Raw genomic sequence first — 111,800 nt, forward strand, 5'->3', positions numbered from 1 at the left:
GGCAACCAGTTGGGCGGCAATGCCACAGAAATCCCCCGCGACATAGGTTCAGTGACGGAGCACAGTATAGTTTCCTTGGCGGCGGACGCGAAAACGAAACGATAATTTGGTTGAGCGTTTTCTAACGGTCAGCTATTCGCCGGCATCTCCGGCGACCGCGTGTTCTCTGTATTGCGGCAGATCGTCGGTGATCGTGAACCACTTCGCCTTGGAGCCGACGAAGATGTGCTGCGTCGGGCGGATGGTCGGCTCGTCGACGAGACTTCCCATGGCGACATGCACGAAGGCACCGTCGCGGACCACCGAATAGAGCAACGAGCCGCAGGTCTTGCAGTGCGCGTCATGGCCGGTTTCGTCGCCGAAGATCATGAGATTGTCCTCGCCCCTGGTCAGGCTCAGCCTGTCGCGTTCGATGCCGGCGAATGGCTTGAACGCCGAGCCGGTGGTGCGCCGGCAGTTCGAGCAGTGGCAGTTCGCGGCATAGATGAACGCGTCCGCTACCGCGTACTGAACGGCGCCGCACAGGCACTTTCCGATAAGCCTGCGGCTGCGTGAATTCTGGTTGTCATCCGGGCTTGCCACGCGCTCCTCCCATTGTGCAGGCCGATTTCAGTTTCAAGCGACGACGGTGAACCGGCGCTTTCGCTCGTCGAGCGAGACGATGGTCAACCCGCTGGCGACCACCAGCAGGATGCCGCAGATGGCCAGCGCATTCGGGAGCTGCCGGAATACCACCACGCCTGAAATCACCGCCCAGACGGTAAAGCAATAGTAGAACGGCGCCACCACGCTGGTCGGCCCGATGCGATAGGCCATGAAGATAAAGAAGTGGCCGAAGATCAGGAACAGTCCGGCGCCGCCCATCAGCAGCAGGTGACGGATTTCAGGCACCACCCACTGCTCGGAAACCAGATGCGCAACGCCGGCGCCGGCGAGCACCACAATCACCGCGGAAATGGCGACGACCATCCCCGGCACGTCGGCGGCGACCTTGCGTCCCGCCAGATCGCGCGCGGCGGACAGAGCTGCGTTGCCTAGCGCCAGCAGCGCGTAGACCGAAATCCCCTGCATTGTCGGTTGTGCCACCATCACCGCGCCGACAAAGCCGAGCCCGATCAGCGCCAGGCGTACCCCGCCGATCCGTTCGCCAAACAGCATCGAGGAGCCGACCAGCATCAGCAAGGGCGTGATCTGTCCGAGCGCGGTCGAATCGGCGATCTGCATGTTGGCGAGCGCCACCACGTAGCAAAGGATCGCACCCAGTTCGAGCAGGTTCCTGCGCAAAACCTTGGCGTCTAGGATCAGCGGGATCTGCTTGCCGTAGCCCAGCATGAACAGCAGCGGAATGCCCCACAATGTTGCCGCAGCGCCGCGCAGGAACAGCACCTCATAGGGCGGCAGTCCCGCGGTTGCGAGTTTCATCATCGTGTCGTTGACGATGTAGGACCCGGTCGAAACGACCATGAACAGCGGGCCTCGTATGGCAGTCGGGATGAAATGCATCGGCCCACGAAATCAGACCGGCGCCAGGGCGGCAATGGGCCAGATCCGGCTGTAAATCCGGCAAAGCCGTCAGCCGCCGCCGTAACCATTCCATTTGCCCTTGTTCGTTCCTATATCCGCGCCACATTCTCCGAAACCGGATCACGCGTTCGGGCGGGCGAGCGCGCTCGGCGACAAGGCACTTGTGTTTTTCGGCCTTAGTCGCTAATCGCCCCGCATTCGACTGAACTGAAGGTCCAGGCCGTCCCCAGGCCGTCCAAGGAAAGAGACTATGGCAAAAGGTAAATTCGAGCGCACTAAGCCTCATGTGAACATTGGCACGATTGGTCACGTCGACCATGGCAAGACGTCGCTGACGGCGGCGATCACCAAGTATTTTGGCGAATACAAGCGCTACGACCAGATCGATGCGGCGCCGGAAGAGAAGGCGCGCGGCATCACCATTTCGACGGCGCACGTCGAATACGAGACCGCCAACCGCCACTATGCCCATGTCGACTGCCCCGGCCACGCCGACTACGTGAAGAACATGATCACCGGTGCTGCGCAGATGGACGGCGCGATCCTGGTGGTGTCGGCCGCCGACGGCCCGATGCCGCAGACGCGCGAGCACATCCTGCTCGCCCGCCAGGTCGGCGTGCCCTCGATCGTGGTGTTCTTGAACAAGGTCGACCAGGTCGACGACGCCGAGTTGCTCGAGCTGGTCGAGCTCGAGGTGCGTGAGCTTTTGACCAAGAACGAGTTCCCCGGCGACGACATTCCGATCGTCAAGGGTTCGGCGCTTGCCGCACTTGAAGATAGCGACAAGAAGATCGGCGAGGACGCCATCCGCGAACTGATGGCTGCGGTCGATGCCTACATCCCGACGCCGGTTCGTCCGCTCGACAAGCCGTTCCTGATGCCGATCGAGGACGTGTTCTCGATCTCGGGCCGTGGCACGGTTGTGACCGGCCGCGTCGAGCGCGGCGTCGTCAAGGTCGGCGAGGAGCTGGAGATCGTCGGCATCCGTCCGACCACCAAGACGACCTGCACGGGCGTCGAGATGTTCCGCAAGCTGCTCGACCAGGGCCAGGCCGGCGACAACATCGGCGCGCTGTTGCGCGGTGTCGACCGTGAAGGCGTCGAGCGCGGCCAGGTCCTGGCCAAGCCCGGCACCGTCAAGCCGCACAAGAAGTTCGTTGCCGAAGCCTACATCCTGACCAAGGACGAGGGCGGCCGCCACACGCCGTTCTTCACCAACTACCGTCCGCAGTTCTATTTCCGCACGACGGACGTGACCGGCATCGTGTCGCTGCCGGAAGGCACCGAGATGGTGATGCCGGGCGACAACATCACCGTCGATGTCGAGCTGATCGTGCCGATCGCCATGGAAGAGAAGCTGCGCTTCGCCATCCGTGAAGGCGGCCGCACCGTCGGTGCCGGCATCGTCGTCACCATCAAAGAGTAGTCGCCGGCGCTGCCGGTTGAGATCGGATGCAAAGGGGCGGTCTTCGGGCCGCCCTTTTGATTCCGATATTCTGGCAATGGATTAACCGCATTGCTTCAAATCCTGTTGCAAGCGCCTCTGCCATAACTAGTATAGGTTGCATCGAGGGGGGCTGCCCGAATGGTTCCATGGCGCCGTTTGCATAGTCAGGCATGGTGGTCGCTAGGGCTGATCTGCCTGGTGTCGTTGCTTGCCATGGGCCACGCTGCCTTCGCGGCGGATGCAAAAAAATCCACGCCGGAAAAATCCGCGCCGGATTTCGGCCCGACGATGCGGTTCGTCGTCGTGCGCAGCAGCGCGCCGGGCTGCGAGCCGACCTGTCCGGAATGGATATCGGCGGAAGGCTCGATAGAAGCCGGCACGCCGGCCCTGTTCAAACGCGCGCTGAAAGCGCTTGGCGGCCGAAAGCTGCCGATCGTCGTCGATTCCCCCGGCGGCAATGTCGAAGCGGCGCTGACACTTGGTCGCCTGATCCGCAAGAATAAGCTCGATATCGCTGTCGGTAAAACCGGCTTCGTCGGCTGTCTGCCAGATATGAAGAACTGCAAGGAAAACGACGGCAAGGGCGCCCGTTATTTCGGCGATGCCTATGCCAACGGCGCCATCTGTAATTCCGCCTGTCCGTTGATGTTTTCCGGTGGCATCCGGCGCGTGGTCGGGGAATGGGCCTTTCTCGGCGTCCATCAGATCACCACGACCTATATCCGGACGAAATTGCTGTACCGCACCACTTATCGCATGGTGAAAGGCAAGAAGAAGATACTCAGCACCAGGGTCGTCAGCCGGAAGAACGCCGGCAGCTACAAGACCTACGAAATGAACAAGCCGCTGGAGCGGAAGCTGGCGGCCTATCTGAAGGAGATGGGCATCGGCCTGGGCGTGCTCGAGACCATGAAAAGCACGCCGGCCAGCAGCATCCAGCAACTGGTTCCCTACGACATGCTGCAAATGAATCTCGTCACCAGCCTGGACGCCGTCGACTTGCTGATCGCGCCAACGCTATGCCGATCCAATCCGTTGCCGGCGAGTTGCAGGGAGGTGCCGGCGCCGGCGAATATCACGAAGCCGGCCGGCGAAGTGGTGGCGAAAGCCGAGCCTGCACCCGCAGGGCTCGAAACCCCGCGGCCGAAGGAGGTCGCAGACATGCGCTTCGTCCTGGTCCGCGGCAGCAACCCGATTTGCAATCCAAACTGCCCGGAATGGATCTCGGCCGAAGGCGCGATTGCGCCTCAGACCCCGCAGAAGCTGCGCCAGTTGCTCGCCATGCTTGGCAACCGACGGCTGCCGGTGGTGGTCAGCTCACAAGGAGGCGACCTGTTCAGTGCTCTGGCGGTGGGGCGACTTATCCACGAAAAGAAGCTCGACATCGCCGTCGCCCGCACCGATTTTGTTGGCTGCGACCCGGGAGAGTGGAGTTGCTTGGCTAAAGAGGGCGCCTATGCCGGCCTGACCGTCGATTCGGGAGCGGTATGCGATTCGGCGTGCGCGCTCATGCTTGCCGGCGGCGTCAGACGGTTTGTCGGTCCGCAAGCGCGGCTCGGCATGTACCTGATGGGACAGCAGCAGATAATTAAGCCCTATCTCGAGGACATGGCGATTGGTCCCGGTCTGTTCGCCGCGCTCGAGCAGCGCTCGGTCGAGCGCCAGCTCGAACCCGACCTAATGCTGAAGGTTGGACTGACGACGGGGCCGCAATCGGTGGACGCGCTGACGGGCGCCACCATCTGCAAGCCGTCGCCGAAGCCCGACAACTGCCGCGTTCTGCCGTCCGCCAGCGCCGAGGCAGAGACGCCGGCGAAGCTTTAGCGCAACCTTGCACTGGCCATCGAGGCAGGTTGAGCGGCGCTCGATGTTTCCGCTATCGTCCAGCGCGGTTGAAGTCCAGCATGGGAGGGATCGCGAATGAGCCAGGATGTCCCGACATTGTTTGAATGGGCCGGTGGCTCCGAAGCGCTGAACCGCCTGACCCAAACCTTCTACGACAACGTCTCTCGGGACCCCATCGTCGGGCCGGTGTTCAAGCATATGTCGCCGGATCATCCCGCTCACGTCGCGGCTTTCATCGGCGAAGTTTTTGGTGGACCGAAAACCTACAGCGAAAAGCACGGCGGCCATCGCGAGATGGTGATGCACCATCTCGGCAAGCATCTGACCGAGGAGCAGCGCCGGCGCTGGATCAACCTTCTCGCCGACGCCGCCGACGAGATCGGGTTGCCTGACGATCCCGAATTCCGCTCGGCCTTCATGGCCTATGTCGAATGGGGATCGCGGCTGGCCAGGATGAATTCCAACAAGGGCCCGACCTGCGATCCCGAGAGCGAACCAATGCCGGCCTGGGGTTGGGGGGTGCCGGGCGGCCCCTACAAGGCGCCTTCGGGAGACTGACCGGGGCGCGAATCGGTCGAAAACCCTGCCGCCAGGACCCGATTTGCGGGAAATGGGTGGCGGTGAATGGTTCGGTCCGCCAGGCTGGAACGGTTTGAGGCCGCCGTGGCTGGCGGGGGGCCGTGCTGAAAAACCGGAGGCCTGCGATGGGATCGGACAGCAAAGCAAATTCTGACAGCAACCGCGGAATCCGAAATCCGTTTGGCTTCATGGACGTCCCCACTCCCGACGACGAGGAGGTGTCGGCGTTCGCCGCCGGCGTGAAACTGGAGGGAACTCCAAGCGATGAAAATGCCGAGGCCTGGGGCACCGAAAGCGACCGCGACCGCAACGACACCATCGAAGGCAGCTGGTCCAGCCGTTGGAACGGCGGTGCCGATCCCACGATTCCAGGCGACAGCAAGGATAAATGGAAGTCTGGCCGGGGCGAGGTGAAGACGGCGGGAGAGAGGGTTTACCTGCTGTTCGATTGGCATAATGGCGTGCGCAAGGGGCTCATCGATGCCCGGCGCCAGGGTGCGAAAGGGCTGGCGGGAAAATACATCAATCTGACCGACCCGGAAATCGTGCGTCCCTGGGTCGGCTTGATCGTCAGCAATCAAAGGATCGACGGGAAATGGCCGGGAGGACGCCTGGACTTTCGAAGATGAAGGCCGGGTAGCGCACGTCGCTCTTTACAGAGCGCGCGGAAGCTTTTAGGAAGCGCCTGCTGCGCCGACATGCGCATACGGGCATAGCTCAGTTGGTAGAGCGGCGGTCTCCAAAACCGCAGGTCGTAGGTTCGAGCCCTGCTGCCCGTGCCATTTCCTCAGGGAAATCAGGCACTTATAAATCGCCTTGCTTGGCGAGGACGCCGAAAGTAGCCTTACACATCTCTTTCACAAACTTGCACGCGCGCAGGGAGTGTCTGGCGATGGCGGAAAAGCACACGATTCTGGAAGGGAAAGTTCACGTCTATCGGCGCAACGACAGCCCGATTTGGCATTGTTCGACGTTCCTCAAAGGCAAAAACTGGCGGGTCAGCACCAAGGAAGAAAGCCTGGCAAGGGCCAAGGACTGGGCCGAGGACTGGTACTTCGGCCTGAAGGACAAAGGCCGGCGCGGCGAACTGTTAGCCGAAAAGACCTTCAAGGATGCCGCCGACCAGTTCATCACGGAATACGAGGTGCTGACAAACGGGGAGCGAAACGCCCGTTGGGTCAAGGACCACTATCGACGGGTTCGCACCTATCTGGTGCCGTACTTTGGCAAGATGGGGCTTTCGACCATCAACGCGGGCACGGTGCAGGAGTACCGTATTTCCCGGCTGACGCCGGAGGAGGGTAAGAAGCTCCCCTCACGCAGTACGCTGCACCACGAAACCGTGACCTTGCGCCTGGTCCTGAAAGCGGCCGTCCGGCATCGATGGCTGACGCATCTGCCGGATATCTCCCAGCCCTACAAAAAGTCAGCGAAGGTCGTGCACCGCGCCTGGTTTACGCCAGAGGAATACAAACAGCTGTACCAAGCGACGCGGGCCCACGCCCAGGAGGCGCGGGACGTTAGCCAAAAAGCCAAGAAGGGCGAGAAGGCCCACCGGGTGTGGCTGGCCGAGCAGCTCCACGACAAGATCCTTTTCCTGACCAATACGGGCCTCCGGCCGGACGAAGCCAACTGGCTCGAATATCGGGATGTGGAGGTTGTTAAGGACGGGCCAACGGGTCAGAAAATCCTGGAGATCCAGGTGCGGGGCAAGCGCGGGGTAGGGTACTGCAAGAGCACGTCGGGCGCCGTGTTCCCGTTCGAGCGCATGGTGGCGCGGAACAAGCCCAAACCCACTGACCGGATCTTTCCGGTTGACCACAAGAAGCAGTTCAACGGCATCCTCGATAAGCTCGGCCTCAAATCCGACCGCGAGGGCAATCGGCGGACGCTGTACTCGCTCCGCCACAGCTACATCAGTTTCCGATTGCTGGAGGGCGCCGACATCTACCAGATCGCCAAGAACTGCCGGACAAGCGTCGAAATGATCGAGAAGCACTATGCGGTGCATCTCAAAAACCGCCTCGACGCGGCGGCCATCAACGTGCGCAAGGCCAAGCCTGCGCAGCGGGCCAAGCCCGAGACGGCAGAGCGGATTGAGGGTTGAGGTGCCTCCTTTGACCGGGCAGGCTTGAAAGATGTCCGGGAGCTTATAGCAATGCGTACAGCGCACTTACGCATCGCACAACACGTACGCATTGGACGAAAATTTGCGATGCGTTGCTCGGTTTTCTAACCGGGCGCGGGAGGGGCGGCCCGGAGAAAACCGGCAAGTGCGCCAGGGGCAAGCCCCTTGGAACCCCGCTCAGCATCGAGAACCGCGTTTCACCTTGACTGTGCGCCGGGGCCCGACAAAGTGCGGATGGACGGGTGACCCATGGCGATCTTTCATCTGCACGTCAAAAACATCAGCCGCGGTGACGGCCGTTCGGTTGTCGCTGCCGCCGCCTATCGGGCCGGCGAAACGCTGCCGAACGACGCGGAAGAACGCGAGAGCGCGTTCGGCGGCCGGCGCGACGTTGTTCACGCCGAGATCCGCATGCCGGCTGGGGCTCCCGTCTGGATGGGCGAGCGGGCCAAGCTTTGGAATGCCGTCGAAGCCGCCGAGAAGCGCAAGGACGCGCGGCTTGCCAAGGAAATCGAATTTGCGCTGCCGCGTGAAGTCGCGCCGGCGATCTGGCTGGAGCTGACTGGCGCCATGGCCGACGCGTACACGCGCCAGGGTTATATCGTGGACTTGGCGATTCACGAGGACGGCAGGAACATCAATCCGCATGCCCACCTGCTGCTGACAACACGTGGGATCACGGCGGGAGGTTTCGCCGGAAAGCTCCGTGAAGCCGACGGGGTTCGCTTCGTCACCGACGCGCGTGCCATGTGGGCCAAGATCGCCAATGCCAGCTTTGCCAGCGCCGGCCTCGATGCCCGCATCGATGCCCGCAGCCATGCCGCGATTGGTTCGGCCCAGCGCGCGGGCCAGCACGTAGGTGCCGATCGCCAGGCGCGACGGGCACGCCGGGCGCAGATTGACGTAGAACGTATTGCCACGGTCCGCCAGGAGCTGAGAATGCCGAACCCGCTTGCCGAGCTGTATCCCCACCTGTCCCGGCGGCGGGACTGGCCGCCTGAAAGCCGCGAGCCGGCGCCGGACATGAGTGAGCACGAACGTGACGAATTCTGGCTCTATTGGCAGTCGCGCGATCACGAGCAGGGCGATCCGGTTGCCGGGCGCGATCTGCCTGTCCGAAGCCCCGAAGGTGACCTGATACCCTCGCATGAGCTGGAGGCGGCGCAGGACAGGATGATTGCCGAGGTCGAGCAACCGGCTGACCGTTATCCGCTCCCGAACGCGCAGGAACTCACTGCGGAGAATGACAGGGCGTGGTGGGTCAATGCCGAACACCAAAGGCAACCAGAAAGCGAACCTGACGCACCTGAACGGGACCGCGAGGCCTGGTGGCGGACCCGCTGACTCGCGTCCCGGCCGGGATGCGTGGAACGCTAGTGCAGTGTATCTTTTGGAAAATGGCTGGGGGGCAGCGCCTCCGCGAGCGTGGTGCGGCGCACGCGGGTTGCGGTAGCGCTGGGTGGCAACCCTTCCCGATAGGTTCCGAGCTTGCGGCGACGGTAGAGCAGGTAGGCATAGTAGTGTCGTTTCACCAGGTGAAACCACAACCATGTTGGCCAATCGCGCCAGCGGCGCCGCTTTGCTAAAGCAAGTTCGTAGTCTAACCTTCTGATCCAATAGGGCCGCATAGGAAAAATAGGACATTATTCCTACAGTCTGTCAAAGGATATCGCGATGGCGAGGGATTTTTCGATCGACCCGGAAGCAGACATGCAGAAACTGACCACGCGGATGGTTCAGCTCAACCGCCAGTTCGCCGATCTCTTCGGGCGCTGCTTTGAGCAGCCCGATGTCGCTTATGGCGAGTGGACCAAGTTCGCCCTGAACGACGCCCATTCGTACGAAATCCTGAAAAACCATCTCTTCTCGCTCGGCGAGATGCCCCGGGACGAGACCCGGAAGGAGCAGGCCATCGACGCCAGCTTGCGGCTTCCGGCCTTGTTTCAGGAGTATCGTGGACTCCGCGACCAGTTGGAGGAGATGCGCGCTGTTAACCCGGCGCATTTCGATGGCATGCAACGTCAGATCCAGGCTGACGCCGATCCATGGTGGGTCAAGCGGTCGCCCGGCGCAGCCGCTTCCGGTGGCCACGAGGAAGAGCGGGACTTAAACCCGGAATGGCAGCGAGATCGCTAAACCCGCAAGGATCAGGCAGCCCGTTTCCGGGGAAGCATTTTCAGGTGGGCGCCGCTGCGAAGGGCATCGGTGCGGCGTTTGAGCGTCGGGTGGGTACTGAACAAAGCCCCCATTTTGCCGCCGCGAAACATCAGGTAGCCGTATTTGTTTTCGACCCCGGTCGGCTTGGCCGGTATGCCATGGACCCGCTCGAGGGCGCCAATCATCGCCTCCGGTGAAGCAATGCTGGCACCGATGGCATCGGCCTTGAACTCACGGGCGCGCGACAGCCCCTTCACCATAAGCTCGGACCCGGCAAAAAGCGTGTGCCGGGCCGCCGTGCCCATGGCGCCGGTCACCTCCGTCACATCGCGCCCGTAGCGCTTGTCTTTGGTGGCCTGCGCCACCACTGTCGTCGCGATGACCGTGCCGAAATTCGCCACGTGACCCATCATGGTCTGGAACCCTTCCGCGAATTGCATCCGTTCCACGTCGTTGTAGACCACGTGCCCGAGTTCGTGGCCAATCACCGCGTCCAGCTCCTGCGGCGACAGCAGGTTCAACAGGGGCTTGCCAATCACGACCGCCGCGTCTTTGCGGGTTCCCATGGCGAAGGCGTTGGTGACATTCACCACGCCGACGGCCGGCGGCTTGATGCCAAGCGTCGCGGCATGTCCGGCGACACGCTGCGCAAGCGGGTGATTGGCCTGGAGGTACTCAACCCCGAACGAATTGCCGACCCTGGCCTTGGCCCGGGCGGTAAACCTGTTGCCGTAGACGAGGCCGGCAACCGCCAGGAGTCCGCCGATCACCCATCCCGGGCTGTCCAGCGGCATAAACACGAAGGGCACACCGAGCGGGCCGCCCATGATCAACCATTGTATGAAGACGCAGGTAAACAGCACTGTACCCGCCAGCACGAGCGGGGTGCTGACGACGGTCCGGCTTAAGGAGGTCAGGTCACGTTCCCGGGTTTCACCCGGCGCGGTCGTCAGGTGGAGTGTTGCGGCGGTATTCGGTTGATAGCGGATCAAGGCGGCTTTCACGACTTTGACGAGGAGCACCACCTGCCAGATCGTAAGCCCCAGGTCGACCAGCACGAACAGGCCGGGCCAATCAAGGTGGGGCGGCAGCGGCAGAACAACGCTCGGGTAAAGCCTAAGGCCGCTGTTGATCGCGTACCAGCCGAGCCGCAGCGCCGTGGCCGTCAAATACCTGGCAGCCAGGGGCTTAACGTCGTCCAGGAAAGCACCAGAGGTCATACCGCTCCTCACGTTCTGCGATTGGCTGGTGGAGTGACGCGCTCACGGCAGGCTTGCCCCAGATACCAGGGCACGAGTTTGGCCCGGATCGGGCGGACGCCCCGCGCAAAGACCAGGCCGATGCGGGTCTGGTCCGCGGCGGAGCCACTGAGCAGTTCCGTCACTTCGTCCGGCGTCAGCAGGGGACGGCCGGCATAGGCGATGCCGTGATTGACCGAGCCCGTGCCTGAGCCATTGCCGCTGAAGACCGGGCCGGTCGAGGCGCTGTTGCTGGTCCCTGCCGTGCGGTAGCCGCGCGTCTGGTCGCCGAGGAAGTCCGAGATCATTGAGGCGGTGAAGTGTTCGTCGGTGCCGAAGAACGTCTTCACCGAGGTGTTAAAGAACGTCTTCCAGCCGGCGGGGTAATGTTCTTCCAGCGTGGGCACGTCCTGCAGGAAGAACCAGAGGCGGACGCCCGCGCCGGCATGCGTGCGGATGGCGTCGCGGAAGCGCGGGAACGGCCCCAGGCTCAGGAATTCGTCGAGGATGAACAGGACCGGTATGTCGGGGACGGTTTCATTCTGGAGCATCGCATCAAGGGCGGTGGTGAGTGTGATCTTCAGGAACGCGGCATACGCGGACATCTTGTGGAACGGCACGGTGATGTAGACGGTCGCCGGTGCATCCTTCAGCGAACGGAAATCAAATGAAGCCACCGAGGTCGCGCGGTGGAGTCCGGGGTCGTCCCAAAGGGCGAACTCGGTGTTGATGGTGTCACGGAGATTCGGAATGGACTTGCTGCGATCCTTGCCGAGGACAATGTTGGCGGCATTCGCAATGGCATGGTTGCGCGAGCCGGCCATGGTCCTGATCGCCTCGGTGAAGAGGTCGAGCGGCGCGGCGGTGATGCGCCGCACCTCGGCCATGCTGCGATGGCCCGGCGGCGCGGACTCGGTGACGAACATGATGATGGCGGTCAGGATGGCGATGGCATCCTTGCGGAAGAAGTCCGGCGCGTTCGGATCCGGCGGCATGATCAGGTCGGCAAGCGCCTGCGCATCGGAAAACGAGGCCACGCCGTCGAGCGGGTTGTAGGCGTCGGTTTCAGGCTGGAACGGTGCGATCCGGTAAACCGGCCCGACGTTCTGCCGGCGCCAGGCCGCCGTTTGCGCGTAGAGCTCGCCCTTGGGGTCAAGCACGACGCATGACCCCTTGTAGCGGACCAGGTTCGGGATGATCGTCGTCGTCGATTTGCCGGAGCGTGTCGGCGCCACGGTGAGGAGGTGCCCTTCGCCGTCCCAGTGAATCTGGCCGGCGACGGCGCCGCCGAGGGCGGGGTCCTCGAAGGCCCCGATCAAAATGGAAGAAGGGCTCTCGAATTTCGCCGTCGGGTGCAGCAGGTCGGCTTTCAGGAGATCGGAGGCATCCGCCCAGCGCGCCGAACCATGCAGCGGCGGCGGATTGGCGATGCCCTCGTCGACGCGCCGCTGCTCCTCGCGCTGCTCGTTTTCGATCCGTTTGCGCGCCCGCCGTTGGGCGAACATGTTGGTGATGGCGCTGCCGATCTTAATCCCGGTGGACAGGCCTTCTGTCGTCCCTTTCCGGGACGATCCGAACGGCTCCATTCCCTTCAAGGGATCGAAATCCTTGAACCAATCCGGCATGCCCCAGCCCCCGCAAGACGGGACGATGTAACACTAAGAAACAGCTGGCATAAACCCCTTTGGCAGGGGCCAGATGAATTTTCCAGACTGTTCGCTAGCGGTTTCGTGACGAGATTGCTGTAAGGGGCCTGAGTGGAAAGCAGACGGGCCGGGATGCCGTCTTCAATCACACAGCAGAACTGCTGTGCCAGAGGCCTCCGGAAGCGGAGGCAAGAAACAAAAGAGGGGGATGAACATCCCCTTGCCTCTTGAGCAGGCGAACGCCCAGTTTTCCCGTTCTTTGACGCCTTGATTACTGTTCCTTGCAGTTGCCCTTGTTACCGGCATTTTCACCAGGAAATCTCAAGTTCCGGGTATTCCGCCACGATGGACGGGCGGAAATCATCCTGTTCGAGACGGGTCGGACGCCAGACGTATTCGAACTGCTCGGAATCGAGCCATTTCTCAAGCGCCTTGGCTGCCTCCGTATCAGAAAGGTCGAATGGAAACTCCTGCACCACACGGTAGCGGCGATGGCCCTGGAAGGCGGCCTCATCGATGGCGGCCGCGATCGTCGCGGGCTTGAAAAGCCTTTCAGCGTATTTGGTCCTCATCTTGTTGGCCATGAGGAAATTGCCTTCCGCGCGTTTCATCAGAAGGCACTCCCGAGATAGGTGTCGGTGATTTTCAGGCGGCCATGGCCCAGCTCGGCGGAAATCCGGTGGCGCGCCGCACGGTCGGCGGCACGTTCGTTTCCGGTCATGTCAACCCAGCGCTTGCCGCCTGCCAACGGGCAGGACTGGCCGGTCAGCACCGCATAGCGTTGCTGGGCGTAAGCATGGCGGAATCCGTGGGTGTTGCGGAGGCCCGCCTTGAGCGTCTGGTACTCGAACCGCTTGAGGTGTTCGACATAGGTCATCTGCGCGGGGATCAGGGATCCGCCACCGGGGACAAGGCGCATGATATGTTCAAGGACCTGCCGCTGTTCCAGCGTGGTGACGGGCACGGTCCGAGCCCGGCCCCCTTTCGTCCAGCTCGCCTGCAAGGCGATATGGTCGGCCCGGATGGCCGCCTGCGGCTGGAACTTCATGGCTTCCTCGCGCCTGAGGCCAAAGGCCACCTGGAGGAGAACCGACGCCTTGATGTAGGGGCATTCGATGGTGCCGAGCTTGGCATGATCGAGCATCTGGGCGCGGTTGCGGGTGACTTCGCCACGTTCGGCGACGCCGTACGTGGCGTTGTCGCGATTGACGACATTGACCTTGTTGACCTTCTCCGCCCACCAGCGCAGCCAGGTGAGGCGGTTGCGGATACTCGCATCCGAGGTATCGGTATCCAGCCATCGTTCGACAAGCGCGTCGACATGCTTGGGTTTGAGGGAGGTCGCGGACGGCAACTTGTAGCCGAGGTCCACGAGGTCGTTGGCCATTGCGGACAGGCCGCGCCGGCGGTTGTTTTGAGTGCCATAAGAGCCGTCCCGGTTGCGTTGGCACAGCCGCACCAGGTCCATGGTCAGATCGTCCATCTTGCTCGCTTTTTGTTTTTGGCTGAGTGTTGATGGCCGATGCACGTCCGTAGAGCGTGACACCCCGCGAAGGTCATTCGCGGCAGGGCCGGAATGCGTAGTCTTCCTTACGGTATGAGCCTCCCGAGCCAGCCGGATGGCTGGCCGATATGGTTTGCCCTGTTGGGCATCCGGTTACCGAGAGGTCGAAACCGGAGGTGTGGCCGCCGCGGCGGCGCACGTATGCGATAAGCAGTCATTCTGCTCTCCTTTGGTTGGGGAAAAGGTCGGTTGAGATGGATCAGGCAGTTTTTTGCCCGCCGGGATAGTGGACGCTGTCGCCTGTTTGTGGCCAGCACATTGCACCGGAAATGATCAGCGAAGCGCGGCGTCATTTGCGAGTCATGTGGTGGCGTTTGCGCGAACCCGGCATCCACCGTGGGTTTGGGGGCGGTCTGTCACTCCCCAATGCATTGGCGAGTGACAGACCGCCGGCCGCCGGCATCGTCGGACATTCCATGCCCGACCATGCTCGTCACGCTTCTCCGTGTTCCTGGCCAAGGGCATTGGCCCGGATCCCGTATTGCGTTCGGCGCGGCAAGCGGTGCCCCTTGTGAGCCGGGCTTGGCGGGTCGGTGGCCGCCTACGCAGTCTGTGCATACCGGAGCCAGGACTGCGGCCCGTCCGGCAGGCCTCCAGCCTCCGCCGCCCCAGCGTGATCGTGTTATCGAATTTGGCTCGTCACGTCCGATGTCACGCGATTGGCCCTGGCGTTTCCGCCGATGGTCTGCCCGGAGCTGATGACTGTTCTCTTCTAGCCGGCGCGGCCGTCTTGTCCCGTTCCTGCCCGCTCCTTCGCTGCGCTCCCGTGTTGGGGACAAGCCAGCCCTGCACGCCGTCTCCTTTGGAACCGTCCTCCGGGACAGAAACCATCAACCAAAGGAAAAGACCATGAACACCAAACGCAACACCGAAACGAAGCCTGAGCCGAAGTCACCGATCTACCACGCCTACACCGTGCGGGACGGCAAGGACGGCCAGAAGGGTTTCTGGACCCGCATCGGCTCCTTCTTCGCCCACGACGACGGCGAAGGCGGCACGCTCCTCCTCGACGCCCTGCCGCTCGACGGACGCATCGTCCTTCGCGCACCGAAGGCCGACGAGTAGGAGGCCGACATGCAGATCCTGACCCAAGACCTGCGGGAGAAGCTGCTGGCGAATGGTCGCCAGCAGCTTCCTCTCCGCGGCACCGGCGGCGAAATCGACTTCATGCCCGTCGTCAAACTGTTCACGCCGGATGCCGGCGCGACCTGGCTCCTCACCGAGATCGATCCGGAAGACCCGGATATCGCCTTCGGCCTTTGTGACCTCGGGCTGGGATGTCCGGAGCTTGGCAGCGTCAGCCTGACCGAACTCGCGTCGGTGCGAGGGCGCCTTGGCCTGCCGGTCGAACGTGACCGGCATTTCCGGGCGGATAAGCCTCTGTCGGCTTATGCCGAGGAGGCACGACGACTCGGCCGCCTCCGAGTGTAGCGATCGACACCGTTTTCAACGCCATCCTTTGGGGTGGCGTTGAATGTCGAAAGCTGTGGCGCACCACCGTGGCTACCGCCAATCCCGCTAGCGGCAAGGTGGCTGGGCGCCGATGATCTTACGAAAACTCAAAGCTCAACGAGTTTGCGGCTTCGGATTGCGTTTTTGGTGAGTATCGAGATGCAAAGGTGGGAATGATCGTAGAGCCACGACGTATCAAAGACTGGAGCGCCTTCCATAAACGCAGCCATGATACTGGAAACCGGTCTCTGCCGGCGCAGGAGCTCGACATAGGCGTTGACGAGATCATTATCGTCGTAATTCCGGTAAAGCTGGGGGTTGGACGGATCCGAAACCATTGACCATGGCCCCACTTGACGAGGTGTCCTGATGGTGGCGGTCGCCAGCCGTTTCAGCGCTTCCCAGTGACGGTCCGTACTGTCTAGCAAATTGATGGTGTCGGCGAGGTCGACTTCACATTCGATGACGGCCGGACCGATGCCAGGATTGTTTTTGCGGCGACGGTCGGCCACTGATCGAGCCCACTCCGCTGCGCGTCCGGGAGCGCGATAAAACAGGTAGAACCCGGTTCCCAACCAAGATCCTTCTCTAGGAATTAACTGGAAATCACCGGCCATAATGGCGCTTGCCCTATCCGACGTCGTGCCGTGATAGGCCGTAATGTAACGACCCTCCAAAAGTCCCCCCCAAACACGAAAGTAGCCCCGAAGGGCTACTTAGATTTACGAAACGTGACGAACTCTTCCTCTGGATGGGGCTTTAGGCCCCACTCCTTATCAAATTTCTCTACCGTCTTGGCGGCGAGCTGTTTGAGCTTTTTGGGCGAGTTGACCTTATCGATCTCGGAGAAAAGAGCTTTCATATCAACGTTATGCGTAGGCATAGCGTCGGTTGGCGAAAGTTGTGAAACGGTATCGGGTTGCACAGTCGTTGCCCTTTCAGGTTTGTCGGGCGCGACGATGTAACCTTTTGAAGGGCTGCGTCGGCCCTTCTTAGGAGTAACAACTTTACTGTAACTCAATTCATAAGGCTGGAAAAATAATTTAGTTGATTCGATTGCTGCTCCAGATAACTTCTTTCCACGAGCGTCAGTGACAATAACGGAGCCTTTTCGACTAACATTTTGGCCGCCAAAGCCTTTCACGAAATTGCCTCTACGTTCGTCAAGCCATCCGACAACCTTGCCTGACTGATCCACAAGCTTATTTCCATCGACCACGGCTTCTATGACCAAGCCCTCATCGATGCCCAGTCGGGACTTCTTTTTGGGGCTGGTATGGATCGTTTTCGTTTTCAAACGAGAATCCTCGATCTGAATCTGTCCCTGTTATATGGCTCAAAATAGTGGCTGCGCAAGCTTGGGTACTCCGGGTGTCCTCGATGGTAAGCGGAACAGCTTGGCTAAGCCGTGTAGGTAGCAACTTCCTGTAACTTCCCACTGCATGCAGGTTTTGCGGGCAAGGCCCACGGGCAGCCTTTGGCACCCTATTGAAAGAGCGCCACTTGCCGATACACTGGGAACGTCGAGGCGGCCAGGGGTTCACGACATAAAGCGGAAGGCTGGGTTGCGGCGTCATAGGCATGTGATGCAAAGAGGCTTTTGAAATGAAGCGGATGCGAGAAGAGGACATTCCGGCGTTCGTGCAGGAGGTGGCCGCAACCGGCTGCGACATCTGCGCCGTTGGGCCGGCTTACTACACCATGGGCGATTCCGATGTTCCGCGCGGCAAGCGCAGGGGGCTATACAAGAAGCTCGCCGACATCGACGCGCGCTATGGCAGCCGCGACCATCTGCGTTACCAGATCGTGGCGCACCTGGCCTCGATTGGCCGCTACATCGACGCGCCTCCACCGGACGAGGAAATGTGGATCGATAGCGAGGCGCCCGACTTGGCCGAGGTCACGCCTTACGACGAGGCGCACTTCCCTACCTACGCAGTCCTGCTATTCGCGGAGGCCAAGGGCGTCGACTGGCGCAAGGTGGCACGAGCCCTCTTGAACATCGACCCAGAGCGCCAGCCAGAACGGGCACGCCGGGCCTGGGCATCGCATCTGGCGCGGGCGCGGTGGCTGGCGACGAGCGGGTACGGGGAGCTTCGGAGCGATTTGCTGCAATAGGCATCGACTGCCGCAGGAAGCCCCCCCGGCAGACCGCCTCCAAAGGGGGGCGGTCCATGGCAGTTCCCGGGGCGGCATCGTAGTGATGTATGCCGTTAATAAGCAGAAGACGGTTCAGGCAACATCCACATGGACCTGTTATTCCTCAATCAACAACGTTCCCGGCGAAGGCGTGTACGACAGCTGAGGCGAGTCGATGAGATCGTCCTAAGGCGTCAGGATAGGGGTGATGTTTTGGTCAAACACGAGAGTTGGTCCGAACAGGACATTCTGGATTTGCCGCCAGAAGAGTCGGACGATTTTGATCGCAAAGGCGGGCGTCTTTTTGATGAAGTGGAAGACAAGGTACTGACGACCATAGCCAAGGCGCTATCAGCCTTCGCTAACTCCGGAGGCGGATCACTTGTGCTCGGCGTGAAGGACGACCGTTCCATCGACGGCATTCCGGCGATGAAAGGCAGGGCAACAATTCGCGACTGGTTGGAGCAGAAGGTTCCGCACCTGTTAGATTACCCGTTGGCTGATTTCAGGGTCCACACGGTCCTTCGCAGGGAACAGTCGCAAATCCCAATCGGCAGAGAGATCATTGTGATCGACGTTGGCGACAGTGCCGCTGCGCCTCATCAAAGTGCACGTGATCACCTGTATTATCATCGCCAGGGCGGCCGGTCGGTTCCCGCCAAACACTTCTATTTGGACCTGCTGCGGCAAAGACTGACACATCCGGTTTTGACGTTGGGGATGCATGGCATCCAAACCCATGCCGCGCAGGAGCTCAATGGCGGAATTTACTTCATTGAGAATTTGACGTTCGTTGTGAGGAACGTGGGGCGAATAGCAGCTCATGAATGGGCGATCTCGTTGCGAAACGTGGAGCACCCCACCGATGGCTTCTTCGACCGCCATCGCCTCAGGTTCGAGTATGAACACGAGTTCCAGATTCCGTATTCTTCAAGGTGGTATCGAACTCAGGCAACCAATCTTGCCGGGACGGGGTTTGAGGCAAACCCGACCGCTAGGGTTCCCGGTATTCTTCCCGGTGGGCGGACCTATTTCCAACATCACTGAGGCCATCGAAGAAAGATTCAAAGGCACTATGTTTCAATTTCAGTTGGCGACGGAATTTTCTGCCGGTGAGATTTCACCTTTGGGTTTGGGGCAACTCATGCCTGTGCAGGAGATGGCACTTATGGCGTGCAAAATGGCTCCGCACTACTTCTCATTGTGATCGACACACCCTGAAACGCGCTAGACTAGGTTCCGGGATCAGCCACCGGATGTTCTGCTTGAATTCCCTGAGCAATCGAAAACTCATTGAGCTTTGCAATGACATGGTCTGTGGCCATGTGAACGGCAAAGCAGATTTCCGATAATTCATGACGGGTCAGGCGAATATTAGTGCCCACCGCAAAGCTTCTTTCCTTCCATGTCAGACGCATGATGATCATCGCGCCCTCGTGGCCGGTAGCAACGTGTCCGGCTTCAATGGCCTCGTGATCTATCGGTTGTTCCGTACCATCGGGGTGCCTCATGAAGACGCCCAAAAAAGACCAACGGATCAGAAGTCGATTGTTTTCGGGGCTCACATCCTTCCGTGAGACGAGGCCCATTCGGTGGGAAAGGCAATTGCGAGCTTTTCGAAAGCTCTCAAACATCTCCCAATACCGCTGATCGAGACCGATAAGCTCCCGCAAACGGCTGTATTGAGCACTGATGCTAAGCATCTCAACTTCGGCGGCGAGCGCGCGCAAATCCGTTGGAATGTAGCTGTGCGTCGCCATCATGTGCTGAATCGGAAAGCAGTGCTTCAGAAAGATGGTGAACGCATCTACCAGATCGCGAAGCGCGTTGCCGATGATCCAAGCTTCGAAGTTCTCGTTGAATTGCCTTCGCGTCTCGTCGGAAATTTCACTGGGAACAAAATGATAGCTCATGCGGTCATCGAGCTGGTGGGGCAAAGAAGGAATATGATTTGCGGCATTGGAGCCCAACGCCAGAAAGACCGAAGCTCTCCGAACCCCTAGGTCGGCAGGTCGACGCAAGCGAGCAAAATCAATTCGCACATGCGGTCGCTCGCCAGGTCCGTCAGTAGCTTGGTCCGACATGCTTACTCCGGCAGAGAGTTCAACTGGAATACTCAATCCACATTATTCGCCGGGTTCCGGCGGCCGAGGACGCCACCAGCGCCACAGAATAAGTCCAGCGCCGGCGACAGCGCTGATGATGGTGACGATGTTCGCGCCGTCGGCGAGAAAGCGAAAATGCTATTCAATCAAACAGTTATCTTGAAAAATCACGATTTGTGTCAACTGAGTTATTTGCCGCCGCCAGCATTAAAGGGGAATGCTGCGTGGTTGCCATGCAACAAACGGTGTTCGGCCTTCCAGACCGATCTGAAACTGAAGCTTGACCCCATCGCCACGGCTCCAAAACGCGCTGCCGGTCGCGTTGTTTTATTGTTGGAGTTTTTGCTGCAAAATCAGGAAGTCTAGGTCTCTAAGAAGTCTCTCCTTTGAACCCTCGTCGACGGGTGGTGGCGCTGGCGGGATGACCGCCTTGGGTTTCTGACCTTCCGGTAGCTTGGTCGCGCGCTTCGGCGGCTCGACCTTTTTCTTTGGTGCTTCGGCGGGTTTCTTCGGTGCCTCGGCGGGCTTGGGGGCAAAGGTGATGATGATCTTGTTGGTATCAGTCCACGCGCTTTTCCAACCCCAACCAAGGCCAGCCTGTGCGGTATTGAAGGGGATCTTGACGATTTTTACGCTGGCTTCCCCCTTCTGCACGAGTTTAAAACTCAGGGTATAGGCCGCGGATTCCGGCTTCGTTCGGGTCTCCGCATAGGCATCCTGCAACTGGGCCAGCCAACTGGCGATACCCAAGTCTCCCATCAAACGGATACCATGCGTCCTGCGTGCTTCAACCGCTTCGTGGTCACAGTCAATTTTATCCTCAACGCCCAAGCCGATCGTGAATTTGTAACCGACCTGCCGGTCGGCTGTGCCCGTCACGTCCGTGGAAAGAGCCAATGTGGCAGTTTGCGGAACGTAAGGCACATCGTTGCCGGCGCTCCCGTTCCCACCACCTTCGGCAATCACGTTCAAGGAGAGGTCGACTCCGGCGTTCCACTTTTCTTTGTCAGTCAGGAAGGATGCCGGCCCCACGCCTGTCTTTGTGTTGCCGTCGCGCCCCTCCTTTAGCTCGCACCGAATATTGTCGACGATGTCAGAAATACGCAGCAATCCGACGTCGGTCTGAAGCTTGGGGACACTTCCGCACCCTGAAACGGCCAAGCAAATTCCGAATGATCCCCTTATGAAAATTTTAATCATTTGCCCCCCCTTGCAGCATCACAACTGGTGCATCCTGCATAGGCAAAAGACAAACGAGATTTTCGCCCAGAAAGCGCTGTCAACAAATTTTCAAAGCTCAGAGGGCCATTCCGATACCCTTTATCTGAACGAGCTTGAAGGCGAAGAAAGGAAGCCTCGTGTTTTGGGCGAACAATATGGAGCGACGAAAAAACAACGACTCAGCAGAGCTGGGTCGTTTTCGGCATCTATTGTCGCTCAGCTAGACGACCGCATTTTCAATGCCCAGTCTGGAGTTCACCTGGCCCGATGCATCCGTTATAAAAATCGGGGACTTTGATCGCCGAACATCGATCGGAGTTTGCCCGGAACAGCTCGAAGAGCTGTTCCGCGTCGAGAGACAACCGCGTGACGCGCATGTCGCCGTTGGAGTCGCCAAATTCGAACAGAATGTCCGTCGTCGGCGCCTCTCTTTTCTGGATGACAAGTTGTATCATCTCCAACGAGTTACGATACGACTGATCCTGATTAAGAAGGGGTACGATGTCGAACATCAGAAGATTGCTGCCGGGCGCAACGATAGCTTTTTGATCATCGCGCAAGCGGATCTTCGTGGCTCCAGCGAGATAGTCGCTTTTAGTGACTGCCCGAACGAACACTCCCGGCGCATCACCATTGTTGTTCACAAGCAAGCGGATAGTGGTGCCCTCCAAGGTGATCATGGGCGCGGCCATATCCGAGCGCGGGGAATGGAGCAGACCTATGAAACTTGGCACCGCAAAGCTGAGAACCGAGATTAGGGCAGTGAGTAGAGCTAACACGGTGTTGGACACCGCAAACCAGCGTCGCCAGTCCTGAAAGGATTGGCAGTGGGTGCAAATGTGAGCTGACTCGGGGATGGAAAGGCTGCACTGACGGCAGCGCACCATGCGTTGCTCTTCCATGAACGCTGCGCCCCCCTGCACGATGCTTCCACATCCTAACCGTCATCGCCACGTAGGCCTCAGTTTGATCCGGGATCAGAAAAGCCGTCGGAATGGCGGGATAGACTATACGGCTATTAAATATCAAAGGGTGTTTAAATCACTCATTAAGTCAATGCACTCGAACCCTATGCCGCCGTCAAAGACAAAATCTTAGTACATTGACCCCAGGCGGTTGGCTGAAGGGCGGTTAAACAAAGACAAGAAGATCAGATACATGGCATGAGGTGAGACGTTCTTGCGCTTGAGCATCGTACAAACTTCCTGGGGATACTTCGGGCTCAAGCTGTAGCGGTTACGCTCGAATGGACCGCCTGCCGCAAGATTGCACTCAAAAAAGAGGGCAATTTCGTAGCCGGTTCGAAATGCACACCACTCGCGTCCGTACTGCATTATATACTCGACGTCGTAGTTTTCAGGATCCGCGTTACAATCATCCCATATTGCTACTGGCGGCTCTCGCCGTAGCCAGAAGGCCAAGAAAGCTGCGCGCTTAAGGTGGTCAGCGGGGCCCTTTACTTGGGGCTCCAGCCTCGCAATATCTTCCTTCCAAAACGTATGAGCCCATTCTTGCCGATTGGGATCGAACTGGAGGGTAATCCCGACCCGTTGGGCTGAGTCGTTATAGATTCCTTGAACGACTTCCTTAAAGCCGCCCAGTGTCTCCATCCTAAGAAAAACGTCTCCATCCAGCGTGAAGCGGCTCATTGTCGGTTCCATAAAAAAGAAGAGAGGGTGGAGTGCCCTCTCTTCGAATACTGCGAATGGATTAATTAATCAACTTGCTTTGAAATAAGCTCGTCGACGTTGCTAAGTTCCCAGTTGGAAACATTGATCGAAGGCAATCCGTTTTTTTGGTAGTTGTGATCCACGCGAACTCTGCCCTTCATTCGACTCTCATAAACACGAGAATGAATGTCTTGATCTGTATAGATGCCTTGCATCGAGTCATTTTCTGTCATTGAAACGCTCCAGGTGGTTCTTTCGATGCAGCTATGTTAACATGCATAGGAAATAATTCCCAAAAAAATAATCCAGGGCAGGTTCGAAAGTATTTCGAGTCGTTACTAAAGGATTTTTGGGCAAAAATGTGTTGCTGTTCTGCAACGGGCTGATTTTTTTGCTTTTTTGCCGATTTATGAGATGGCGTTGGACATACTGGCTATCGATCCGGAGAAGGAGCCATTCCGCGCCCGCGAGGCAGTTTGCAGTCATCTCGAGCGCGTGCATTGGTTTATCACCCTCAGCTATCCACGAGGGTACCACAGTTCGAAAAGGTTCTGTGGAGAATTGGGAATGTTCTGGCGTCGAATTGTAAATATTGTAGGCGAAAGCTTGTCCAGTACGGCCTTTATCTTTTCGGCGTTGGCGCGATCTTCCGCCGAAAAATAGCGTATCTCGCCTAATCGTGGCCCTTTGAGCCCCACGTTCTCAATGCCCCGCGCCGCGTTGATCCCGTTGGCAACCAACCCAGAGATCAGCTTGGTCGCATCGGCGCGCTGGCTCTCTGCCGCGATTTGAACAAAGACGCGGGGCTTGGCGCCGGCTGGAGCCTGCGGCGGTTTTTGCACATTACCGGTGGGAGGTGGGCTCTTCGGATCCGCCGAGAGGACCGCGACCTGCGCCGGGCCGCTTGGCGGCACCTGGTAGCAGTCGACCCTTGCGACGGTTCTCAGTTCTCCGGACTGGTTTATGGGCGTGAAGGCTTCGACGTTCTGGGCGGCCCCATAGACCAGCCCGATCAGGTACCCACGCCAGAATATAGGCCCGCCGCTCATGCCGGCGGCGATTCCTGCCTTCATGTAGTCTCGAAACGAGCTGTCGAGGATGTCGGTTGTGACGACAGCAGGCAGAACCAGTAGTGGCGCCGAGTCCCCCGCCGGAAACCCCGCGACAGTGATCGATTCCATGATTGGCGGTATGTTGCAGCCAAGTCGGAAATATGTGCCGATCCCGGCATTTCGGACCTCGGTCTGGTTGACGTAGAGAAGAGCAATGTCTGTACTGCTCGCATCGGCGGGGTAACGGGAAGCAGGGATCAGAGCAGTTTTAACGCCCCTCAACGATACGCTGACCTTGCCTGTGGCAGGGTCAAAACCATCAAAAAGGTGCTTGGCCGTAAAGATGAAGCCGTCCGCCCCAAGCAAGACGCCGGAGCCTTCCCTGAACAGGTTGCCATCCGCCTTGGTCAGCCTAACATAGACTACCCCGTCAAAAATATTTTGAACGGATTGTGCGTTGCATTGGCCAAGTAACGAAAGGAACATATAAGCAAAGGCCGCAAGCCGACAAATGCCTACATGGACAGAGGTTTGTAGAGTCCCGTCACGCATGCCACATCACCGTTTGAAATAGTGGAAGGATTGACCACAAATGCAACCCGTTCGCCGCGAGCGTTAAGGATGGTAGCCCATTTATCTTTGATAGGGTACATCATGATGGACGATTTATCGAGGTTGGGGCTAGCTAGGCAAACAGCGCTTTTGTCCAGTTTTGTAAGTATCTGCTCCTTGATGGTTTCTTCACTCCAACCCTTTGGATGCATATCCGCGAAAACAGCGTCTTTGTCCCATTCGATCGTGGACTGAGGGAACCTGTGCTCGTGTTGCAGGCCAAGGGCATGACCGAACTCGTGCATGATACTGGCCGGGTGTAGGTCGCTGAAGCACATCGTATACGGCGTGGTGACGGTCTTCGCGCGTTTGCCGATGGCCGACCAGTTCTGATTAGAAAGCACTTGGACGCGTATCTTCGCCTTCTCCACACTGGCCGTGAAGTCGAAGTCTATGAAAGTGCCGATATGCGTGGCCAGCCACATTCGAGCCGATTCCATGACGATATCGTGTTGAGGTTTCTCACCGTTCAGGAAGGCCACGCCTAGGGTTATCTTGTCCTTAGTCTCACTGTCCTCGGGTAGCCAAATGTCGCTTTTAAAGGCCGTCCCGTAGGGGGTGAATGTCAGCGGGCCGAGGTCCGTTTTGAACGTCAGGTTTTGCCCATTCCCGTCGGCCGGTCGAAACTGCAGGGCGTCAGAATCTGCGCTGTCCTCGACAGCACAGATGAAGGTTGGCTCGTCGGCATGCGCCTTCCCCGCGAGGCAGAGCGCGCAGCATCCGAGGAAGGCGCGCCGGTTGATCATTGACTCGCGAACTGCTCGAATTCGTCATCAGATCCTTTGAAGACGTTGCCGTCCAGACCCCCTTTGTAGGCGTCTCCGACCTTGGCCTTGTCTGAGAACTGCCAGAGTTTCCATTTTGCACCGCCCGGAACCTTGGGGTCTTCACTGGCCTGCCCCGACCGGGAGTAGTCCGCGATCCAGATACCGTAGTCCGAGAGCTCGGAAATCCGTTTCGGTGCGATACCGCGTTCCCGCCACCAAGAGTTCGCCGTGTAAATGACCGGTACCCGTTTGGTTTGCTCCTGCACCTTCGCGCACCAGGCCTTCACTGACGAGAGTATGGTATCGGGGGAATAATCCCTCCAGCGGTCCGGACCGGCCGGTCTGCCAATATCCCATTCGAGATCGAGCACGGGAGGCATGTCGGTCTTTTCGATGCCGCCATGGGAATTCACGAAGTTGAGGAAAGTGTCCGCCTGGGCGGCTCCGGTTTTGCCTGCGGCGAGAAAGTGATAGGCGCCCCTGCGAAGCGTATTAGTCGGATGCTTGGGCAGCGCTTTCACCTGTGACCAGAACCCGGCAAACTTCTTATCCTTGAACTGTGTCCCCTGGGTAGCCTTTATGTAGACGAACTTGATGTTCTTGTCGTCGCGCAAGGACCTGAGATCTACGCGTCCAGAGTAGTGGCTGACGTCGACGCCCCAATGATAACCCTCACGCTTAAGGTTCGTCTGGGGATCGGTCCTGGAATCCTCGGGAAAAGTAAAGTCTCCCGGAATATAGGAACCTCCGGTGTTGTCGACCTCATCCTCCGGCTGCAGCTTCGCGATTGCTATGTTAACGATCCACTCATAAAGGTCGCTTCTCGATGGCTGGTCGGTGAGATCCGCCAATCGGGGAGTCTTCGCTTGGGCGAACGATATGGCGGCAGATGAAGTAGCCAATGTTCCTGCAGCGGTCATCAGAAGTTGGCGGCGATCAAGTTCCATGTAAGCATCCCCCACTAAGAGACATGTTAGAGTGCGGCCAGCAATGAACAGAATTTGCAACAAAAGTCATGCATCATCATTCACACATCTGCAAGAGCTAAAATACTGCCAGTGTTACAAATATTGATTTTGGTCGATCTCATAACCAAAATAATACAGTGCGTGCAGCGGCGTAACCTTGTGGTTAGGCAGCAGTCACGCTCTAGCACTCAGGCACTTGAAGTCAGATCGAGGGCTTCCTATCCTATATATTGCGTGCCAAGAGAATCCCCCATTCTGGGGTGGGTATTCAGGAGGAAAACGATGGCTAGGTACATGAAACCCACCGCTCGACGCGATGCGGTCGTGCGCCGTGCAAACAGTCGGATCTCCGACGCATAAGCCTCAGCTGCCGGTCCAGGCCTGCATCAGTTTTTCGTACTCCACCAGTCTGGCGTAGTCATTCTGATACGGATCGGCAGCGCGCTTTCGCTCCAACTTAATAGCTTCTTTCAACTGACTAATCGCATCGTCCTTCGCGTCGGTCGCATACATCAGCACGGCGCTCGCGTAGTGAGGATAGGGATCGTTAGGGTCCGCATCCACTAATGCAGTCCTCGCGGCCTCTTCCGCTTCGGTCACGACATCGGCGGGGAGGTCCTTCGTGCGCGCGGCAGCTTCGGCAAATCCTGCGCCGCTGTAAGCGATCTCGTCCGTCAACTTGGCACTCTTGTAGAGGGCACGGTATAAGTCCAAGGCGGCCTGAACTTGGGCGGGACCGCCTCGAGCCTTCGCGTAGTCCAGCGCAAGGGCCGCCTGTTCCTCCTGGGCTGGTCTGAAGTCGGGATAGGACGAGACAATGGTTGCATAGGCGGCGACAGCCTCGCTGTAGCTATTCTTCTCGTAGAAGATTTTGGCCTTCGCGAACTTCGAGACACGCAACTGCTCGTCGTTCTTGCCCTCCGACAGTTTCGTCATCTTTGCGACAATATCGAGCGCCTTGCCGAACTCCGCCTCAGCGAGCTCTGGTCGGTCCGACTCCTGATAGTTGTCCCCCAGCCTCCTGTGAATGTTTTGCAGCCCGTCCAGCACCTCGAAGCTGTCGGGATCGAGATAGACGGCTCGTTCGTAAACGGTCTCCGCCTCCTCATATCGCCCAATCATTCTCAGCGACTTCCCAAGCATCTCGAGGGCTTCCATGTCGTCGGAACTGAACTCGTAATAGATCCCGAGGAACCTTGCCGCCGAATCCCACCGCTTCTGTAGAAACTTTACCGTTCCTCTCTCTTTAATAACGTTGACGATGCCCACCTCGTCGTTTTGCATGCTGGATTTCATTATCTGTTCGAGCACCTTCTCGGCCTCCTCCAGCTTCACGGACTTCCTCAGAGAAACGGCCTGTTCGAACTGCTTTTTGGTTGCATCATCGAAAGTGGCGCCGCCCGAATGGGCGGGAGGCGACCAAGCAAGGAATGCAAGAAAGGCAGGGACCATCAGGGCCCTACAATCCCGTCCTCGGCGTCTCCATTTAGCTGAACGTTCCATGCGACACACCATCCGAGGCTGCGACATTGACACTAAACGGAGAGCCAGCGCGCCACCGATCACTATTTGCGCTTGCTGCCAGCCGCGATATATTTTCCTTGAATGGCGAAGGTGACGTTGCTTCTGGTCGTGGATTTTATTTCAGGATTGGCCCACGATAGCGACGCGGGTCCGGCGGCGAATGCCGCTTGGAACGCGCCCTTAGAAAGCGTGTATACTTTCTTTGCATTCGCCACTTCGGTGACGATCATGTAAGGGCGATTCCCTTTGAGAACGTCTTTTCGACAGCTTGTTCCCAGGTTGGCTAGAACGAAATCGGCTGCATTTCGCGAGTCGCCAGACACAAGGTGCGTGATGCGGTAGCCATCCACTTTGATTTTCTTGTACGGCGCAGTAATTGTGCCAATTCCGGGAACAGAAAGAGCGAAATTTGTTGAGGCCAGGTTATCTTCTAAAGAGTCGTCATGGTCTGCGACTTTTGTCGAAAGGCCCTTAATTGCTGCGATACCCATGTCATTTTCGCAGATTTGGTAAGCCGATCCATCTTTGTGAAAGGTATAAATACCTGGTGTCGAGATTGCATAGCCATATGAAGGGCTGATGGAGTACGCCCCGGGCCCTAGCGCTTGGACGGCGACGGTGGGACTGGATCCAATAACTTGCGGAAGGAAATTTTCGTTTTGTTCAACCGTGCACGCGCTGAGAAGCGCGGCAGCGGCAGCAACCGGTATGATCTTAAACACTTTTGAAGCCCCCTTACCCTTGGGGAAGGCGTAAGCAAACTCATAGAGAATGTAAAGACGTATTCGAGCAGAGTTCTGTGAACACACCACAATGAGTAACCTCAACATGGCGTCGGTGGCAACGAGGACGGCGGTGCCTCGTTGGGCAGACTAGGAAGAGTGTTTAGCTGACTGTCTGACTCCGCGAGACAGTTCCGCCAAGTTCGTTCCATTATCCATAAAAATAGAATGCCGTTTTGGATGCAGTTTTGCACGTGCTTCGAAACCTCCGGTGACCGCCCGCGGGACGTCCGCTGTCCGTGGCTGACTGCCGCCATCGGCATCGAGGCGAGCCGACGTCTGGGTGGCGCTTTATACGGCGCCCTTCGCCGGGGGCTGTCGGTCCCTCATCCCGCCTGACGGGCGGCGCTATGCTGATGCTCCTACGGCCGCCCTGTTGAACCGGTCTCAGGGCCACGAACTTTCTCCAGCACCGAACTGGCTTCGTCCCGCTGGCGGGCATTTCGGTGCTTCCGCCTTGTGCCCCTTTTTTGTAGGGGGAGCTCCGCGGCACGGCTTTGCCAATATCGATTGGATCCAAGGAATGTTTCTGACCTCGGATAAGGAGAGGCCCGCGGCCCATTAGTAGCCCCCTATCTTCGCTGCTCTCAGTCCGGGACAGGCTCAGCCCGCGACTTGTCGCCCGCCGGAACGGGTGTTCGATTTCGGTAACCGCAATCAAATTCGTTGGCGCAGGAATATGTTCCTGTTATGTTCGACGCATGCACGACAGTCATTCGCATCTTATCTATGTTGGCCAACCAGCGGACTGGCCGATCGTGCTTCCTGTGATGGGCACCCGAATCTGTGCGGGCTTTCCCAGCCCCGCCGACGATTTCCTCGACGGAGAACTGGATCTCACCCGCATCCTCGTCAAAAATAGACCCGCAACGTTCCTGTGGCGCGTGGCAGGGAGTTCGATGCGCGATGTCGGCATCTATGATGGCGACGTTGTGGTGGTGGACCGGAGCGTCAAGCCGAAGGACGGCATGGTGGTCGTGGCCGTGATCAACGGCGAGACCAGCCTGAAATTGTTTCGGCGTGGCAATCCGCCGAGCCACCTTTGCCAACAAAGACATGCAGGCGTTTCCGATGGATGACGTTTCCCAGGTCGAAATCTGGGGGGTGGTCACGTGGACGCTGCACAAGCCCCGCGCGTAGGGCGGGTGTACGCGCTGATTGACGGCAACAGTTTCTACTGCAGCTGCGAGCGCGCCTTTGCACCGGCGCTTAATGGCCGGCCGGTGATTGTGCTGTCCAACAATGACGGCTGTGCGGTCGCCAGAACGCCTGAGGCGAAGGCACTCGGCATCGCCATGGGCGCGCCGTACTTCAAAATTCGCGACCTATGCCGCAAGAACCGGGTGGAGGTGTTCAGCAGCAACTACACGCTTTACGGGGATATGAGCCGGCGGATGAATGAGATCTACCATCAGTTTGCACCGGAGGTGGAGGTCTACTCAATCGACGAGAGCTTCCTCGACATCACCGGCCTTGGCGGCAGCGACTATGTCGCCTATGGGCAGAACCTGCGGCAGACCGTGCGGACCTGGACCGGCATCCCGACCTGCGTCGGCATCGGGCCGACCAAGACGCTGGCCAAGCTTGCCAACCGAACCGCCAAGACCAATGCGGAGCTCAACGGGGTGTGCGATTTCAGCAACGCTGGTGTCCGGGAGAAGTACCTACCGGCAACGCCGGTAAACGACTTGTGGGGTGTAGGTGCTGCCTCGGCTGCCAAACTCAAGGCGATCGGGGTCGAAACTGTTGGCCAACTGCGGGCGCTGGACCCGAAACGGGGCCGCCAACTGCTCACCGTCGTGGGCGAGCGCATGATCCATGAACTGAACGGCATTGCCTGTCTTGCCTTGGAAACCCTGCCGGCCGGTCGGAAGGGGATTGCGGTGACGCGCAGCTTCGGCAGGCCAGTGACCTCGCTCGTCGAGATGCAGCAGGCGGTGGCGGCCTATGCGACGCGAGCAGCCGAGAAACTGCGCCGGCACGGACTCTGTGCCGTGCAGGGCTTCGTGTTCATGCACACCAACGCCTTCAATGGCGACAAATGGAGCCACACAGGCAAGGCGATTGCGTTTTTAGAGCCGACCGACGATGCCCTTGAGCTGGTTGCGGCAACGACGACCGCGGCCGCCGCCGCTTGGCGTAGTGGATACCGTTACGCCAAGGCCGGTATCATGTTGACCGAACTGGTGCCCGCTACCATGGTGCAAACGTCCTTGCTGGCCATTATCGATCGGGGTGAGCGGGTTAGGCTGAATACAGCGATGGATGCCGTCAATGGGCGATTTGGCCGGGACACGCTTGTGCCGGCAGCGATGGGCCTGAAACGATTCTGGTCTACCAAGTTCGACCGGAAATCGCCGTGTTTCACCACGCGGTGGGATGAGTTGCCCCAGGTGGCAGCTTAGCCCAGTGCTTGTTTTGTAAGCACCGGCCGTTCGTGACTGAATACATACATCTTGGATTTGGGGTAAATCTTGAGGGACAAAGGACATTGCCAGTGATCGAACCGACCATCTCTTGCCCCAGCTGTACAGTTGGAGAGCGTAGCCGATGAACGCGGTGGAAATTGAACAGGCTATATCGGCCCTAGCGGAGCAGCCGTTTGACAGGGAGGAGTTCCCATACCTGTTCCTCCAAGCCTTCGGCAACAAGGATACCACGCTAAAGCGGTTGCGCGCTGGCGCATCGAATAAGTCGGACGTGGGCGGCGTTCTCCAGACCAGCAATATTCACATCGCCGTATCGCCGGTAGGCGAGGTCGGCAAGACGCTGGCATCCCTCAGGGCTAGCCCGGCGACGGTCAGGGCGAAGGCAAAGTTCGTGCTGGCGACGGACGGCGAGGTGTTTGAGGCCGAGGACCTGACGAGCGGTGAGACAGTAGCTTGCGCCTATCCGGACTTCCCGGACCACTTTGGGTTTTTCCTGCCACTTGCGGGTATCACCACCGTTCAGCAAATCCGAGAAAGTTCGTTCGATATACGGGCTACGGGCCGACTGAACCGACTTTATGTCGAGCTCTTGAAGGAGAACCCGGAGTGGGGCACGGGCGCGCGCCGCCAGGACATGAACCACTTCATGGCTCGGCTAATCTTCTGCTTTTTCGCCGAAGACACCGACATTTTCATGCAGTCAGGCCTCTTCACAGACACGATCGAGCGAATGAGCGCCAGGGATTCCGCCGACACACATGCGGTAATCGGCGAGCTATTCCGGGCCATGAACACCAAGACCACCGAGAGGGCGGGCGCGAAGCTGCCCCGATGGGCTGACGTGTTTCCTTATGTGAACGGCGGCCTTTTTTCGGGCAGCACCGATGTGCCTCGCTTCAGCAAGATTGCGCGTTCCTATCTGCTGCACATTGGCAATCTCGATTGGAAAAAGATCAACCCGGATATCTTTGGATCGATGATCCAGGCCGTTGCCGACGATGAGGAGCGCGGGGCGCTAGGCATGCACTACACCAGCGTGCCGAACATCCTGAAGGTGTTGAATCCGCTCTTCCTAGACGATTTACGGGAGAAGCTGGAGGAGGCTGCAGATAACCCCCGCATGCTCCTGAATCTGCGCAAGCGCATGGCCAGGATTAGAGTTTTCGATCCAGCGTGCGGCTCGGGGAATTTCCTTGTCATTGCTTATAAAGAAATGCGTTCGATTGAGGCAGAGATTAACCGGCGACGCGGTGAATCCGATTGCCGTAGCGAGATCCCGCTCACCAATTTCCGGGGCATTGAACTTAGGGACTTTCCAGCAGAGATCGCTCGCCTGGCGCTTATCATCGCCGAGTATCAATGCGATGTGCTCTATCGGGGGCAAAAGGAAGCCTTGGCCGAATTCTTGCCGCTCGATGCAATGAACTGGATCACCTGCGCCAACGCGTTGCGGTTGGACTGGTTGAGCGTCTGCCCCCCGACAGGGACAGGGGTCAAATTCCATGCCGACGACCTCTTTCATGCGCCACTTGAACAGGCTCAGATCGACTTCGAGAATGAGGGCGGTGAGACGTATATTTGCGGGAATCCGCCATACCTTGGGTCGACATGGCAATCCGATGAGCAAAAATCAGAGCTGGAGGCTATTTTCGGCAGTCGGACGAAAAGCTGGAAATCTCTGGATTATGTGGCCGGCTGGTTCATGAAAGCCGCTGACTACGGAACGCATACAGATGCCGCAACAGCGTTAGTTTCGACGAATTCGATTTGTCAGGGACAGCAAGTTCCGATCCTTTGGCCTCTCATATTTAAGACTGGGCACGAAATCGTCTTCGCGCATACGTCCTTCAAATGGGCCAATCTAGCCAGTCACAACGCTGGGGTTACCGTCGCGATAGTTGGGATTTCCAATCACCCCAAAAAGATACGCCGGCTGTTTTCGATAGCTGACGATGGGCTTTCTATTGTAAAAGAAATCGACAACATCAATGCCTATCTCGTGTCAGGCCCAAACATTATAGTAAATAAGCTATCGGTCCCTTCCGATGATAGAGCCAATATGACTTGGGGTAATAAACCGGCCGATGGAGGAAACCTAATTTTGAATTTCGACGAACGTCGACAATTGTTGAAAGAAACACCAGAGGCAATACGCTTTTTGCGACCATTCCCAGGTGCGTCAGAGTTCATTCAAGGAATGCAGCGTTACTGTCTCTGGATTCTTGACGCGCATATTGAGGAGGCGAGGCGTTCATCCGAAATAGACCGCAGGTTGAGCGCGGTAACCCAAATGCGCAGTCAAAGCCCGAAAATCCCGACGCTAGAGGCAGCCAAAACTCCGAACCGCTTCGTGGAGATCAGGCAAAATGGTGACGAGGAAATCATTGTCGTCCCAGGTATAAGCTCTGAAAATCGACAGTATCTGCCATGCGGGATTGTGGAAAAGGGAACAATACTTAGCAACAAAAACTACGGATTTTTTGGTGCGTCGCTCTGGAACATGGCTCTGGTGGCCTCGCGGCTTCATTGGGTGTGGATTGGAACCGTTTGTGTTCGGATGCGAACAGACTTCTCATATTCTAACACCCTCGGTTGGAATACCTTCCCAGTCCCGACCCTCACCGCGAAGAACAAGGGTGACCTAACTCGCTGCGCTGAAGACATCCTGCTGGCGCGCGAGGCCCACTTCCCAGCTACGATCGCCGATCTCTACGATCCAGATGCCATGCCCTCTGATCTGCGCGGGGCGCACGAGCGCAACGACGAAGTGCTTGAGCGCATCTATATCGGCCGCCATTTCCGCAACGACACCGAGCGACTGGAAAAGCTGTTTGAGCTTTACACCAAGATGATCGGTGCGCAGGGAGCGACCAATAAACAAAGGGCAGGGGCAAGCGCGTGAACAGTGAATTGAAATCGGTACCGTCTATTTCGGTCTCCTACGCCCACACGGGCAATTCTGCCAAAGCCAACGAATTCGGCATGCGCCCAATGCAGGAGCGCGCCTATGAAAAGCGCGGCGAGCAGTACCTGCTGATCAAATCGCCGCCGGCGTCAGGCAAAAGCCGGGCGCTTATGTTTATTGCCCTGGACAAGCTCCACAACCAGGGCCTCAAGCAGGCAATCATCGTCGTGCCCGAAAAGTCCATCGGATCGAGCTTTAACGACGAGCCGCTGACGAAATACGGCTTTTGGGCCGACTGGACCGTTGCCCCCAGATGGAACCTCTGTAATGCGCCCGGAGCCGATGGCGGCAAGGTCAACGCGCTGGGAGCTTTCCTCGCCAGCGGCGACCAGGTTCTGGTTTGCACCCATGCCACCTTCCGGTTCGCGGTGGACAAGTTCGGAGTCGAAGCATTTGACGATCGGTTGATCGTTGTGGACGAGTTCCACCACGTCTCAGTCCACCCCGACAACAAGCTCGGCCTGCATTTGTGCCAATTTATCGGCCGGGACCGCGTGCATATCGTGGCGATGACCGGTTCCTACTTCCGGGGTGACGCGGACGCCGTGCTGTCGCCCGATGACGAGTCCAAATTCGATACCGTCACCTACACCTACTACGAGCAGCTGAACGGCTACGAGTATCTGAAAGAGCTCGATATCGGCTACTATTTTTATTCAGGCCCCTATTCCGACGACATTCTGAAGGTGCTGGATCCCTCAGAAAAAACCATCATCCACATTCCGAACGTCAACGCACGTGAAAGCACTAAGGATAAGATCCGCGAGGTCGAGCACATCATTGAGGAACTGGGCGACTGGCAGGGAGCCGATCCATTAACCGGCTTCCAGTTGGTTATGACCCCAGAGGGCCGAGTGCTTAGAATTGCCGACCTGGTCGACGACGATCCCGCCAAGAGGGACCGCGTTTCCGCAGCTCTGAAGAATCCGGCGCAGAAGAACAACCGCGACCATGTCGACATCATCATCGCTCTTGGTATGGCAAAGGAAGGGTTTGACTGGATTTGGTGCGAGCACGCGCTGACGGTCGGCTATCGGTCGAGCCTGACGGAGATTGTCCAGATCATTGGCCGCGCGACACGCGACGCTCCGGGCAAGGCCCGTACCCGCTTCACCAATCTGATCGCGGAACCTGACGCCTCCGAACAGGCTGTCACAGAAGCCGTGAATGACACGCTCAAGGCGATTGCGGCAAGTCTGCTCATGGAGCAGGTACTTGCTCCGCGCTTTACCTTCACGCCCAAGACGCCCTCCAGCGGGCCGGCTGAAGGGTTTGACTATGGCGATAAGGGCTATGATCCAGGTCAATGCAATGTTGGGTTTGATCACCAAAACGGGCAATTCCAGATCGAAATTAAGGGATTGGTTGAGCCGAAAAGCAAAGAGGCGACACGTATCTGCAATGAAGATCTCAACGAGGTGATTGCATCTTTCGTCCAGGATAAAACCACGATCGAGCGCGGCCTGTTCGATCCCGAACTGGTGCCCGAGGAAATCACGCAGCTCCGCATGGGCAAGATCATCAAGGATAAGTACCCCGAACTCGATGCCGAGGACCAAGAGGCCGTACGTCAGCACGCCGTGGCCGCGCTTACCCTGACCCAGAAGGCCAAAGAAATCGCCTTGAGTGCAGTCGACCCAGCGATGGTTGGAAACACCGCCTTCATCCAAGGTGTTCGGCAATTCGCAATGGACGTGCGCGAGCTCGACATCGATATGATTGACCGCATCAACCCGTTCGGCGAGGCCTATTCGATCCTGGCCAAGACCATGACCGAGGAGAGCCTGAAGCAGGTTGCGGCGGTAATTGCCGCCAAGCGGGTCAATCTGTCGCTGGAGGACGCCCGAGAGCTCGCCAAGCGTGCCCTCGCGTTCAAGCAGGAGCGCGGTCGCCTGCCGTCGATCACGTCGGCCGACGCGTGGGAAAAGCGCATGGCAGAAGGCGTCGCGTTTCTCGCCCGCAAGGCCAAAGAGGCCGCACAGTGACCGACTTTTCCGACCTTGAACTGTTGGACGCCCTCGGCGTCGACATCGAGCAGGACAAGGCGTCTGCCCGATCCCCCCGCGAGGAACGCATTATCGCGGGGTTTGAGGAGATCCAGCGCTTCGTTGAGCAGCACGGCCGCAACCCGCACCACGGCGAGGGCGGCGAGATTTTTGAGCGGATCTATGCTGTGCGCCTCGATCGACTGCGTGCTCAGGAAGATTGCCGCACACTTTTGGAACCCCTCGACCGCCAGGGACTGCTGTCTGCCGCTTCGGGACCTGAAGCTGCCGTTGCATCTGTTGATGACGACGAATTGCTGGCCCAACTGGGTGTGTCTCCCGGGGCAACAGACGACCTTACAGACCTGCGTCACGTACGCTCGACGGCCGATCGGCGCGCTGCCGAAGAGATTGCCAATCGGGAGCTTTGCAAGGATTTTGAGAAGTTTAAACCGCTGTTCGAGCAGGTGCAGAAAGACCTGGAAACAGGACTTCGCCTGACAAAACCGTTTGCAATGAAGGCCGAGATCCAACCCGGGCACCTGTTCATCGTGAGCGGCCAGAAGGCCTATGTCGCCGAGATGGGGGAGATTTTTTCGAACGCGCAGGGTCGCACCGACGCGCGTCTGCGGGTCATTTTCGACAACGGTACGGAAAGCAATCTCCTGATGCGCTCGTTACAGCGAGCTCTGCATAAGGACGAAGCTGGCCGGCGCATCTCTGATCCTGTGGCTGGGCCCTTGTTCACCCAAGAAAGCGAAGATGGTGACGAGGCGAGCGGGACAATTTACGTGCTGCGCAGCAAATCCAGCGATCCCACGGTCGTCGCAAACCGTGCAATTTTGCATAAGATTGGAGTGACGGGCGGCAGCGTAGAACGCCGCATCGCCAATGCACGGCTCGACCCGACCTTCCTGATGGCCGATGTGGAGATAGTCGCCACCTACGAGCTCTTCAACATTTCCCGCGCCCGCTTGGAGAACGTGATCCATCGCATCTTCGGCGCCGCACGCCTAGATATCGCGATAAAGGATCGCTTCGGAAATCCTATCGTCCCGCGAGAATGGTTCCTGGTGCCTCGCTTTGTCATCGACGAGGCCATCGAGAAAATCAGGGACGGTACGATTGCCGGCTACGCTTACGATCCGAAGACCGGCACCCTTCGGCAATCATAAAAGGTCAGATCAACGCTCCCAGACGCACAATGCTCGATCGAACAGCTGCTCTCCACGGGTTTGAACGGCACTTTCGTCCCAAACCGACATTTCAAGCAGGCTCTGGTTAATCGGGAGCAGCGAGTGTTTCATCATTTCTGGCCGCTTTTTGTCCCAAGACTGATTGGATTGAGAGGTATTCAGACCGGAGCTAAGGATCGTCAAATTGCCAAGTGTCTGAATGGCAGCCTCGCGCTTTCTGGTAGCCGTCACGCGCGGATCCGCTGGTGAGGCCGAATACAATTCCATAAAATCCATACCTTGCCCACCATCTGGCAACGGCCAGGTTTTGATCCACGTTTGGGGCATGATGTGCTCAACGGTTGGCAGAGTGCCGAAAACAACAACTTCAGACTTTGAGGACATGAAAGTCTGATTGAGTCGGCTAAAGAGGTGGACCAATTTAGGGCTGTTCAACGGGCCATAGAGTTGTCTGCTTACCCAAGCCTCCCGGAAAGTGGCGTCATCCGGCCAAACGCCGGATTCGCCTGTCTGGGCGAGGAGCAGAGCTTTGAGCTTGGCAGCGCTGAAGCCGTCTCTACGAAGATTGCGCGTTAGCCCGAGGAATATTCTATTATAGTTCTTCGTACCGAGATTGCAGACTGCCCGGCGCAAAAGGTACGACTCAAGGATTTCAGATATTGCCTGCCACTCTGTCGCTCCCAAATTGGCCTCCAGCAGGGCCAGGAGAAGCGGGTATGCTGTCCTAATATCATAAGCCTCTAGAAATGTGCATAGGCCGTAGAGCTCATCGCTTTTTTCGGGGGCGATGATGCGACGAAACTGGTCGCCTTGCCGGGCCAGAGTTTTGAGTTCGCTAGCCACATCAGCAAAGGGCTTCTCGGATTCAATCCAATGTCGATACTCAATGTAGAGGTGCTTGATGGGGATGTCCTGCCCCTGTCGGCTGGACAAAAAATGTTGCATGAAAAGGTCACTACGCGGTCGCGTCAGACGCCCCTGTTTAACCTCTTCGCGCCAGAATTCTTCATCGAAGCGAGCCCAGTATTGTTTGTAACTTGCCTCAACATCGAGACCGTCGCGGTTTGCACGGAAGAAAATATAGTTCCTCAGTAGGTCAGCGGGGAGTAGCGGCTGCCCCCGCGCATTCAGTGTTTCAAAAATGACCTGTGGATCATCATCTTTCTGCAGGTCGATCACGACCACCATTAGGGCGTTTCGTAAGGTTTGAAAGCACTCGTCGGCGCGTGTTGCGAGGGGGAATTCTGCGGCAAGCGGTGCTTCGCCGTTCTCACCAGTAAAAAACCGATTAAGTTGTTCATAAAAAAACAGATAGGCCTCGACCATACGGGGACGAGGGTCCGGTTTGCGAGCGTATGGCTTCTTTCGAAGGGGATGCCTTTTCAGCAGTTCGGCGCGGCTACCGGAGGCAATTACGTCGGAAAATTGTGGCCGATCGAGTTGCGTAGGCCACACTTTGAAGCGATCTACGGTTGGATCGGCCATCATTCCAGTATTCTCCAAGCATTTGGAGCATTCAGCTGCTAGGGCTGGGCATTCTTTTTCGCTGCAGAAATCTCGATAGGCGGCGAGGAATATCTGAAGCGTCGTCAAGCGTTGCTGGCCATCGATAACTTGGCGCACCACAACATGACCGGTTGGGGTTTGCTTTTGATCGAGAACCATGGCGCCAAGGAAGTGAACAGGAGCGTCTTTGCGCCCATCTAACGCCTCGGTGAACTTCCGCTCAATATCCTCCCAAAGCGGCAGCCATTGCTGCTCTTCGCTCCAAACGTATTGCCGCTGAAAAAGCGGCACTTCAAGCCTCTGTTTGGCATCGAAAACAGCTAAAAGTGAAGTCTTGTGAACATCCATGCTGCGATATGACATCAAAGCAGACGTGCCGTCGATAGAAATGGTGGTGCCCAAGATTGAGCCGTGGGCAAAATGGCGCTCAAGGTCCCGAATGACAAATTTGCTGCTTTCGGAAATGGGGTCATTGGCACCCCTCGCCGGGGGCGGTCAGTCCCGCGTCCCGCCTTTGGCGGCGCTATGCTGACGCTCCTTAGGCCGCCCTGTTAAACCGGTGTCGGCGTCACGAACCGGCTCCGGCAATGAAATGAACTTGTCCGACTAGGGACATTTCATCGCCTCCACTTTGTACGCCCTTTTTGGCGGCGGCTGCGTTCGCAGCGCGGCTTACGCCGGCATGGATGTACCTGCGGCACGGTTTCCTGAGTGAGGGGAAGAGAGGCGCGCGGCCCTCTCTCCCCAGCAAGCCGCCGCGGGCGGCTTCCCCCATCTTCCTCCGCTTCGCTCCGTGCAGACCGGGGAGACCCCTCCGCCCCCGGGACTTGCCCCCCTCGCTTCCCGCTACTCGCCGCGAGGCAGGGGTTCAGGTGACCTGAACCCGTACGGGAAAGGGAAAATCCTGAACGACAATCAAAGGAGCAAGTCCATGAATACCGCTGAAATCACAATCCCGCTTAGCAAGCTGGTGCCGAGCGCATCCAACGTCCGCCGCGTCAATACGCAGGCAGGCAGGGCCGAACTGGCCGCCAGCATCGAGGCCCACGGCCTCATCCATAATCTCGTCACCCGCAAAGCCCCGAAGGGAGCCAAGTTTGAGGTCGTCGCCGGAGGGCGGCGTCTGGGAGCATTGCGTTTGCTGCTGGAGGAAGGTCGCGCCGTGCAGGGCGTGGTAGTGACCAAGGACTACCCGGTCAGGGCTATCCTGCGCGAGGAAGGCAGCGGCACCGAGATTTCTCTGGCCGAGAACGACCAGCGGGAGCCGATGCACCCGGTGGACGAGGTCATTGCCTACCGCGACCTTGTGGAACAGGGCATGGCGGCCGAAGACATCGCGGCGCGCTTCGGTAAGTCCGTGGTTACAGTTCGCCAGCGGCTGAAACTGGCGACCCTCTCGCCCCGCATCCTTGATGCCATGCGCGCCGATGAATTGACCCTTGAACAGGCCAAGGCGCTGGCGTTGAGCGACGACCATGCGGCGCAGGAGGCTGCATGGTTCGAGCAGGATGGCTGGAGCCGTAATCCGGGGAGTATCCGCTCATTCCTGACCAGCGCCCATGTACGCGGCAACGACCGGCTGGCCCGCTTTGTCGGGATTGAGGCCTATGAAGGTGCAGGGGGCGTGGTACTGCGTGACCTGTTCGCCGACGACGATCTGACGTTCCTGACCGACCGGCCCTTGTTGGTGAAGCTTGCCAGTGACCGGCTCGAGGCGGTGGCCGACGAGTTGCGCCCACTGGGCTGGAAATGGGTGGAAATTAGCCTCGACAGTACCTTCATCCACAGTGGCGGGTTCGGGCGTATCCATGCGGTGCGGCGCGACCCGACCGAGGCCGAACAGGTGGAACTGTCAGCGCTGGGCATGCAGTACGACGAGTTGGCCGAGGTCATTGACGCCTACGCCGAAGGCGACCCACAAATCGAGGCTGATGAGGCCAAGCTGCACGCGCTGGATAGCGGCATCGAGGCCATCCGGAACGCGGCGGAGGCCTTTAACCCAAGTGAAATGGCGCTGGCGGGCTGTATCGTGTCGATATCCTACGATGGGATCTTGCAAGTCACGCCCGGCTTGGTCAGGTCCGAGGACCGCAAAGCCCTTGCCATCTTGCAGGGCGGCGACGAAGCCAAGGACCAAGATGAGGGCGTCGAAGCGAGGCAGGCGGAACGCCCGGAAGACGAGGACACCGGCATATCGGCAGCCCTGACCGAGGAGTTGACGGCCATCCGCACGGCAGCGCTGCGCGTGGAACTGTCGAACCGTCCCGATGTGGCGCTGGTCGCCATCCTGCATGCGCTGGTCAGCCGCCTGTTCTACGATTACCACCATGGGCGTATCGAGACAGCGGTGGAGGTCACCGGCCAGCGCCGCAATCTGGTTCCGCCCATTAAGGAGCCGGAGGCCTGCCGTGCGTTGACCGGCTGGAATGAGGTTTTGGAGGGCTGGCGCCACCGCTTGCCCGGGGACCCTGCCGACCTTTGGCCATGGCTGGTGACGCAGCCGCAGGACGTGCTGCTTGACCTGTTGGCGGTGGTGACTGCCGCCAACCTCAACGCCGTGGTCGCCCGCCACGAAACCGGCAAGGAACGCATTGCCAACGCCGACCTGATGGCAATGGCGGTGGGTCTGGACATGGGCCAGTGGTGGGTGCCGGAGGCGGCATTCCTGTCGCGGCTGTCGAAAGCGGACATCGCCGGCGTGATGCGCGAGGCCGGGTGTGCGGAAGATGCTGCCAGAGCGGTTGAACGCGCCCCGAAACCCGAAGGCGTCGTGCAGGCCGAGAAGGAACTGGACGGCAAGGGCTGGCTGCCCACAGCCCTGAAAGCGCCAGCACCAGCCATTGAGAAGGTGTCGATCGCCGCCGAATAGCAGATTACCCTACAAGCGGGCCGGGACAGAGAAATCCCGGCCTTCTTGCGTGCCGAACGTCCCCTGGCCGGTGTCGAACCGGCCGAGGCCGAGCGAGGCCCCCTGGACCCGCCCCTCGCGCTCCCCCACCCTTCAGACAATAACAAACGTAGATCCGGGACCCGGTCCTCGCCAGCTTTTTGTTAACTATCTAAAGAGCTAAGCTAGAAAAGAGAATCAACCAGCGCGGGAGTTTTTGATCGGCTTCTTTCAAAGCTATGCTTTAAAAAGCCGTCATGTCGGAATGATAGATCGCGCCGCATACGAATAGTTTGACGCTCGGCGAGGTTAATGGCAGCATGTGGAATACGCCGAAACATCGAAAAGCTTCATCCTCAATCCCACAGCGCCCCGCGTGTGGGGCAGGAGGTACTCTCATGACTGTCAACGGTATTTACTGTCAGATCGGTATAGTGGACGGCTCTATCTCGATATCGGGACCTGCTACGCTGAACTGCTCTTTGGACTTAGAAGGGTATGATGAAGTGGATCACCTTCCCGATGGATTGACTATTTACGGCAATCTTAATCTTATTGGGACGAACATTCGCGCCTTGCCCAGTAATCTAACGGTATTTGGAAATGTGGATCTGGAGGGCTGCGACACTCTGCAAACGATAGGCAGAAACGTCTACATAAGCGGAAACCTCGATGTCGAGGTCTGCCGGCAATTGCGATCGCTACCCCCAGACCTGGTGGTAAAGGGGGCAATATTCAGTTAGGAACCTTTCTAAGGGAAGCGGCCCGTTCGGGTTGCTTCCCTTTTATTGTCCAAGGATGGCCGTCCGAAGGCGCATTTTTCAGGTCATATCTCGAGTAAACGTATGTTTCATCAGAAACTTTTGAAATCGACATCCTGTTGAGCTTCGGGGAAATGACGATGAAATCGGATATCGTCAAAGGAGGCACAGGGGGAGTCCGGGCCTCCGCCAGCTTGTTCAAGATATTTAGGACGGTCAGTGCGTCGGCTAGCTGAACGCGAAAGCCATTGATCGCCGACGCCAGAACCGCCGCCGAAATCTTGGTTTCGGAACATAGCGCTTCAACCGTCACATTCAATGCCTTCAGCCGAGCATCGAGGCCTTCTAGTCTGAATACGCAAGCTACGATGTCCAAATTTGCCAATTGGGCACTTTTACTTTCACGTTCACAGTACATATTGAAAGCACTTACGAATCCAACTGCGGAATCATAAACCACCGGTTTGCATTCGGCCACTTTCGCTATCGCCTGACGGCCAGCGGAAGGCTTCCCTTTGATATTCATGGAGAAGGTCGCTAGAGAGCTTTTGGTAATACCATTATCGCTCATCAGTTTAAGCGCCGATGGGATGTAAAACAGCGCCAACCGCTGAAGTGACAGCCTCTCATCAAGGCCGTTGATATAAACGTCCGCCCAGTCACCCATACTGCCCCCGAACTAAGTGCCGACAGGCAGATTGACCAGCAGCGGCATGTTTCTAACGAACAACAGCGCTTAGCGCATGTGCCTAGTAATCGCAAGTGGTTACCACTCGCTATCGCTCCTGATATGCGCACACCAACGTGCGCTGGTTGAAGCTGGACAAAGCTAATATGCGGCAGGAGTGCTAACTCATCTGCCCTATGTTTCGACGGAGACGGTCGAAGGCGACAGAATGCAAAGGGTGCATGCCGGCGTAGACCGTAGCGGGCTGGCATTGCTTGGCCACAAACTAGGCGAGTTCAAAAAAAAGTAGACGATCGGCCGGTCACGACAGGGAGACTGTTATGTCCGTGTTTATGCGAATTGCGTTGATCACCGATCTCGTGGTGGTGCTGATTGAAAAGGCCAAGCCGGGCTGGGCCTCGGTGCTTCCATTTGCAGGCGATCATTTCGCACAGCTTGCAATCTTGATGCTTTTGGCCGTGATTGCCGAGGAAGTCGCTGACCTGTTCAGCAAGCGGCCTCATCGCGCAAAGAAGACTTCGGCACAGAAGGCGCCGGATGCGGTGTTCCTCACTTGCCTGTCGAAGGCCGACATCGCCGGTGTGACGAGCGAAGCCGGATGCCCGAAGGATGCCGCGAAAGCGGTTGAGCGTGCGCCGAAACCCGACGGCATCTTGCAGGCCGAGAAGGAACTGGGCGCAAGGGCTGGCTCCCCGCCGCGCTATGGATGCCGGTCAGCCAGGAAGGGGTAAGCCGTGATGAGGTGGTGCTCGACGCCGAATAGAGGCCGGAAAACCTTGGCCCGGGGCAGCGATGTTCCGGGTTTTTTGCGCCGGAATGTCCTCAGGCCAGTATCGAACCGACTGAGAACAGGCGAGGGCGCCCCTGATCCGCCCCTCGCGCGCCCCGCCCGCCCAGCCGGATTTCAGGGCTTCAGTGAGGTGCGCCACCGGCCAGCAGATATCGATAACCGGTCGTGGTCATCCACCGGGCACGCGCGAGATGCGTCTCCCAGGCCCGGAAGGCGCGTTCGGGCTCCTTGGCTGGATCGATATGCAGGACGATCTTGGCGACTTCCCGCCAGTCGGCATTTTCGGCGGCGGCATCGAGCAGACGCATATAGGTCACCATGTGCTCTTCATCATATCCGGTAAGGACCGGAGACGTCGGCGCCTCGTCGGCGACATCCGGATCGAGAAGCGGCTTGACCATGTCTGAAGTTTAGCGGCTGTTCGCGGCCAAGCAAGCGCTGTACCGCACGGCTCAGTTTTCGGGCGGGGACTGGCGGCCGCAGATCGTGACGAAGGCGGAACTCCCCCAGGCTGCCCGGGGTGTGAACATGACGGAATAGTCCTGTGTCCGGGGCGTGGGTCCGAACCAGAAATACGGCGAGGCGCTTTTCGTTTCAGGCAGGTCCATAGCCGGCGTCCGGTCCTCGTCGGCGGCCGGTGTCGGCAGGCCGTCACGGCCGATGGTGATCATGGACACACCGATATAGCTCCCGGCCTTGAAGCGGCCGACGAATTCGACCGCGTCGCCAATGTAGCGGAAGCACCCGTCACTCTGGCCGAGCTTGAACCTCTGTGTCGGAGTTGGTTGAGGCTGTTCTTCCTGGGCGATCGCTGGAGCGGCCACCAGAACGGCTGCGGCAGCAATCACGAGCGCTCGAATGGAAGTCATATCTCTCTCGACAATCTGGATGAAGGCGCAGCGGCCCGGTAGCAGTCATATGCGCTACCGACTAGGCCGCCACGCTACAAGACGGGGCAAGAATCGTTATCGTTTTTCCAGCATGTGGTTGTAAAAATCGCCTTCAAAGCCCTTCCCCTCGGCCTGGACCTTGATCAGGTCGCAGTCCATGGGCTGACCCATACAGAACACGGCGCCGTAAGTCGGCCAGTTGAACGATCGGGCGATGTCGCGCGGACGGTCCCCCTGGTTGTAGCCATGGAAGTCATACTTGAAATTCCTGGCTATCAGCACCGCCGTCATGGTGTCGATGATGTTGCTGGTCCACGCCTCCTTGTTGTGAAGGATCAGAATCAGGCTTGGATTCGCCTGCTTCGTCACCTGATCGACGAACCCGACGATGTCCCTGGCGGCGGCCGGTTGGGTAACCATGGAAAGGCTGGCGGCGAGGGCCACGGCACCAAGAATCTGTACGCACGAGCGTATTTTCAAAGTCATCCTCCTTTGTTGCGATGTGAGCTAGAGCTTCGGCGCGGCGGCGTTCCCGTCGCGGATCTTCTTCGCGGCACCTTCGACAGATTGCTGGAATTGGGTAACCTGATCCCGGTCGGCGGCCGCTGCGGCGTCGTCGACCAGCTCGTAGGTGATGGCCGTCACGTAATCGCTTCTGACGTCCATGCCGATCGCCATTTGCTTGTCACGGGCGGCGCTCTTTTTGACTTGCTGCCCCTTGCTCCAAAACCAGCGCATTGACGAGTTGCCATCGACGCTTGGCGGGCCAAATTTCTGGACGATCGCCGCACGGAGCGTGGCGAGCAACGGGCCTTTGCCGTCGTTGTAGGTGACAAATCGCCTGACGTCGGTGGAGCGCTGGCCGGTCAGGGGAGATGAGAACTCCACCCTTACGCTTTGGGTGGCTTCAGCATCCTCCGGCCCAGTCCAGATCACGTAGGTAAAGTACCTGTTGGGCCCCGTGGCGATGATCTCGACGGTGAAATATTCCTCGTCGAGTAGGAAGCGGCCGGACGAATCCTCGTTGGTAAAGTTCTGGCCGGTCAATATTTTTCGAATGTCATCCACGGTCTGGCCCAGGCCGACGCCAAGAAAATCGGCTGCGCCACCATTGGGACTGAACAGGCTCGAAGGCAGGGTAGCGGCGGGTACGGTTACTTCAAGGGACAGCTTCTGCTGCGCACTCACGGGCGTCGCGGCTAACGCCAATGCGACTACCAAAGTCCAAATGCGGGCTCGTCCTACGATGTTTACGGGGCTTCGATCCTGCCGGTGATATCTGGAATCCTCGACGGCCGCGACGGAGGACAAGGCTGGGCTACGTCTCAAAGGTGCACCTATAAGGAGGCTGGAGAGAGACGAGACGTTTACGCAGAAATCACGATATTTGCGTCTGACTATGGACTGGCCAAGGTTAAGCACACCTTCGCTTTTATGCTCGTGTTTTAGGCAAGAAGCGGCGGATTTCCTTGAAAAAAGATCAAATATGAAGGGAAGATCGTATTGCAAATATCGTGACTTTTGGAGCAACAGCGAAAATCCAGGCGGATGAAATATGGGTATGCGCGTGTATCTACCGAGGCGCAGGACCTGACAGGTCAGGTAGAGCGCTTGAGAACAGCCGGGTGCGAGCGGATCTTCTTCGAAAAGCGAAGCGGAAAAGATGTCGACCGCCCGCAGCTTCAGCGATTGCTCAAATCCATAAGGCCGGGCGACGTGGTACTCGCGGTGGTCACAGACCGTATCGCGAGGGATCCGCTTGACTTGCTGAACATCCTGAAATCGGTGACGCAAGCGGGCGGTGGCTTGCGCCTGATCGATGAGCCTTTCATCGACACCACATCGGAATTGTCGGACCTCCTGCTTTTCATCGTGGGATGGGCGGCCAAGTGGCAACGGCGCCGGATCCTCGAGAACACCGCCTACGGCAGAGCCCGTGCCAAAGCCAGAGGCGTTAAGTTTGGCCGGAAGCCAAAGCTTTCGCACGCTCAATGTACTGAGGCGCTGGTCAGGCTGGCTGCCGGGGAACCTGCGCAGCAGGTTGCAAGGCGATTCGACGTCAGCCGCAGCACGATCTCTCGGTTGTGTCGTGAAAAACGCGCTGCTACCCAAAGTGCTTCATAATTTCCCTTGACGGTAAGTTATGAAGCATGCTGATATGGCGCTTCGTAGGTAGCACTCTTCACTTTTCTGGAAGGTCGCCATGCGTACAAAGGTCTACTTCTCTGCCAGCTTCTGCGAGGATGTTTCAAGAATCGGCATCTCGCGGAAGAAGCTGCTGTCCACCATACGGCGGCTTCGCCTGAATCCTACTTTGGGTAATGTCGCGTCGGCTACCACACCGGCGTTTCGGCAGTTGAGAGTCTTTTTTACCGGTCATGGCACCTTTGATCTGAACTACGTCTGGATCGAAGGGGTCGAAGACTTGGACTGCAGCTCGTTGACAACCGTCGACAGCTCGCCGGCCAAGCCGGAGATCAACAAGCTCATGTTGGGCGCACGGCTCGCCGGCATGTTCCTCAGGTACCTGTTCGATGGATTCCTCAACAGCTGAGAAACGACCTTCTAGATCAATGAAGAGCAATAAAATCAGAAACCCAGACATAGAGGAGACATCACGGTGAATGTTGTATCATCTGGTGTGCATGACAAAATCGTTGCCGCATTCGAACAGAGCACTCGCGATATCGTGCGGCGGCATTGGAAGGGGGGCAGCCGTGAAAAGCTCAAGCTGATCCGTCGCGCCCTCAATCTGACACAGCAGGAGTTTGCCGACGTTTTCGGTCTTCCCTATGCGTCTGTCCGCAATTGGGAGCAGCCCGAAAAGGAACCGACGGGCGCCGCGGCCCTGCTGATCGACATGATCGTTGAAGACCCTAAAGTCGTCTCCGATCTGGTCGCACGCGTAAAACGGCGAAACAGCGAACCTGCCGAATAGCCGGTTCAATCGAGAAGGGAGGCGGCCAGGAGGCCGCCTTTTTTTCATTGAGACTTTGGTAGGCGGGCAAAGTCACCGAGTCGCAGGACTTCGCCGCCCAGATTGAGCGCCTGCAGGCTGCGGTAAGATTTTCTCTGAGAAGCGCAGCGGCAAGGATGCCAACCGCCGTCAACTCCAGCGGCTGCTAAGGGCCCTGAAGCGCGGTGACGTCGTCCATGCTGTGGTTACGGTGACGGCGGCCGGCGCCGGGCTGCGCTTGCTGGCCCTCCATCGACACGACGTCGGAAATGTCAGATCTGGTACTGTTCCTTGTCGAGTGGGCTGCCAAATGGCAGCAGCAGCGACGTGAGGCGCTGGCACGGCTTGCCGCCGGCGAGGCGAGGGACAGGTCGCCCACCGCTACAATGTCAGCAACAGCACGATCTCGCGGCTGCCTCCGTAGCCTCAAAGGCGGAACTTTATTCGCTCAGCAAAACTTGAGTTGCTCTTCCGTCACAAAAGACGCGTAGGTTTCCGCCATCGAGGACATTGATCATGGCGTTACGCATCAGGCTGCCTGGGGGCACGCTGAAGGTGAAGACCTATCGCGAGCTGCGCGTCCGCGAACGTGAGCGTCGTGTGCCGATGGTCAAGATCGGATCAATGTACGTCATCTGGTGGAAAAATCACCAAGACCCCTCCAAAAAGCGGATGGATGAGCCGCGTCGTTGATAATCGGCAAAGGCGGTCAGCCCACGCGGGCGACCTCTCCGTCGGCGGTAGACTAGGCTCTGTCAGCTTGCTAATAATCTGTCGTCTGCGCCCACCAGGCGTACCCCGAGCCCCGCCACCCAGCTTGGTGCGACGCGTGACCGCCCGCCGCGCCCCGCGCTCGGCGGGCTAGTCGTTTCCGTCGTGTCCACTAGTTGCCCAGCACTACACGATCCTTTCCTGTGGCATGGAGAGGACCCTCTGGGATGACCGACGAGCCCAACAGACCACAATCGGTGGACGGCCCGGCTGTTTTACGGCTCGTCAGTGAAACGGACATCACCCATGAACAAGCTCGCGAGCTGGTCAGCCTTTTGGGCAGTGCCCATTGGGCGTCGCTCATACGGGAAGCCCGGGTGCTGATCCGCTCACGCGGATCGCCATGAACTCCAACGCTGCCGAAATGAAAATCGGCAGATCGGACCCTCATCCGGATCGTGTTCGCGAGTGGCTGGAAACGAACGCCAATTCCCGGTACGAGCGACCGACGCGGAGACAAATGGGAGGGCGTAGCAAGCGGCCTTAGTGGTCCGAGCTGACCTCGCCGCCGAACATCGTTTTAAACGTGGTCAAACAGTTCGTGATCGCGGGATTGGCGGTGGTCATCACCGTATAGGGACTGGTTTGCCCAGGAAGCAGGGGCTGGTATTCGACCATCGCCGTTGCCGACTTCACGTAATCGCCATTGCTGGAGAATATACCGACGGCCATCAGATTTTCGATTGGCCGGGTCGTTTTGTTCGTGACCCTGCCGGTGATTTTAATAAAACCGTATTCGGTTCCGCATCTTGAGCCATCGATCTTGAGGTCAGGCCTTGCCGCGATACGTTCGGCCTCACTTTTGGCCTTTGCCTCAGCTTCATTCTCCTTGGCACTTTTCGCTCTCACCTCGGCTAGCATCTGCTGGAATTTAGCCGCCTCCGCAGCTTTTTGTTCGGGCGATTTCAGGCTCTCGGAGATACGGAAGGTAATGACCGGGAGCGCGATGATCGCAATAACGATGATTGCGGTAACGCGCGTCCAATCCGCCGTCAGGAAAGCGAAGATCTGGCCAACTGCCGACCTGGCGGGGGGCTTATTCGGCATCTGTACCAGAATTGGCGACACCGGAGCTGCCACGGCCCCGCGCCTTCCGAATGATCCCTTTGTCTCGCCCATGTCCAAGTCCGCCGGTTCAGTATTTCGGCTGGACTATCACAAGCGCGTAAATGGCAGCCTAAGCTCGACGATAAAGATGTACTTTCCTGGAGGTATGGTGTGGAGGGGTGACCAAGCTGACGCAGCTCATTGATCCGGTCAGAGATTTCCATCCCCAGAATCAGCTATTGACGGCTGACGGGCGCCTTCTGTCCGGCTTGCTCTTTGTTGAAAAGGGGGGCCCCTGCACCCCTGCCCGACCGGCGAGGTCCGGGGTAGCAACTGCAAGAGGGTGTTGGTGCGGCCGCAGGCGAAGCCGAGGCTCGGCGCTCTTGCGGGCGCGAGGGGCGGAGCCCCTTAGTCCTATCTCGTCGGAATGGTGAAATTGCAGTTGCCCCAAAGCTCCTTGGCGTACTTGCGTGCAAGCCGGCGCGAGTCGGTAGCAATGTCGAAGCTGCTTCCGTTCACCCAGCAATAAAGGCTTTCTATCAAGGGAATTGTCAGTTTCAGAAGCTTCCGCTCGTCCCCGTATTTCAGCGGCTGGACCGTCGCTTTCTGCTCGCGGCGTGTCTGCGCGAGGGAATGGGCGATGTGCTTGTCGCGCACATTGCGCACGGAATCCATCTCGGCCGACGCACCGAGTGCTTTAGCTTTGCGGATTGCCGCTTTCAGCCGTCGCACCGTCTTGCGCGCCTGGTCCTCGGCAAATGACCGCTGATGCTCGTCCATCATACGTTCGATCTCCGCCTGCAGGGCGGGGTCGGTCTCGCGTGTCATGTTGTAGACCCCACGGCCGGCATGAGCGACCCGCGTTTCTTCGGCGAGGGCGGCAAGAACATCTGGATGATCGATCAGCATGACCGCCGAAGGGATACTCGCCACGTGAAAGTCCGCCTTGTCCCATAACGCCGACAGGCGCAGCAGCTCCATCTGGTGCAGGCTCGATTGTAGCACTCGGAAGGCGTGAGCCGCATACGACTGGGGTATCTGGGAGGATAGAAGCGGGGAGTAGAGGACCAGCGCGTTGGTTTCATGAACCGCTATCACGTCGAGGACGTGGTCCGTAAGCTTGTGGATCAAGGGTTTAGCCGTCGCTACGCGGTCGGCTGCTGTCTGCCCTTGAACCCAGGTGGGAAAATCTCGGCGCGCCATTCCTAGGTCAAGATCCGTTCCACCCCGTCGGCACCGAATGGGGGCGGCCGAGCTCTTTTGTCCAGCCAGCAACGTGGATGGGCTGGATGGCGGACAGGGCGGTTAGGCCCCGGTCGGCGCACCAGGCGTGAAAGTCGACGGCAGCGCGGGCGTCGGCGTTGCGGGTGTTCGGATTGCGGGTGTTGGCGGAGAAGAACTCAAGGAATCGGGTGACTGTCTGCTCAGGGCAGGCGGCTATCATTTCGGGCAGCAGGAGGGCCGGGGATGATAAGGTGAGAACCTGGTTCAAGGCAGCGGGATTCCCAACCGCTTGCCAAGCTCGTACTTTCCAAGTGACTTAGCTACTTCCCATATGAAACCTAGGCTTCCGCTCCCCACCTTCTTGGCCCCATCCTTTGCCGCGCTCCAGGCTTTCGGATCGCGAACGTCGTCCAGAAACTCGTGACCGAGCCACCGAAACCCGTGATATCTTTCGATTGTTATCCCGTCTTCACTGATCCCTCCCATGGAGATGAATTCGCCTTGGGTCATGATCCGGATGTGGTAGGCAACATCGCCGTCCGGCCGGTCAGCAAAAGCGAGTGGCGCTTGGCCAATCGTCAATTTCACGGGAGCGCCGAAGTGCGCAGGGACATCTTCCAACGCAAGCAGCACGTCTCGAACCAAATCCATGTCGCGTTTCATTCCGGCGATCTCATGCTGTTCACGTCCCTCTTCTATAGCCGATAAGGACATTATCACAGATAGACTTGAAACTTGGATTCCCGATCGGGCCGGCACAACATGTTTCATCGCCTGCTACCGTTTCCGGTAATAGGCATCCCATGCCAGTCTAATATCGGCGAATGACCATTCCCTTCTTCGGCCATAAGCGGGGCTTAGGCGGGTGAAGCACTCATTCAGGCCGGTCTCCCGTTGGAACTTCATGAACCACGCCGTGGATTTTGGCTTGCCGCGCGCCGTTGTCTGGATCCGGCGTATGAGCTCGCTATGCGCCCAGTGGTCATTGGGATTGGCGAGGGAAGCGGGGTCGGCCAGGTAGCCGCGGAGCTTTTGTAAAGTAGCATCTTCTGGTGTCTGGTGAAGGTCTGCGCGGAGTTCTTCAACGGCGAGGGCGGCCCCTATTTTCGCAGCTTCCGTCAGCATGTCGCGCAATTGCGTGCTGGTCAGCACCAGCGCTTGCAGGGCGTCCATGAGCCATACTTTCCTTGATGGGATTTTTGCGGCGAAGGGTGCCGCCGGTTCATTGCCTCACAGTCCAAAAATGACGTCAAGCCTTATATGCCGAGAAGGGCGCCGAGCTTTTGGGTGACCGGCTGTTCGGCCATTAAACTATTGACGCGTCAGGCAGCGCAAACCGGCCGTTAGCCGGAGGGGAATTACGATCTATTACGACCTTGCGGCACTTGGCATTTCGAACGCTACTCTATAAGCATTGCGGAAGGGCAATCCTCACCGCTTGAATAGGCCGAATATGTCGCCTCTAAAGGCCACAGTGGCGTTAGGTCTTCTGCTGGCGATGCGGGAGGCAGCCGTCGCCGAACCTTACCTTGTTTCGGACGGAAGCTTGCTGACCGACGATACGTCTTGTCGTTTTGACATTGATTTCAACAATAGCGGTTCGGTGCTGCAAGCACTAAACGTGCTACTGTCGACCTCTGAGCGCTACAAGGTAAGAGAGTCTGCAAAACGGGGTCCCATCTCACTCGCGCGCGTGTCTACCAACGGGTATGACGCAAGGTTTCGCATGCAATATCTCGGTTATCATACCAATCTCTGGTACGTTTCCGCCGACTGGATTGTAGAAATAAAGATATCGTTGACAGATAAGATGTATCTCAACGTTCTCGACAAGAACAATATCGACTCGCGGCAGGATAATATTACGCTGGATCGCTGCGATGGAAAGCCTCAGGACCAGATCGCCGAGGAACCTAGCGATAGCTCCGACGCCCATTTCCAAGCGTCAATCGCTGAGGGGCAGGCGCAAGACGTGGCTCGTTTGCGCAATTTCGAATGGCACATGGGCAACGTCTACAACACGATCACCGCTAAACTGCTATTGCTTGGAGTTAAAAATCCTTTGGTGAAAGCAAGTGCAAATAGATTAATGGAAAAAGACAAAGAGGCACGTAAGGCATATATTATGAACCGTGATGAATCGGCGCTGGAAACTCACAATAAGAGAGAGATCGAGACTCGTGCGTACTATTGCAAGGATGAGCCTTCCGATCCTATTTGTCGCTAGCTTGTACTCTTACGCGTCCGCGGAAACGGACGACGAATTCGCCTGTATTGCATTTAATTATTGGCTTTTCGCGGCCGGTGGGTACTCCGATAATGAATTAAAGCATGAAATTCAGCGGATCTGCGATGCCAGGGTTGCCTCAGTTGTGCCCGAGCAGCACATAGACAAGTTCATTGACGTCATGAATCTTCGCAGTCCACAAGCTTTCAAAAAGGCTTATGGCGAGAAGCGGTATCTGCAATCCAAACAGATTGCCGGAGCTGCTATAAGACTGTCGAACGAACTTAGGGGGCAACTCGACGAAGCGTCACCCCTCCCGTAAAAGCTTCAAGCCTATACGCCGAGAAGGTCGCCAAGCTTTTGGGTGACAGGACGCATCGGATCAACAAAGCCGAGATCGTAGATCATGGTCGTTTCGAGATTGCCCTTGTGGTCGACGTAGTGCGATATGGCTTCATGCGAGACCCCTTGGCCCGCCAACATCAGCGAGATCGCGATCCGCTTAAGGTCGTAGAGCTGGAAATACGCGGGGACGCCAGGAAGGGCCTTGAACCGGTCCAGCCCCTTGCGGAAGTTGTCGCGGGGCTGGGTCATGTCGGTATGGGAGGGGAACAGCAACTTGCTGTCAGGCCAGCGGAGGCGTTGGGCCTGCACCATTCCGGCGACCCGAAGATGGATCGGCACCGAACGGTAGGCGTACTCGTAGAGTGAACGCGACAGTTTGATGCCTTTGGTGTTGTGCTTGTGCCAGACCAGCTTCTCCAGATCGAAATGGTCGAATTCCGCCTTGGCCAGGTCGCTGGGGCGGGCCATGGTCAGGAACAGGATGCCCATGAAATTGCAGAGTTCCTGCATCTGGTCGTTGGCGGTTGCCACCTGTCCCTTGACCAGCGCCATGTTCCGCTTGATGAACCCTTCCAGGTGATCGATTTCAGGCACAGCCTCAAACACCGGGTAGAAGATGTGGGCCGCGATTTGTCGGATCTGCTCAGTGGAATAATCCCGGCGGCGGCGGATCTGCTTCCGCGCGCGGATGGGGGTGCACGGATTGCGCATGTCCACCAGTTGCATGCGGATGGCCCAGTTGTAGAGCGCCAGAACGTGCCGCAGCGCGCTGTTGAACACATAGGGCGACGTAAACTGCTTTTGGAATTCCTCGATATGGAGCGGCTTGATCGAGGAGAGCGGCCGGTCGGCAAACAGCGTTCCGAAATCTTTGTAACGCCGCCGACTGTTGTGACCGCGCTTGCTGGCGACCTTCGGGGTAGGGCGCAGCCAATGGGCCACGAAAATCGCGAAGTTGTAACGGTAGCCTTGGGAAAGGCCGCTCACGTGGCTTTCCCAATAGCGATCAATCGCCTCACGGACCGTCAGAAGGTGGGCCCGGCGGGGGTCGGTTCGGTCGAAATCCGGATTTTCGCCGGCCTCCAGCCGGCGCTGCCGCTGGCCCACCGTCAGTCGGGCAGAGGATACGGTGAGAACAACCGTTGTCCCGAGCACTTTCCGATAGCGCCTGCCATTGAACTGGTAGGCATGGACGAAGGCTTTATTTCCGAGCGCAGTCACACGGAGACCCAGCCCTGAAACGGAGTCGTTGCGAATGCGGCCGTCTATTCCAACCGGATAATCCCAGTAAATTTCCTGGCCTTTCCCAGAAGGGCAATTTGCGGTAAAAACTAGATCGTCAGTTAAAAATAATTGGGGCATTTCATGTAACTTCCATGTAACCGATTTATAGCAAATGTTACATGGAAAGTGAAGTAATGATGATCATCAAGTCATCAAAAATGACACAAAAACAAATGATTACCAATTTCGATAATCTGGGATTATCGTACTTGGGGCGCTCCGAAGGAAGGGGTCATGCGTTCGAATCGCGTCGGGTGCGCCAAGTTATTCAGTCAGTTACATGATTATCGGTTCTTTTAATTTCCTTCATGTAACTTTCGTGTAACGGATTTTTCGAAACCCATTTGCGCGGGTGTTGTGGCCGGTGCAGTAAAAAGTCGGTATTGTCAAAACCTACGCCAAATACAACTGGTGCAATGATAAGAACATGGTCGTTGTCAGCGCTATGGTGTTACGACGAAGAGCTTGGAGGCTTGGCTAATGGCAACAGAACCTGAAATCTGGACGGATCCTGATCGTCCGAAGGATTTCCCTAACCCACAGGAAACGATTGCCAGGCTTGCGAAGGCCACCCATGCATTTCTCGCCAGTGAAACTGATCTGTTGGAAGTTAGTGTCAACGAGCGCAGTTTGACACACCATCTGGCAGTTCACATCGCGCCCTACTTCGATCAGTGGCATACCGATTGCGAATACAACCGGTTAGGGGACAAAGTGAAAAACCTGCCTCGGCCGGAGGAGTTCAAAACATCCCCAGATGACACGTCGGCTATCACGATCTTCCCCGACGTTATCGTCCACCGTAGACGTACCCTTTACAACTGTGCGGTCGTAGAGGTGAAGAAGGCCGGGAATAATAGGGGGTTAGATCTTGATGTCGCAAAGCTTCGTGGCCTCACGATGGCCGGAGACTACGAGTATACGGTTGGCTTACATTTAATCATAGATTGCAAGAGAGCGGCGATTTCCGAGGTTGTGGTGTATCGAGGTGGTGAAGTAGATGATGAATTGAGGCTCTTTGCAAAAGAGCTATTCATTGACCATTCTGCGGAGTAAGGGGCGACGTGAAGCGCATCAAGATCGACAGTGTTGAGCCGGGAGACATTCTGTTCACGGCTCGACCAGGCAGCACGTTGGTCCGCTTTGCAACGCATGGCATCGTGTCACACGCTATGATTTGCGTCCAGCACGGCTCTTTCATCGACTCTACGATGGATGGCGTCCAGGCGCGCAATCTTCAGCGCGAGTTGTTTGAGGACATCGAACGTGTGTTTCACTTCCGCCTGGCGGAGCCCGTCGCTCGCGAAATCTTGTCGAACGTCATCGACTATGCCCGCGCCGAGATCGGTGCGCAGTATTCCCTGCCGGAGGCCATCCGATCAGTGGCTGGAGTGCGTAAACCGAGATCGAAACGCCAGTTCTGCTCCCGTCTGGTCGCCCGGGTCTACAAGAAGGCAGGCATCGATCTTGTCCCAGACGCCGACTATTGCTCGCCAGAAGATCTGCGGCGCAGCCCCCTGCTGATGGAGATATCAGTTGAGACCGAAACGGTTTCTCCAGAGGAGGTGAAATGGTGGAGAGCTCGCAGCAATCCGATCAAGGCTATGCACAAAGCCCAGAACGCCGTTCTCGCCGCAGCGCGCTCTGTTGATCCGGATGTGGAGAACTTCAACGATCTCCATTCCCTGCTCGTCGACAGGCCGGATGCAGATCCAGTCATAGCAGCTGCCCTTCGCGACAGCGGTTATCTTGATCTGTGGCGAACTGAGACTGCTGCACATCCGTGGCGCTATGACCTAGGCCTCATCGACCAGATGACCGGGCCGCCTGAAGCGCTGCGGGACTATTGCATTGGTACGATCAAAGAAGCCTATAGCGGAGGAGTGCGGTTCGCGGTCAATCTCGTTCAATTGCGGGCTTTTTACAGCCAATACCTCCGTGAGTCGTTCCGCCTGGAGATAGAGCTTTATCAAACCCTCGTTCAGAACGACCAATTGCGCAGGGAAGTCGCCTACGCGTGGCTGTCCGAACATTATCCAGACGACCTGAAACGGCACATGGAACAGATCGAGCCCTATAGTGCCTATTGGTATTCGATTGTTGACCGCGTCGAACCACACCTAGCGGCGCTGTCCCGTCACGCGGTAGAAGCCGAGGGCGGCGCGACCGTGTGCTCATCATGTGGAGACGAGCCAGCGCTGGACTATCGGTTGGTCAACGGTGCCGAGACTATGCCAGGGGTACCATCCTTGCGTCTCTGCGAGGACTGCATCGAAATTCGGCGAGGCATGGGCAACGTGCTGGTCCCGTTTCTGGTCGCACTGGTCCCGTTTCTGGTCGCACAATGAAAATGGAAGCTGCGATGAACGCTGTAAACGGGGAGCACGCGCCGCCCTTGACGACCCAAGCCGAAGCCAGCGTTCTGGACCCCGCGCAGTTGGTTCGAATTGAAGCTGTGCATCGTGGCTTCCTTTTCCAGCACCTTTACGCAGTTCAATGCTTATTATCGGCTGCAACGTTGAAGGTGCAGACTGTTTCCGTCGAGAGCGACGAAGATGTCGAGGTCCAGCTCGATGGCACCCGCATCTATGTCCAGGTGAAGCATCGCAAGGAAGCCCTCGCTTGGGATGACATTGAAAGCGCCATGGCACGATTTGTGGAGTTGCGTGCCTCTCATGCCAGAGCAGAGCGGGACGGTGCCGCGCGTTTCATCGTTGTCAGTAATGCGGAGCCGAACGGGCCTTTGTTGAAAAGGCTTGCTGCAAGCGATTGGCCCGCAGATGTAAGCATCGACTGGCCAGCAGCCGAACCGGCCAGCCGGATACTTCCTGTCCCGCAACCCTCTTTGATGGAAACCGTCCAGGCAACTTGTGGACTGGCAGAAACCTTGCCGTTTGCAACCCTCGCGCCGGAGACACTTGTCTGGAAGCTGGCAGGCGTCGTCACGCTGGCGGCGACGGGAGAAAAGGCGTCGCTCGACCATGTCTTTGCAGCACAGGACCTTCCGGCCCTTTTTGAGCAGTTGGTGCTACAATTGCAGGATCTACCCATGCCTCCGGTTCCCTATCGGGTACAGCAGGATGAGCCAGTTCTTTCGACGGGCGAGCGCGTCCGCCTGATAGTTGGCTATTCGGGAGCAGGCAAAACGTCATGGCTGGCGCAATCCGCTCAGCACGCTACGGGCCATCTGGTCTATCTCGACGTTGCCGACATGCCAGGTCCGGCCCTCGCCAATGCCGTTGCGCGCGAAATCGCTGGTCGGTTGCTCGGAGGCGGGCACGGTCTCGGCGAGATATTTCTCCCTGGCGCTTCTGGCCGCGAAATCCTGCAGCTCCTCTCGCGCCACGTGAATGAACGTGGTGAGGTCGTAACGGTCGCTCTGGACAATGTCCACAAACTGGCCGCTGACGACCTGATCAGTGTGATTCAGGCGGCAAAGGATATCCGCTTCGTACTTCTTGGCCGACCGGAGGGTGAAGTCGCTGCGATCGAAGCCATTGTCGGCGTTGCGCGCGAAAACCTCTGGGGGTGGGCACCTGACACGGTTGCCGCTGCGGTGCATGATACCGGCTGTCAGGCCGATGCTGCGGATTGTCAGCGCTTGATCGACTTGACGGGTGGTCTTCCGCTTTTCGTCCTGAATGCGCTCTCTGTGGCAGGATCCGACTACGAGGGTTTGGTGAAGCGCCTGTGTGCAGACTTGGCGCGCTCGGCCCACACCAGAGAGATGGCGCAAGACCATATTCTCGGGCGTGTCTTTGCACGGTTGCCGGCCGCTGTGGGCGAGGTCGCGGATCTCCTTAGTCTTTGTGATGCGCCCATCACGCGTGAGGAAGCAGGCTCATATGTCGTCGGAGTTGGAGGACCAGAACGTCCGATCTTTCTGCAATCTCTTCGCCATCTCCTGAGCCGGGGTCTGTTGCAGGCCTTTGCCGGCGACAAAATCAAGCTGCATGACGCGGCTCGGGTCGTCGGCAAGGGGCGGCTTGCTCTTCACGGTACGGAGGCGATGAGGACGCGTCAGGACGCCCTGAGAACAGTGGTCCAGGAAAGCCTTGAAACGAGCTGGACCCCGGCGAAACTCTCGTTGTTCTTGCGGCTCACGGGTGAGGTGGGCCGGCTCGATATGCTGGTTGAGATGGCGACGGAAGAACTGTTCCATGAGATGGGCGTCTGGCCCGAGGTTGAACCCTATCTTGAGCAAGGCGCGCAAGACGAAACCCTTCCTCCAGACCAGCGCATCAAGGCTCTTGATGCCTTGGCCTTTGCGGACATGAAAGCCGACTCGGATCGAGCGGCCGTCTGGCTCGATCAGATGGACGCGCTCATCACTGCTCATGATCTCGGAGCAGAAGAGCGGCTTCGTGTGGGCATGAAGCGCATGAACTTCTTGGCGAGGACTGGTGATCGTCGGGGTTCAGGGCACCTGATAGCAAGCTTGGTACCAATCGTTGAAGAACTGTCAGCCGGACATCGACGGACCTTTTCATACAATGTCGCCTGTGCGGAACTCGCACTTGGAGAGCCGACGGCGGCCGCCGCGCGGGTCGAGCCCTTGATAGGGGAATACTATGAACTCATCGGGCTAACGCCCGCACTGGTCATCGGCAACAATGCACCGGACCTTGCCAAAATGTTGAAGAAGGGAGCGGATGTTGACGACATCAAGCATCTTGCGGATTCCCTCGACCTTTTAGCCAAGGCATCGGATGCGCAAGGCAAACCTTTGCCTTTTGCGCGCATTCACGCCCTGAAGTTCTACGATCTGGCACGTGCGCCGGACTCTATATTCCGTGTTGCGCAGGATCTCGTTGACCAGTTTATCCGCCGCCGCGATTTCGATGGCGCATTGAACATGATGGAGTCGATTGTCTTGCCGCAACTCCAGCAATGGAAGTTGGCGGATTACCTTATCACCGTTCGCTCTCACTACGCCGTGGTCTTGGCCTATTGCAGCCGATTTGATGATGCAGAGGCGGAAATGGCTCGGCTCAGGCCCTACGAGGCAGGACTTAAGCCGGTGGTACAAAAGGAACTGGCCGATCAACGTGAGCTGATCCAGAATCTTCGTACGTTCGGGCCGCCACCCAAGTGGGTCCTGCCGCCGGGTTCCTTGGAGCGCATTGCAGTGCAACTGAAGGGGAACGGGCGTATCCCATGTGGACGAGCTCCTGCAGCGGCGCCGAAGATCGGGCGCAACGAACAATGCCCATGCGGATCAGGCAAAAAGTACAAAAAGTGCCACGGGCAACTCCTTTGATAGGGTCGGCGACAGGCACTATCCAGCGCCTGCGCAAGGACTCAATAGAACGTAATTTTCGCCATATTGCGGGCAAAATAGGGTCTTTAGTGGTTTTAAAGTATGGTGGGGATTGCATTTATTTTGTGCACAAGTGATTTTATTTTAACTGGCTGGAACCTATTATTAAATGACGTGAACAATCAGTCGACTTAGTCGGTGCGGGGGATTTGATGGCAGCGACGGTAACGGGTTTTGGCTTCGATCAGAATGGTGACATTGAAACCAATCTGAATGCATTCCAGGTTTACCTGGCCCAAAGCGACAACCTACTAAGTAATGTGCTCGCCGGAACTTTTCCGAAGTTGCGGGAGGAATCGTATGTGTCGGGGGATATTTGGACGGCTCTCAATGATGCCGTTGTAGCTTCTATAAACCCCAGCCCGCTGTCGGTCGCGGCACAGCCCGTTGTCCCGGTCGCGACGCCAGTAGGAAGAACCACGGCACCGGCTGTTGGCGGGTCAACGGCTACGGGATGGTTCCTCGAAGGTGTGAGTATCGAAGGCTTCCGCGGGATCAATAACGAGGGAAAGCCTCTCGAACTGAAGTTTAAACCGGACAAGATCAATAGCGTTTCCGCAGTAAACGGTGTCGGCAAGACCTCCGTCTACGATGCCATCCGTTTCGCGATTTCCGGTCGCCTGCCTTGGCTCGAGGAGCTTCCTGCCACCGATCGGGACGGGGACTACTATCTTAATCGCTTCCACGGCGCCAAGACCGCCACGATCAAGCTCAGGCTGGTGGAGGCGACGACCGGCCAGCAGTGCCAGGTCGTGGTGACCCGCGACCAGCACGGCAATCGCACCGTGAATGCAACACCGCCTTGGGATGGCACCACCATTCTACAGACCCTTGATCGGGAATTCATTCTTCTCGACGGACCTACGTTTCAGAACTTTATCTCTGCCAAACCCCAGGCTCGCGGCAGGACGTTTGCAGGGCTGTTGGGCCTCTCGGAATACAGCAGAATGCGTCAAGCTTTAGCCGCGCTCGCTCACACTAAAGCTTTCAACAACCACTTCGGCACGGCGACCACGGCGCAGAACCAGGCCCACGCCGAAAAGGGCTTAAAAGATGCAAGCGCTGCAATTCGTAGGGATTTCGTCGTTCTAACCGGCCAAGATTGGGCCCAGATGTCCCTGCCGGACGCATTGGCAGTGTGTCAGAAGGCGTTGGAGCAGATAGGGCCGTTGCAGGAGTTATGCATCGGCAAGGTGTTCAGAGAAATTGACCTGGACGCTTGCATCAATGCCGTGAAGGAAGCCGAGGGCGGTCCCAAACGCGAGCGGCTGGCGCAGTGTATCCGGGAGAGACAGGACCTGCTGGCTTTGAACGTGCAGGCGCCGGATGCCGATCGCAGCATACGCCTCGCGGAATACGCCAGTGCCCGCGAGGATGCCTCCTCCAAGACCGCAGGCGACGTCGTTCTCCAGCTCTTTCAGGCGGGCGCAAAGGCGCTGCAGTTGGAGGAATGGGCCAATAAGGGCATTTGCCCGCTGTGCGATAGCGAGGTTCCCCACGATCTTCAGAGTCACGTCAATATGAAGCTGTCCGACTTCACGGCGTTGGACTCCGCCACGCAGACAGTCGCGCTGGAATGGAATGAGGCCGGTTGGGCGGACCTCTCTGGGCTCGAAAAGCTGCTTGAAAAGGATGCCGAGGCAAGAAGGATCGCAAACTCGTCTGATCGGGCAACGAAGGGGCTTATCACTGCGGAAGAAGCCAAGAGTCTGGGGGAATGGCTTAAGGAACTGCGCTCCCGTGCGGCAGGACGGGATCAGGAGCTTGGCAACGAACAGACCGAACTGGAGAAGGTATTGCCGCAGTCCTCCGTGGAAGTCACCACAAAGGTTGAGGCGGCGCGACGGGTTCAAGAGAGCTGCATCAAACTTGACGAGGTACGGGCGAGCTTTGATACGGAGAAGAAGCATGCGGATAACGTGGCCCGCGTTAAAACCTTCCTTGACAAGGCGTCCTCCGATTTCGCGGCTGCGGAAACTGCAATTAGCAAGGCGCGCTTGTCCGCCGTCGAACCTGTGTTCAAAGCCAATTTCGGGGAAATGTCGTTTCTGGGCGTCACGCCTGCTGTTTCAAAGCGAGCGAGCAGTGAGGATCTGCAGATCCGCCTCGCAGACTTCTACGGCTTAACCGACCTATCGCCCCAAGCCCTACTGTCGGAAAGCTATCGCAATGCTTTCGCTATAGCCTTGTATCTTGCAGCCGCTTCGCTTTACGGGGGAACGCCAAAATTCCTTGTACTCGACGACGTGACTTCAAGCTTCGACGCAGGGCACCAGCTCTTCCTCATTGAACTGCTGCGCAAGAGCTTTGCCCGGCCCGGCAACCCCAATGGCCTGCAGGTCATCATCCTCAGCCATGACACGATGCTGGAAAAGCTTTTCAACAAGCACACCACGTCAGGAATCTGGTGGCACCAACGCCTAGAGGGCATGCCGCAGTTCGCAGTTCTTCCCCAGACCGGAGCGGTGAACAAAGTGCGCGATCACACGATTTCCATGCTTCAGGCGGGCCAAGCAGATTTCGCGAAGGAGGGCGTTCGCCAATATCTGGAATACCGTCTCAGCGAACTCATCAGCAAGCTACGGATACCGGTTCCCGTTGATGTGGCTTTCAACGACAATAAGCAGCTCGCCAGCGAATTCCTGAACGCGATCGATGCTGCCGTAAAATTGCACAAAGCTGCCAACTCACTTGTGTTGGACCCGACACAGCAATCCGGCCTCAATACCAACATGGCAACGATCGTGGGCAATTTTCTGAGCCATTGGGGAACGGGCCAGACGCTGAGCTTCACCGCCCCGGCGTTGATCGGTGTGATGAACGCGATCGACCAATACTGCGACTGCTTCAAATTCGAACCGACCCCGGGAGCTGGAAAGGTTTTCTATAAATCGCTGCAGGAGCGACAATAGGCGGCGTTGGCTGCACCCCGGCGGAAATGTACGAGAAAGAGCGATTTTCGTTACACAAATCCTTGCACACAAATCCGAACAATGCCAAATACGACAATGTAAACAATGGGATGTGAGAAGGCTATTCGGTCTCCAAAACCGCAGGTCGTAGGTTCGAGCCCTGCTGCCCGTGCCATTCTTCGAATGGATACCTAAAAACGATTCTTTTGCAGTGCGGCCTTTGAAAATCGGCTTGTGACTTGCCATATGGCATAAGTTGCGGCATAAGGGCCGCATAGCCGGGACGGGACGACTGGATGGTTCCGAGGCGGCGTTTGGCCATAAAGCGGACACTTGCCACTTGCGTGGATCAAGAATCGGTTTTATGTAGACGAGACAGACACGCGACGCGTGGAGCTGGGAAGCCGGCTTTACGCGTCTGATTTGCATGGGCGAAATGATTGCGCTGATTCGGCGCGAACGCACGCTCAAGCGGCACGTCCCGGCCAGCGGGATCATCCAGGAGGCCCGGCCAACGGGTCTTGCAGACAGAGCGGCATATGGCTTCGAAAACCACAAATCCCTTCACCTTTCTCCAGCAGGTTCGCGCGGAGACCGCCAAGGTCACTTGGCCGTCGCGGCGCGAAACGATGATCTCGACGGTGATGGTCCTTGTGTTCGCGGTCATCGCGATGATCTTTTTCTTTACCGCAGACGTGGCCATGGGCTTTGCGGTCGAAAAAATCCTCGGCCTCGGACAGTAAGTCCGGCGATTACGGAGAAGTCTTGAAATGACCGCGCGGTGGTACATCGTCCACGCCTACTCGAACTTTGAAAAGAAGGTCGCCGAGGACATTGAGAACAAGGCCAAGCAGAAGGGCCTGTCCGCCGACATCGAGCAGATCGTGGTGCCGACCGAGAAGGTCGTCGAGATCCGCCGCGGCCGCAAGGTCGATGCCGAGCGCAAGTTCTTTCCGGGCTATGTGCTGCTGAAAGCCAATCTGACCGATGCCGTGTTCTCGCTCGTCAAGAACACGCCGAAGGTCACCGGTTTCCTGGGCGACTCCAAGCCGGTGCCGATCACCGAAGCCGAGGCCCAGCGTATCCTGAACCAGGTTCAGGAAGGCGTCGAGCGGCCGAAGCCGTCGGTGACGTTCGAGATCGGCGAAGCGATCCGCGTTTCGGATGGACCATTCGCGTCGTTCAACGGTTTCGTCCAGGAAGTGGACGAAGAGCGGGCGCGGCTCAAGGTGGAAGTTTCGATCTTCGGGCGCGCCGTGCCGGTCGATCTGGAATTCGGACAGGTCGAGAAGGGCTGATCCGAAATCCCTGCACCGGTTTCGGCGGCAGGGAAGGCGGCGCGGAGATCGCGCGGCCAAAAACGGGTGGGAGGCGAATGCGGCTTTAGCCGGCCGCGCGGACCGCACCACCAGACTGCAACCGCCGGCAAGACCGGCATGAGAAAAGGCAGGAAGAGAGATGGCTAAGAAGATTGCAGGCCAGCTCAAGCTCCAGGTTTCCGCGGGATCGGCCACGCCGTCGCCCCCGATCGGCCCGGCGCTTGGTCAGCGTGGCATCAATATCATGGAGTTCTGCAAGGCGTTCAACGCGCAGACCCAGGAAATGGAAAAGGGCTCGCCGGTTCCGGTCGTCATCACCTACTACCAGGACAAGTCGTTCACCTTCGTCATGAAGACGCCGCCGGTGAGCTACTTCCTGAAGAAGGCTGCGAACCTGAAGTCGGGCTCGAAGGAGCCGGGCAAGGTCAAGGCCGGCACGATCGGCCGCGACAAGGTGCGCGCCATCGCCGAGCAGAAGATGAAGGATCTGAACGCAAACGACGTCGAGGCGGCCATGCGCATGGTCGAGGGCTCCGCCCGCTCGATGGGTCTGGAAGTGGTGGGCTGAGATCATGGCAAAGATTGCAAAGCGTGTATCGAAGACCCGCGAAGGCATCGATCCCAACAAGGCTTACGCTTTGGGTGAGGCGCTGAAGCTGCTCAAGGATCGCTCCTCGGTGAAGTTCGACGAGACGATCGAAGTCGCGATGAACCTCGGCGTCGACCCGCGCCATGCCGACCAGATGGTCCGCGGAGTGGTCAACCTGCCGAACGGCACCGGCCGCAGCGTTCGCGTCGCCGTCTTCGCGCGTGGCGACAAGGCCGAGGAGGCCAAGGCCGCCGGCGCCGACATCGTCGGAGCCGAGGATCTGGTCGACATCGTCCAGAAGGGCACGATCGACTTCGACCGCTGCATCGCCACGCCGGACATGATGCCGCTGGTCGGCCGTCTCGGCAAGGTGCTCGGTCCGCGCGGCATGATGCCGAACCCGAAGGTCGGCACCGTCACCACCGACGTTACCGCCGCCGTCAAGGCATCGAAGGGCGGCGCCGTCGAGTTCCGCGTCGAGAAGGCCGGCATCGTTCACGCCGGCGTCGGCAAGGTCTCGTTCGACGTCAAGGCGCTGGAAGAAAACGTCCGCGCCTTCGCTGATGCGGTGACCAGGGCAAAGCCGGCTGGTGCCAAGGGCAACTACGTCAAGAAGGTGTCGGTCACCTCGACGATGGGCCCGGGCCTCAAGCTCGACGTCTCGACGCTCGCTGCGTCCTGATACGAAACAATTGGATCGGCCGCTAAAACGCTGATCCGTGAAAGAATTCCGGGCCTCCGACCTGTCGGCGGCCCGGTACCGGAAGTCGAAAGGCTTCCGGACATCCTGTCCGAGATTGCAGGCGGCCCCCAAGCCTTAGGTGATGTGGGCCTTAATTCATGTGGGCCTGCATGAGACGGGTGAAGACCGGACAAAGGAGCCGCAAGCTCCAATGAAAGGTTCGAACCGTGTTTGCCTTTTGTCTGCGCACCGTCCGGCTTGCCGGCAGGTGTGGCGAAAGGGGGCAGGATCCTCGAGCGTCGTTCGGGAGATCCGTTACTGGATGGCCCGGCCGGCAAAAGGCAACCCGACGCCTGTCCTTCGTAGAGGGCAGGGGTCAACTGGAGATAGGCAGTGGACAGAGCGGAAAAACGCGAACTCGTCACGGGCCTGAATGATGCGTTTTCAAGCGCTGGTTCAGTCGTCGTGGCCCACTACGCCGGTATCACCGTCGCGCAAATGAACGACCTTCGGTCGAAAATGCGCGCCGCCGGTGGCACCGTCAAAGTCGCGAAGAACCGTCTCGCCAAAATCGCTCTTCAGGGCACGGACTCCGCATCGATCATCGAGCTGTTCAAGGGACAGACGCTGATCGCCTATTCGGAGGATCCGATTGCGGCGCCGAAGGTCGCGTCCGATTTCGCCAAGGGAAATGACAAGCTCGTCATTCTCGGCGGCGCAATGGGTACCACCTCGCTCAATGCCGACGGTGTGAAGGCACTCGCCACACTTCCGTCGCTCGATGAGCTGCGCGCCAGGCTGGTTGGCATGATCGCCACGCCGGCAACCCGGATCGCCCAGATCGTCAATGCGCCTGCGGCTTCGGTCGCGCGCGTCATCGGCGCTTACGCCCGGAAGGACGAGGCGGCATGAGGCCGTTCCTCGCTATCACAAACACACGTTCGAACCTTATGAAGGAACATTGCAATGGCTGATCTGGCAAAGATCGTAGACGACCTTTCGAAGCTGACCGTCCTCGAGGCGGCCGAGCTGTCGAAGCTTCTTGAAGAAAAGTGGGGCGTTTCCGCCGCTGCTCCGGTGGCGGTTGCCGCTGCCGGCGGCGCTGCGGCCGCTGCTGCTCCGGTCGAGGAAAAGACGGAATTCGACGTCGTCCTCACCGAGGCAGGCGCTCAGAAGATCAACGTCATCAAGGAAGTTCGCGCCATCACCGGTCTTGGCCTCAAGGAAGCCAAGGACCTGGTCGAGGCGGCTCCGAAGCCGGTCAAGGAAGCCGTTTCCAAGGCCGACGCGGACAAGTTCAAGGCCCAGCTGGAAGCAGCCGGCGCCAAGGTCGAACTGAAGTAAGCGTTGAGTACCGGCGGACGGGGTCGCGCCGGCCGCCACTCCTTTCGCGTCGAAGGGAGGCTGCGTAACGCGAAGAGAGTGCGAAAACCTCTTTCCTGAGGGCCGCAAACCGGCCTTCAGGAAACGGGTTTTCTCCCGTTTCTGGCCCGCCGCCAAATTGGTGGTGGGTGAAAAGACAAGAAGCCGCCGACAGGCGGCGGGCAACAAGACAGGGCCGCCGAGGTGGCCCGAGATGCAAGGCGAGCCGCGGCGAGGCTCGTCCCGAGAATTGAGCTAAGGAGCGACGATGGCCCAGACCCAGACTTTCAATGGCCGCAGACGCGTACGCAAGTTTTTCGGAAAGATCCCGGAAGTTGCGGAGATGCCGAACCTGATCGAGGTTCAGAAGGCATCCTATGACCAGTTCCTGATGGTGGAGGAGCCCAAGGGCGGGCGTCCTGACGAGGGGCTGCAGGCAGTTTTCAAGTCGGTCTTCCCGATTTCCGATTTTTCCGGCTCCTCGATGCTGGAATTCGTGAAGTACGAGTTCGAGGGACCGAAATTCGACGTTGACGAATGCCGTCAGCGCGACCTGACCTACGCGGCGCCGCTCAAGGTGACGCTGCGCCTCATCGTGTTCGATATCGACGAGGATACCGGCGCGAAGTCGATCAAGGACATCAAGGAGCAGGACGTCTACATGGGCGACATGCCGCTCATGACCTTGAACGGCACCTTCATCGTCAACGGCACCGAGCGCGTCATCGTCTCGCAGATGCACCGTTCGCCGGGCGTCTTCTTCGACCATGACAAGGGCAAGTCGCACTCGTCCGGCAAGCTTCTGTTTGCCGCGCGCGTCATTCCCTATCGCGGCTCGTGGCTCGACATCGAGTTCGATAGCAAGGACGTCGTGCATGCCCGCATCGATCGCCGCCGCAAGATTCCGGTGACGTCGCTGCTGATGGCGCTCGGCATGGACGGCGAAGAGATCCTGTCGACCTTCTACAACAAGATCACCTACAAGCGCGCCGGCGACCATTGGCGCATCCCGTTCAACGTCGAGCGTTTCCGCGGCCTCAAGGCCGTTGGTGACCTTGTCGACGCCGACACCGGCGAAGTCGTCGTCGAGGCCGGCAAGAAGATCACCGCCCGCCAGGCCAGGGCGCTTGGTGAAAAGGGTCTCAAGGCGATCAAGGCGACCGATGAGGATCTGCTCGGCAACTACCTTGCCGAGGATATTGTCAACTACGCGACCGGCGAGATCTTCCTCGAAGCCGGTGACGAGATCGACGAAAAGACGCTGAAAGTGCTGCTTGGCACCGGTGACGATGAGATCAAGGTCCTCGACATCGACCACGTCAACGTCGGCGCCTACATCCGCAACACGCTCAACGTCGACAAGAACGAGAGCCGCCAGGACGCGCTGTTCGACATCTACCGCGTCATGCGCCCCGGCGAGCCGCCGACGCTGGAAACCGCTGAAGCCATGTTCAATTCGCTGTTCTTCGACAGCGAGCGCTATGATCTGTCGGCCGTTGGCCGCGTCAAGATGAACATGCGCCTCGAGCTCAAGGCCGAGGATACCGTGCGCGTGCTGCGCAAGGACGACATCCTGGCCGTGGTCAAGACGCTGGTCGAACTGCGCGACGGCAAGGGCGAGATCGACGACATCGACAATCTCGGCAACCGCCGTGTGCGCTCGGTCGGCGAGCTGATGGAGAACCAGTACCGCGTCGGCCTGCTGCGCATGGAGCGCGCGATCAAGGAACGCATGTCCTCGATCGAGATCGACACGGTGATGCCGCAGGACCTGATCAACGCCAAGCCGGCGGCTGCCGCCGTGCGCGAGTTCTTCGGTTCCTCGCAGCTGTCGCAGTTTATGGATCAGACCAACCCGCTTTCGGAGATCACCCACAAGCGCCGTCTTTCGGCGCTTGGACCGGGCGGTCTGACCCGCGAGCGTGCCGGTTTCGAAGTGCGCGACGTGCACCCGACGCATTACGGCCGCATCTGCCCGATCGAGACGCCGGAAGGCCCGAACATCGGCCTGATCAACTCGCTTGCGACCTTCGCGCGCGTCAACAAATACGGCTTCATCGAGAGCCCGTACCGCAAGATCGTCAACGGCAAGCTGACCAATGAGGTCGTTTACCTCTCGGCTATGGAAGAGGCCAAGCACCACGTCGCGCAGGCCAATGCCGAGCTCGACAAGAATGGTCATTTCGTCGACGAATTCGTCATTTGCCGCAACGCCGGCGAAGTGATGATGGCGCCGCGCGAAAACGTCGATCTGATGGACGTGTCGCCGAAGCAGATGGTGTCGGTGGCCGCGGCCCTGATCCCGTTCCTGGAGAACGATGACGCCAACCGTGCGCTGATGGGCTCGAACATGCAGCGTCAGGCCGTGCCGCTGGTGCGCGCCGAAGCGCCGTTCGTCGGCACCGGCATGGAGCCGATCGTCGCCCGTGACTCGGGCGCCGCCATCGGCGCCCGCCGCGGCGGCATCGTCGACCAGGTGGACGCGACGCGTATCGTCATCCGCGCCACGGAAGATCTCGATCCCGGCAAGTCCGGCGTCGACATCTACCGGCTGATGAAGTTCCAGCGTTCGAACCAGAACACCTGCATCAACCAGCGTCCGCTGGTGCGCATGGGCGACCGGGTCAACAAGGGCGACATCATCGCCGACGGCCCGTCGACCGAGCTCGGCGATCTGGCCCTCGGCCGTAACGTGCTGGTCGCGTTCATGCCGTGGAACGGCTACAACTACGAGGATTCCATCCTCCTGTCCGAGCGCATCGTCGCCGACGACGTCTTCACCTCGATCCACATCGAGGAGTTCGAAGTCATGGCCCGCGACACCAAGCTGGGGCCGGAGGAGATCACGCGCGACATTCCCAACGTCTCGGAAGAAGCGCTGAAGAACCTCGATGAGGCCGGCATCGTCTACATCGGTGCGGAAGTGCAGCCGGGCGACATCCTGGTCGGCAAGATCACGCCGAAGGGCGAAAGCCCGATGACGCCGGAAGAAAAGCTGCTGCGCGCCATCTTCGGTGAAAAGGCCTCGGACGTGCGCGACACCTCGATGCGCATGCCTCCGGGAACCTTCGGCACCGTCGTCGAAGTGCGTGTCTTCAACCGCCACGGCGTCGAGAAGGACGAGCGCGCCATGGCGATCGAGCGCGAGGAGATCGAACGCCTCGCCAAGGACCGCGACGACGAGCAGGCGATCCTCGACCGCAACGTCTATTCGCGTCTTTCCGACGTTCTCGTCGGCAAGGAAGCGATTGCCGGGCCGAAGGGCTTCAAGAAGGGCTCGAAGCTGTCGAAGGACACGCTCGACGAGTATCCGCGTTCGCAGTGGTGGCAGTTTGCCGTGGAGAACGAAAAGCTCCAGAGCGAACTGGAAGCCCTGCGTGGCCAGTACGACGATTCCAAGAAGGCGCTCGAGCAGCGCTTCATGGACAAGGTCGAGAAGGTGCAGCGCGGCGACGAGATGCCTCCGGGCGTCATGAAGATGGTCAAGGTCTTCGTGGCCGTGAAGCGCAAGATGCAGCCCGGCGACAAGATGGCCGGCCGGCACGGCAACAAGGGTGTCGTGTCGCGGATCGTTCCGGTCGAGGACATGCCTTTCCTCGAGGACGGCACGCATGCCGATATCGTGCTCAACCCGCTGGGTGTGCCGTCGCGCATGAATGTCGGCCAGATCCTGGAAACGCATCTGGGCTGGGCTTGCGCCGGAATGGGCAGGAAAATCGGCGATCTGATCGACGCGTACAAGACGGCGGGCGACATCAAGCCGCTGCGCAAGACGCTCGAGAGCTTCATGCCTTCCAACGACCGCAACGAGCCGGTCCGCGAATATGACGACGAGAGCATCGTTCGCCTCAGCGAGCAGATGCGCCGCGGCGTCTCCATCGCGACACCGGTGTTCGACGGCGCGCACGAGGCCGACATCAACATCATGCTGGAGCAGGCGGGCCTGCACACCAGCGGTCAATCGCAGCTCTATGACGGGCGCACCGGCGAGCCGTTCGATCGCAAAGTGACGATGGGCTACATATATATGCTCAAGCTTCACCACCTTGTGGACGACAAGATCCACGCGCGTTCGATCGGTCCGTACTCGCTCGTTACCCAGCAGCCGCTGGGCGGCAAGGCGCAGTTCGGTGGCCAGCGCTTCGGCGAGATGGAGGTCTGGGCGCTCGAAGCGTACGGCGCCGCCTACACGCTGCAGGAGATGCTCACGGTTAAGTCGGACGACGTCGCCGGCCGCACCAAGGTCTACGAGGCGATCGTCAGAGGCGACGACACATTCGAGGCCGGCATCCCCGAGAGCTTCAATGTTCTCGTCAAGGAAATGCGGTCTCTCGGCCTCAATGTCGAGCTGGAGAACACCAAGCTCGACGACAACCCGATCCGGCTGCCCGACGCGGCCGAGTAAGCAAGACGTCCGGCCGCGGTCTTCCCGCGACCGGACGCACCAAATTCTCGGCCGATGGCCGATCAAGTCGGCGGGCGTTTGGCCCGCGCTAGATGCAAGGGGTTTTCGAGGACCCCGAAAAGGAGAACGGCATGAACCAAGAGGTCATGAATCTCTTCAATCCCCAGGCGCCTGCGCAGGTGTTCGATTCCATCCGGATCTCGCTTGCCAGCCCTGAGAAGATTCTGTCCTGGTCGTTCGGCGAGATCAAGAAGCCGGAGACCATCAACTACCGCACCTTCAAGCCGGAGCGTGACGGCCTGTTCTGCGCGCGCATTTTTGGCCCGATCAAGGACTATGAGTGCCTGTGCGGCAAGTACAAGCGCATGAAATACAAGGGCGTCATCTGCGAGAAGTGCGGCGTCGAAGTCACGCTGTCGCGCGTCCGCCGCGAGCGCATGGGCCATATCGAGCTGGCGGCACCGGTCGCCCACATCTGGTTCCTGAAGTCGCTGCCGTCGCGCATCGGCACGCTGCTCGACATGACGCTGAAGGACATCGAGCGGGTCCTCTACTTCGAGAACTACATCGTTACCGAACCCGGCCTCACCGCGCTGAAGGAGCACCAGCTGCTCAGCGAGGAAGAGTACATGATGGCCGTCGACGAGTATGGCGAGGATTCGTTCACCGCCATGATCGGCGCCGAGGCGATCCACGACCTTCTGGCCGGCATGGACCTCGAGAAGATCGCCGGCGACCTGCGTTCTGAGCTGGCTTCGACCACCTCCGAGCTCAAGCAGAAAAAGTACCTGAAGCGGCTCAAGGTCGTCGAGAACTTCATGGAATCCGGCAACCGTCCGGAATGGATGATCATGAAGGTGGTTCCGGTGATCCCGCCGGATCTGCGCCCGCTTGTCCCGCTGGACGGCGGCCGTTTCGCCACGTCGGATCTGAACGACCTCTATCGCCGCGTCATCAACCGCAACAACCGCTTGAAGCGGCTGATCGAGCTGCGCGCGCCCGGCATCATCGTGCGCAATGAAAAGCGCATGCTGCAGGAAGCCGTCGATGCGCTGTTCGACAACGGCCGCCGCGGCCGCGTCATCACCGGCGCCAACAAGCGTCCGCTGAAGTCGCTGTCCGACATGCTGAAGGGCAAGCAGGGCCGGTTCCGCCAGAACCTGCTCGGCAAGCGCGTCGACTATTCCGGCCGCTCGGTCATCGTCACCGGTCCGGAGCTCAAGCTCCACCAGTGCGGCCTGCCGAAGAAGATGGCGCTCGAACTGTTCAAGCCCTTCATCTACGCCCGTCTCGACGCCAAGGGCTACTCCTCGACCGTCAAGCAGGCGAAGAAGCTGGTCGAGAAGGAGCGTCCGGAGGTCTGGGATATCCTCGACGAGGTCATCCGCGAGCATCCGGTGCTTTTGAACCGCGCACCGACGCTGCACCGCCTCGGTATCCAGGCGTTCGAGCCGATCCTGATCGAAGGCAAGGCGATCCAGCTTCACCCGCTGGTCTGCACGGCCTTCAACGCCGATTTCGACGGCGACCAGATGGCGGTCCACGTGCCGCTGTCGCTGGAAGCGCAGCTCGAAGCCCGCGTGCTGATGATGTCGACCAACAACATCCTGCACCCGGCTTCCGGTGCGCCGATCATCGTGCCGTCGCAGGACATGGTTCTCGGTCTCTACTATCTCTCGATCGTCAATCAGAACGAGCCGGGCGAGGGCATGGTGTTTGCCGACATGGGCGAACTCCAGCACGCGCTCGAGACCAAGGCGGTGACGCTGCATGCCAAGATCAAGGGGCGCTTCCGCACGGTCGACGCCGACGGCAAGGTCGTGTCGAAGATCTACGACACCACGCCTGGCCGCATGATCATCGGCGAGCTGCTGCCGAAGAACCACAACGTGCCCTACGAGACCGCCAACCAGGAGATGACCAAGAAGAACATCTCCAAGATGATCGACACCGTCTATCGCCATTGCGGTCAGAAGGAGACGGTCATTTTCTGCGATCGCATCATGGCTCTCGGCTTCAGCCACGCCTGCCGTGCCGGCATTTCGTTCGGCAAGGACGACATGCTGATCCCGGACGCCAAGATCAAGCTGGTCTCCGACACCGAGGCTTTGGCCAAGGAGTACGAGCAGCAGTACAATGACGGTCTGATCACCCAGGGCGAGAAGTACAACAAGGTCGTCGACGCCTGGGCCAAGTGCTCGGAAAAGGTCGCCGACGAAATGATGGCCCGCATCAAGGCGGTCGAGTTCGAGGACAACGGCCGTCAGAAGCCGATGAACTCGATCTATATGATGTCGCACTCCGGTGCGCGCGGCTCGCCCACCCAGATGCGCCAGCTCGCCGGCATGCGCGGCCTGATGGCCAAGCCTAGCGGTGAAATCATCGAGACGCCGATCATCTCGAACTTCAAGGAAGGCCTCACCGTGCTCGAGTACTTCAACTCGACCCACGGCGCCCGCAAGGGTCTGGCCGACACCGCCTTGAAGACGGCGAACTCGGGTTACCTGACGCGTCGTCTTGTCGACGTGGCGCAGGACTGCATCGTCAACTCGCTCGACTGCGGCACCGACAAGGGCCTCACCATGCAGCCGATCGTCGATGCCGGTCAGGTCGTCGCCTCGGTTGGCCAGCGCGTTCTCGGCCGCACCTCGCTCGACGACATCACCCACCCGGTCACCGGCGAGGTTCTGGTCAAGGCCGGAACGCTGATGGACGAGCGTGACGTGGAACTGATCGAAAAGGCCGGCGTGCAGTCGGTTCGCATCCGTTCGGCGCTGACCTGCGAGGTCAGGGTCGGTGTCTGCGCGGTCTGCTACGGACGCGATCTGGCCCGCGGCACGCCCGTCAACCAGGGCGAGGCTGTCGGCGTCATCGCGGCGCAGTCGATCGGCGAGCCGGGCACCCAGCTCACCATGCGTACCTTCCACATGGGCGGCACGGCGCAGGTGGTGGATTCCTCGTTCCTTGAAGCCTCCTATGAGGGAAAGGTCGAGATCCGCAACCGCAACGTGGTGCGCAACTCCGACGGCCAGCTGATGGTCATGGGCCGCAACATGGCGGTGCTGATCCTCGACGAGGCCGGCAAGGAACGCGCCACGCACCGCGTCACCTACGGTTCGCGTATCTTCGTCGACGATGGCGACAAGGTGAAGCGCGGCCAACGCATTGCCGAGTGGGATCCCTATACCCGCCCGGTCCTCACCGAAATCGAGGGCAGGGTAGCGTTCGAGGATCTGGTCGATGGCATTTCCGTTCAGGAAACCGCCGACGAATCGACCGGCATCACCAAGCGCGAGGTCATCGACTGGCGTTCGACGCCACGCGGCAACGACCTCAAGCCGGCGATCGTCGTCCAGGATGCCAAGGGCAAGGTCGGCAAGCTGTCGAAGGGCGGCGACGCCCGCTTCCTGCTCTCGGTCGAGGCCATTCTTTCGGTCGAGCCGGGTGCACAGGTTCGCCCCGGCGACGTGCTGGCGCGTATCCCGATGGAAAGCGCCAAGACCAAGGACATCACCGGCGGTCTGCCGCGTGTGGCCGAACTGTTCGAGGCACGCCGTCCGAAGGATCACGCCATCATCGCCGAGATCGATGGCACGATCCGCTTCGGCCGCGACTACAAGAACAAGCGCCGCATCATCATCGAGCCGCATGACTCGACGCTTGAGCCGGTCGAATACCTGATCCCGAAGGGCAAGCCGTTCCATCTCCAGGACGGCGACGTCATCGAGAAGGGCGACTACATCCTCGACGGTAATCCGGCGCCGCACGACATCCTGGCGATCAAGGGCGTGGAGGCGCTTGCCTCCTACCTCGTCAACGAAATCCAGGAGGTCTACCGACTGCAGGGCGTGTCGATCAACGACAAGCATATCGAGGTGATCGTTCGCCAGATGCTGCAGAAGGTCGAGATCACCACGCAGGGCGATTCGACCTACATTCCGGGCGACCACGTCGACGTGATCGAACTGGAAGAGGTCAATGAGCGCCTGGTCGAGGAAGGCAAGAAGCCGGCCGAAGGCCAGCCGGTGCTGCTCGGCATCACCAAGGCCTCGCTGCAGACGCCGTCCTTCATCTCGGCCGCCTCCTTCCAGGAGACGACGAGGGTGCTGACCGAAGCTGCGGTTGCCGGCAAGACCGACATGCTGCAGGGCCTGAAGGAAAACGTCATCGTCGGCCGGCTGATCCCGGCCGGTACCGGCGGTACGATGAGCCAGATCCGGCGCATCGCCACCTCGCGCGACGAGTTGATCATCGACGAGCGCCGCAAGGCGTCCGGCGTCGAGGTCGCCGAGCCGATGCTGACCGACATGGTTAACGCGGCGCAGTAAGGGCGCAAGCAAGGGAAGACAGAAAAGGGGCCTAAGTGGCCCCTTTTCGCATTTTGGTTCCTCAATCGGATCGGAGAGGAAACGATGAGCAGGAAGATTTGGGCTTCTGTCGACGACTACATTGTCGAAGCTCTTTTCGAGGCGGATCCCGCTCTTGATGCCGTTCTGGCGGCCAACCATGATCAGGGCCTGCCGCCTATCGACGTTTCCCCGGCACAAGGCAAGCTGCTGTCACTTCTTGCGCGAATGCAGGGAGCAAAGAAGGTACTCGAAATCGGCACATTGGGCGGCTATTCGACAATCTGGATGGCGCGAGCATTGCCGATGGACGGCAAGGTCGTAACGCTCGAGCTTGATCCGCACCACGCCAGTGTCGCGCGGTCGAACTTTGAACGGGCAGGGGTGTCTGACCGTGTGGAACTGCGGGTCGGACCGGCGCTTCAATCGCTTGCGGCCTTAGGCGCCGAGAATGCCGGGCCGTTCGACTTTATCTTCATCGACGCCGACAAGCCGAACAACCCGCACTATCTGTCCTGGGCCATGCGTCTTTCGAGGCCGGGGACCGTCATCGTCTGCGACAATGTCATCCGTGACGGCGCGGTGGTGAATGAAGATGGTCGCGACGCCAATGTCGAAGGGGCACGCGCGGCGTTCTCGTTCACTGGCAGCGACAAGCGTCTGGAAGGCACCGCGATCCAGACTGTTGGCGCCAAGGGCTATGACGGCTTTGCAATAGCGATCGTCAATTGATTTTGTGCGGTGCGCCGACCAGACCTGCGATCCGGCCGGCGCCTACTCGTCAATCGAAAAAAGCTTCCACCACATTGCGCTTGCCCAGCATGAAGGCGTCGGCGACGTGCTGCAGGGGCGCGAGATCGACGTCGGAGGTGCCGGCGCGCACGATCTCGGCAAAGCGTTTGTAGAGCATCGGATATTCGGCTTCCGGCTCCTCGTGAACGACGCGGCCATCGATGGCGAGCTTTGAGCCGCCGCCAGAAAGCACCATCGATCCAGCCTCGGTATCGGCCAGAATGTCCCAGCTTTGCGGGCCGGTCTGACGCCAGTCGAGTTCCATCGTCACCGGCAGACCGTTCGAAGTGCGGAAGGCAATATGGGCGGCGATCGGGGCCGCGCGGTTTTCGGGGAAATCGAGTTCTGCCGAGCTGATGAACATCGGCGGCAGGATGTGGGTAGCGATCGACAGCGCGTTGATGCCGGGATCGAACACGCCAAAGCCGCCGGGAGCCCAGATCCATTCCTGATTCGGATGCCAGCGGCGCACGTCTTCTTTCCAATTGATGGCGGCCGACCTGATCGTTGTCGATCCAAGGAATGCGCGCGCAGCTTCGACAGCTGGCGCATAGCGCGAGTGCCAGCTGGCGAACAGGCAGACGCCGTTCGCTGTCGCCAGCGCCTTCAGGTCTTCGACCTCGCTGACCGTGGCGCCGGGCGGCTTTTCCAGGAAGACATGCTTTTTCGCCACCAGCGCCGTGCGCGCTGCGTCATAGCGAAACTGCGGCGGCATGCACAGCGACACCGCCTCGAGCTCCGGCACCGAGTCGAGCATCGCCTCGATCGTCGGGAAGTTCGGGATGTCCTCCACTTTGCCATGCCGGCTGGCTGCAGCAACCAGGCGATAATCCTGGTCCTTCGCCAGCGCCGGCAGGTGCTGGTCGCGGACGATCTTTCCCACGCCGACGATGCCGAGCTTGATGGGATTAGAGGACATGGGAGCTCCGCAGGTTGAGTGTGCTTGGTTTTACCAGAGGTCGCTTCTTAGCAGAGAACTTGTGTCGGGCAAGTCGCCGGGCTTTGTCGCCGGCCCGTGAGATCGACCGCGATTCAGATCTCTTCAGATCGGCACATCGAACGTCACGATCGACACTTCGCCTTCGAGCGCGCCCTGATAGGCGGACAGATGCGGCTCCTCGTCGGGCACGCCGTCCAGGTCGCCGATCTGATCGAGCTCGGCCTCGGCATAACCTTCCGCGGCAAGTGATTCGAGAGCGCGGCGCACCGCCGAATCGTCGTCCGGTGCGACCAGCATCACATGCACGCCTTCCGCCTTGCCGCCTTTGCGCTTCCACACCCGGCCGGTAATAATGGTGACCGGGCGCTCCTCATTGTCATTCACGGGTTCGTACCTCCGGGCGAGGGGGTTTGGGCTGCTCATGCCGCCTTTTCGCACGAAGCACGGCCTGGAAACAGCGGCCAGCCGGTCACTTTCTGCCTTCCTCTTGAAAAACGGCGCAAGAAAATTACATGCGCTTTTCGCATGGCTGCCACGCCTCGGGTTCAGCGCAATATTTGCCGCTCCGGGGTTGACGGACAGTGGCCATACGAGTAGAAGCCGCCCAGTCAGAACCGATGTGAGGCTCTTGCTTCCGAAGCGACACGCTTTGGAGTTTGCTTCAAACAGGGTTCGTTTTACGAGCGAAAAGACATTTCCGGCGTGCATGAAGCGGCTTCCGCTTCCTCTGCCATTTGTTCGGGCAAGACCGCGAGGCGCGGTTTGTGGCCCGAATTTGCGTATGGAAGTGACGCTTTGAGCGGCCCTGACCGGGCGAGATACGGAATTGAGAGACAAGAGGGTTTAATGCCTACCGTCAACCAGCTGATCCGCAAGCCGCGCATTGCGCCGGTGAAGCGCAACAAGGTCCCGGCCATGCAGCAGAACCCGCAGAAGCGGGGCGTCTGCACGCGCGTCTACACCACGACGCCGAAGAAGCCGAACTCGGCGCTGCGCAAGGTGGCCAAGATCCGCCTGACCAATGGTTTTGAAGTGATCGGTTACATCCCCGGCGAAGGCCACAACCTTCAGGAGCACTCGGTGGTGATGATCCGCGGCGGTCGCGTCAAGGATCTTCCGGGCGTCCGTTACCACATCATCCGCGGCGTGCTCGACACGCAAGGCGTGAAGAACCGCAAGCAGCGCCGTTCGAAATACGGCGCCAAGCGTCCGAAGTGACCGAAGCGTAGCCAAGGTCGTTCCGGGCGGCGTCAAGCGACGATCCGGGATCCAGGCCACCGCGTAGAATTGAGGCAGAGAAAAAATGTCCCGTCGTCACAGTGCAGAAAAGCGTGAGATCAATCCGGACCCGAAGTTCGGCGATCTGATCGTCACCAAGTTCATGAACGCCGTCATGTATGACGGCAAGAAGTCGGTTGCCGAGACCATCGTCTACGGCGCGCTCGACCAGGTTCAGTCCAAGACCAAGCAGGAGCCGGTCACCGTCTTCCATCAGGCGCTCGACAATGTCGCGCCGCATGTGGAAGTGCGTTCGCGCCGCGTCGGCGGCGCCACCTACCAGGTTCCGGTCGACGTGCGCCCCGAGCGCCGTCAGGCATTGGCCATCCGCTGGCTGATCGCCGCCGCCCGCAACCGCAACGAGACCACTATGGTCGACCGCCTCTCCGGCGAGCTGATGGATGCGGCCAACAACCGCGGCACCGCCGTCAAGAAGCGTGAAGACACCCACAAGATGGCAGAAGCCAACCGCGCTTTCGCGCACTACCGCTGGTAAAGCGCGAACGAGACTGAAGAGGCACCTCCCATGGCCCGCGAATATAAAATCGAAGACTACCGCAATTTCGGTATCATGGCGCATATCGACGCCGGCAAGACGACGACCACCGAGCGCGTCCTCTATTACACGGGCAAGTCGCACAAGATCGGGGAAGTCCACGACGGCGCTGCCACCATGGATTGGATGGAGCAGGAGCAGGAGCGCGGCATTACCATCACGTCCGCCGCGACCACGACCTTCTGGAAGGGTCGCGACGGCAAGATGCACCGCTTCAACATCATCGACACCCCTGGCCACGTCGACTTCACCATTGAAGTCGAGCGCTCGCTGCGCGTGCTTGACGGCGCCATCGCGCTGCTCGACGCCAATGCCGGGGTCGAGCCGCAGACGGAAACCGTCTGGCGTCAGGCTGACAAGTACCGCGTGCCGCGCATGATCTTCTGCAACAAGATGGACAAGATCGGCGCCGACTTCTACCGCTCGGTCGAGATGATCGGATCGCGCCTCGGTGCGCATGCCGTCGTCATGCAGCTGCCGATCGGCGCCGAGACGGAGTTCAAGGGTGTCGTCGACCTCGTCGAGATGAACGCGCTGGTCTGGCGCGACGAGACGCTGGGCGCTGCCTGGGACATCGTCGAGATCCCTGCCGACCTCAAGGCTCGTGCCGAAGAGTACCGCGAGAAGATGATCGAGGCCGCCGTCGAAATGGACGAAACGGCGCTCGAGAATTACCTCGAAGGCAAGATGCCGAGCAACGACGAGATCCGTGCGCTCATCCGCAAGGGCACGATCGCGGTGAAGTTCTATCCGATGTTCTGCGGCTCGGCCTTCAAGAACAAGGGCGTGCAGCCGCTGCTCGACGCCGTCGTCGAATATCTGCCGTCGCCGGCCGATGTCCCGGCCATCAAGGGCGTCGACGCCAAGACCGACGCCGAGATCGAGCGTCATGCCGACGACAACGAGCCGCTGTCGATGCTCGCCTTCAAGATCATGAACGACCCGTTCGTCGGTTCGCTCACCTTTGCCCGCATCTATTCGGGCAAGCTCACCAAGGGCATCTCGGTCGACAACACCGTGAAGGGCAAGAAAGAGCGCATCGGCCGCATGTTGCAGATGCATGCGAATTCGCGCGCCGACGTCGAAGAGGCGTTTGCCGGCGACATCGTCGCCCTCGCTGGTCTCAAGGACACCACCACCGGCGACACGCTCAGTGATCCGCTGCATCCGGTCATCCTCGAGCGCATGGAATTCCCCGATCCGGTCATCCAGATCGCCATCGAGCCGAAGACCAAGAACGACCAGGAAAAGATGGGTCTCGCCCTTCACCGCCTGGCCGCCGAGGATCCGTCCTTCCGCGTCAAGACCGACGAGGAATCGGGCCAGACGATCATTTCCGGCATGGGCGAGCTTCACCTCGACATCATCGTCGACCGCATGCGCCGCGAGTTCAAGGTCGAGGCCAATGTCGGCGCGCCGCAGGTGGCCTACCGCGAGACGATCACCCGCAAGCACGAGCAGGACTACACGCACAAGAAGCAGACCGGCGGTACCGGCCAGTTCGCCCGCGTCAAGATACTGTTCGAGCCGAATCCGGAAAGCAGCGAATTCGAGTTCGAAACCAAGATCGTCGGCGGCGCTGTGCCGAAGGAATACATCCCCGGTGTCGAAAAGGGCATCAACAGCGTCATGACCTCGGGCCCGTTCGCCGGCTTCCCGATGATCGGCGTCAAGGCGACGCTGATCGATGGCGCCTACCACGACGTGGACTCGTCGGTTCTGGCCTTCGAAATCGCCGGCCGCGCCTGCTTCCGTGAAGCAGCGCCCAAGCTTGGCGTGCAGTTGCTCGAGCCGATCATGAAGGTCGAGGTGGTGACGCCGGAAGATTACGTCGGCAGCGTTATCGGCGACCTGAACGGCCGTCGCGGCCAGATCCAGGGCCAGGAAGCCCGTGGCGTGGCTGTGGTCATCAACGCGATGGTGCCGCTCGCCAACATGTTCAAATACGTGGACAACCTTCGCTCGATGAGCCAGGGCCGCGCGGCCTACACGATGCAGTTCGACCACTACGAGCCGGTCCCGACCGCGGTCGCCCAGGAAGTCCAGAAGAAATACGCGTAACTCGAAACGAGTTGCATCAGTAACTTAATTCAAGGCCCGCACGGGCTGGCAGGAATGGAGAGATCACATGGCAAAAGGTAAATTCGAGCGCACTAAGCCTCATGTGAACATTGGCACGATTGGTCACGTCGATCATGGCAAGACGTCGCTGACGGCGGCGATCACCAAGTATTTTGGCGAATACAAGCGCTACGACCAGATCGACGCGGCGCCCGAAGAGAAGGCCCGCGGCATCACCATTTCGACGGCGCACGTCGAATACGAGACCGCCAACCGCCACTATGCCCATGTCGACTGCCCCGGCCACGCCGACTATGTGAAAAACATGATCACCGGTGCTGCGCAGATGGACGGCGCGATCCTGGTGGTGTCGGCCGCCGACGGCCCGATGCCGCAGACCCGCGAGCACATCCTGCTCGCCCGCCAGGTCGGCGTGCCCTCGATCGTGGTGTTCTTGAACAAGGTCGACCAGGTCGACGACGCCGAGCTGCTCGAGCTGGTCGAGCTCGAGGTGCGTGAGCTTTTGACCAAGAACGAGTTCCCCGGCGACGACATTCCGATCGTCAAGGGTTCGGCGCTTGCCGCACTTGAAGACAGCGACAAGAAGATCGGCGAGGACGCCATCCGCGAATTGATGGCTGCGGTCGATGCCTACATTCCGACGCCGGTGCGTCCGCTCGACAAGCCGTTCCTGATGCCGATCGAGGACGTGTTCTCGATCTCGGGCCGTGGCACGGTTGTGACCGGCCGCGTCGAGCGCGGCGTCGTCAAGGTCGGCGAGGAGCTGGAGATCGTCGGCATCCGTCCGACCACCAAGACGACCTGCACGGGCGTCGAGATGTTCCGCAAGCTGCTCGACCAGGGCCAGGCCGGCGACAACATCGGCGCGCTGTTGCGCGGTGTCGACCGTGAAGGCGTCGAGCGCGGCCAGGTCCTGGCCAAGCCCGGCACCGTCAAGCCGCACAAGAAGTTCGTTGCCGAAGCCTACATCCTGACCAAGGACGAGGGCGGCCGCCATACGCCGTTCTTCACCAACTACCGTCCGCAGTTCTATTTCCGCACGACGGACGTGACCGGCATCGTGTCGCTGCCGGAAGGCACCGAGATGGTGATGCCGGGCGACAACATCACCGTCGATGTCGAGCTGATCGTGCCGATCGCCATGGAAGAGAAGCTGCGCTTCGCCATCCGTGAAGGCGGCCGCACCGTCGGTGCCGGCATCGTCGTCACCATCAAAGAGTAATTTGGACTTAAACCGATCTGTCGCGGGCGCTGCCCGCGCCGCGCCAGAACAAGGAAGTGACGCATGAACGGACAGAATATCCGCATCCGCCTGAAGGCGTTTGATCACCGGGTGCTCGACGCCTCGACACGGGAAATCGTGTCGACCGCCAAGCGCACCGGCGCCAACGTCCGCGGCCCCATTCCGCTGCCGACGCGGATCGAAAAGTTCACGGTCAACCGGTCGCCTCACGTCGACAAGAAGAGCCGCGAGCAGTTCGAGATGCGCACGCACAAGCGTCTGCTCGACATCGTCGACCCGACCCCGCAGACGGTCGATGCTTTGATGAAGCTCGACCTGGCCGCCGGTGTCGACGTCGAGATCAAGCTCTAAGGAACCAGAGGTCAGCGGGGCGACCCGCAACTCTGAAGGAACAAGAGGCGTGGAGGGGCGACAGCCCCGACAGGGAACTCTAAAGGAATTGAACCGATGCGTTCAGGTGTGATTGCAAAGAAGGTGGGAATGACCCGCATCTACAACGATGCCGGGGAACATGTTCCCGTCACTGTTCTCCAGATGGAGAACTGCCAGGTCGTGGCGCAGCGCACGCAGGAGAAGAACGGCTATACCGCCGTCCAGCTCGGCGTTGGCCTTGCCAAGGTGAAGAACACGTCGAAGGCGATGCGCGGCCATTTCGCGACCGCTTCCGTCGAGCCCAAGGCCAAGGTTGCCGAGTTCCGCGTCTCCGCCGACAACATGATCGATGTTGGCGCCGAGATCACCGTCGAGCACTTCGTCGTCGGCCAGAAGGTCGATGTGACGGGAACCACGATCGGCAAGGGTTTCCAGGGCGTCATCAAGCGGCACCACATGGGTGGCGGCCGCGCGACGCACGGCAACTCGGTGTCGCACCGTACACACGGCTCGACCGGCCAGCGCCAGGATCCGGGCAAGGTGTTCAAGGGCAAGCATATGGCCGGCCACATGGGCGACACCCGCGTCACCACGCAGAATGTCGAGGTCGTCTCGACCGACGCCGATCGCGGCCTGATCCTGATCCGCGGTGCGGTCCCGGGTTCGAAGGGTGCATGGATCCTGGTCCGCGACGCGGCCAAGGTGGCGCTTCCGGCCAATGCGCCGAAGCCCGCCGCGATCCGCGCCGTTGCGACTGACGGTGCCGCCACGAACGAGGCGCCGGCCACAGAGGGAGCGGAATAATGGACCTCAAGATTACAACGCTTGGCGGCAAGGACGCCGGCAAGCTGAAGCTCTCCGAAGAGATTTTCGGCCTCGATCCGCGCGAGGACATCCTGCAGCGCGTCGTGCGCTGGCAGCTTGCCAAGAAGCAGCAGGGCACCCACAAGGCCAAGGGTCGCGCGGAAATCGCCCGCACCGGCGCCAAGATGTACAAGCAGAAGGGTACCGGCCGCGCCCGTCACCATTCGGCTCGCGCTCCGCAGTTCCGCGGCGGCGGCAAGGCCCATGGCCCGGTCGTTCGCAGCCACGAGCACGATCTGCCGAAGAAGGTGCGTGCACTCGGCCTCAAGCATGCGCTTTCGGCCAAGGCCAAGAGCGCGTCGATCATCATCATCGACGAGCTGAAGCTGACCGAGGCCAAGACCAAGGCGCTGATCGCGAATTTCGCGACGCTGGGCCTGAGCAACGCCCTGGTGATCGGCGGCGCCGAGCTTGACAAGAATTTCAAGCTGGCGGCGACCAACATCCCGAACATCGACGTGCTGCCCATCCAGGGCATCAACGTCTACGACATTCTGCGCCGCGGCACGCTGGTCCTTTCCAAGGCCGCCGTCGAGGCTCTCGAGGAGCGCTTCAAATGACCGACCTTCGTCATTACGACGTGATCGTCTCGCCGGCGATCACCGAAAAGTCGACCATGGCTTCCGAGCAGAACCAGGTCGTCTTCAATGTCGCCAAGAAGGCGTCGAAGCCGGAAATCAAGGCCGCCGTCGAAGCGCTGTTCGGCGTCAAGGTGATGGCCGTGAACACGCTTGTCCGCAAGGGCAAGATCAAGCGCTTCCGCGGCACGATCGGCCGCCAGAGCGACGTCAAGAAGGCGGTTGTGACGCTGGCCGAAGGCCAGTCGATCGACGTCGCGACGGGTCTCTGAGCAAGGTCGCGAGGACAGAACAATGGCACTGAAAAAATTCAACCCGGTAACGCCGAGCACCCGTCAGCTGGTCATCGTCGACCGCTCGGGCCTCTACAAGGGCAAGCCCGTCAAGGGCCTGACCGAAGGCCTGACCAAGTCGGGCGGCCGCAACAATTACGGCCGCATCACGGCCCGCTTCATCGGCGGCGGTCACAAGCGCACCTACCGTATCATCGACTTCAAGCGCCGCAAGTTCGACGTCGTCGGCACGGTCGAGCGTATCGAGTACGATCCGAACCGCACCGCCTTCATCGCGCTGATCAAGTATGACGATGGCGAGCTGTCCTACATCATCGCCCCGCAGCGTCTGGCTCCCGGCGACAAGATCGTGGCCGGTGAATCGGTCGACGTGAAGCCGGGCAACGCGATGCCGCTGGCTTCGATGCCGGTCGGCACGATCGTCCACAATATCGAGCTGAAGCCCGGCAAGGGCGCTCAGGTCGCCCGTTCGGCCGGCGGTTATGGCCAGCTCGTCGGCCGCGACCAGGGCATGGCGATCCTGCGCCTCAATTCGGGCGAGCAGCGTGTCGTCCACGGCTCCTGCATGGCCACTGTCGGCGCCGTGTCTAACCCGGACCACGGCAACATCAATGACGGCAAGGCAGGCCGCACCGTGTGGCGCGGCAAACGTCCGCACAATCGCGGCGTGACCATGAACCCGGTCGACCATCCACATGGCGGCGGCGAAGGCCGCACCTCGGGTGGCCGCCATCCGGTTTCGCCCTGGGGCAAGCCGACCAAGGGCAAGAAGACGCGGTCCAACAAGGCGACCGACAAGTTCATCCTGCGCTCGCGCCATCAGCGCAAGAGCTAAGAAGAGGTAACGCCAAGTGACTCGTTCGATTTGGAAAGGCCCCTTCATCGACGGCTACCTTCTGAAGAAGGTGGACAAGGTTCGTGAAGGTGGTCGCAATGAGGTGATCAAGATGTGGAGCCGTCGCTCCACCATCCTGCCGCAGTTCGTCGGCTTCACCTTCGGTGTCTACAACGGCCAGAAGCACGTTCCCGTCTCGGTGAACGAGGACATGGTCGGTCACAAGTTCGGTGAATTCGCTCCGACCCGGACCTATTACGGTCACGGCGCGGATAAGAAGGCGAAGAGGAAATAATCATGGGCAAGGCCAAAGCTCCGCGCAGGCTTGCTGACAACGAAGCGCGCGCCGTGTTGCGCACGATCCGTATCAGCCCGCAGAAGCTGAACCTGGTTGCCGCGTTGATCCGCGGCAAGAAGGTCGCGACAGCGCTTTCCGACCTCGAATTCTCGGCCAAGCGGATTTCCGGCACGGTCAAGAAGACGCTGGAATCGGCGATCGCCAACGCGGAAAACAACCACGACCTCGACGTCGATGCGCTGATCGTGGCGGAAGCCTATGTCGGCAAGTCGATCGTCATGAAGCGGTTCCATGCCCGTGGCCGTGGTCGCGCCAGCCGTATCGAGAAGCCGTTCTCGCACCTCACGATCGTCGTTCGTGAAGTCGAAGAAAAAGGGGAGGCCGCATAATGGGCCAGAAAGTCAATCCGATCGGTCTGCGTCTCGGCATCAACCGCACCTGGGATTCGCGCTGGTTCGCGAACACCGGCGAGTACGGCAAACTGCTGCACGAGGACATCAAGATCCGCAAATATCTTGAGAAGGAACTCAAGCAGGCTGCGATCTCGAAGGTCGTGATCGAGCGTCCGCACAAGAAGTGCCGCGTCACCATCCATGCGGCGCGTCCGGGCCTGATCATCGGCAAGAAGGGCGCCGACATCGAGAAGCTTCGCAAGAAGCTGATGGAGATGACCAAGTCCGAGACGCATCTGAACATCGTCGAAGTGCGCAAGCCGGAGATCGACGCGACCTTGGTCGCCCAGTCGATCGCCCAGCAGCTCGAGCGCCGCATCGCGTTCCGCCGCGCCATGAAGCGTGCCGTGCAGTCGGCGATGCGCCTCGGTGCCGAAGGCATCCGCATCAACTGCGCCGGCCGTCTCGGCGGCGCCGAGATCGCGCGCATGGAATGGTATCGTGAAGGCCGCGTGCCGCTGCATACGCTGCGTGCCGACGTCGACTACGGCACGGCCGAGGCGAATACGGCCTACGGCATCTGCGGCGTCAAGGTCTGGGTGTTCAAGGGCGAGATCCTCGAGCACGACCCGATGGCTTCGGAGCGCCGCGCCACCGAGGGCGATCATGCGCATGGCGGTGGTGGTGAGCGCGAACGCGGTCGCCGTCGCGAAAACGCGTAAGACATTTAGGAATTTGGAGTTAGAACGATGCTGCAGCCAAAGCGCACAAAGTTCCGCAAGCAGTTCAAGGGCCGCATCCACGGTACCGCCAAGGGCGGCACCAACCTGGATTTCGGTGGTTTCGGGCTGAAGGCGCTTGAGCCGAACCGCGTCACCGCGCGTGAGATCGAGGCGGCTCGCCGCGCGATCACCCGCGAGATGAAGCGTGCCGGCCGCGTGTGGATCCGTATCTTCCCGGACGTGCCGGTGACGTCGAAGCCGACCGAAGTCCGTATGGGTAAGGGCAAGGGCGCGGTCGACTACTGGGCGGCACGCGTCAAGCCGGGCCGCATCATGTTCGAGATCGACGGCGTCAACGAGGAAACCGCCCGTGAGGCGCTGCGTCTCGGCGCGGCCAAGCTCTCGGTCAGGACGCGCTTCGTACAGCGCATCGCAGAATAAGGACGGGCTGATCATGAAAGCCGAAGACATCCGGACCAAGACCCAGGACCAGCTGACCGACGACCTGGCCAGCCTGAAGAAGGAGCAGTTCAACCTGCGCTTCCAGAAGGCCACCGGCCAGCTTGAGAAGACCGCCCGCGTGAGGCAGGTCCGCAAGGACATTGCGCGTATCAAGACCATCGCTGCGGAAAAGTCCGCGGCCAAGAAGGCTTAAGGACGAAAACCATGCCAAAGCGCATTCTGCAGGGCACCGTCGTCAGCGACAAGAACGAGAAGACGGTTGTCGTCAAGGTCGAACGGCGCTTCACGCATCCCGTGATGAAGAAGACCGTGCGCATGACCAAGAAGTACAAGGCGCACGACGAGAACAACGCCCACAAGGTCGGCGATCAGGTGTTCATCCAGGAATCGAAGCCGATTTCCAAGGACAAGCGCTGGGTCGTGGTGTCTTCGGACCAGGCCTGATCAGGGCCAACGAAACGAATTTTGGACAGACCGGGGAGGGGTGAGAGACCCGTCCCGTTAGAAAAGAAGAAGGCGGCCAGTCATGATTCAGATGCAAACAAACCTCGACGTCGCGGATAATTCCGGCGCTCGTCGTGTCATGTGCATCAAGGTGCTGGGCGGCTCGAAGCGGAAATACGCTTCCGTGGGCGACATCATCGTGGTGTCGATCAAGGAAGCCATCCCGCGCGGCCGCGTCAAGAAGGGCGATGTGATGAAGGCGGTCGTGGTTCGCACGGCCAAGGACATCCGCCGCCCGGACGGCAGCGTGATCCGTTTCGACAAGAACGCAGCCGTTCTCGTCGACAACAAGAAAGAGCCGATCGGCACGCGTATCTTCGGACCGGTTCCGCGCGAACTCCGCGCCAAGAACCACATGAAGATCATCTCGCTCGCGCCTGAAGTGCTGTAAGGAGCCGGACCAATGCAAAAGATTAGAAAAGGCGACAAGGTCGTCGTGCTGGCCGGCAAGGACAAAGGCCGTTCGGGCGAAGTCCTTTCGGTACAGCCGAAGGATGACACCGCGCTGGTGCGCGGCGTCAACCTGATCCGTCGTCACCAGAAGCAGTCCCAGTCCCAAGAGGGCGGGATCATCACCAAGGAAGCGCCGATCCAGCTGTCGAACATCGCGCTGGCCGACCCCAAGGATGGCAAGCCGACCCGCGTCGGCTTCATCTTCCAGAAGGACGGCAAGAAGGTGCGCGTCGCCAAGCGCTCGGGAGAAGTCATCAATGGCTAAGGCTCAAACCAAGCAGGCAACTGCCCAGAACACGCCGCGCCTCAAGCAGGTCTACAACGAGACCATCCGCAAGGCGCTGCAGGAGCAGTTCGGCTACGAGAACGAGATGCAGGTTCCGCGCATCGACAAGATCGTGCTGAACATGGGCGTCGGCGAGGCGACTGGCGATTCGAAGAAGCCTTCGATCGCGGCGGAAGACCTTGCGATGATCGCCGGCCAGAAGGCCGTTGTCACCCGCGCTCGCAACTCGATCGCCGGCTTCAAGGTCCGCGAGAAGATGCCGATCGGCGCCAAGGTCACGCTACGCAAGGAACGCATGTACGAGTTCCTCGACCGCCTCGTGAACATCGCACTGCCGCGCGTCCGCGACTTTCGCGGACTTAATCCGAAGAGCTTCGATGGCCGTGGCAACTATGCCATGGGCATCAAGGAACACATCGTGTTTCCGGAGATCAACTACGACAAGGTTGATCAGATCTGGGGCATGGACGTCATCGTTTGTACGACTGCGAAGACGGACGACGAAGCCAGGGCATTGCTCAAGGCCTTCAACTTCCCCTTCCGCCAGTAACGGCAGCGAGAAAAGGAAAATCTGAAATGGCAAAGACCAGCTCAGTCGAGAAGAACAACAGGCGCCGCAAGCTTGCGGACCAGTTCGCTGCCAAGCGCAAGGTGCTCAAGGCGATCATCATGGATCAGTCCAAGCCGATGGAAGAGCGCTTCCGCGCCCAGCTGAAGCTTTCGGCGCTGCCGCGCAACTCGGCCAAGACCCGCATCCGCAACCGCTGCGAAGTCACCGGACGTCCGCGTGCCTATTATCGCAAGCTCAAAGTATCGCGTATCGCGCTTCGTGATCTCGGCAATAACGGCCAGATCCCGGGCCTGGTCAAGTCGAGCTGGTAAGGAGGACATAACATGTCATTGAGCGATCCTCTCGGCGATATGCTGACCCGCATCCGCAACGCGTATGGCCGCAAGAAGTCGAGCGTTTCGACGCCGGCCTCGCGCCTGCGTACCCGCGTCCTCGACGTGCTGAAGGCGGAAGGCTATATCCGCGACTACAGCCAGACCGACTTCGACAACGGCAAGTCCGAAATCGAGATCGAGCTGAAGTATTTCGATGGTGCGCCGGTGGTGCGCGAAATCGCTCGGGTCTCGAAGCCCGGCCGCCGCGTCTACGTTTCGGCCAAATCGATACCGCACGTCGCCAACGGCCTCGGCATCGCCATCCTTTCGACGCCGAAGGGCGTGATGGCCGACCACGAAGCGCGTGAACAGAATGTCGGCGGGGAAATCCTCTGCCAGATCTTCTGATCTGGTATGTGACCCGGTTGGAAACAGGCTTTCGGGATCTAGTCCCGAAAGCCGAGACCTGAAACAAGAGAAGTGACGAGGACAACAAAATGTCTCGTATTGGAAAGAAACCCGTTTCGCTGCCGCAGGGCGTGACCGCGACCGTCAACGGCCAGACCGTGACGGCGAAGGGTCCGAAGGGCGAGCTGAAGTTCGTGGTGAACGACGAAGTGCTGGTCAAGATGGAAGGCAGCGAGATCGCTGTCCAGCCGCGCGACCAGACCAAGACTGCCCGTTCCAAGTGGGGCATGTCACGCACGCAGATCGTCAACATCCTGCAGGGCGTCAAGGCCGGCTTCGAAAAGAAGCTCGAGATCACCGGCGTCGGCTATCGTGCCGCCATGCAAGGCAAGAACCTGCAGCTGGCGCTCGGCTTCAGCCATGACGTCGTCTACGAGACGCCGCAGGGCGTGACGATCTCGGTGCCGAAGCCGACGGAAATCACGGTGACCGGCATCGACAAGCAGCAGGTCGGCCAGGTCGCCGCCGAGATCCGCGAGTATCGTAGCCCCGAGCCCTACAAGGGCAAGGGCGTTCGCTATGCTGGCGAGAAGATCGTCCGCAAGGAAGGCAAGAAGAAGTAATTTTAACGCCGCGGGGAGCGGTCGCGGGAGGCTCGTCCTACCGCATATGGTTGCCCCCGTTTTTGAAGGCAAGGAACTGATATCATGGGCTCGAAAGAATCCACCCAACGCCGCGCCCAGCGCGTCCGCCGCCAGATCAAGAAGGTTGCCGGCGATCGTCCGCGCTTGTCGGTCCATCGCACGTCGAAGAACATCTATGTCCAGGTGATCGACGACGCCAAGGGCCACACCATCGCGGCTGCTTCGACGCTCGAGAAGGAGCTCAAGGGCTCGCTCAAGACCGGCGCCGACACCGCGGCTGCAGCTGCCATCGGAAAGCTGATCGCCGAACGCGCCTCGAAGGCCGGCGTCAAGGAAGTCGTCTTCGACCGCGGCGCCTATATCTACCACGGCCGCGTCAAGGCGCTGGCCGAGGCTGCCCGTGAAGGTGGTCTGAGCTTCTAGAGCATGATCCCGAACCGAAGGTCAGCGCAGCAAAAAGTTGCAGACTTTTCGGATAAGATCATGCGAAGGAAAAAAGAGTGTTCGCCCCCGGCGACCCGCAGAGGTGCCGGATATCATCATCAACCGTGCTTCCGGAAAAAAACAAGGAACAGGATATGGCACAGGAACGTAGGGATGGCGGCCGCGGCCGTGATCGCGAAGAGCGCGACGACGGCATGGTCGACAAGCTCGTCCACATCAACCGTGTCGCCAAAGTCGTCAAGGGCGGCCGGCGCTTCGGCTTTGCGGCACTTGTCGTCGTCGGCGACCAGAAGGGCCGCGTCGGCTTCGGCCACGGCAAGGCGCGCGAAGTGCCGGAGGCGATCCGCAAGGCGACCGAATCGGCCAAGCGCGACATGATCTTCGTGCCGCTGCGCTCAGGCCGCACGCTGCACCACGACGTCGAGGGACGCTGGGGCGCGGGACGCGTTCTGCTGCGCGCCGCCAAGCAAGGTACCGGCATCATCGCCGGCGGCCCGATGCGCGCCGTTTTCGAGACGCTCGGCATGCATGACGTGGTCGCCAAGTCGATGGGTTCTTCGAACCCCTACAACATGGTTCGCGCCACTTTCGACGCGCTGAAGAGCCAGATGCATCCGAAGGATGTGGCTGCCGCGCGCGGCATCAAGTATTCGACCCTTCAGGCCCGCCGCGGCACCGCCGTTGCGGCTGAAGAATAGTCGACGCTGACCAGGGATCTGACCATGGCCAAGAAAGCAACCAAGACCATCACCGTCGAGCAGATCGGTTCGCCGATCCGCCGGCCGAAGGAGCAGCGCGCAACGCTGGTCGGCCTCGGCCTCAACAAGATGCACAAGCAGCGCACGCTGGAGGATACGCCCTCGGTGCGCGGCATGATCGCTGCCGTCCAGCATCTCGTCCGCGTCGTGGACGAGGGCTGAGCCAGAGCGCAGGAGAACCCAGATGAAACTCAATGATCTGCGTGACAAGGACGGCGCGACGCACTCCAAGAAGCGTCTCGGCCGTGGCATCGGTTCCGGTTCGGGCAAGACCGCCGGTCGCGGCGTCAAGGGCCAGAAGGCGCGCTCCGGCGTCGCCGTCAACGGCTTCGAGGGTGGCCAGATGCCGCTCTACCGCCGCCTGCCGAAGCGCGGCTTCAACAATATCTTCGCCAAGAGCTTCACCGTCGTGTCGCTGGCCCGCATCCAGGCGGCGCTCGATGCCAAGAAGCTCGACGCTAAGACAGTTGTAACAGCCGAGGCGCTGGTTGCGGCAGGTGTCATCCGTCGCGTCAAGGACGGCGTGCGCATCCTTTCAGACGGCGACATCAAGGCCAAGCTTGCCTTCGAAGTGGCCGGAGCCTCCAAGGCCGCGATCGAGAAGATCGAAAAGGCCGGCGGCTCGGTGAAGCTGCCTGAGAAGGCAGCCGCCGAGTAACGGCAATTTGAAGCACGGCCGGCAAAGGTGGAATTCGGTTTTGCCTGCGGTCGTGCTTTGATCTGACAGATGTGGCGGCCGCATCAACGCGGCCGCTTGCATGTTTGCAGTCCGGAGCTTATCTCGTGAGCTTCGGTGACACGCGCCGCCTGAGCTGCGGGCATCGAGCGTGACCAAGCGGAGAATCAGGCATGGCTTCGGCTGCTGAACAACTAGCCTCGAATCTGAATTTTTCGGCCTTCGCCAAAGCCGAGGATCTGAAGAAGCGCATCTGGTTCACCATCGGCGCGCTGCTCGTCTACCGCCTTGGCACCTATATCCCGCTGCCCGGCATCAATCCCGACGCTTTCGCCCAGGCCTTCTCGTCGCAGAGCAAGGGCGTGCTCGGCATGTTCAACATGTTCGCCGGCGGCGCCGTGCAGCGCATGGCGATCTTTGCCCTCGGCATCATGCCCTATATCTCGGCCTCCATCATCATGCAGCTGATGACCTCGGTCATTCCGTCGCTGGAAGCGCTGAAGAAGGAAGGCGAGCAGGGCCGCAAGATCATCAACCAGTACACGCGCTACGGCACCGTGCTTCTGGCGCTGGTTCAGGCGTACGGCATTTCGGTCGGGCTTGAGGGCGGCAACGGCATCGTCAACGATCCCGGCATGTTCTTCCGCATCTCTACCGTCGTCACGCTGGTCGGCGGCACCATGTTCCTGATGTGGCTTGGCGAGCAGATCACTGCTCGCGGCATCGGCAACGGCATTTCGCTGATCATCTTCTCCGGCATCGTCGCCGGCCTGCCGCGCGCCATCTCCGGCACGCTGGAGCTTGGCCGCACCGGCGCCTTGTCGACCGGCCTGATCCTGGCGATCATCGTGCTGGCCATCATCGTCATCGCGCTGATCGTCTTCTTCGAGCGCGCCCAGCGCCGCCTGCTGATCCAGTATCCCAAGCGCCAGGTCGGCAATCGCATGTTCCAGGGCGATACCTCGCATCTGCCGCTGAAGCTTAACACCTCCGGCGTCATTCCGCCGATCTTCGCCTCGTCGCTGCTGCTGCTTCCGGCAACGGTTGCCGGCTTCTCGCAGACCACCAATATGCCTGCATGGGCCAGCACCATCCTGGCGGCGCTCGGCCACGGCCAGCCGCTCTATATGGCCTTCTACGCGGCGATGATCGTGTTCTTCGCCTTCTTCTATACGGCGATCGTCTTCAATCCGAAGGACACCGCCGACCAGCTCAAGAAGCATTCGGGCTTCATCCCGGGCTATCGTCCGGGCGAGCGCACTGCGGACTATATTGACTATGTGCTCACCCGCATCACCGTCGTCGGCGCCATTTATCTGGTGCTGGTGTGCCTGCTGCCCGAGTTCCTGATTTCAGCGACTGGCGTACCGTTCTACCTTGGTGGCACTTCGCTCCTGATCGTGGTCAGTGTAACGCTCGATACGGTGGCGCAGATTCAGGGTCACCTGATCGCGCACCAGTATGAGGGCCTGATCAAGAAGTCGAAGCTGCGCGGGGGGAAAAAGGCCAGATGAGGTTGATATTGCTTGGACCGCCGGGGGCGGGCAAGGGGACACAAGCACTAAGACTGGTAGAACGACACGGCATCCCACAGCTTTCCACGGGGGACATGCTGCGTGCTGCTGTCCAGGCTGGCACCGAAGTCGGCAAGCGCGCCAAGGCGGTGATGGACGCTGGCGAACTGGTGTCCGACGCTATCGTCAACGCCATCGTGGCCGAGCGCATCGATCAAGCTGATTGCGCAAACGGCTTCATCCTTGACGGGTATCCCCGAACTCTGGTGCAAGCGGACGCCGTTGAGGAAATGCTGTCGGATCGCGGACTGGAGCTAGACGCTGTCATCGAATTTGTCGTCGATGACAAGGCGCTGGTTGGCCGAATCGTCAAGCGCGCCGAAGACGCCAAGGCCGCAGGCCTGCCGGTGCGCAAGGACGACAGCCCAGCGGTGTTCGAGGAACGCTTGAGGGAATATTACAAGAAAACCTCGCCGCTGATCGGCTACTACTACGCCAAGGGCAAACTCAGGGGCGTCGATGGCATGGCCGACATCGATGCGGTGACGCAGCAGATCGAGGCGGTGCTCAGGGCGACGACCCGGACAGTCGGCCAGGCGGCCGGCTAGAGAATCGAATGATTGCGCTTGACTGGAGCGGTCCGCTGGGGTATGGCGGCCCGTCTTCCTATCAGGCATGAGGCTTGCTTGTCCGCAAGGGCAAGGCAGGCCGCTTTGAACTGGAAACTCCCGCAAGGGCCGGCCTCCACCGGACGCGGGGCAACTTGAAGCGCCGGCTCGTCCGGCCTATATGGAGAAGAGAAGAACATGGCTCGTATAGCCGGCGTCAATATTCCGACCAACAAGCGCGTCGTCATCGCGCTTCAATACATTCACGGCATTGGCAAGAAGTTCGCCCAGGAGATCGTCGACAAGGTCGGCATCCCGGCCGAGCGCCGCGTCAACCAGCTGACCGACGCGGAAGTGCTGCAGATCCGCGAGACCATCGACCGCGACTACCAGGTCGAGGGCGATCTGCGCCGCGAAGTGTCGATGAACATCAAGCGACTCATGGACCTCGGCTGCTACCGCGGCCTGCGTCACCGCCGCTCGCTGCCGGTTCGTGGTCAGCGCACGCATACCAATGCGCGCACCCGCAAGGGCCCGGCTAAGTCGATTGCCGGAAAGAAGAAGTAATTTAGGGCAGTAAGGGAGTAGGGCAGTAAGGCAATAGGAACGGCAGACATACTGCCCTACTGCCATATTCCCCTACTGCCTTCTCCCTGGTGGAGCCGCTGGCATTACGGCGGTGTAGAGATCAACTGAAAGGACCATCATGGCCAAGGAAGCCGCTCGTGTTCGCCGTCGCGAACGCAAGAACATCTCGTCGGGCGTTGCCCACGTCAATTCGACCTTCAACAACACGATGATCACCATCACCGACGCGCAGGGTAACTCGATTGCCTGGTCGTCGGCCGGAGCCCAGGGCTTCAAGGGATCGCGCAAGTCGACCCCGTTCGCTGCCCAGATGGCCGCAGAAGATGTTGCCAAGAAGGCCCAGGAACACGGCATGCGCATGCTCGAGGTCGAGGTCTGTGGACCCGGCTCCGGTCGTGAATCGGCGCTGCGCGCGCTGCAGGCTGCCGGCTTCACCATCACCTCGATCCGTGATGTGACGCCGATCCCGCACAATGGCTGCCGCCCGCGCAAGAAGCGCCGCGTCTAAAGAATTTACCGAACGCCGCGCGAGCGCCTCAAGGGCGCTCCTCCACGGCATTCCAGGTCGCCCGCCACGATTGGATGGTGGCGGGACAACGGAAGGAAAGCACTATGATCCAGAAAAATTGGCAAGAACTGATCAAGCCGAACAAGATCGAGTTCTCGTCGAAGAAGAAGACGCTGACCACGCTGGTCGCCGAGCCGCTCGAGCGCGGCTTCGGCCTCACCCTCGGCAACGCGCTGCGCCGCGTGCTTCTGTCTTCGCTGCGTGGCGCGGCTGTAACCGCCGTGCAGATCGACGGCGTTCTGCATGAATTCTCGTCCATCGCCGGCGTCCGCGAGGACGTGACCGACATCGTTTTGAACATCAAGGAAATCGCCATCCGCATGGAAGGCGACGGCCCCAAGCGCATGGTCGTCCGCAAGCAGGGACCGGGCGCGGTTCTCGCCGGCGACATCCAGACGGTCGGCGACGTCGAGATCCTCAATCCCGACCACGTCATCTGCACGCTGGACGAGGGCGCTGAAATCCGCATGGAATTCACCGTCGATACCGGCAAGGGCTATGTCCCGGCCGACCGTAACCGCGCCGAGGACGCGCCGATCGGGCTGATCCCCGTCGACAGCCTGTATTCGCCGGTCAAGAAGGTCTCCTACAAGGTCGAGAACACCCGCGAGGGCCAGGTTCTCGACTATGACAAGCTGACCATGACCATCGAGACCGACGGTTCGATTTCGGGCGAGGACGCGGTGGCCTTCGCCGCTCGCATCCTGCAGGACCAGCTCGGCCTGTTCGTCAATTTCGACGAGCCGCAGAAGGAAGTCGCCGCCGAACAGGTTACCGAGCTTGCCTTCAACCCGGCGCTGCTCAAGAAGGTCGACGAGCTCGAGCTTTCGGTGCGTTCGGCCAACTGCCTGAAGAACGACAACATCGTCTATATCGGCGACCTGATCCAGAAGACCGAAGCCGAGATGCTGCGCACCCCGAACTTCGGCCGCAAGTCGCTGAACGAGATCAAGGAAGTCCTGGCGGCGATGGGCCTGCATCTCGGCATGGAAGTGCCGGACTGGCCGCCGGAAAACATCGAAGACCTCGCCAAGCGTTACGAAGACCAATATTGAGCATGATCCCGAACCGAAGGTCAGCGCAGCAAAAAGTTGCAGACTTTTCGGACAAGATCATGCGGCTAACCAACTGGGGCTCAGGCCTCTTGAAACCGCAATGAAGGAGAAGAGCCATGCGCCACGGATTTAAGGGCCGCCGGTTCGCCCGCAGCATAAGCCATCGCAAGTCGATGTTTGCCAACCTTGCCGTGTCGCTTATCGAGCACGAGCAGATCCTCACCACGCTGCCGAAGGCGAAGGATTTGCGTCCGATCGTCGAGAAGCTGGTGACGCTCGGCAAGCGCGGCGACCTGCACGCCCGCCGCCAGGTTATTGCCCAGATCGGCAATGAAGGCGTCGTCAAGCGCCTGTTCGATACCATCGCGCCACGTTATGCCACCCGCAACGGCGGCTATCTGCGCATCATGAAGGCCGGCTTCCGCCACGGTGATAACGCGGCAATGGCGGTCATCGAGTTCGTCGACCGCGACACCTCGGCCAAGGGCGCCGGCGATCGCGCCCGCATCGAGGCCGAAGGCACCGAAGAGGAAGCCGCAGCCGCATAAGGCTTGGTTTTTCTGAGAAGTTCAAAAGGGGCCTCCGGGCCCCTTTTTCTGTTTCCGAAGGTACCGGGCAGGGCTGGTAGGGGTTTTGTCACCGGTTTTTGCGGCGACTACCCAAAATAATCCGATTTCAGCGGCTTAGCCTTTCATTTTGCACAATCGTCAGGACAATGGCGCCCGACTTGGAGGATTCGGAATGCGCGTTAAACGGCTGTCCATTGTTCTGATCTGCGCCTTGATGGCGTTGGCCGTCGTGCCGGCGGCCAGGCACGCGCTGGCGGAGGAGGCCAAGCCAGATCCCGGTCTGTCCGACGTGCTAACCGATCTGCTGCATGGCGTCGAAGGCGAAAACGCCACTTCAGGCCCCGACAAGCGCGTGCCGTTCGGCCGCGAGGAGGTGCAACTGTCCTTCGCGCCGCTGGTCAAGCAGACGGCGCCGGCCGTGGTCAATGTCTACGCTTCGCAGACCGCCAAGGTGACGTCGCCCTTCGACGGCGATCCGTTCTTCGAGGAGTTCTTCGGCCGCTCGCAGCCGCGCGCGCAGTCTTCGCTCGGTTCGGGGGTGCTGGTCGATCCGACCGGTGTCGTGGTCACCAATTTCCACGTCGTCAAGGACGCTGACCAGGTCAAGGTCGCGACCGCCGACGGGCGCGAATTCGACAGCAAGGTGCTGCTCAAGGATGAGACGCTTGACCTCGCCGTGCTCAAGATTTCTTCTGACAAGCCGTTCCCGGTGATCGCCATCGGCGATTCCGACGCGCTCGAGGTCGGCGATCTGGTGCTGGCGATCGGCAATCCGTTCGGTGTCGGCCAGACCACCACCAGCGGCATCATTTCGGCGGTGGCGCGCAGCCATATCGGCGTCTCCGATTCCAGCTTCTTCATCCAGACCGACGCCGCCATCAACCCCGGCAATTCCGGTGGCGCGCTGGTCAACATGGGAGGGCAGCTGATCGGCATCAACACGGCGATCTATAGCCGTAGCGGCGGCTCGATCGGCATCGGCTTTGCCATCCCTTCGAACATGGTTCGCGCCTTCGCCGACGCGGCTAAGGCCGGGCTCGACTTCTTCGAGCGGCCGTATGCCGGTGCCGAGTTCGAGGCGGTGACGCCGCAGATTGCCGAATCGCTTGGCATCGACAAACCGACCGGTGCGCTGGTTTCTTCGGTCGAAGAGGCGGGACCCGCCGCCAAGGCAGGGCTCAAGCCGGGCGACGTGGTGCTGTCGCTCAACGGCAAGCCGGTCGAGAGCGTCGGGGCGCTGGACTACCGGATGGCGACGCTCTCGATTGGTACGAATGCCAGCTTCGGCGTTCTGAGCAAGGGTCAGCAGGTGACGATGGACATCGCGCTGGAACGGCCGCCTGAGGGCGCCAAAGCTGCGGAACTCACATTGCGCGGCCGCAGCCCGTTTTCCGGTGCCAAGGTTGCTGAACTGTCGCCACGGCTTGCCCAACGGCTCGGTCTGCGCACCGATGTCAAAGGCGTCACCGTGGTCGACATCAACCGCGATTCGCCTGCTGCCGATTTTGGCTTCCAGCCAGGCGACATCGTGCGTGAGGTCAATGGCCTGACGATCGACAAGGCGGCGACCCTGGAACAGGTAGCCCAGCAGGATACGCGCTGGTGGCGCTTTACCGTCGAGCGCGGCGGGCAGATACTGCGCCAGGTGTTGCGTTACTGAGCCCGAACGTCAGCATGATCGGGCTCCAGGCAGAAGAAGTTGCATGGCCGATCTGTTCAGTGTCGATGAACCGGAAAAGACGCCGCCCGGCAGGCCGCTGGCGGACCGTCTGCGCCCGAAGAACCTCGGCGAGGTCGTCGGCCAGGAGCATCTGACCGGATCCGACGGCGCGCTGACGCGGCTGATCGGCTCCGGCTCGCTCGGCTCGATGATCTTCTGGGGCCCGCCCGGCACCGGCAAGACCACGGTCGCACGGCTGCTTGCCGGCGAGACAAGCCTCGCCTTCGAACAGATCTCGGCGGTGTTTTCCGGCGTTGCCGACCTGAAGAAAGTGTTCGAGGCAGCGAAGCTGCGCCGCTCCAACGGCCGCCAGACACTGCTGTTCGTTGACGAGATCCATCGCTTCAACCGCACCCAGCAGGACAGTTTTCTGCCCGTGATGGAAGACGGCACCGTCGTGCTGGTCGGCGCCACCACCGAGAACCCGTCCTTCGAGCTTAACGCCGCGCTGTTGTCGCGCGCGCGTGTGCTGGTCTTCCACTCGCTTGGCGAGGACAGTATCGCCAAGCTGCTGGCGCGGGCCGAGGAGGCAGAGGGCAGGGCGCTGCCGCTCGATGAAGACGCGCGGGCGATGCTCATCCGCATGAGCGATGGCGACGGCCGCGCGGCATTGACGCTCGCCGAAGAGGTCTGGCGCGCAGCGAAATCAAAGGAGGTGTTCGGCGCCGAAGCCCTGCAGCGTATCGTCCAGCGCCGCGCGCCGATCTACGACAAGGGACAGGACGGCCACTACAATTTGATCTCCGCCTTGCACAAATCGGTGCGCGGCTCCGACCCCGATGCGGCACTCTACTATCTCGCCCGCATGTTCGACGCCGGCGAAGATCCGCTTTATCTCGGGCGCCGGTTGGTGCGCATGGCGATGGAGGATATCGGGCTGGCCGACCCGCAGGCGCTCGTCGTCGCTAACGCCGCCAAGGACGCCTATGACTATCTGGGCTCGCCCGAGGGCGAACTGGCCTTCGCCGAGGCGACCGTCTATCTCGCCACCGCGCCGAAATCCAATGCAGTTTATACCGCGTTCAAGGCCGCCACACAGGCGGCGAAGGAATTCGGTTCGCTGCTGCCGCCCAAGCACATTCTCAATGCGCCGACCAAGCTGATGAAACAGGAAGATTACGGCGCCGGCTATCGGTACGACCACGACGAGCCCGACGCTTTTTCCGGCCAGGACTATTTTCCGGAGAAGATGGGAAGGCAGACATTCTACAACCCGCCCGAGCGCGGCTTCGAGCGCGATATCAGGAAGCGGCTGGATTATTGGGCGAAGCTGCGCAGCGAGCGGGAAAAGTAGCTGCCAGTCGCACACTGGTGTGATCGCCGTTGTCTGGCGGGATAAAAAACCCTATCAAGATGCGCCTTCGGCCGGCGGACAGGCCAGAAACGTACCGACGATATTCAGAACGGAATCGCGCCTGGCGCGTGGAAAAATGACAAAAAAAACTCGCAAGACCCTCCGGAAGTTCGCCATAGCGATCCCGATGCTGGCGCTCGGCTTCTATTTCATTCCCATCCTGACGACAATTTTCATTGTCCTCGGCTTGATCGACGTGTTGCGCAACGACAACAAGAACTGGGCCCTGTTCAGTGGTTATTTCCTCGGCAACGGCATCTTCACCTGGCTGCTTTCGCCCTTCAATCTGCTGGTCGATCTGCTGTGCTACAGAAACCGCGGTGTCTGGAAACTGGACCAGTTTCCTCCGGACTATCAGCGTGAGGTCAACGAGGTTCTCGACGTCTTCAAGGCGCGCAAGGACGAGATCATCGCCGATATCGACGCCAATTTCGGCAGCGGCCGGCGCGGCATGTATGTCTACCAGTGGTACGGCAAGCACAAGATCGACAACGTCGCCGAATTCAACAAGGATTTCAAATATATCAAGACCATCGCCGTGTCGGTGTTCAGGGGCAAGGAATCGACCTCCTGGCATTTCGGACCGCTGCGGCTCAGCCTGCGCATTCTCTACAATCTTCTCCCGGTGAAGGCCGAGGTTTTCGTCGAGTGCAACAACGCCAGGAACTACTGGCACGACAATCCGCTCTATATTTTCGACGACACGCTGCTGCACCGCTCGGTCAACGAATATGATGGGCGCCGCTACTGCGTGTTCATGGACATCATCCGGCCATCGCCATTCCCCGGCCTGATCGCCGCTCTTCTCGCCATCGTTTCGGTCAGCGTCGAGCGCATCAATGCCATGTTCTACAAGAACTGGAAGATGATCGGCTCCAGCAAGCCGAAGAAGGCCGGAGCCGCCTGACACCGTGGTGTGACCGGCGCGAGGGAGCACGATGTATCATCTGTTGCTTGTCTGCCTTGGTGGCGCGATCGGTGCAATGGCCCGCTTCTTCCTGTCCGGCTTCGTCGCCCGCCGGGTCGGCGAGACCTTTCCCTGGGGCACTATGGCCGTCAACGTCTCGGGAGCGTTTGCAATCGGTGTCGTTGCGCATGCGGTGGCGCGCGACGGCATGCCCGCCATCTGGGCCTTTACCGTTACCGGCGGCCTCGGCTGCTACACCACGGTTTCTTCCTTCAGCCTGCAGACGCTGGCGCTGGCGCGCGAGGGCGAATGGCGGCGCGCCGGCGGAAATGTGCTGCTTTCGGTTTTTCTGAGCCTCGGCGGCGTGACGCTAGGCTTTGCTGCGGGAAGTCTTCTGATTGGCGGCGGGGCGCCGTGAGCGGCCCGCGGAAGCTCCGCCACGACGGGACGGACACTGCCGCGGCAGGGCATACGGCGCGCCTCATTGGCCGTCGCAGAACCAACGAAACGGTTCGGCTCTATGCGACCGTAGCCGCAGGCAGCATGATCGGCGGTGTGTTGCGGGCGCTTGCCTCATCGACGAGCACTGCCCTGTGGGGCGCTGGATTTCCCTTCGGCACGCTCCTCGTCAACATTGTTGGCTCGTTCCTCATCGGCTTCTACGCGACATTGACGGGACCGGATGGTCGCGTCTTCGCCGGTCCGCTGCAACGTCAATTCTTCATGGCCGGCTTCTGCGGCAGCCTGACGACCTTCTCCGCTTTCAGCCTTGAAACACTCACCCTCGCGCAAGGCGGGAGGCTTGTGGCGGCGGGACTCAATATCGCGATCTCCGTGGTGGCCTGGCTTGCCGCCGTCTGGCTTGGCCACATCTTTGCAGTTCGGCTCAACCGGCTGAGAGGGTCCAGGCAATGAAGATACCAACACAGGCACAATTGCTGCGCATATTTATCGGCGAAAACGACAAGGCAGATGGCCGTCCGCTGTATGAGGTTATCGTGCTGAGGGCCCGCGAAATGCAGATCGCCGGCGCGACCGTCCTGCGCGGCGCGATGGGGTTCGGCCATTCCAGCCGGCTTCACACCACGAAGATCCTCCGCCTATCGGAGGATCTGCCACTCGTCATCGAGATCGTCGATGACGAGGAAAAATTGGCCGCTTTCCTGCCCGTGCTTGAAACAATCATGACAAGTGGTTTGATTACGCTGGAGAAAGTTCAGGTTCTGCAATATGGAACCGACAACGAATAACCGAGTGAGATTGCGGGTACCGGCGAATGCCGTTGCATGCCTGCAAAACGGCGATTGGAATCATGGCAGGCGTTGAACAGATCACAGTGGACGCCGGCGAGGCGGGCATGCGGCTCGACCGCTGGTTCAAGAGCCATTTCCCCGGTCTCGGTTTCGGTCATCTGCAGAAGCTGCTGCGTTCCGGCCAGATCCGCGTCGACGGCGGCAGGGTGAAGGCCGATACCCGCGTCGAAGCCGGCCAGACGGTCCGAGTGCCGCCGCTCGAAGTCGACAAGAAAGGTGAAAGCCCGCTCACCGGTCATTCGATCCGCAACCAGGGCGACGCCGACGTTTTGGCAATGATGCTGATCCATGAGGACCCGAAGGTCTTCGTCTTCAACAAGCCGGCCGGCCTAGCGGTCCAGGGCGGCTCTGGCGTCACCCGCAATGTCGACGACATGCTGGAAGCCTGGCGCAACCAGAAGGGCGAGAAGCCGCGTCTGGTGCACCGGCTCGACCGCGACACGTCGGGTGTGCTGGTTGTCGCTCGTACAAGGCTCGCCGCCATGAAGCTCGCCGAAGCGTTCCGGGCGCGTGAGACGAAGAAAACCTACTGGGCGCTGGTCAAGGGCGTGCCGCCGAAGCGCGAGGACAAGATCTCGACCTGGCTGATCAAGGAACCGACGCCCGACGGCGATCGTGTGCGCATCGCCAAGCATGGCGAAAAGGGCGCCGATCACGCCGTGTCCTATTACCGCATCGTCGAGCAGGCGGCGCAGACGCTGTCCTGGCTGGAAATGGAACCCTATACCGGGCGCACCCACCAGCTTCGCGTCCATGCCGCCCATATCGGTTGCCCGATCATCGGCGACCCCAAATATTTCGAGGCCGACACCAATTGGGATTTTCCCGGCGGCATGCAGAACCGGCTGCATCTGCACGCGCGCCGCATCGTCATCCCGCATCCCGACAAGGGCTTTGTCGACGTCACCGCACCGATGCCGCCGCATATGCGCCAGAGCTGGAACCTGCTCGGTTTCGACGACGCGAGCGCGGAGGACTAGCGGCGGTGGGCGTCGCCACAGATACGCTCGACCGCCGTGACGCGGTCGATCTGGCGGCCGCCGCCATCATGGTTGGGCTGACCTTTTCCTGGGGACTGAACTACGTCGCCGCCAAGATCTCCTATGCCGACTACGATCCCGTTTTCCTGTCGATCGCACGGTCGGTCATCGGCGGCTTGTGTGTTTTCGGCTGGTGCCGCTGGCGCGGCATTGCGCTGTTCACGCCCGACAAGACCCTCGTCGCCGGCATTCTGGCAGGCGCGCTTTTCGGTCTCGAGTTCCTGTTCCTGTATGTCGGGCTCGAGCATACCACTGTCGTGTGCAACACTTTGCTGGTCAACACCATGCCGTTCTGGATGCTGGTCGGCGGTCATTTCCTGCTGGGCGAAAGCGTCACGGCACGCAAGCTCGTTGGTCTTCTGCTCGCTTTCGCCGGACTGATCGCGGTGTTTTCCGATAAACTGAGCGCCAGTGGCGGCGCGACGCTGAGCGGCGATTTGCTCAGTCTCGGTGCCGGCATTCTGTGGGCCGTGACCAATATCGTCATCAAGCGGTCAAAGCTGGTGACGGCCAGCGCCGAAAAGCTGCTGCTCTATCAGCTGGCCGGGGCCGCCGTCGTCGGCATTTTGGTGATGCCTTTTGCCGGGCCGCCCGTCCGCAACTTTACCGTCTTGCCAACCTTGGCTCTGCTGTTCCAGGCCGTCTACGTTGTCGCGTTCACCTATGTGCTGTGGTTCTGGCTGCTGCGGCGTTACCCTGCATCTGGACTGTCGAGCTTCACCTTCCTGTCGCCCGTGTTTGGTGTGCTTTGCGGCGCCGTGTTCTTGAACGAGCCGCTGACCGTTCGTATCTTCCTGGCACTCGGCCTCATCGCCGCCGGACTCATCATCGTCAACCGGCCGGCCCGAAAACAAAGTCCCGGATGAGCATGCGCGATATATTGAACGACCTCGAAGCTGGAAAGCAGCTCTCTGATCCGGACCCGGTGCGTCGCGCCCAGATCCAGATGAAGACGCCGCTGCCGAAGCGCTTCTACAAGACCGTCGCGGTAGCACCGGTCGAAGACGGTTTTGCCGTCCATCTCGATGGCAAGCCCGTCCGCATGCCGGCCAAGGCGCTGCTGGCGCTGCCGACCGAAAAGGCGGCTGCTCTCGTCGCGGAGGAATTCGCCGCACAGGAGGAGACCATCAACCCGGTGACGATGCCGGTGATGCGTCTGGTCAATACGGCAATCGATGGCGTCGCCAGTGATCCCCAGGCCGTGCTGGAGGACATCCTGCGCTTTGCCTCGTCCGATCTGCTCTGCTACCGCGCCGATACGCCCCAAGGACTCGTCGACCGGCAGAACGAGCATTGGGATCCGGTCATCGACTGGGTGCGCAGCGCGCTCGGCGCCCGGTTCCATCTTGCCGAAGGCGTGATCCATGTCGAACAGCCGCGCGAGAGTATCGCGCTGCTTGGCCAGCATCTTGCCCAACGTGCCGATCCGCTGCGCCTTGCCGCCATCCACGTCATGACGTCGCTGACCGGATCGGCGCTGCTGGCGCTGGCTGTCGATTTCGGCGAGCTCGACGGCGAGGCGGCCTGGGCTGCCGGTAATGTCGACGAGGACTGGCAGGCCGAGCAATGGGGCCATGATGCCGAGGCCGTCGCGCACCGCGCGGCCCGCAAGCGCGACATGATGGCGGCAGTCAGCCTGCTCGAAGCTCTCAAAGGCTGACCGCACCGTCGTTTCTATTTCGCACTGCACATTAGACCAAAGTCATAATCCCAAAGACGGTCTGCCTCTGGACGGCGCTTTCTGTCATTTTTTGCACCGGTGGCTGCACTGAGTCTGCGTTGCGAGGAAACGCGGACGATGACGCGCAGCATCGAGGACTGACGGAATCACACGGGAGGATACACTCATGGCAATGGCATCGACCGCCGGCAAAACAAGCCGCGGCATGACGCGCGAGGAGAAGAAGGTCATCTTCGCTTCCTCGCTCGGCACCGTTTTTGAATGGTACGATTTTTATCTCTACGGCTCGCTGGCAGTGTTCATTGGTTCGACTTTTTTCAGTCCAACCATTCCGGAAGCGACGCGCAATATTTTCGCGCTGCTGGCGTTTGCCGCTGGCTTCCTCGTGCGCCCGTTCGGCGCATTGCTGTTCGGCCGCATCGGCGACCTTGTCGGCCGTAAATACACTTTCCTTGTCACCATGACGATCATGGGCCTGTCGACCTTCCTGGTCGGCTTGCTGCCTGGCTATGCGACTTTGGGCATCGCCGCTCCCGTGATCCTGATCATCTTGCGCATGTTGCAGGGCCTGGCGCTCGGCGGCGAGTATGGCGGTGCCGCCACCTATGTCGCCGAGCATGCACCCGACGATCGCCGCGGCTACTACACGTCGTGGATACAGACGACGGCAACGCTCGGCCTGTTCCTGTCGCTGATCGTCATCCTGATCGTCCAGGGGTCGATGACCAAGGAAACCTACGCCGCCTGGGGCTGGCGCATTCCGTTCATCGTTTCCTTCCTCCTCCTCGGCATTTCGATCTGGATCCGGCTGTCGCTTTCTGAATCGCCGACCTTCCAGCGCATGAAGGACGAAGGCAAAGGCTCCAAGGCGCCGCTGTCAGAAGCCTTCGGTCAGTGGAAGAACGCCAAGATCGCGCTGCTGGCGCTGCTCGGCCTCACAGCCGGTCAGGCCGTAGTTTGGTACAATGGCCAGTTCTACGCGCTGTTCTTCTTGCAGAACGTGCTCAAGGTCGATCCGCAATCGGTCAACATCATGATCGCGATTGCTCTGGCTGTTGGCTCGATCTTCTTCGTCGTGTTCGGCTGGCTCTCCGACAAGATCGGCCGCAAGCCGATTATCATGGCCGGCCTTGCACTGGCGATCGTCTGCACCTTCCCGTTGTTCAAGGCGCTGACCTGGGCAGCCAACCCGGCGCTCGCCACCGCGCAGCAGAACACCCGTGCGACGGTGACCGCGGCACCGGGAGACTGCAAGTTCCAGTTCAACCCGGTGGGCACGGCGAAGTTCACCACGTCCTGCGATATCGCCACCTCGTTTCTGACCAAGAACTCGGTGCCTTATGACGTAGTGGCCACGGCAGCGCCCGGCACTGCTGCGTCGGTCAAAATCGGCAACGAGACGGTTGAGTCGTATGACGCCACCGCAGCCGGCGATCAAGCCAAGGCCAAGGACGCTGTTTTCGCCAAGGCGGTAAACACGGCGCTTCAGGACGGCGGCTATCCGCTGAAACGGGCAGCGGCGAAGGTGCCGGATCAGAAGCTCGAAGCCTTCATCGCGGCCAATCCCGAACTGAAGCTCGATGCGGCCGCGATCCGCGCCGGCGAGAAGGCCATGGTTCCGGCCGACCAGGCGATCAAGGACAAGCTGCTGACTGCCGATGAGGCTGCGGGAGCTCCCGAGGTCACCGTCTACACCGTACCAGGCGGCGGTCCCTTTGCCATGTTCGCCGACCCGGCGGCGGTCAACTGGCCGATGACGATCGGCATCCTGCTCATCCTCGTGATCTTCGTCACGATGGTCTACGGGCCGATTGCCGCGATCCTGGTCGAGATGTTCCCGACCCGCATCCGCTACACCGGCATGTCGCTGCCCTACCATATCGGCAACGGCTGGTTCGGCGGGCTGCTGCCGGCGACGGTGTTCGCGCTCAGCGCCTACAAGGGCGATATCTACTACGGACTCTGGTACCCAGTGGTGATCGCGGCGATGTCGCTGATCATCGGCATGATCTTTGTCAGGGATACGCTCGGAACGGACCTGCACACCAAACAGTAGCCGACGGTTCAAAGCAAAGCCCGGCGCGAGCGATCGCGCCGGGCTTTTTCAATTTATCGAGCGCAGGGCTTAGCTCTTCCGATCCTGGTTCGCTTCCTCGATCGCTGTTTCATGATACCAGGCACTTCCGAAATCCGTTCGGTTGCGCAAAGAAGCGAGTTCTGCCGCGAACTTAGCCTTTCCGCTTAAATTTGAGGCAGAAGCGCGCGCTGCCACCGGGAACATCAGGATTTTGGCCGACTGACGAGTGGAAGTGATTTCCATTGTCGGTTTCCTTTCTTCGACAGAACCTTGCCGATTCAACCTTTCCCCAACATAGGTTCAGCAATCGAAATAGGCAACATGATTACAAAAAGATCAGTACTTGCACATTATTTGTGCAAAATATGCTTGTGGATGATCCGAGCGCAGCATGACGGCGGACCAGCGATTTTGGGTGGATACAACCTCACTTTTGCCGCATCCATCGCCGGCGAGAATGGCACACGAATTGCTTTTTAATAATCCGGCAGGTCGGCTGCTGGATAGGCCGGCCTGCTCCGGCGCCATCCAGGGTTCGGTGATCAAGCAACGAGAGGCTAGAATGACGAAATACAAGCTCGAGTACATTTGGCTCGATGGATACACCCCGGTTCCCAATCTTCGCGGAAAGACGCAGGTCAAGGACTATGCCGAGTTTCCGACGCTCGACCAGCTTCCGCTGTGGGGCTTCGACGGTTCTTCGACCATGCAGGCCGAGGGCCACAGCTCCGATTGCGTTCTGAAGCCGGTCGCCGTTTATCCGGATCCCGCCCGCACCAATGGCGCGCTCGTCATGTGCGAGGTCATGATGCCCGATGGCGTGACGCCGCATGCCTCCAATAAGCGCGCCACCATCCTCGACGACGAGGGCGCCTGGTTCGGCTTCGAGCAGGAGTATTTCTTCTACAAGGACGGCCGCCCGCTCGGCTTCCCCGAGAGCGGCTATCCGGCGCCGCAAGGCCCGTACTATACCGGCGTCGGCTACAGCAATGTCGGCTCAGTCGCCAGGGAGATCGTCGAGGAGCATCTCGACCTTTGCCTTGCCGCCGGCATCAACCATGAAGGCATCAACGCCGAAGTGGCCAAGGGCCAGTGGGAATTCCAGATCTTCGGCAAGGGCTCCAAGAAGGCCGCCGACCAGATGTGGATGGCACGCTATTTGATGCAGCGCCTGACCGAGAAATACGGCATCGACATCGAATATCACTGCAAGCCGCTCGGCGACACCGACTGGAACGGCTCCGGCATGCATGCCAACTTCTCGACAGCCTATATGCGCGAAGTCGGCGGCAAGGCGTATTTCGAAGCGCTGATGGCGGCCTTCGACAAAAACCTGATGGATCACATCGCCGTCTATGGGCCGGACAACGACAAGCGTTTGACCGGCAAGCACGAGACGGCGCCGTGGAACAGGTTCAGCTACGGCATCGCCGACCGCGGCGCCTCGATCCGCGTGCCGCATTCTTTTATCAATAACGGCTACAAGGGCTATCTCGAGGATCGCCGGCCGAACTCGCAGGGCGACCCCTACCAGATCGCCTCGCAGATATTGAAGACGATCGCCTCCGTCCCGACCAGCGCCGAGGTTTCGGCCGCGGCTTGAGCATTCGTCATGGCGTGGACCTCAGGTCTGCGCCGTGACTTTCTCTCCAATCGCATCACAATAAAAAACCCCGGCGTCTCTGCCGGGGTTTTTTCTATTGGCTGCAACGATCCGGATCACACCGAATAGTACATATCGTATTCGACCGGATGCGGCGTCATTTCGAAGCGCATCACCTCGGCCATCTTGAGCTCGATATAGCTGTCGATCTGGTCGTCGTCGAAGACGCCGCCGGCCTTAAGGAAGCCGCGGTCCTTGTCGAGGCTCTGCAAAGCCTCGCGCAGCGAGCCGCAGACGGTCGGGATTTTCTTCAATTCCTTCGGCGGCAGGTCGTAGAGATCCTTGTCCATCGGCTGTCCCGGGTGGATCTTGTTCTTGATGCCATCAAGGCCCGCCATCAGCATGGCGGCAAAGGCGAGATAGGGGTTGGCACCAGGATCGGGGAAGCGGACCTCGACGCGCTTGGATTTCGGCGACGAGCCGAACGGAATGCGGCACGAGGCCGAGCGGTTGCGTGCCGAATAGGCGAGCAGCACCGGCGCTTCATAGCCCGGCACCAGGCGCTTGTAGGAGTTGGTCAGCGGGTTGGTGAAGGCGTTGATCGCCTTCGCATGCTTGATGATGCCACCGATGTAGAACAGGCAGCTCTCGGACAGGCCGGCATATTCGTTGCCGGCAAAGGTCGGCTTGCCTTCCTTCCAGATCGACTGGTGGACGTGCATGCCCGAGCCGTTGTCGCCGAACACCGGCTTCGGCATGAAAGTGGCCGTCTTGCCATACGCATTGGCGACCTGGTGCACGACATATTTGTAGATCAGCATCTTGTCGGCGTTGCGGACCAGCGTGTCGAACTTGATGCCGAGCTCGTGCTGGGCGGCGGCCACTTCGTGATGGTGCTTTTCAACGCGCACGCCCATTTCGGCGAGCACGGTGAGCATTTCCGAGCGCATGTCCTGTGCCGAATCGATCGGCGGCACCGGGAAATAGCCGCCCTTGATGCGCGGCCGGTGACCGAGATTGCCGGTCTCGTAGTCGGTGTCGTCATTGGACGGCAGTTCGGTGGAATCCAGCCTGAAGCCGGTGTTGTAGGGATCGGCTTTGTACTTGACGTCGTCGAACACGAAGAACTCGGCTTCAGGACCGACGAAGATCTGGTCGCCGATGCCTTCGGCCTTCATGTAGGCCTCGGCTTTTTTAGCGGTGCCGCGCGGGTCGCGATTGTAGGACTCCCCGGAGATCGGATCGAGGATGTCGCACAGGATGACCATGGTCGACTGCGCGAAGAACGGGTCCATATGCACCGTATCGGAATCCGGCATCAGCACCATGTCGGACTCGTTGATCGCCTTCCAGCCTGCGATCGAGGAACCATCGAACATGACGCCATCGGCAAACATGTCTTCCTCGACCTCGACGACATCCATCGTAACGTGCTGCAGTTTGCCCTTCGGATCGGTGAAGCGCAGATCGACGAACTTAACGTCGTTGTCCTTGATCTGCTTCATGATGTCTTTGGCTGTCGTCATGTCCCTGCTTCCCTATGTGATGACGTTTTGAACATGGCCTTTTAACGGGAAAATTCAGACGGCGTCCATGCCGGTTTCGCCGGTGCGAATGCGCACCACTTCCTCGATATTGGAGACGAAGATCTTACCGTCGCCGATGCGGCCGGTCTGGGCCGCCTTGCGGATGGCTTCGATCGCGGCTTCGACCGCATCGTCGCCGAGCACGACCTCGATTTTCACCTTCGGCAGGAAGTCGACGACATATTCGGCGCCGCGATAAAGCTCGGTATGGCCCTTCTGGCGGCCAAACCCTTTGGCCTCGGTAACGGTGATACCTTGCAGGCCGGCCTCCTGAAGCGCTTCCTTCACTTCGTCTAGCTTGAACGGCTTGATGATCGCTTCGATCTTTTTCATGTAAAAAGTGGCCTCCACTGCCAAAAAAGACGGGTTGTGAGCCCCGCTTGCGCCTCAATCAAGCACGAACTGTGCCAATTGATGGGGCGCCGAACGGCCTCACATGATTTGGATACCATGCCACGCGGGAATGTACATTCGCGTCATTCGCAGCGTTGGATGCGCCATGAATGCCGCGAGCCTACACACCGCCGGTCCTGCCGTCCGCACAAAAATTGGGCAGATCGGGTATTTCATGGGCAGCTGCGCGCCGTCGTCCCGAACGATGTACGCCGCCAAATTGCTTGGGGACCTTCGTTGTTTGCGTCGGATCAAAAACTGGACAATGCTTGGGGAAATGATGTGCATGTCGCCCGCATGAGCAATGAACTTCTGTCTCCGTCCGACATGGCCGAGGCCGACCGGCTGGCGATTGCCGCTGGTCCATTCGACGGCATCGGCCTGATGCGCAATGCCGGTGCTGCGGTTGCTGCCGTAGTACTCAAGCGCTACCCGAACGCAACGCGCGTCCACGTGCTTTGCGGCCCCGGCAACAATGGCGGCGACGGCTATGTCGTGGCGCGCATCCTTCGGGAGAGCGCCGTCGACGTCTCGGTATGGGCGTCCGGATCGCCTAAAGGCGGCAGCGATGCGGCAGTCGCTGCCTCGGAGTGCCCGGTTGAAGCTCGGCCGCTGTCGGATTTCGTTGCCGAGACGGGCTCGATCGTGGTCGATGCGCTTTACGGGGCGGGGCTGTCCAAGCCGCTATCCGGCGACCCCGCCAAGGCGATCGACAATGTGGCGGAGTTGAATTCGCCGGTCGTCGCGGTCGACCTGCCGTCGGGCGTCTCCGGTGAGAGCGGCAATGTCCTCGGTCAGGCTTTCCACGCCCGAATCACCGTGACCTTTGCGCGAAAAAAGCCAGGCCATCTTTTGTTGCCGGGGCGCGAGCTGTGCGGCGAAATCGTGCTCGCTGATATCGGCATAAGCGACAGTGTTGTTGCGCAGCTTGAACCACGAACATTCGAGAACATTCCGGCGCTCTGGCTTGGCCGCTTTCCGGTTCCGGCCGTCGACGCCCATAAGTATAAACGCGGCCATGTCGGCGTCTTTTCCGGAGGGCCGTCGGCGACGGGTGCTGCGCGGCTGTCGGCGCTTGCCGCGGCAAGGAGCGGGGCAGGGGCAGTCACCATGCTGTCGCCGGCGAACGCCATCCATGTGAACGCGGCGCATC

At 59.7% G+C, this 111,800-nt stretch carries 118 protein-coding genes and 1 tRNA gene (2 of these 119 running past the window's edge); 82 read left to right on the top strand and 37 right to left on the bottom strand.

The features are described from left to right. The 3 genes from NKI17_RS07575 to NKI17_RS07585 all read right to left on the bottom strand — a co-directional run. On the bottom strand, positions 1-26 hold the 5' end (the start) of the coding sequence (locus NKI17_RS07575) for a peptidoglycan recognition protein family protein (protein ID WP_352905581.1). It extends 634 nt beyond the left edge of the window; 26 of the gene's 660 nt are visible here — the first part of the coding sequence; the start codon lies at positions 24-26; its stop codon lies off the left edge, out of view. Positions 27-132: 106 nt separating this feature from the next. Beyond that, positions 133-582: a GFA family protein gene (locus NKI17_RS07580; RefSeq protein WP_352623234.1), complete on the bottom strand. Its 450-nt coding sequence runs from the start codon at positions 580-582 to the stop codon at positions 133-135. 33 nt (positions 583-615) lie between these two features. Further along, entirely contained in the window at positions 616-1,503 is an 888-nt protein-coding gene (locus NKI17_RS07585) for a DMT family transporter (RefSeq protein ID WP_352699885.1), read from the bottom strand. A gap of 271 nt (positions 1,504-1,774) precedes the next feature. Here NKI17_RS07585 and tuf (NKI17_RS07590) point away from each other — a divergent pair, with 271 nt between their 5' ends. From tuf (NKI17_RS07590) to NKI17_RS07620, 7 genes are all read left to right on the top strand, one after another. After that, positions 1,775-2,950: an elongation factor Tu gene (gene tuf / locus NKI17_RS07590; RefSeq protein WP_254817137.1), complete on the top strand. Its 1,176-nt coding sequence runs from the start codon at positions 1,775-1,777 to the stop codon at positions 2,948-2,950. A gap of 159 nt (positions 2,951-3,109) precedes the next feature. Then, positions 3,110-4,795, top strand: a complete 1,686-nt coding sequence (locus tag NKI17_RS07595) for a COG3904 family protein (protein ID WP_352905582.1) — start codon at positions 3,110-3,112, stop codon at positions 4,793-4,795. 96 nt (positions 4,796-4,891) lie between these two features. Further along, positions 4,892-5,374, top strand: coding sequence for a group II truncated hemoglobin (locus tag NKI17_RS07600; protein ID WP_352700725.1), 483 nt, complete (start codon positions 4,892-4,894; stop codon positions 5,372-5,374). Positions 5,375-5,520: 146 nt separating this feature from the next. Beyond that, positions 5,521-6,024 carry a hypothetical protein gene (locus NKI17_RS07605; protein ID WP_352700724.1) on the top strand — a complete coding sequence of 168 codons (504 nt, stop codon included), beginning with the start codon at positions 5,521-5,523 and terminating at the stop codon, positions 6,022-6,024. Positions 6,025-6,101: 77 nt separating this feature from the next. Beyond that, positions 6,102-6,177 (top strand) — tRNA-Trp (locus NKI17_RS07610). A 110-nt stretch (positions 6,178-6,287) separates the two neighbouring features. Further along, on the top strand, positions 6,288-7,502 hold the full coding sequence (locus NKI17_RS07615) for a site-specific integrase (RefSeq protein WP_352905583.1): 1,215 nt from the start codon (positions 6,288-6,290) through the stop codon (positions 7,500-7,502). A 270-nt stretch (positions 7,503-7,772) separates the two neighbouring features. Beyond that, positions 7,773-8,867 carry a MobA/MobL family protein gene (locus NKI17_RS07620; protein ID WP_352905584.1) on the top strand — a complete coding sequence of 365 codons (1,095 nt, stop codon included), beginning with the start codon at positions 7,773-7,775 and terminating at the stop codon, positions 8,865-8,867. A gap of 29 nt (positions 8,868-8,896) precedes the next feature. Here the strand turns inward: NKI17_RS07620 and NKI17_RS07625 are convergent, their stop codons facing one another. After that, a complete protein-coding gene (locus tag NKI17_RS07625) occupies positions 8,897-9,055 on the bottom strand; it encodes a hypothetical protein (protein WP_352905585.1) in 159 nt (52 codons plus the stop codon). 142 nt (positions 9,056-9,197) lie between these two features. Here NKI17_RS07625 and NKI17_RS07630 point away from each other — a divergent pair, with 142 nt between their 5' ends. Continuing rightward, on the top strand, positions 9,198-9,659 hold the full coding sequence (locus NKI17_RS07630; protein WP_352905586.1) for a hypothetical protein: 462 nt from the start codon (positions 9,198-9,200) through the stop codon (positions 9,657-9,659). 11 nt (positions 9,660-9,670) lie between these two features. Here NKI17_RS07630 and NKI17_RS07635 read toward each other — a convergent pair whose 3' ends face one another. The 4 genes from NKI17_RS07635 to NKI17_RS07650 all read right to left on the bottom strand — a co-directional run bounded on the left by NKI17_RS07635 (position 9,671) and on the right by NKI17_RS07650 (position 14,047). Then, positions 9,671-10,900 carry a M48 family metalloprotease gene (locus tag NKI17_RS07635; protein WP_352905587.1) on the bottom strand — a complete coding sequence of 410 codons (1,230 nt, stop codon included), beginning with the start codon at positions 10,898-10,900 and terminating at the stop codon, positions 9,671-9,673. A gap of 8 nt (positions 10,901-10,908) precedes the next feature. Further along, entirely contained in the window at positions 10,909-12,504 is a 1,596-nt protein-coding gene (locus tag NKI17_RS07640) for a type IV secretory system conjugative DNA transfer family protein (protein ID WP_352905588.1), read from the bottom strand. A 368-nt stretch (positions 12,505-12,872) separates the two neighbouring features. Beyond that, positions 12,873-13,175: a hypothetical protein gene (locus tag NKI17_RS07645; protein WP_352905589.1), complete on the bottom strand. Its 303-nt coding sequence runs from the start codon at positions 13,173-13,175 to the stop codon at positions 12,873-12,875. Next, on the bottom strand, positions 13,175-14,047 hold the full coding sequence (locus NKI17_RS07650; RefSeq protein WP_352905590.1) for a phage integrase N-terminal domain-containing protein: 873 nt from the start codon (positions 14,045-14,047) through the stop codon (positions 13,175-13,177). The genes NKI17_RS07645 and NKI17_RS07650 overlap by 1 nt, the downstream gene beginning before the upstream one ends. Positions 14,048-14,977: 930 nt before the next feature. Here NKI17_RS07650 and NKI17_RS07655 point away from each other — a divergent pair. Together NKI17_RS07655 and NKI17_RS07660 are read left to right on the top strand one after the other, a co-directional pair. Further along, positions 14,978-15,193: a hypothetical protein gene (locus NKI17_RS07655; RefSeq protein WP_352905591.1), complete on the top strand. Its 216-nt coding sequence runs from the start codon at positions 14,978-14,980 to the stop codon at positions 15,191-15,193. A gap of 9 nt (positions 15,194-15,202) precedes the next feature. Continuing rightward, positions 15,203-15,559: a DUF2958 domain-containing protein gene (locus NKI17_RS07660; RefSeq protein WP_352905592.1), complete on the top strand. Its 357-nt coding sequence runs from the start codon at positions 15,203-15,205 to the stop codon at positions 15,557-15,559. 128 nt (positions 15,560-15,687) lie between these two features. Here the strand turns inward: NKI17_RS07660 and NKI17_RS07665 are convergent, their stop codons facing one another. Then, positions 15,688-16,197, bottom strand: a complete 510-nt coding sequence (locus NKI17_RS07665; RefSeq protein ID WP_156948208.1) for a hypothetical protein — start codon at positions 16,195-16,197, stop codon at positions 15,688-15,690. 95 nt (positions 16,198-16,292) lie between these two features. Then, a complete protein-coding gene (locus tag NKI17_RS07670; protein ID WP_352905593.1) occupies positions 16,293-16,877 on the bottom strand; it encodes a hypothetical protein in 585 nt (194 codons plus the stop codon). A 308-nt stretch (positions 16,878-17,185) separates the two neighbouring features. On the opposite strand from NKI17_RS07670, the gene NKI17_RS07675 reads away from it, so the two are divergent. Both NKI17_RS07675 and NKI17_RS07680 read left to right on the top strand, forming a co-directional pair. Next, positions 17,186-17,698: a Y4lK-related protein gene (locus tag NKI17_RS07675; protein WP_352700714.1), complete on the top strand. Its 513-nt coding sequence runs from the start codon at positions 17,186-17,188 to the stop codon at positions 17,696-17,698. A 234-nt stretch (positions 17,699-17,932) separates the two neighbouring features. Beyond that, positions 17,933-18,766 carry an AlbA family DNA-binding domain-containing protein gene (locus tag NKI17_RS07680; RefSeq protein WP_352905595.1) on the top strand — a complete coding sequence of 278 codons (834 nt, stop codon included), beginning with the start codon at positions 17,933-17,935 and terminating at the stop codon, positions 18,764-18,766. Positions 18,767-18,951: 185 nt separating this feature from the next. Here the strand turns inward: NKI17_RS07680 and NKI17_RS07685 are convergent, their stop codons facing one another. The 10 genes from NKI17_RS07685 to NKI17_RS07730 form a co-directional block, all read right to left on the bottom strand. Then, positions 18,952-19,803: a hypothetical protein gene (locus NKI17_RS07685; RefSeq protein ID WP_352905596.1), complete on the bottom strand. Its 852-nt coding sequence runs from the start codon at positions 19,801-19,803 to the stop codon at positions 18,952-18,954. Between the two features lie 348 nt (positions 19,804-20,151). Then, a complete protein-coding gene (locus NKI17_RS07690; RefSeq protein ID WP_352905597.1) occupies positions 20,152-21,024 on the bottom strand; it encodes a hypothetical protein in 873 nt (290 codons plus the stop codon). Positions 21,025-21,281: 257 nt separating this feature from the next. Next, entirely contained in the window at positions 21,282-21,947 is a 666-nt protein-coding gene (locus NKI17_RS07695) for a hypothetical protein (protein ID WP_352700709.1), read from the bottom strand. Positions 21,948-22,139: 192 nt separating this feature from the next. After that, positions 22,140-22,694, bottom strand: coding sequence for a hypothetical protein (locus NKI17_RS07700; protein WP_352700708.1), 555 nt, complete (start codon positions 22,692-22,694; stop codon positions 22,140-22,142). Between the two features lie 65 nt (positions 22,695-22,759). Further along, a complete protein-coding gene (locus NKI17_RS07705; protein ID WP_352905598.1) occupies positions 22,760-22,948 on the bottom strand; it encodes a hypothetical protein in 189 nt (62 codons plus the stop codon). A 285-nt stretch (positions 22,949-23,233) separates the two neighbouring features. Continuing rightward, entirely contained in the window at positions 23,234-24,319 is a 1,086-nt protein-coding gene (locus tag NKI17_RS07710) for a S1 family peptidase (RefSeq protein WP_352905599.1), read from the bottom strand. Continuing rightward, positions 24,283-25,125, bottom strand: a complete 843-nt coding sequence (locus NKI17_RS07715) for a zinc metalloprotease (RefSeq protein ID WP_352905600.1) — start codon at positions 25,123-25,125, stop codon at positions 24,283-24,285. Before NKI17_RS07715 ends, NKI17_RS07710 begins: the two co-directional genes overlap by 37 nt. Further along, positions 25,122-26,093: a glycoside hydrolase family 25 protein gene (locus tag NKI17_RS07720; RefSeq protein ID WP_352905602.1), complete on the bottom strand. Its 972-nt coding sequence runs from the start codon at positions 26,091-26,093 to the stop codon at positions 25,122-25,124. The genes NKI17_RS07715 and NKI17_RS07720 overlap by 4 nt, the downstream gene beginning before the upstream one ends. 384 nt (positions 26,094-26,477) lie before the next feature. Further along, positions 26,478-27,566 (bottom strand): tetratricopeptide repeat protein, encoded by a 1,089-nt coding sequence (locus tag NKI17_RS07725; protein WP_352905603.1) that lies wholly within the window; start codon positions 27,564-27,566, stop codon positions 26,478-26,480. 113 nt (positions 27,567-27,679) lie between these two features. After that, positions 27,680-28,360, bottom strand: a complete 681-nt coding sequence (locus NKI17_RS07730; RefSeq protein WP_352905604.1) for a hypothetical protein — start codon at positions 28,358-28,360, stop codon at positions 27,680-27,682. 761 nt (positions 28,361-29,121) lie between these two features. On the opposite strand from NKI17_RS07730, the gene NKI17_RS07735 reads away from it, so the two are divergent. From NKI17_RS07735 to NKI17_RS07755, 5 genes are all read left to right on the top strand, one after another. After that, positions 29,122-29,499, top strand: coding sequence for a LexA family protein (locus tag NKI17_RS07735; protein ID WP_352905605.1), 378 nt, complete (start codon positions 29,122-29,124; stop codon positions 29,497-29,499). Positions 29,500-29,532: 33 nt separating this feature from the next. After that, a complete protein-coding gene (locus NKI17_RS07740) occupies positions 29,533-30,825 on the top strand; it encodes a Y-family DNA polymerase (protein WP_352905606.1) in 1,293 nt (430 codons plus the stop codon). Positions 30,826-30,970: 145 nt separating this feature from the next. Further along, on the top strand, positions 30,971-33,751 hold the full coding sequence (locus tag NKI17_RS07745; protein ID WP_352905607.1) for a class I SAM-dependent DNA methyltransferase: 2,781 nt from the start codon (positions 30,971-30,973) through the stop codon (positions 33,749-33,751). Beyond that, on the top strand, positions 33,748-35,799 hold the full coding sequence (locus NKI17_RS07750) for a DEAD/DEAH box helicase (RefSeq protein WP_352905608.1): 2,052 nt from the start codon (positions 33,748-33,750) through the stop codon (positions 35,797-35,799). Before NKI17_RS07745 ends, NKI17_RS07750 begins: the two co-directional genes overlap by 4 nt. Further along, a complete protein-coding gene (locus tag NKI17_RS07755) occupies positions 35,796-36,974 on the top strand; it encodes a GIY-YIG nuclease family protein (RefSeq protein WP_352905609.1) in 1,179 nt (392 codons plus the stop codon). The genes NKI17_RS07750 and NKI17_RS07755 overlap by 4 nt, the downstream gene beginning before the upstream one ends. Before the next feature lie 9 nt (positions 36,975-36,983). On the opposite strand, the gene NKI17_RS07760 is transcribed toward NKI17_RS07755, so the two are convergent. Then, the gene (locus NKI17_RS07760) at positions 36,984-38,903 is read right to left on the bottom strand and encodes a DUF262 domain-containing protein (RefSeq protein WP_352905610.1); all 1,920 of its coding nucleotides are present in this window, start codon (positions 38,901-38,903) and stop codon (positions 36,984-36,986) included. Positions 38,904-39,432: 529 nt separating this feature from the next. Between NKI17_RS07760 and NKI17_RS07765 the strand changes: the two genes are divergently transcribed. Together NKI17_RS07765 and NKI17_RS07770 are read left to right on the top strand one after the other, a co-directional pair. Beyond that, positions 39,433-41,370: a ParB/RepB/Spo0J family partition protein gene (locus NKI17_RS07765; protein WP_352905611.1), complete on the top strand. Its 1,938-nt coding sequence runs from the start codon at positions 39,433-39,435 to the stop codon at positions 41,368-41,370. Between the two features lie 416 nt (positions 41,371-41,786). Then, positions 41,787-42,131, top strand: coding sequence for a hypothetical protein (locus tag NKI17_RS07770; protein ID WP_352578750.1), 345 nt, complete (start codon positions 41,787-41,789; stop codon positions 42,129-42,131). Here the strand turns inward: NKI17_RS07770 and NKI17_RS07775 are convergent. Continuing rightward, on the bottom strand, positions 42,124-42,816 hold the full coding sequence (locus tag NKI17_RS07775; RefSeq protein ID WP_352905612.1) for a hypothetical protein: 693 nt from the start codon (positions 42,814-42,816) through the stop codon (positions 42,124-42,126). The two genes, NKI17_RS07770 and NKI17_RS07775, sit on opposite strands and share 8 nt — an antisense overlap. A 341-nt stretch (positions 42,817-43,157) precedes the next feature. On the opposite strand from NKI17_RS07775, the gene NKI17_RS07780 reads away from it, so the two are divergent. Then, positions 43,158-43,568 carry a hypothetical protein gene (locus NKI17_RS07780; RefSeq protein ID WP_352578754.1) on the top strand — a complete coding sequence of 137 codons (411 nt, stop codon included), beginning with the start codon at positions 43,158-43,160 and terminating at the stop codon, positions 43,566-43,568. Positions 43,569-43,749: 181 nt separating this feature from the next. Here NKI17_RS07780 and NKI17_RS07785 read toward each other — a convergent pair whose 3' ends face one another. From NKI17_RS07785 to NKI17_RS07800, 4 genes are all read right to left on the bottom strand, one after another. Further along, positions 43,750-44,028, bottom strand: a complete 279-nt coding sequence (locus NKI17_RS07785) for a DNA -binding domain-containing protein (RefSeq protein ID WP_352905613.1) — start codon at positions 44,026-44,028, stop codon at positions 43,750-43,752. A 51-nt stretch (positions 44,029-44,079) separates the two neighbouring features. Next, positions 44,080-44,496: a hypothetical protein gene (locus NKI17_RS07790; protein ID WP_352905614.1), complete on the bottom strand. Its 417-nt coding sequence runs from the start codon at positions 44,494-44,496 to the stop codon at positions 44,080-44,082. A gap of 96 nt (positions 44,497-44,592) precedes the next feature. Further along, entirely contained in the window at positions 44,593-44,997 is a 405-nt protein-coding gene (locus NKI17_RS07795; protein WP_352905615.1) for a hypothetical protein, read from the bottom strand. 27 nt (positions 44,998-45,024) lie between these two features. Next, positions 45,025-45,705, bottom strand: coding sequence for a hypothetical protein (locus NKI17_RS07800; RefSeq protein WP_352905616.1), 681 nt, complete (start codon positions 45,703-45,705; stop codon positions 45,025-45,027). A gap of 360 nt (positions 45,706-46,065) precedes the next feature. Here NKI17_RS07800 and NKI17_RS07805 point away from each other — a divergent pair, with 360 nt between their 5' ends. The 5 genes from NKI17_RS07805 (at position 46,066) to NKI17_RS07825 (ending at position 48,591) form a co-directional block, all read left to right on the top strand. Beyond that, positions 46,066-46,641 carry a recombinase family protein gene (locus NKI17_RS07805; protein WP_352905618.1) on the top strand — a complete coding sequence of 192 codons (576 nt, stop codon included), beginning with the start codon at positions 46,066-46,068 and terminating at the stop codon, positions 46,639-46,641. Between the two features lie 79 nt (positions 46,642-46,720). Continuing rightward, positions 46,721-47,071: a hypothetical protein gene (locus NKI17_RS07810; protein WP_352700649.1), complete on the top strand. Its 351-nt coding sequence runs from the start codon at positions 46,721-46,723 to the stop codon at positions 47,069-47,071. 66 nt (positions 47,072-47,137) lie between these two features. Then, the gene (locus NKI17_RS07815) at positions 47,138-47,455 is read left to right on the top strand and encodes a helix-turn-helix domain-containing protein (RefSeq protein ID WP_352700650.1); all 318 of its coding nucleotides are present in this window, start codon (positions 47,138-47,140) and stop codon (positions 47,453-47,455) included. A 534-nt stretch (positions 47,456-47,989) separates the two neighbouring features. After that, positions 47,990-48,166 (top strand): hypothetical protein, encoded by a 177-nt coding sequence (locus tag NKI17_RS07820; protein WP_352700651.1) that lies wholly within the window; start codon positions 47,990-47,992, stop codon positions 48,164-48,166. 245 nt (positions 48,167-48,411) lie between these two features. After that, complete coding sequence (locus NKI17_RS07825) at positions 48,412-48,591, top strand: hypothetical protein (protein ID WP_352700652.1); 180 nt, start codon at positions 48,412-48,414, stop codon at positions 48,589-48,591. A gap of 136 nt (positions 48,592-48,727) precedes the next feature. On the opposite strand, the gene NKI17_RS07830 is transcribed toward NKI17_RS07825, so the two are convergent. The 5 genes from NKI17_RS07830 to NKI17_RS07850 form a co-directional block, all read right to left on the bottom strand. Next, a complete protein-coding gene (locus tag NKI17_RS07830; RefSeq protein ID WP_352905619.1) occupies positions 48,728-49,324 on the bottom strand; it encodes an FxLYD domain-containing protein in 597 nt (198 codons plus the stop codon). A gap of 381 nt (positions 49,325-49,705) precedes the next feature. Beyond that, complete coding sequence (locus NKI17_RS07835) at positions 49,706-50,422, bottom strand: AbiU2 domain-containing protein (RefSeq protein WP_352700654.1); 717 nt, start codon at positions 50,420-50,422, stop codon at positions 49,706-49,708. A gap of 79 nt (positions 50,423-50,501) precedes the next feature. Continuing rightward, positions 50,502-50,783 (bottom strand): hypothetical protein, encoded by a 282-nt coding sequence (locus NKI17_RS07840; RefSeq protein WP_352905620.1) that lies wholly within the window; start codon positions 50,781-50,783, stop codon positions 50,502-50,504. Further along, positions 50,780-51,178: a DUF2513 domain-containing protein gene (locus tag NKI17_RS07845; protein WP_352905622.1), complete on the bottom strand. Its 399-nt coding sequence runs from the start codon at positions 51,176-51,178 to the stop codon at positions 50,780-50,782. The genes NKI17_RS07840 and NKI17_RS07845 overlap by 4 nt, the downstream gene beginning before the upstream one ends. A gap of 114 nt (positions 51,179-51,292) precedes the next feature. Then, a complete protein-coding gene (locus tag NKI17_RS07850) occupies positions 51,293-51,688 on the bottom strand; it encodes a hypothetical protein (protein WP_352905623.1) in 396 nt (131 codons plus the stop codon). Positions 51,689-51,989: 301 nt separating this feature from the next. On the opposite strand from NKI17_RS07850, the gene NKI17_RS07855 reads away from it, so the two are divergent. Then, complete coding sequence (locus tag NKI17_RS07855; protein ID WP_352905624.1) at positions 51,990-52,742, top strand: hypothetical protein; 753 nt, start codon at positions 51,990-51,992, stop codon at positions 52,740-52,742. 333 nt (positions 52,743-53,075) lie between these two features. Here the strand turns inward: NKI17_RS07855 and NKI17_RS07860 are convergent, their stop codons facing one another. Next, entirely contained in the window at positions 53,076-54,449 is a 1,374-nt protein-coding gene (locus tag NKI17_RS07860) for a tyrosine-type recombinase/integrase (protein ID WP_352905625.1), read from the bottom strand. 402 nt (positions 54,450-54,851) lie between these two features. Between NKI17_RS07860 and NKI17_RS07865 the strand changes: the two genes are divergently transcribed. From NKI17_RS07865 to NKI17_RS07925, 13 genes are all read left to right on the top strand, one after another. After that, on the top strand, positions 54,852-55,427 hold the full coding sequence (locus NKI17_RS07865) for a hypothetical protein (RefSeq protein WP_352905626.1): 576 nt from the start codon (positions 54,852-54,854) through the stop codon (positions 55,425-55,427). A gap of 8 nt (positions 55,428-55,435) precedes the next feature. Continuing rightward, on the top strand, positions 55,436-56,719 hold the full coding sequence (locus NKI17_RS07870; protein ID WP_352905627.1) for a YiiX/YebB-like N1pC/P60 family cysteine hydrolase: 1,284 nt from the start codon (positions 55,436-55,438) through the stop codon (positions 56,717-56,719). Positions 56,720-56,733: 14 nt separating this feature from the next. Beyond that, positions 56,734-59,631, top strand: a complete 2,898-nt coding sequence (locus tag NKI17_RS07875; RefSeq protein WP_352905628.1) for an SEC-C metal-binding domain-containing protein — start codon at positions 56,734-56,736, stop codon at positions 59,629-59,631. A 212-nt stretch (positions 59,632-59,843) separates the two neighbouring features. After that, complete coding sequence (locus tag NKI17_RS07880) at positions 59,844-62,603, top strand: AAA family ATPase (RefSeq protein WP_352905629.1); 2,760 nt, start codon at positions 59,844-59,846, stop codon at positions 62,601-62,603. 539 nt (positions 62,604-63,142) lie between these two features. Then, entirely contained in the window at positions 63,143-63,346 is a 204-nt protein-coding gene (secE, locus tag NKI17_RS07885) for a preprotein translocase subunit SecE (protein ID WP_023680439.1), read from the top strand. 27 nt (positions 63,347-63,373) lie between these two features. Then, the gene (nusG, locus tag NKI17_RS07890) at positions 63,374-63,901 is read left to right on the top strand and encodes a transcription termination/antitermination protein NusG (protein WP_006333333.1); all 528 of its coding nucleotides are present in this window, start codon (positions 63,374-63,376) and stop codon (positions 63,899-63,901) included. Between the two features lie 160 nt (positions 63,902-64,061). After that, positions 64,062-64,490 carry a 50S ribosomal protein L11 gene (rplK, locus tag NKI17_RS07895; protein WP_023680440.1) on the top strand — a complete coding sequence of 143 codons (429 nt, stop codon included), beginning with the start codon at positions 64,062-64,064 and terminating at the stop codon, positions 64,488-64,490. Positions 64,491-64,494: 4 nt separating this feature from the next. Continuing rightward, entirely contained in the window at positions 64,495-65,193 is a 699-nt protein-coding gene (rplA, locus tag NKI17_RS07900; RefSeq protein WP_023680441.1) for a 50S ribosomal protein L1, read from the top strand. Between the two features lie 393 nt (positions 65,194-65,586). After that, on the top strand, positions 65,587-66,105 hold the full coding sequence (rplJ, locus tag NKI17_RS07905) for a 50S ribosomal protein L10 (RefSeq protein ID WP_008875657.1): 519 nt from the start codon (positions 65,587-65,589) through the stop codon (positions 66,103-66,105). A 54-nt stretch (positions 66,106-66,159) separates the two neighbouring features. Next, a complete protein-coding gene (gene rplL, locus NKI17_RS07910; RefSeq protein ID WP_023680442.1) occupies positions 66,160-66,537 on the top strand; it encodes a 50S ribosomal protein L7/L12 in 378 nt (125 codons plus the stop codon). Between the two features lie 286 nt (positions 66,538-66,823). Beyond that, positions 66,824-70,960 (top strand): DNA-directed RNA polymerase subunit beta, encoded by a 4,137-nt coding sequence (gene rpoB / locus NKI17_RS07915; protein ID WP_023680443.1) that lies wholly within the window; start codon positions 66,824-66,826, stop codon positions 70,958-70,960. A gap of 131 nt (positions 70,961-71,091) precedes the next feature. Next, complete coding sequence (gene rpoC, locus NKI17_RS07920) at positions 71,092-75,288, top strand: DNA-directed RNA polymerase subunit beta' (protein ID WP_352893139.1); 4,197 nt, start codon at positions 71,092-71,094, stop codon at positions 75,286-75,288. 84 nt (positions 75,289-75,372) lie between these two features. After that, entirely contained in the window at positions 75,373-76,038 is a 666-nt protein-coding gene (locus NKI17_RS07925; protein ID WP_352905631.1) for an O-methyltransferase, read from the top strand. 49 nt (positions 76,039-76,087) lie between these two features. Here NKI17_RS07925 and NKI17_RS07930 read toward each other — a convergent pair whose 3' ends face one another. Beyond that, positions 76,088-77,017 (bottom strand): Gfo/Idh/MocA family protein, encoded by a 930-nt coding sequence (locus NKI17_RS07930; RefSeq protein WP_352905632.1) that lies wholly within the window; start codon positions 77,015-77,017, stop codon positions 76,088-76,090. Positions 77,018-77,140: 123 nt separating this feature from the next. Then, entirely contained in the window at positions 77,141-77,422 is a 282-nt protein-coding gene (locus NKI17_RS07935; RefSeq protein ID WP_352905633.1) for a transcriptional regulator, read from the bottom strand. Positions 77,423-77,884: 462 nt separating this feature from the next. Here NKI17_RS07935 and rpsL point away from each other — a divergent pair, with 462 nt between their 5' ends. The 41 genes from rpsL to NKI17_RS08140 all read left to right on the top strand — a co-directional run bounded on the left by rpsL (position 77,885) and on the right by NKI17_RS08140 (position 107,044). Further along, a complete protein-coding gene (gene rpsL / locus NKI17_RS07940) occupies positions 77,885-78,256 on the top strand; it encodes a 30S ribosomal protein S12 (RefSeq protein ID WP_006333356.1) in 372 nt (123 codons plus the stop codon). An 85-nt stretch (positions 78,257-78,341) separates the two neighbouring features. Continuing rightward, positions 78,342-78,812: a 30S ribosomal protein S7 gene (gene rpsG / locus NKI17_RS07945; RefSeq protein ID WP_008875664.1), complete on the top strand. Its 471-nt coding sequence runs from the start codon at positions 78,342-78,344 to the stop codon at positions 78,810-78,812. Positions 78,813-78,842: 30 nt separating this feature from the next. Next, positions 78,843-80,933 (top strand): elongation factor G, encoded by a 2,091-nt coding sequence (gene fusA, locus NKI17_RS07950; RefSeq protein WP_023680448.1) that lies wholly within the window; start codon positions 78,843-78,845, stop codon positions 80,931-80,933. A 67-nt stretch (positions 80,934-81,000) separates the two neighbouring features. After that, positions 81,001-82,176 carry an elongation factor Tu gene (gene tuf, locus NKI17_RS07955; protein ID WP_254817137.1) on the top strand — a complete coding sequence of 392 codons (1,176 nt, stop codon included), beginning with the start codon at positions 81,001-81,003 and terminating at the stop codon, positions 82,174-82,176. 63 nt (positions 82,177-82,239) lie between these two features. Next, positions 82,240-82,548: a 30S ribosomal protein S10 gene (gene rpsJ / locus NKI17_RS07960; RefSeq protein WP_006205468.1), complete on the top strand. Its 309-nt coding sequence runs from the start codon at positions 82,240-82,242 to the stop codon at positions 82,546-82,548. Positions 82,549-82,644: 96 nt separating this feature from the next. Continuing rightward, positions 82,645-83,373: a 50S ribosomal protein L3 gene (gene rplC / locus NKI17_RS07965; RefSeq protein ID WP_023675141.1), complete on the top strand. Its 729-nt coding sequence runs from the start codon at positions 82,645-82,647 to the stop codon at positions 83,371-83,373. Beyond that, the gene (rplD, locus tag NKI17_RS07970; protein ID WP_023675140.1) at positions 83,373-83,993 is read left to right on the top strand and encodes a 50S ribosomal protein L4; all 621 of its coding nucleotides are present in this window, start codon (positions 83,373-83,375) and stop codon (positions 83,991-83,993) included. Before rplC ends, rplD begins: the two co-directional genes overlap by 1 nt. Beyond that, the gene (locus tag NKI17_RS07975; protein WP_023675139.1) at positions 83,990-84,283 is read left to right on the top strand and encodes a 50S ribosomal protein L23; all 294 of its coding nucleotides are present in this window, start codon (positions 83,990-83,992) and stop codon (positions 84,281-84,283) included. The genes rplD and NKI17_RS07975 overlap by 4 nt, the downstream gene beginning before the upstream one ends. A gap of 22 nt (positions 84,284-84,305) precedes the next feature. Beyond that, positions 84,306-85,139, top strand: a complete 834-nt coding sequence (gene rplB / locus NKI17_RS07980) for a 50S ribosomal protein L2 (RefSeq protein ID WP_023675138.1) — start codon at positions 84,306-84,308, stop codon at positions 85,137-85,139. A gap of 16 nt (positions 85,140-85,155) precedes the next feature. Further along, the gene (gene rpsS, locus NKI17_RS07985; RefSeq protein ID WP_006205463.1) at positions 85,156-85,434 is read left to right on the top strand and encodes a 30S ribosomal protein S19; all 279 of its coding nucleotides are present in this window, start codon (positions 85,156-85,158) and stop codon (positions 85,432-85,434) included. 2 nt (positions 85,435-85,436) lie between these two features. Next, positions 85,437-85,826, top strand: coding sequence for a 50S ribosomal protein L22 (gene rplV / locus NKI17_RS07990; RefSeq protein ID WP_006205462.1), 390 nt, complete (start codon positions 85,437-85,439; stop codon positions 85,824-85,826). Then, positions 85,826-86,551 (top strand): 30S ribosomal protein S3, encoded by a 726-nt coding sequence (gene rpsC / locus NKI17_RS07995; RefSeq protein ID WP_023675137.1) that lies wholly within the window; start codon positions 85,826-85,828, stop codon positions 86,549-86,551. Before rplV ends, rpsC begins: the two co-directional genes overlap by 1 nt. A gap of 27 nt (positions 86,552-86,578) precedes the next feature. Beyond that, positions 86,579-86,992, top strand: a complete 414-nt coding sequence (gene rplP, locus NKI17_RS08000; protein WP_006205460.1) for a 50S ribosomal protein L16 — start codon at positions 86,579-86,581, stop codon at positions 86,990-86,992. A gap of 13 nt (positions 86,993-87,005) precedes the next feature. Further along, complete coding sequence (gene rpmC / locus NKI17_RS08005) at positions 87,006-87,206, top strand: 50S ribosomal protein L29 (RefSeq protein WP_006205459.1); 201 nt, start codon at positions 87,006-87,008, stop codon at positions 87,204-87,206. An 11-nt stretch (positions 87,207-87,217) separates the two neighbouring features. After that, positions 87,218-87,457 (top strand): 30S ribosomal protein S17, encoded by a 240-nt coding sequence (gene rpsQ / locus NKI17_RS08010; protein ID WP_023675136.1) that lies wholly within the window; start codon positions 87,218-87,220, stop codon positions 87,455-87,457. 82 nt (positions 87,458-87,539) lie between these two features. Continuing rightward, positions 87,540-87,908: a 50S ribosomal protein L14 gene (gene rplN, locus NKI17_RS08015; RefSeq protein ID WP_006205457.1), complete on the top strand. Its 369-nt coding sequence runs from the start codon at positions 87,540-87,542 to the stop codon at positions 87,906-87,908. A 12-nt stretch (positions 87,909-87,920) separates the two neighbouring features. After that, complete coding sequence (rplX, locus tag NKI17_RS08020; RefSeq protein WP_254817150.1) at positions 87,921-88,235, top strand: 50S ribosomal protein L24; 315 nt, start codon at positions 87,921-87,923, stop codon at positions 88,233-88,235. Further along, positions 88,228-88,806 (top strand): 50S ribosomal protein L5, encoded by a 579-nt coding sequence (gene rplE, locus NKI17_RS08025; protein WP_008875670.1) that lies wholly within the window; start codon positions 88,228-88,230, stop codon positions 88,804-88,806. The genes rplX and rplE overlap by 8 nt, the downstream gene beginning before the upstream one ends. 26 nt (positions 88,807-88,832) lie before the next feature. Then, the gene (gene rpsN / locus NKI17_RS08030) at positions 88,833-89,138 is read left to right on the top strand and encodes a 30S ribosomal protein S14 (RefSeq protein WP_023675134.1); all 306 of its coding nucleotides are present in this window, start codon (positions 88,833-88,835) and stop codon (positions 89,136-89,138) included. Positions 89,139-89,150: 12 nt separating this feature from the next. Next, complete coding sequence (rpsH, locus tag NKI17_RS08035) at positions 89,151-89,549, top strand: 30S ribosomal protein S8 (RefSeq protein WP_006205453.1); 399 nt, start codon at positions 89,151-89,153, stop codon at positions 89,547-89,549. 89 nt (positions 89,550-89,638) lie between these two features. Beyond that, a complete protein-coding gene (gene rplF / locus NKI17_RS08040) occupies positions 89,639-90,172 on the top strand; it encodes a 50S ribosomal protein L6 (protein ID WP_352572482.1) in 534 nt (177 codons plus the stop codon). Between the two features lie 84 nt (positions 90,173-90,256). Further along, positions 90,257-90,616, top strand: a complete 360-nt coding sequence (rplR, locus tag NKI17_RS08045) for a 50S ribosomal protein L18 (protein ID WP_023675132.1) — start codon at positions 90,257-90,259, stop codon at positions 90,614-90,616. Between the two features lie 155 nt (positions 90,617-90,771). Beyond that, positions 90,772-91,335 carry a 30S ribosomal protein S5 gene (gene rpsE, locus NKI17_RS08050; protein ID WP_006333394.1) on the top strand — a complete coding sequence of 188 codons (564 nt, stop codon included), beginning with the start codon at positions 90,772-90,774 and terminating at the stop codon, positions 91,333-91,335. A gap of 24 nt (positions 91,336-91,359) precedes the next feature. Further along, positions 91,360-91,557: a 50S ribosomal protein L30 gene (gene rpmD / locus NKI17_RS08055; RefSeq protein ID WP_006205449.1), complete on the top strand. Its 198-nt coding sequence runs from the start codon at positions 91,360-91,362 to the stop codon at positions 91,555-91,557. A gap of 22 nt (positions 91,558-91,579) precedes the next feature. Then, positions 91,580-92,053: a 50S ribosomal protein L15 gene (gene rplO, locus NKI17_RS08060; protein ID WP_352572484.1), complete on the top strand. Its 474-nt coding sequence runs from the start codon at positions 91,580-91,582 to the stop codon at positions 92,051-92,053. 191 nt (positions 92,054-92,244) lie between these two features. Next, positions 92,245-93,585 carry a preprotein translocase subunit SecY gene (gene secY / locus NKI17_RS08065; protein WP_023675130.1) on the top strand — a complete coding sequence of 447 codons (1,341 nt, stop codon included), beginning with the start codon at positions 92,245-92,247 and terminating at the stop codon, positions 93,583-93,585. Continuing rightward, positions 93,582-94,193, top strand: a complete 612-nt coding sequence (locus tag NKI17_RS08070; RefSeq protein WP_352572486.1) for an adenylate kinase — start codon at positions 93,582-93,584, stop codon at positions 94,191-94,193. Before secY ends, NKI17_RS08070 begins: the two co-directional genes overlap by 4 nt. Before the next feature lie 198 nt (positions 94,194-94,391). Then, entirely contained in the window at positions 94,392-94,760 is a 369-nt protein-coding gene (rpsM, locus tag NKI17_RS08075) for a 30S ribosomal protein S13 (protein ID WP_006205445.1), read from the top strand. A 139-nt stretch (positions 94,761-94,899) separates the two neighbouring features. Further along, positions 94,900-95,289, top strand: coding sequence for a 30S ribosomal protein S11 (gene rpsK / locus NKI17_RS08080; protein WP_006205444.1), 390 nt, complete (start codon positions 94,900-94,902; stop codon positions 95,287-95,289). A 104-nt stretch (positions 95,290-95,393) separates the two neighbouring features. Then, positions 95,394-96,404, top strand: coding sequence for a DNA-directed RNA polymerase subunit alpha (locus NKI17_RS08085; protein WP_023675128.1), 1,011 nt, complete (start codon positions 95,394-95,396; stop codon positions 96,402-96,404). Positions 96,405-96,520: 116 nt separating this feature from the next. Beyond that, positions 96,521-96,952 (top strand): 50S ribosomal protein L17, encoded by a 432-nt coding sequence (gene rplQ / locus NKI17_RS08090; RefSeq protein ID WP_023675127.1) that lies wholly within the window; start codon positions 96,521-96,523, stop codon positions 96,950-96,952. 193 nt (positions 96,953-97,145) lie between these two features. Continuing rightward, complete coding sequence (locus NKI17_RS08095; protein WP_352593855.1) at positions 97,146-98,633, top strand: DegQ family serine endoprotease; 1,488 nt, start codon at positions 97,146-97,148, stop codon at positions 98,631-98,633. A 43-nt stretch (positions 98,634-98,676) separates the two neighbouring features. Then, entirely contained in the window at positions 98,677-99,987 is a 1,311-nt protein-coding gene (locus NKI17_RS08100; protein ID WP_352593856.1) for a replication-associated recombination protein A, read from the top strand. A 136-nt stretch (positions 99,988-100,123) separates the two neighbouring features. Then, on the top strand, positions 100,124-100,954 hold the full coding sequence (locus tag NKI17_RS08105; protein WP_352905634.1) for an aspartyl/asparaginyl beta-hydroxylase domain-containing protein: 831 nt from the start codon (positions 100,124-100,126) through the stop codon (positions 100,952-100,954). A gap of 31 nt (positions 100,955-100,985) precedes the next feature. Next, positions 100,986-101,372, top strand: a complete 387-nt coding sequence (gene crcB / locus NKI17_RS08110; RefSeq protein WP_352593858.1) for a fluoride efflux transporter CrcB — start codon at positions 100,986-100,988, stop codon at positions 101,370-101,372. Next, complete coding sequence (gene crcB / locus NKI17_RS08115; RefSeq protein ID WP_502894448.1) at positions 101,369-101,869, top strand: fluoride efflux transporter CrcB; 501 nt, start codon at positions 101,369-101,371, stop codon at positions 101,867-101,869. The genes crcB (NKI17_RS08110) and crcB (NKI17_RS08115) overlap by 4 nt, the downstream gene beginning before the upstream one ends. Further along, positions 101,866-102,204: a DUF190 domain-containing protein gene (locus tag NKI17_RS08120; protein ID WP_254817158.1), complete on the top strand. Its 339-nt coding sequence runs from the start codon at positions 101,866-101,868 to the stop codon at positions 102,202-102,204. Before crcB (NKI17_RS08115) ends, NKI17_RS08120 begins: the two co-directional genes overlap by 4 nt. A 62-nt stretch (positions 102,205-102,266) precedes the next feature. Next, positions 102,267-103,247, top strand: a complete 981-nt coding sequence (locus tag NKI17_RS08125; RefSeq protein ID WP_352593859.1) for an RluA family pseudouridine synthase — start codon at positions 102,267-102,269, stop codon at positions 103,245-103,247. A 68-nt stretch (positions 103,248-103,315) separates the two neighbouring features. Further along, positions 103,316-104,173 carry a DMT family transporter gene (locus NKI17_RS08130; protein WP_502894453.1) on the top strand — a complete coding sequence of 286 codons (858 nt, stop codon included), beginning with the start codon at positions 103,316-103,318 and terminating at the stop codon, positions 104,171-104,173. A gap of 2 nt (positions 104,174-104,175) precedes the next feature. Beyond that, complete coding sequence (locus NKI17_RS08135; protein ID WP_352905636.1) at positions 104,176-104,967, top strand: ATP12 family chaperone protein; 792 nt, start codon at positions 104,176-104,178, stop codon at positions 104,965-104,967. Between the two features lie 187 nt (positions 104,968-105,154). Then, on the top strand, positions 105,155-107,044 hold the full coding sequence (locus NKI17_RS08140) for an MFS transporter (RefSeq protein ID WP_352593862.1): 1,890 nt from the start codon (positions 105,155-105,157) through the stop codon (positions 107,042-107,044). Between the two features lie 69 nt (positions 107,045-107,113). Here the strand turns inward: NKI17_RS08140 and NKI17_RS08145 are convergent, their stop codons facing one another. Further along, positions 107,114-107,308 (bottom strand): DUF2735 domain-containing protein, encoded by a 195-nt coding sequence (locus NKI17_RS08145; protein ID WP_352622508.1) that lies wholly within the window; start codon positions 107,306-107,308, stop codon positions 107,114-107,116. Between the two features lie 319 nt (positions 107,309-107,627). Here NKI17_RS08145 and NKI17_RS08150 point away from each other — a divergent pair, with 319 nt between their 5' ends. Beyond that, positions 107,628-108,668, top strand: a complete 1,041-nt coding sequence (locus tag NKI17_RS08150; RefSeq protein WP_352784981.1) for a glutamine synthetase beta-grasp domain-containing protein — start codon at positions 107,628-107,630, stop codon at positions 108,666-108,668. A gap of 116 nt (positions 108,669-108,784) precedes the next feature. Here NKI17_RS08150 and glnA read toward each other — a convergent pair whose 3' ends face one another. Beyond that, positions 108,785-110,194 (bottom strand): type I glutamate--ammonia ligase, encoded by a 1,410-nt coding sequence (gene glnA, locus NKI17_RS08155; protein ID WP_352577835.1) that lies wholly within the window; start codon positions 110,192-110,194, stop codon positions 108,785-108,787. A gap of 54 nt (positions 110,195-110,248) precedes the next feature. After that, the gene (locus NKI17_RS08160; protein ID WP_019857988.1) at positions 110,249-110,587 is read right to left on the bottom strand and encodes a P-II family nitrogen regulator; all 339 of its coding nucleotides are present in this window, start codon (positions 110,585-110,587) and stop codon (positions 110,249-110,251) included. Between the two features lie 357 nt (positions 110,588-110,944). On the opposite strand from NKI17_RS08160, the gene NKI17_RS08165 reads away from it, so the two are divergent. Next, on the top strand, positions 110,945-111,800 hold the 5' portion of the coding sequence (locus NKI17_RS08165; protein WP_352905637.1) for an NAD(P)H-hydrate dehydratase. Its footprint extends 674 nt past the window's final position; the window shows 856 of its 1,530 coding nt (coding positions 1-856); its start codon is at positions 110,945-110,947; its stop codon lies off the right edge, out of view.

The organism is Mesorhizobium sp. M0816 (assembly GCF_040320005.1).
Lineage (GTDB): Bacteria > Pseudomonadota > Alphaproteobacteria > Rhizobiales > Rhizobiaceae > Mesorhizobium.

Excerpts from the sequence above, each read along its gene's own strand:
- NKI17_RS07585 (WP_352699885.1), bottom strand. The coding sequence starts at position 1,503 with ATGCATTTCATCCCGACTGCCATACGAGGCCCGCTGTTCATGGTCGTT.
- tuf (WP_254817137.1), top strand. The coding sequence starts at position 1,775 with ATGGCAAAAGGTAAATTCGAGCGCACTAAGCCTCATGTGAACATTGGC.
- NKI17_RS07595 (WP_352905582.1), top strand. The coding sequence starts at position 3,110 with ATGGTTCCATGGCGCCGTTTGCATAGTCAGGCATGGTGGTCGCTAGGG.
- NKI17_RS07600 (WP_352700725.1), top strand. The coding sequence starts at position 4,892 with ATGAGCCAGGATGTCCCGACATTGTTTGAATGGGCCGGTGGCTCCGAA.
- NKI17_RS07605 (WP_352700724.1), top strand. The coding sequence starts at position 5,521 with ATGGGATCGGACAGCAAAGCAAATTCTGACAGCAACCGCGGAATCCGA.
- NKI17_RS07615 (WP_352905583.1), top strand. The coding sequence starts at position 6,288 with ATGGCGGAAAAGCACACGATTCTGGAAGGGAAAGTTCACGTCTATCGG.
- NKI17_RS07620 (WP_352905584.1), top strand. The coding sequence starts at position 7,773 with ATGGCGATCTTTCATCTGCACGTCAAAAACATCAGCCGCGGTGACGGC.
- NKI17_RS07630 (WP_352905586.1), top strand. The coding sequence starts at position 9,198 with ATGGCGAGGGATTTTTCGATCGACCCGGAAGCAGACATGCAGAAACTG.
- NKI17_RS07635 (WP_352905587.1), bottom strand. The coding sequence starts at position 10,900 with ATGACCTCTGGTGCTTTCCTGGACGACGTTAAGCCCCTGGCTGCCAGG.
- NKI17_RS07640 (WP_352905588.1), bottom strand. The coding sequence starts at position 12,504 with ATGGAGCCGTTCGGATCGTCCCGGAAAGGGACGACAGAAGGCCTGTCC.
- NKI17_RS07645 (WP_352905589.1), bottom strand. The coding sequence starts at position 13,175 with ATGAAACGCGCGGAAGGCAATTTCCTCATGGCCAACAAGATGAGGACC.
- NKI17_RS07650 (WP_352905590.1), bottom strand. The coding sequence starts at position 14,047 with ATGGACGATCTGACCATGGACCTGGTGCGGCTGTGCCAACGCAACCGG.
- NKI17_RS07655 (WP_352905591.1), top strand. The coding sequence starts at position 14,978 with ATGAACACCAAACGCAACACCGAAACGAAGCCTGAGCCGAAGTCACCG.
- NKI17_RS07660 (WP_352905592.1), top strand. The coding sequence starts at position 15,203 with ATGCAGATCCTGACCCAAGACCTGCGGGAGAAGCTGCTGGCGAATGGT.
- NKI17_RS07665 (WP_156948208.1), bottom strand. The coding sequence starts at position 16,197 with ATGGCCGGTGATTTCCAGTTAATTCCTAGAGAAGGATCTTGGTTGGGA.
- NKI17_RS07675 (WP_352700714.1), top strand. The coding sequence starts at position 17,186 with ATGAAGCGGATGCGAGAAGAGGACATTCCGGCGTTCGTGCAGGAGGTG.
- NKI17_RS07685 (WP_352905596.1), bottom strand. The coding sequence starts at position 19,803 with ATGTCGGACCAAGCTACTGACGGACCTGGCGAGCGACCGCATGTGCGA.
- NKI17_RS07690 (WP_352905597.1), bottom strand. The coding sequence starts at position 21,024 with ATGATTAAAATTTTCATAAGGGGATCATTCGGAATTTGCTTGGCCGTT.
- NKI17_RS07695 (WP_352700709.1), bottom strand. The coding sequence starts at position 21,947 with ATGGAAGAGCAACGCATGGTGCGCTGCCGTCAGTGCAGCCTTTCCATC.
- NKI17_RS07700 (WP_352700708.1), bottom strand. The coding sequence starts at position 22,694 with ATGAGCCGCTTCACGCTGGATGGAGACGTTTTTCTTAGGATGGAGACA.
- NKI17_RS07705 (WP_352905598.1), bottom strand. The coding sequence starts at position 22,948 with ATGACAGAAAATGACTCGATGCAAGGCATCTATACAGATCAAGACATT.
- NKI17_RS07710 (WP_352905599.1), bottom strand. The coding sequence starts at position 24,319 with ATGCGTGACGGGACTCTACAAACCTCTGTCCATGTAGGCATTTGTCGG.
- NKI17_RS07715 (WP_352905600.1), bottom strand. The coding sequence starts at position 25,125 with ATGATCAACCGGCGCGCCTTCCTCGGATGCTGCGCGCTCTGCCTCGCG.
- NKI17_RS07720 (WP_352905602.1), bottom strand. The coding sequence starts at position 26,093 with ATGGAACTTGATCGCCGCCAACTTCTGATGACCGCTGCAGGAACATTG.
- NKI17_RS07725 (WP_352905603.1), bottom strand. The coding sequence starts at position 27,566 with ATGGTCCCTGCCTTTCTTGCATTCCTTGCTTGGTCGCCTCCCGCCCAT.
- NKI17_RS07735 (WP_352905605.1), top strand. The coding sequence starts at position 29,122 with ATGCACGACAGTCATTCGCATCTTATCTATGTTGGCCAACCAGCGGAC.
- NKI17_RS07745 (WP_352905607.1), top strand. The coding sequence starts at position 30,971 with ATGAACGCGGTGGAAATTGAACAGGCTATATCGGCCCTAGCGGAGCAG.
- NKI17_RS07765 (WP_352905611.1), top strand. The coding sequence starts at position 39,433 with ATGAATACCGCTGAAATCACAATCCCGCTTAGCAAGCTGGTGCCGAGC.
- NKI17_RS07770 (WP_352578750.1), top strand. The coding sequence starts at position 41,787 with ATGACTGTCAACGGTATTTACTGTCAGATCGGTATAGTGGACGGCTCT.
- NKI17_RS07775 (WP_352905612.1), bottom strand. The coding sequence starts at position 42,816 with ATGGGTGACTGGGCGGACGTTTATATCAACGGCCTTGATGAGAGGCTG.
- NKI17_RS07780 (WP_352578754.1), top strand. The coding sequence starts at position 43,158 with ATGTCCGTGTTTATGCGAATTGCGTTGATCACCGATCTCGTGGTGGTG.
- NKI17_RS07785 (WP_352905613.1), bottom strand. The coding sequence starts at position 44,028 with ATGGTCAAGCCGCTTCTCGATCCGGATGTCGCCGACGAGGCGCCGACG.
- NKI17_RS07790 (WP_352905614.1), bottom strand. The coding sequence starts at position 44,496 with ATGACTTCCATTCGAGCGCTCGTGATTGCTGCCGCAGCCGTTCTGGTG.
- NKI17_RS07805 (WP_352905618.1), top strand. The coding sequence starts at position 46,066 with ATGAAATATGGGTATGCGCGTGTATCTACCGAGGCGCAGGACCTGACA.
- NKI17_RS07810 (WP_352700649.1), top strand. The coding sequence starts at position 46,721 with ATGCGTACAAAGGTCTACTTCTCTGCCAGCTTCTGCGAGGATGTTTCA.
- NKI17_RS07820 (WP_352700651.1), top strand. The coding sequence starts at position 47,990 with ATGGCGTTACGCATCAGGCTGCCTGGGGGCACGCTGAAGGTGAAGACC.
- NKI17_RS07825 (WP_352700652.1), top strand. The coding sequence starts at position 48,412 with ATGACCGACGAGCCCAACAGACCACAATCGGTGGACGGCCCGGCTGTT.
- NKI17_RS07845 (WP_352905622.1), bottom strand. The coding sequence starts at position 51,178 with ATGAAACGCGACATGGATTTGGTTCGAGACGTGCTGCTTGCGTTGGAA.
- NKI17_RS07850 (WP_352905623.1), bottom strand. The coding sequence starts at position 51,688 with ATGGACGCCCTGCAAGCGCTGGTGCTGACCAGCACGCAATTGCGCGAC.
- NKI17_RS07860 (WP_352905625.1), bottom strand. The coding sequence starts at position 54,449 with ATGCCCCAATTATTTTTAACTGACGATCTAGTTTTTACCGCAAATTGC.
- NKI17_RS07865 (WP_352905626.1), top strand. The coding sequence starts at position 54,852 with ATGGCAACAGAACCTGAAATCTGGACGGATCCTGATCGTCCGAAGGAT.
- NKI17_RS07875 (WP_352905628.1), top strand. The coding sequence starts at position 56,734 with ATGAACGCTGTAAACGGGGAGCACGCGCCGCCCTTGACGACCCAAGCC.
- NKI17_RS07880 (WP_352905629.1), top strand. The coding sequence starts at position 59,844 with ATGGCAGCGACGGTAACGGGTTTTGGCTTCGATCAGAATGGTGACATT.
- secE (WP_023680439.1), top strand. The coding sequence starts at position 63,143 with ATGGCTTCGAAAACCACAAATCCCTTCACCTTTCTCCAGCAGGTTCGC.
- nusG (WP_006333333.1), top strand. The coding sequence starts at position 63,374 with ATGACCGCGCGGTGGTACATCGTCCACGCCTACTCGAACTTTGAAAAG.
- rplK (WP_023680440.1), top strand. The coding sequence starts at position 64,062 with ATGGCTAAGAAGATTGCAGGCCAGCTCAAGCTCCAGGTTTCCGCGGGA.
- rplA (WP_023680441.1), top strand. The coding sequence starts at position 64,495 with ATGGCAAAGATTGCAAAGCGTGTATCGAAGACCCGCGAAGGCATCGAT.
- rplL (WP_023680442.1), top strand. The coding sequence starts at position 66,160 with ATGGCTGATCTGGCAAAGATCGTAGACGACCTTTCGAAGCTGACCGTC.
- rpoB (WP_023680443.1), top strand. The coding sequence starts at position 66,824 with ATGGCCCAGACCCAGACTTTCAATGGCCGCAGACGCGTACGCAAGTTT.
- rpoC (WP_352893139.1), top strand. The coding sequence starts at position 71,092 with ATGAACCAAGAGGTCATGAATCTCTTCAATCCCCAGGCGCCTGCGCAG.
- NKI17_RS07925 (WP_352905631.1), top strand. The coding sequence starts at position 75,373 with ATGAGCAGGAAGATTTGGGCTTCTGTCGACGACTACATTGTCGAAGCT.
- NKI17_RS07930 (WP_352905632.1), bottom strand. The coding sequence starts at position 77,017 with ATGTCCTCTAATCCCATCAAGCTCGGCATCGTCGGCGTGGGAAAGATC.
- rpsL (WP_006333356.1), top strand. The coding sequence starts at position 77,885 with ATGCCTACCGTCAACCAGCTGATCCGCAAGCCGCGCATTGCGCCGGTG.
- rpsG (WP_008875664.1), top strand. The coding sequence starts at position 78,342 with ATGTCCCGTCGTCACAGTGCAGAAAAGCGTGAGATCAATCCGGACCCG.
- fusA (WP_023680448.1), top strand. The coding sequence starts at position 78,843 with ATGGCCCGCGAATATAAAATCGAAGACTACCGCAATTTCGGTATCATG.
- tuf (WP_254817137.1), top strand. The coding sequence starts at position 81,001 with ATGGCAAAAGGTAAATTCGAGCGCACTAAGCCTCATGTGAACATTGGC.
- rpsJ (WP_006205468.1), top strand. The coding sequence starts at position 82,240 with ATGAACGGACAGAATATCCGCATCCGCCTGAAGGCGTTTGATCACCGG.
- rplC (WP_023675141.1), top strand. The coding sequence starts at position 82,645 with ATGCGTTCAGGTGTGATTGCAAAGAAGGTGGGAATGACCCGCATCTAC.
- rplD (WP_023675140.1), top strand. The coding sequence starts at position 83,373 with ATGGACCTCAAGATTACAACGCTTGGCGGCAAGGACGCCGGCAAGCTG.
- NKI17_RS07975 (WP_023675139.1), top strand. The coding sequence starts at position 83,990 with ATGACCGACCTTCGTCATTACGACGTGATCGTCTCGCCGGCGATCACC.
- rplB (WP_023675138.1), top strand. The coding sequence starts at position 84,306 with ATGGCACTGAAAAAATTCAACCCGGTAACGCCGAGCACCCGTCAGCTG.
- rplV (WP_006205462.1), top strand. The coding sequence starts at position 85,437 with ATGGGCAAGGCCAAAGCTCCGCGCAGGCTTGCTGACAACGAAGCGCGC.
- rpsC (WP_023675137.1), top strand. The coding sequence starts at position 85,826 with ATGGGCCAGAAAGTCAATCCGATCGGTCTGCGTCTCGGCATCAACCGC.
- rplP (WP_006205460.1), top strand. The coding sequence starts at position 86,579 with ATGCTGCAGCCAAAGCGCACAAAGTTCCGCAAGCAGTTCAAGGGCCGC.
- rpmC (WP_006205459.1), top strand. The coding sequence starts at position 87,006 with ATGAAAGCCGAAGACATCCGGACCAAGACCCAGGACCAGCTGACCGAC.
- rpsQ (WP_023675136.1), top strand. The coding sequence starts at position 87,218 with ATGCCAAAGCGCATTCTGCAGGGCACCGTCGTCAGCGACAAGAACGAG.
- rplN (WP_006205457.1), top strand. The coding sequence starts at position 87,540 with ATGATTCAGATGCAAACAAACCTCGACGTCGCGGATAATTCCGGCGCT.
- rplX (WP_254817150.1), top strand. The coding sequence starts at position 87,921 with ATGCAAAAGATTAGAAAAGGCGACAAGGTCGTCGTGCTGGCCGGCAAG.
- rplE (WP_008875670.1), top strand. The coding sequence starts at position 88,228 with ATGGCTAAGGCTCAAACCAAGCAGGCAACTGCCCAGAACACGCCGCGC.
- rpsN (WP_023675134.1), top strand. The coding sequence starts at position 88,833 with ATGGCAAAGACCAGCTCAGTCGAGAAGAACAACAGGCGCCGCAAGCTT.
- rpsH (WP_006205453.1), top strand. The coding sequence starts at position 89,151 with ATGTCATTGAGCGATCCTCTCGGCGATATGCTGACCCGCATCCGCAAC.
- rplF (WP_352572482.1), top strand. The coding sequence starts at position 89,639 with ATGTCTCGTATTGGAAAGAAACCCGTTTCGCTGCCGCAGGGCGTGACC.
- rplR (WP_023675132.1), top strand. The coding sequence starts at position 90,257 with ATGGGCTCGAAAGAATCCACCCAACGCCGCGCCCAGCGCGTCCGCCGC.
- rpsE (WP_006333394.1), top strand. The coding sequence starts at position 90,772 with ATGGCACAGGAACGTAGGGATGGCGGCCGCGGCCGTGATCGCGAAGAG.
- rpmD (WP_006205449.1), top strand. The coding sequence starts at position 91,360 with ATGGCCAAGAAAGCAACCAAGACCATCACCGTCGAGCAGATCGGTTCG.
- rplO (WP_352572484.1), top strand. The coding sequence starts at position 91,580 with ATGAAACTCAATGATCTGCGTGACAAGGACGGCGCGACGCACTCCAAG.
- secY (WP_023675130.1), top strand. The coding sequence starts at position 92,245 with ATGGCTTCGGCTGCTGAACAACTAGCCTCGAATCTGAATTTTTCGGCC.
- NKI17_RS08070 (WP_352572486.1), top strand. The coding sequence starts at position 93,582 with ATGAGGTTGATATTGCTTGGACCGCCGGGGGCGGGCAAGGGGACACAA.
- rpsM (WP_006205445.1), top strand. The coding sequence starts at position 94,392 with ATGGCTCGTATAGCCGGCGTCAATATTCCGACCAACAAGCGCGTCGTC.
- rpsK (WP_006205444.1), top strand. The coding sequence starts at position 94,900 with ATGGCCAAGGAAGCCGCTCGTGTTCGCCGTCGCGAACGCAAGAACATC.
- NKI17_RS08085 (WP_023675128.1), top strand. The coding sequence starts at position 95,394 with ATGATCCAGAAAAATTGGCAAGAACTGATCAAGCCGAACAAGATCGAG.
- rplQ (WP_023675127.1), top strand. The coding sequence starts at position 96,521 with ATGCGCCACGGATTTAAGGGCCGCCGGTTCGCCCGCAGCATAAGCCAT.
- NKI17_RS08095 (WP_352593855.1), top strand. The coding sequence starts at position 97,146 with ATGCGCGTTAAACGGCTGTCCATTGTTCTGATCTGCGCCTTGATGGCG.
- NKI17_RS08100 (WP_352593856.1), top strand. The coding sequence starts at position 98,677 with ATGGCCGATCTGTTCAGTGTCGATGAACCGGAAAAGACGCCGCCCGGC.
- NKI17_RS08105 (WP_352905634.1), top strand. The coding sequence starts at position 100,124 with ATGACAAAAAAAACTCGCAAGACCCTCCGGAAGTTCGCCATAGCGATC.
- crcB (WP_352593858.1), top strand. The coding sequence starts at position 100,986 with ATGTATCATCTGTTGCTTGTCTGCCTTGGTGGCGCGATCGGTGCAATG.
- NKI17_RS08120 (WP_254817158.1), top strand. The coding sequence starts at position 101,866 with ATGAAGATACCAACACAGGCACAATTGCTGCGCATATTTATCGGCGAA.
- NKI17_RS08125 (WP_352593859.1), top strand. The coding sequence starts at position 102,267 with ATGGCAGGCGTTGAACAGATCACAGTGGACGCCGGCGAGGCGGGCATG.
- NKI17_RS08130 (WP_502894453.1), top strand. The coding sequence starts at position 103,316 with ATGGTTGGGCTGACCTTTTCCTGGGGACTGAACTACGTCGCCGCCAAG.
- NKI17_RS08135 (WP_352905636.1), top strand. The coding sequence starts at position 104,176 with ATGCGCGATATATTGAACGACCTCGAAGCTGGAAAGCAGCTCTCTGAT.
- NKI17_RS08140 (WP_352593862.1), top strand. The coding sequence starts at position 105,155 with ATGGCAATGGCATCGACCGCCGGCAAAACAAGCCGCGGCATGACGCGC.
- NKI17_RS08145 (WP_352622508.1), bottom strand. The coding sequence starts at position 107,308 with ATGGAAATCACTTCCACTCGTCAGTCGGCCAAAATCCTGATGTTCCCG.
- NKI17_RS08150 (WP_352784981.1), top strand. The coding sequence starts at position 107,628 with ATGACGAAATACAAGCTCGAGTACATTTGGCTCGATGGATACACCCCG.
- glnA (WP_352577835.1), bottom strand. The coding sequence starts at position 110,194 with ATGACGACAGCCAAAGACATCATGAAGCAGATCAAGGACAACGACGTT.
- NKI17_RS08160 (WP_019857988.1), bottom strand. The coding sequence starts at position 110,587 with ATGAAAAAGATCGAAGCGATCATCAAGCCGTTCAAGCTAGACGAAGTG.